Origin of the sequence: Alteromonas sp. ASW11-130 (genome assembly GCF_026183735.1) — a bacterium.
Lineage (GTDB): Bacteria > Pseudomonadota > Gammaproteobacteria > Enterobacterales > Alteromonadaceae > Alteromonas.
This window is the reverse complement of the sequence record NZ_JAPFRE010000025.1, coordinates 1-115,343: the sequence shown is the minus strand read 5'-3', so window position 1 is coordinate 115,343 and position 115,343 is coordinate 1. Positions and strand designations below refer to the sequence as shown.

General features: G+C 43.9%; 109 protein-coding genes and 1 pseudogene (1 of these 110 running past the window's edge). 56 read left to right on the top strand and 54 right to left on the bottom strand.

The features are described 5' to 3' along the window. On the top strand, window positions 1–326 hold the 3' end of the coding sequence (gene ftsE / locus OPS28_RS08980) for a cell division ATP-binding protein FtsE (protein ID WP_265609118.1). It extends 361 nt beyond the left edge of the window; only the last 326 of its 687 coding nucleotides appear in the window; its start codon lies beyond the left edge, outside the window; the stop codon is at window positions 324–326. After that, on the top strand, window positions 323–1,303 hold the full coding sequence (gene ftsX, locus OPS28_RS08975) for a permease-like cell division protein FtsX (protein WP_265609117.1): 981 nt from the start codon (window positions 323–325) through the stop codon (window positions 1,301–1,303). Before ftsE ends, ftsX begins: the two co-directional genes overlap by 4 nt. Window positions 1,304–1,947: 644 nt before the next feature. Here ftsX and OPS28_RS08970 read toward each other — a convergent pair. Together OPS28_RS08970 and OPS28_RS08965 are read right to left on the bottom strand one after the other, a co-directional pair. Then, window positions 1,948–3,186, bottom strand: a complete 1,239-nt coding sequence (locus OPS28_RS08970) for an EAL and HDOD domain-containing protein (protein WP_265609153.1) — start codon at window positions 3,184–3,186, stop codon at window positions 1,948–1,950. A gap of 184 nt (window positions 3,187–3,370) precedes the next feature. Further along, the gene (locus OPS28_RS08965) at window positions 3,371–4,591 is read right to left on the bottom strand and encodes an EAL and HDOD domain-containing protein (RefSeq protein WP_265609116.1); all 1,221 of its coding nucleotides are present in this window, start codon (window positions 4,589–4,591) and stop codon (window positions 3,371–3,373) included. 333 nt (window positions 4,592–4,924) lie between these two features. On the opposite strand from OPS28_RS08965, the gene rpoH reads away from it, so the two are divergent. Further along, a complete protein-coding gene (gene rpoH, locus OPS28_RS08960; protein ID WP_265609115.1) occupies window positions 4,925–5,779 on the top strand; it encodes an RNA polymerase sigma factor RpoH in 855 nt (284 codons plus the stop codon). Window positions 5,780–5,916: 137 nt separating this feature from the next. Here the strand turns inward: rpoH and OPS28_RS08955 are convergent, their stop codons facing one another. The 3 genes from OPS28_RS08955 to pip form a co-directional block, all read right to left on the bottom strand. Continuing rightward, window positions 5,917–6,846 (bottom strand): bifunctional GNAT family N-acetyltransferase/hotdog fold thioesterase, encoded by a 930-nt coding sequence (locus OPS28_RS08955; RefSeq protein WP_265609114.1) that lies wholly within the window; start codon window positions 6,844–6,846, stop codon window positions 5,917–5,919. Between the two features lie 77 nt (window positions 6,847–6,923). Further along, window positions 6,924–7,361 (bottom strand): D-aminoacyl-tRNA deacylase, encoded by a 438-nt coding sequence (gene dtd, locus OPS28_RS08950; RefSeq protein WP_265609113.1) that lies wholly within the window; start codon window positions 7,359–7,361, stop codon window positions 6,924–6,926. Next, window positions 7,358–8,332, bottom strand: coding sequence for a prolyl aminopeptidase (pip, locus tag OPS28_RS08945; RefSeq protein WP_265609112.1), 975 nt, complete (start codon window positions 8,330–8,332; stop codon window positions 7,358–7,360). The genes dtd and pip overlap by 4 nt, the downstream gene beginning before the upstream one ends. Window positions 8,333–8,412: 80 nt before the next feature. Here pip and OPS28_RS08940 point away from each other — a divergent pair, with 80 nt between their 5' ends. Next, the gene (locus OPS28_RS08940) at window positions 8,413–8,649 is read left to right on the top strand and encodes a hypothetical protein (protein WP_265609111.1); all 237 of its coding nucleotides are present in this window, start codon (window positions 8,413–8,415) and stop codon (window positions 8,647–8,649) included. Between the two features lie 3 nt (window positions 8,650–8,652). Next, on the top strand, window positions 8,653–9,297 hold the full coding sequence (locus OPS28_RS08935; RefSeq protein WP_265609110.1) for a DUF2959 domain-containing protein: 645 nt from the start codon (window positions 8,653–8,655) through the stop codon (window positions 9,295–9,297). 772 nt (window positions 9,298–10,069) lie between these two features. Here OPS28_RS08935 and OPS28_RS08930 read toward each other — a convergent pair. Further along, on the bottom strand, window positions 10,070–10,954 hold the full coding sequence (locus OPS28_RS08930; RefSeq protein WP_265609109.1) for a virulence factor BrkB family protein: 885 nt from the start codon (window positions 10,952–10,954) through the stop codon (window positions 10,070–10,072). Between the two features lie 91 nt (window positions 10,955–11,045). Continuing rightward, a complete protein-coding gene (metF, locus tag OPS28_RS08925; protein ID WP_265609108.1) occupies window positions 11,046–11,966 on the bottom strand; it encodes a methylenetetrahydrofolate reductase in 921 nt (306 codons plus the stop codon). A gap of 158 nt (window positions 11,967–12,124) precedes the next feature. Between metF and metJ the strand changes: the two genes are divergently transcribed. Continuing rightward, window positions 12,125–12,445 carry a met regulon transcriptional regulator MetJ gene (metJ, locus tag OPS28_RS08920; protein ID WP_265609107.1) on the top strand — a complete coding sequence of 107 codons (321 nt, stop codon included), beginning with the start codon at window positions 12,125–12,127 and terminating at the stop codon, window positions 12,443–12,445. Between the two features lie 46 nt (window positions 12,446–12,491). Here metJ and OPS28_RS08915 read toward each other — a convergent pair whose 3' ends face one another. Both OPS28_RS08915 and rpmE read right to left on the bottom strand, forming a co-directional pair. Further along, window positions 12,492–13,733, bottom strand: a complete 1,242-nt coding sequence (locus OPS28_RS08915) for a malic enzyme-like NAD(P)-binding protein (protein WP_265609106.1) — start codon at window positions 13,731–13,733, stop codon at window positions 12,492–12,494. 349 nt (window positions 13,734–14,082) lie between these two features. Continuing rightward, window positions 14,083–14,295 carry a 50S ribosomal protein L31 gene (gene rpmE / locus OPS28_RS08910; RefSeq protein ID WP_265609105.1) on the bottom strand — a complete coding sequence of 71 codons (213 nt, stop codon included), beginning with the start codon at window positions 14,293–14,295 and terminating at the stop codon, window positions 14,083–14,085. Between the two features lie 256 nt (window positions 14,296–14,551). Between rpmE and priA the strand changes: the two genes are divergently transcribed. The 4 genes from priA to hslU all read left to right on the top strand — a co-directional run bounded on the left by priA (window position 14,552) and on the right by hslU (window position 19,510). Next, a complete protein-coding gene (priA, locus tag OPS28_RS08905) occupies window positions 14,552–16,729 on the top strand; it encodes a primosomal protein N' (protein WP_265609104.1) in 2,178 nt (725 codons plus the stop codon). A 137-nt stretch (window positions 16,730–16,866) separates the two neighbouring features. Further along, window positions 16,867–17,457: an SPOR domain-containing protein gene (locus OPS28_RS08900; protein WP_265609103.1), complete on the top strand. Its 591-nt coding sequence runs from the start codon at window positions 16,867–16,869 to the stop codon at window positions 17,455–17,457. Window positions 17,458–17,586: 129 nt separating this feature from the next. After that, a complete protein-coding gene (gene hslV, locus OPS28_RS08895) occupies window positions 17,587–18,111 on the top strand; it encodes an ATP-dependent protease subunit HslV (RefSeq protein WP_265609102.1) in 525 nt (174 codons plus the stop codon). 70 nt (window positions 18,112–18,181) lie between these two features. Next, window positions 18,182–19,510, top strand: coding sequence for an HslU--HslV peptidase ATPase subunit (gene hslU, locus OPS28_RS08890; protein ID WP_265609101.1), 1,329 nt, complete (start codon window positions 18,182–18,184; stop codon window positions 19,508–19,510). A 43-nt stretch (window positions 19,511–19,553) separates the two neighbouring features. Here the strand turns inward: hslU and OPS28_RS17070 are convergent, their stop codons facing one another. From OPS28_RS17070 to OPS28_RS08860, 6 genes are all read right to left on the bottom strand, one after another. Beyond that, window positions 19,554–20,483: an ATP-grasp domain-containing protein gene (locus OPS28_RS17070; RefSeq protein WP_265609100.1), complete on the bottom strand. Its 930-nt coding sequence runs from the start codon at window positions 20,481–20,483 to the stop codon at window positions 19,554–19,556. 51 nt (window positions 20,484–20,534) lie between these two features. Then, window positions 20,535–20,720, bottom strand: a complete 186-nt coding sequence (locus tag OPS28_RS08880; RefSeq protein WP_265609099.1) for a hypothetical protein — start codon at window positions 20,718–20,720, stop codon at window positions 20,535–20,537. Between the two features lie 101 nt (window positions 20,721–20,821). Next, window positions 20,822–21,046: a hypothetical protein gene (locus OPS28_RS08875; RefSeq protein ID WP_265609098.1), complete on the bottom strand. Its 225-nt coding sequence runs from the start codon at window positions 21,044–21,046 to the stop codon at window positions 20,822–20,824. A 64-nt stretch (window positions 21,047–21,110) separates the two neighbouring features. Further along, window positions 21,111–21,365, bottom strand: coding sequence for a helix-turn-helix domain-containing protein (locus OPS28_RS08870; RefSeq protein ID WP_265609097.1), 255 nt, complete (start codon window positions 21,363–21,365; stop codon window positions 21,111–21,113). Beyond that, entirely contained in the window at window positions 21,355–23,526 is a 2,172-nt protein-coding gene (locus tag OPS28_RS08865; RefSeq protein ID WP_265609096.1) for a peptidase domain-containing ABC transporter, read from the bottom strand. Before OPS28_RS08865 ends, OPS28_RS08870 begins: the two co-directional genes overlap by 11 nt. Next, window positions 23,526–24,776, bottom strand: a complete 1,251-nt coding sequence (locus OPS28_RS08860) for an HlyD family secretion protein (protein WP_265609095.1) — start codon at window positions 24,774–24,776, stop codon at window positions 23,526–23,528. Before OPS28_RS08860 ends, OPS28_RS08865 begins: the two co-directional genes overlap by 1 nt. 416 nt (window positions 24,777–25,192) lie before the next feature. Between OPS28_RS08860 and OPS28_RS08855 the strand changes: the two genes are divergently transcribed. Then, window positions 25,193–26,737 (top strand): hydroxymethylglutaryl-CoA reductase, encoded by a 1,545-nt coding sequence (locus tag OPS28_RS08855; RefSeq protein ID WP_442863981.1) that lies wholly within the window; start codon window positions 25,193–25,195, stop codon window positions 26,735–26,737. 69 nt (window positions 26,738–26,806) lie between these two features. On the opposite strand, the gene OPS28_RS08850 is transcribed toward OPS28_RS08855, so the two are convergent. From OPS28_RS08850 to gorA, 4 genes are all read right to left on the bottom strand, one after another. Beyond that, a complete protein-coding gene (locus tag OPS28_RS08850) occupies window positions 26,807–30,136 on the bottom strand; it encodes an amidohydrolase family protein (protein WP_265609094.1) in 3,330 nt (1,109 codons plus the stop codon). Between the two features lie 326 nt (window positions 30,137–30,462). Next, complete coding sequence (locus OPS28_RS08845; RefSeq protein WP_265609093.1) at window positions 30,463–32,013, bottom strand: DUF3369 domain-containing protein; 1,551 nt, start codon at window positions 32,011–32,013, stop codon at window positions 30,463–30,465. Window positions 32,014–32,260: 247 nt separating this feature from the next. Beyond that, window positions 32,261–33,004, bottom strand: a complete 744-nt coding sequence (locus OPS28_RS08840) for a hypothetical protein (RefSeq protein WP_265609092.1) — start codon at window positions 33,002–33,004, stop codon at window positions 32,261–32,263. 309 nt (window positions 33,005–33,313) lie between these two features. Continuing rightward, window positions 33,314–34,660 (bottom strand): glutathione-disulfide reductase, encoded by a 1,347-nt coding sequence (gene gorA / locus OPS28_RS08835; protein ID WP_265609151.1) that lies wholly within the window; start codon window positions 34,658–34,660, stop codon window positions 33,314–33,316. A 202-nt stretch (window positions 34,661–34,862) separates the two neighbouring features. Here gorA and prlC point away from each other — a divergent pair, with 202 nt between their 5' ends. The 7 genes from prlC to OPS28_RS08800 all read left to right on the top strand — a co-directional run bounded on the left by prlC (window position 34,863) and on the right by OPS28_RS08800 (window position 42,158). Continuing rightward, window positions 34,863–36,905, top strand: a complete 2,043-nt coding sequence (gene prlC, locus OPS28_RS08830) for an oligopeptidase A (RefSeq protein WP_265609091.1) — start codon at window positions 34,863–34,865, stop codon at window positions 36,903–36,905. Further along, window positions 36,898–37,587, top strand: a complete 690-nt coding sequence (locus OPS28_RS08825; protein ID WP_265609090.1) for a DNA-3-methyladenine glycosylase I — start codon at window positions 36,898–36,900, stop codon at window positions 37,585–37,587. The genes prlC and OPS28_RS08825 overlap by 8 nt, the downstream gene beginning before the upstream one ends. Before the next feature lie 127 nt (window positions 37,588–37,714). Then, the gene (gene ubiE, locus OPS28_RS08820; protein ID WP_265609089.1) at window positions 37,715–38,503 is read left to right on the top strand and encodes a bifunctional demethylmenaquinone methyltransferase/2-methoxy-6-polyprenyl-1,4-benzoquinol methylase UbiE; all 789 of its coding nucleotides are present in this window, start codon (window positions 37,715–37,717) and stop codon (window positions 38,501–38,503) included. Then, window positions 38,504–39,139, top strand: a complete 636-nt coding sequence (locus OPS28_RS08815; protein ID WP_265609088.1) for a ubiquinone biosynthesis accessory factor UbiJ — start codon at window positions 38,504–38,506, stop codon at window positions 39,137–39,139. Window positions 39,140–39,146: 7 nt separating this feature from the next. Next, on the top strand, window positions 39,147–40,787 hold the full coding sequence (ubiB, locus tag OPS28_RS08810; RefSeq protein ID WP_265609087.1) for a ubiquinone biosynthesis regulatory protein kinase UbiB: 1,641 nt from the start codon (window positions 39,147–39,149) through the stop codon (window positions 40,785–40,787). Between the two features lie 290 nt (window positions 40,788–41,077). Beyond that, a complete protein-coding gene (gene cspE, locus OPS28_RS08805) occupies window positions 41,078–41,287 on the top strand; it encodes a transcription antiterminator/RNA stability regulator CspE (protein ID WP_265609086.1) in 210 nt (69 codons plus the stop codon). A gap of 220 nt (window positions 41,288–41,507) precedes the next feature. Then, the gene (locus OPS28_RS08800) at window positions 41,508–42,158 is read left to right on the top strand and encodes a hypothetical protein (protein ID WP_265609085.1); all 651 of its coding nucleotides are present in this window, start codon (window positions 41,508–41,510) and stop codon (window positions 42,156–42,158) included. 11 nt (window positions 42,159–42,169) lie between these two features. On the opposite strand, the gene OPS28_RS08795 is transcribed toward OPS28_RS08800, so the two are convergent. After that, window positions 42,170–43,141 carry a PLP-dependent cysteine synthase family protein gene (locus OPS28_RS08795; protein WP_265609084.1) on the bottom strand — a complete coding sequence of 324 codons (972 nt, stop codon included), beginning with the start codon at window positions 43,139–43,141 and terminating at the stop codon, window positions 42,170–42,172. 147 nt (window positions 43,142–43,288) lie between these two features. On the opposite strand from OPS28_RS08795, the gene OPS28_RS08790 reads away from it, so the two are divergent. Next, on the top strand, window positions 43,289–43,762 hold the full coding sequence (locus OPS28_RS08790) for an Lrp/AsnC family transcriptional regulator (RefSeq protein WP_265609083.1): 474 nt from the start codon (window positions 43,289–43,291) through the stop codon (window positions 43,760–43,762). A 222-nt stretch (window positions 43,763–43,984) separates the two neighbouring features. On the opposite strand, the gene fadA is transcribed toward OPS28_RS08790, so the two are convergent. Beyond that, window positions 43,985–45,148 carry an acetyl-CoA C-acyltransferase FadA gene (gene fadA, locus OPS28_RS08785; protein ID WP_265609082.1) on the bottom strand — a complete coding sequence of 388 codons (1,164 nt, stop codon included), beginning with the start codon at window positions 45,146–45,148 and terminating at the stop codon, window positions 43,985–43,987. 18 nt (window positions 45,149–45,166) lie between these two features. Next, a complete protein-coding gene (fadB, locus tag OPS28_RS08780) occupies window positions 45,167–47,317 on the bottom strand; it encodes a fatty acid oxidation complex subunit alpha FadB (RefSeq protein ID WP_265609081.1) in 2,151 nt (716 codons plus the stop codon). Between the two features lie 473 nt (window positions 47,318–47,790). On the opposite strand from fadB, the gene OPS28_RS08775 reads away from it, so the two are divergent. Next, entirely contained in the window at window positions 47,791–49,803 is a 2,013-nt protein-coding gene (locus tag OPS28_RS08775; RefSeq protein ID WP_265609080.1) for a transglycosylase SLT domain-containing protein, read from the top strand. 96 nt (window positions 49,804–49,899) lie between these two features. After that, entirely contained in the window at window positions 49,900–51,219 is a 1,320-nt protein-coding gene (gene pepQ, locus OPS28_RS08770; protein ID WP_265609079.1) for a Xaa-Pro dipeptidase, read from the top strand. 483 nt (window positions 51,220–51,702) lie between these two features. Here the strand turns inward: pepQ and ispB are convergent, their stop codons facing one another. Continuing rightward, entirely contained in the window at window positions 51,703–52,677 is a 975-nt protein-coding gene (gene ispB / locus OPS28_RS08765; RefSeq protein ID WP_265609078.1) for an octaprenyl diphosphate synthase, read from the bottom strand. A 396-nt stretch (window positions 52,678–53,073) separates the two neighbouring features. Between ispB and rplU the strand changes: the two genes are divergently transcribed. The 4 genes from rplU to folA all read left to right on the top strand — a co-directional run bounded on the left by rplU (window position 53,074) and on the right by folA (window position 55,598). Beyond that, window positions 53,074–53,385, top strand: a complete 312-nt coding sequence (gene rplU, locus OPS28_RS08760; RefSeq protein ID WP_265609077.1) for a 50S ribosomal protein L21 — start codon at window positions 53,074–53,076, stop codon at window positions 53,383–53,385. A 15-nt stretch (window positions 53,386–53,400) separates the two neighbouring features. Then, on the top strand, window positions 53,401–53,658 hold the full coding sequence (rpmA, locus tag OPS28_RS08755) for a 50S ribosomal protein L27 (protein ID WP_169210867.1): 258 nt from the start codon (window positions 53,401–53,403) through the stop codon (window positions 53,656–53,658). Between the two features lie 260 nt (window positions 53,659–53,918). Then, complete coding sequence (gene cgtA / locus OPS28_RS08750; RefSeq protein ID WP_265609076.1) at window positions 53,919–55,079, top strand: Obg family GTPase CgtA; 1,161 nt, start codon at window positions 53,919–53,921, stop codon at window positions 55,077–55,079. Between the two features lie 27 nt (window positions 55,080–55,106). Further along, window positions 55,107–55,598 carry a type 3 dihydrofolate reductase gene (gene folA / locus OPS28_RS08745; protein ID WP_265609150.1) on the top strand — a complete coding sequence of 164 codons (492 nt, stop codon included), beginning with the start codon at window positions 55,107–55,109 and terminating at the stop codon, window positions 55,596–55,598. 247 nt (window positions 55,599–55,845) lie between these two features. Here the strand turns inward: folA and rpoS are convergent, their stop codons facing one another. The 10 genes from rpoS to OPS28_RS08695 all read right to left on the bottom strand — a co-directional run bounded on the left by rpoS (window position 55,846) and on the right by OPS28_RS08695 (window position 64,164). Beyond that, window positions 55,846–56,835: an RNA polymerase sigma factor RpoS gene (gene rpoS / locus OPS28_RS08740; RefSeq protein ID WP_265609075.1), complete on the bottom strand. Its 990-nt coding sequence runs from the start codon at window positions 56,833–56,835 to the stop codon at window positions 55,846–55,848. A gap of 70 nt (window positions 56,836–56,905) precedes the next feature. After that, window positions 56,906–57,784 (bottom strand): peptidoglycan DD-metalloendopeptidase family protein, encoded by an 879-nt coding sequence (locus tag OPS28_RS08735; RefSeq protein WP_265609074.1) that lies wholly within the window; start codon window positions 57,782–57,784, stop codon window positions 56,906–56,908. A 9-nt stretch (window positions 57,785–57,793) separates the two neighbouring features. Then, window positions 57,794–58,372 carry a YqaA family protein gene (locus OPS28_RS08730; RefSeq protein WP_265609073.1) on the bottom strand — a complete coding sequence of 193 codons (579 nt, stop codon included), beginning with the start codon at window positions 58,370–58,372 and terminating at the stop codon, window positions 57,794–57,796. Then, window positions 58,369–59,004 (bottom strand): protein-L-isoaspartate(D-aspartate) O-methyltransferase, encoded by a 636-nt coding sequence (locus OPS28_RS08725; protein WP_265609072.1) that lies wholly within the window; start codon window positions 59,002–59,004, stop codon window positions 58,369–58,371. The genes OPS28_RS08730 and OPS28_RS08725 overlap by 4 nt, the downstream gene beginning before the upstream one ends. Window positions 59,005–59,062: 58 nt before the next feature. Further along, window positions 59,063–59,812, bottom strand: a complete 750-nt coding sequence (surE, locus tag OPS28_RS08720) for a 5'/3'-nucleotidase SurE (protein ID WP_265609071.1) — start codon at window positions 59,810–59,812, stop codon at window positions 59,063–59,065. Between the two features lie 10 nt (window positions 59,813–59,822). Continuing rightward, window positions 59,823–60,878 (bottom strand): tRNA pseudouridine(13) synthase TruD, encoded by a 1,056-nt coding sequence (gene truD, locus OPS28_RS08715; protein WP_265609149.1) that lies wholly within the window; start codon window positions 60,876–60,878, stop codon window positions 59,823–59,825. Next, a complete protein-coding gene (ispF, locus tag OPS28_RS08710) occupies window positions 60,872–61,351 on the bottom strand; it encodes a 2-C-methyl-D-erythritol 2,4-cyclodiphosphate synthase (RefSeq protein ID WP_265609070.1) in 480 nt (159 codons plus the stop codon). The genes truD and ispF overlap by 7 nt, the downstream gene beginning before the upstream one ends. Before the next feature lie 3 nt (window positions 61,352–61,354). Then, on the bottom strand, window positions 61,355–62,068 hold the full coding sequence (ispD, locus tag OPS28_RS08705) for a 2-C-methyl-D-erythritol 4-phosphate cytidylyltransferase (RefSeq protein WP_265609069.1): 714 nt from the start codon (window positions 62,066–62,068) through the stop codon (window positions 61,355–61,357). A 3-nt stretch (window positions 62,069–62,071) separates the two neighbouring features. Further along, window positions 62,072–62,386 carry a cell division protein FtsB gene (gene ftsB / locus OPS28_RS08700; protein ID WP_265609068.1) on the bottom strand — a complete coding sequence of 105 codons (315 nt, stop codon included), beginning with the start codon at window positions 62,384–62,386 and terminating at the stop codon, window positions 62,072–62,074. Between the two features lie 62 nt (window positions 62,387–62,448). Beyond that, entirely contained in the window at window positions 62,449–64,164 is a 1,716-nt protein-coding gene (locus OPS28_RS08695; protein WP_265609067.1) for a TIGR03545 family protein, read from the bottom strand. Window positions 64,165–64,530: 366 nt separating this feature from the next. On the opposite strand from OPS28_RS08695, the gene putA reads away from it, so the two are divergent. Continuing rightward, the gene (gene putA, locus OPS28_RS08690) at window positions 64,531–68,334 is read left to right on the top strand and encodes a bifunctional proline dehydrogenase/L-glutamate gamma-semialdehyde dehydrogenase PutA (RefSeq protein ID WP_265609066.1); all 3,804 of its coding nucleotides are present in this window, start codon (window positions 64,531–64,533) and stop codon (window positions 68,332–68,334) included. 41 nt (window positions 68,335–68,375) lie between these two features. On the opposite strand, the gene OPS28_RS08685 is transcribed toward putA, so the two are convergent. Together OPS28_RS08685 and OPS28_RS08680 are read right to left on the bottom strand one after the other, a co-directional pair. Then, on the bottom strand, window positions 68,376–70,262 hold the full coding sequence (locus tag OPS28_RS08685; protein WP_265609065.1) for a hypothetical protein: 1,887 nt from the start codon (window positions 70,260–70,262) through the stop codon (window positions 68,376–68,378). Window positions 70,263–70,277: 15 nt separating this feature from the next. Continuing rightward, window positions 70,278–70,568: a hypothetical protein gene (locus OPS28_RS08680; RefSeq protein ID WP_265609064.1), complete on the bottom strand. Its 291-nt coding sequence runs from the start codon at window positions 70,566–70,568 to the stop codon at window positions 70,278–70,280. A gap of 290 nt (window positions 70,569–70,858) precedes the next feature. Here OPS28_RS08680 and OPS28_RS08675 point away from each other — a divergent pair, with 290 nt between their 5' ends. Then, entirely contained in the window at window positions 70,859–71,239 is a 381-nt protein-coding gene (locus tag OPS28_RS08675) for a hypothetical protein (protein ID WP_265609063.1), read from the top strand. Between the two features lie 3 nt (window positions 71,240–71,242). Here the strand turns inward: OPS28_RS08675 and OPS28_RS08670 are convergent, their stop codons facing one another. Continuing rightward, window positions 71,243–71,845, bottom strand: a complete 603-nt coding sequence (locus OPS28_RS08670; RefSeq protein WP_265609062.1) for a TIGR04211 family SH3 domain-containing protein — start codon at window positions 71,843–71,845, stop codon at window positions 71,243–71,245. A gap of 179 nt (window positions 71,846–72,024) precedes the next feature. Here OPS28_RS08670 and OPS28_RS08665 point away from each other — a divergent pair, with 179 nt between their 5' ends. Both OPS28_RS08665 and OPS28_RS08660 read left to right on the top strand, forming a co-directional pair. After that, complete coding sequence (locus OPS28_RS08665; protein WP_265609061.1) at window positions 72,025–73,554, top strand: CYTH domain-containing protein; 1,530 nt, start codon at window positions 72,025–72,027, stop codon at window positions 73,552–73,554. Window positions 73,555–73,561: 7 nt separating this feature from the next. Beyond that, complete coding sequence (locus OPS28_RS08660; RefSeq protein WP_265609060.1) at window positions 73,562–74,626, top strand: helix-turn-helix transcriptional regulator; 1,065 nt, start codon at window positions 73,562–73,564, stop codon at window positions 74,624–74,626. Here OPS28_RS08660 and OPS28_RS08655 read toward each other — a convergent pair whose 3' ends face one another. Continuing rightward, window positions 74,627–74,761 carry a hypothetical protein gene (locus OPS28_RS08655; RefSeq protein WP_265609059.1) on the bottom strand — a complete coding sequence of 45 codons (135 nt, stop codon included), beginning with the start codon at window positions 74,759–74,761 and terminating at the stop codon, window positions 74,627–74,629. Window positions 74,762–74,844: 83 nt separating this feature from the next. Then, window positions 74,845–75,030 (bottom strand): phage integrase N-terminal SAM-like domain-containing protein, encoded by a 186-nt coding sequence (locus tag OPS28_RS08650; RefSeq protein WP_265609058.1) that lies wholly within the window; start codon window positions 75,028–75,030, stop codon window positions 74,845–74,847. Window positions 75,031–75,329: 299 nt separating this feature from the next. On the opposite strand from OPS28_RS08650, the gene OPS28_RS08645 reads away from it, so the two are divergent. The 16 genes from OPS28_RS08645 (at window position 75,330) to OPS28_RS08570 (ending at window position 84,482) form a co-directional block, all read left to right on the top strand. Next, the gene (locus OPS28_RS08645; protein ID WP_265609057.1) at window positions 75,330–75,611 is read left to right on the top strand and encodes a hypothetical protein; all 282 of its coding nucleotides are present in this window, start codon (window positions 75,330–75,332) and stop codon (window positions 75,609–75,611) included. A 134-nt stretch (window positions 75,612–75,745) separates the two neighbouring features. After that, on the top strand, window positions 75,746–76,156 hold the full coding sequence (locus OPS28_RS08640; RefSeq protein WP_265609056.1) for a hypothetical protein: 411 nt from the start codon (window positions 75,746–75,748) through the stop codon (window positions 76,154–76,156). Between the two features lie 123 nt (window positions 76,157–76,279). Further along, window positions 76,280–76,615 (top strand): hypothetical protein, encoded by a 336-nt coding sequence (locus tag OPS28_RS08635; RefSeq protein ID WP_265609055.1) that lies wholly within the window; start codon window positions 76,280–76,282, stop codon window positions 76,613–76,615. A 317-nt stretch (window positions 76,616–76,932) separates the two neighbouring features. Next, window positions 76,933–77,280 (top strand): hypothetical protein, encoded by a 348-nt coding sequence (locus tag OPS28_RS08630; RefSeq protein ID WP_265609054.1) that lies wholly within the window; start codon window positions 76,933–76,935, stop codon window positions 77,278–77,280. Between the two features lie 178 nt (window positions 77,281–77,458). Then, window positions 77,459–77,938 (top strand): SRPBCC family protein, encoded by a 480-nt coding sequence (locus OPS28_RS08625; RefSeq protein WP_265609053.1) that lies wholly within the window; start codon window positions 77,459–77,461, stop codon window positions 77,936–77,938. Between the two features lie 384 nt (window positions 77,939–78,322). Beyond that, window positions 78,323–78,703: a VOC family protein gene (locus OPS28_RS08620; RefSeq protein ID WP_265609052.1), complete on the top strand. Its 381-nt coding sequence runs from the start codon at window positions 78,323–78,325 to the stop codon at window positions 78,701–78,703. Between the two features lie 102 nt (window positions 78,704–78,805). Then, window positions 78,806–79,159: a hypothetical protein gene (locus OPS28_RS08615; protein WP_265609051.1), complete on the top strand. Its 354-nt coding sequence runs from the start codon at window positions 78,806–78,808 to the stop codon at window positions 79,157–79,159. 417 nt (window positions 79,160–79,576) lie between these two features. Beyond that, window positions 79,577–79,906, top strand: coding sequence for a hypothetical protein (locus OPS28_RS08610; RefSeq protein ID WP_265609050.1), 330 nt, complete (start codon window positions 79,577–79,579; stop codon window positions 79,904–79,906). Between the two features lie 461 nt (window positions 79,907–80,367). Next, complete coding sequence (locus OPS28_RS08605; RefSeq protein ID WP_265609049.1) at window positions 80,368–80,676, top strand: hypothetical protein; 309 nt, start codon at window positions 80,368–80,370, stop codon at window positions 80,674–80,676. Window positions 80,677–81,257: 581 nt separating this feature from the next. Further along, window positions 81,258–81,581: a hypothetical protein gene (locus OPS28_RS08600; RefSeq protein WP_265609048.1), complete on the top strand. Its 324-nt coding sequence runs from the start codon at window positions 81,258–81,260 to the stop codon at window positions 81,579–81,581. A gap of 59 nt (window positions 81,582–81,640) precedes the next feature. Beyond that, window positions 81,641–81,859 (top strand): DUF6500 family protein, encoded by a 219-nt coding sequence (locus OPS28_RS08595; RefSeq protein WP_265609047.1) that lies wholly within the window; start codon window positions 81,641–81,643, stop codon window positions 81,857–81,859. A gap of 81 nt (window positions 81,860–81,940) precedes the next feature. Then, window positions 81,941–82,438, top strand: a complete 498-nt coding sequence (locus OPS28_RS08590) for a hypothetical protein (protein ID WP_265609046.1) — start codon at window positions 81,941–81,943, stop codon at window positions 82,436–82,438. Window positions 82,439–82,693: 255 nt separating this feature from the next. Next, window positions 82,694–82,930 (top strand): DUF3303 domain-containing protein, encoded by a 237-nt coding sequence (locus OPS28_RS08585; protein WP_265609045.1) that lies wholly within the window; start codon window positions 82,694–82,696, stop codon window positions 82,928–82,930. 147 nt (window positions 82,931–83,077) lie between these two features. Continuing rightward, window positions 83,078–83,242, top strand: a complete 165-nt coding sequence (locus tag OPS28_RS08580; RefSeq protein WP_265609044.1) for a hypothetical protein — start codon at window positions 83,078–83,080, stop codon at window positions 83,240–83,242. Between the two features lie 337 nt (window positions 83,243–83,579). Further along, the gene (locus tag OPS28_RS08575; RefSeq protein ID WP_265609043.1) at window positions 83,580–83,798 is read left to right on the top strand and encodes a hypothetical protein; all 219 of its coding nucleotides are present in this window, start codon (window positions 83,580–83,582) and stop codon (window positions 83,796–83,798) included. Window positions 83,799–83,960: 162 nt separating this feature from the next. After that, window positions 83,961–84,482 carry a hypothetical protein gene (locus OPS28_RS08570; RefSeq protein ID WP_265609042.1) on the top strand — a complete coding sequence of 174 codons (522 nt, stop codon included), beginning with the start codon at window positions 83,961–83,963 and terminating at the stop codon, window positions 84,480–84,482. Window positions 84,483–84,711: 229 nt separating this feature from the next. Here OPS28_RS08570 and mutH read toward each other — a convergent pair whose 3' ends face one another. Then, on the bottom strand, window positions 84,712–85,386 hold the full coding sequence (gene mutH, locus OPS28_RS08565; RefSeq protein ID WP_265609041.1) for a DNA mismatch repair endonuclease MutH: 675 nt from the start codon (window positions 85,384–85,386) through the stop codon (window positions 84,712–84,714). Window positions 85,387–85,491: 105 nt separating this feature from the next. Between mutH and rppH the strand changes: the two genes are divergently transcribed. The 7 genes from rppH (at window position 85,492) to OPS28_RS08530 (ending at window position 92,894) form a co-directional block, all read left to right on the top strand. Beyond that, the gene (gene rppH, locus OPS28_RS08560; RefSeq protein ID WP_265609040.1) at window positions 85,492–86,022 is read left to right on the top strand and encodes an RNA pyrophosphohydrolase; all 531 of its coding nucleotides are present in this window, start codon (window positions 85,492–85,494) and stop codon (window positions 86,020–86,022) included. A 51-nt stretch (window positions 86,023–86,073) separates the two neighbouring features. Continuing rightward, the gene (gene ptsP, locus OPS28_RS08555) at window positions 86,074–88,362 is read left to right on the top strand and encodes a phosphoenolpyruvate--protein phosphotransferase (RefSeq protein ID WP_265609148.1); all 2,289 of its coding nucleotides are present in this window, start codon (window positions 86,074–86,076) and stop codon (window positions 88,360–88,362) included. A gap of 64 nt (window positions 88,363–88,426) precedes the next feature. After that, window positions 88,427–89,233, top strand: coding sequence for a sulfite exporter TauE/SafE family protein (locus OPS28_RS08550; protein WP_265609039.1), 807 nt, complete (start codon window positions 88,427–88,429; stop codon window positions 89,231–89,233). Between the two features lie 3 nt (window positions 89,234–89,236). Further along, window positions 89,237–90,052, top strand: a complete 816-nt coding sequence (gene lgt / locus OPS28_RS08545) for a prolipoprotein diacylglyceryl transferase (RefSeq protein WP_265609038.1) — start codon at window positions 89,237–89,239, stop codon at window positions 90,050–90,052. A gap of 2 nt (window positions 90,053–90,054) precedes the next feature. Next, window positions 90,055–90,888 carry a thymidylate synthase gene (locus tag OPS28_RS08540; protein ID WP_265609037.1) on the top strand — a complete coding sequence of 278 codons (834 nt, stop codon included), beginning with the start codon at window positions 90,055–90,057 and terminating at the stop codon, window positions 90,886–90,888. A gap of 27 nt (window positions 90,889–90,915) precedes the next feature. Continuing rightward, window positions 90,916–91,938: a response regulator gene (locus OPS28_RS08535; protein ID WP_265609036.1), complete on the top strand. Its 1,023-nt coding sequence runs from the start codon at window positions 90,916–90,918 to the stop codon at window positions 91,936–91,938. Then, a complete protein-coding gene (locus tag OPS28_RS08530; protein WP_265609035.1) occupies window positions 91,935–92,894 on the top strand; it encodes a sensor domain-containing diguanylate cyclase in 960 nt (319 codons plus the stop codon). The genes OPS28_RS08535 and OPS28_RS08530 overlap by 4 nt, the downstream gene beginning before the upstream one ends. A 4-nt stretch (window positions 92,895–92,898) precedes the next feature. On the opposite strand, the gene OPS28_RS08525 is transcribed toward OPS28_RS08530, so the two are convergent. The 5 genes from OPS28_RS08525 to rapA form a co-directional block, all read right to left on the bottom strand. Next, the gene (locus OPS28_RS08525; protein WP_265609034.1) at window positions 92,899–94,248 is read right to left on the bottom strand and encodes an AmpG family muropeptide MFS transporter; all 1,350 of its coding nucleotides are present in this window, start codon (window positions 94,246–94,248) and stop codon (window positions 92,899–92,901) included. Between the two features lie 75 nt (window positions 94,249–94,323). Then, a complete protein-coding gene (locus OPS28_RS08520; RefSeq protein WP_265609033.1) occupies window positions 94,324–94,647 on the bottom strand; it encodes a hypothetical protein in 324 nt (107 codons plus the stop codon). Between the two features lie 160 nt (window positions 94,648–94,807). Next, entirely contained in the window at window positions 94,808–95,650 is an 843-nt protein-coding gene (locus tag OPS28_RS08515; protein ID WP_265609032.1) for a DUF3530 family protein, read from the bottom strand. A gap of 410 nt (window positions 95,651–96,060) precedes the next feature. Continuing rightward, window positions 96,061–96,765 carry a bifunctional tRNA pseudouridine(32) synthase/23S rRNA pseudouridine(746) synthase RluA gene (rluA, locus tag OPS28_RS08510; protein WP_265609031.1) on the bottom strand — a complete coding sequence of 235 codons (705 nt, stop codon included), beginning with the start codon at window positions 96,763–96,765 and terminating at the stop codon, window positions 96,061–96,063. After that, the gene (gene rapA / locus OPS28_RS08505; protein ID WP_265609030.1) at window positions 96,765–99,587 is read right to left on the bottom strand and encodes an RNA polymerase-associated protein RapA; all 2,823 of its coding nucleotides are present in this window, start codon (window positions 99,585–99,587) and stop codon (window positions 96,765–96,767) included. The genes rluA and rapA overlap by 1 nt, the downstream gene beginning before the upstream one ends. A gap of 642 nt (window positions 99,588–100,229) precedes the next feature. Between rapA and OPS28_RS08500 the strand changes: the two are divergent. Both OPS28_RS08500 and OPS28_RS08495 read left to right on the top strand, forming a co-directional pair. Continuing rightward, window positions 100,230–101,093: pseudogene (locus tag OPS28_RS08500) on the top strand (PIN domain-containing protein); the annotation flags it as partial. Between the two features lie 249 nt (window positions 101,094–101,342). Continuing rightward, on the top strand, window positions 101,343–102,725 hold the full coding sequence (locus tag OPS28_RS08495) for a PhoH family protein (protein WP_265609029.1): 1,383 nt from the start codon (window positions 101,343–101,345) through the stop codon (window positions 102,723–102,725). Window positions 102,726–103,810: 1,085 nt separating this feature from the next. On the opposite strand, the gene OPS28_RS08490 is transcribed toward OPS28_RS08495, so the two are convergent. The 10 genes from OPS28_RS08490 to OPS28_RS08445 form a co-directional block, all read right to left on the bottom strand. After that, window positions 103,811–104,113, bottom strand: a complete 303-nt coding sequence (locus OPS28_RS08490) for a hypothetical protein (RefSeq protein WP_265609028.1) — start codon at window positions 104,111–104,113, stop codon at window positions 103,811–103,813. A 215-nt stretch (window positions 104,114–104,328) separates the two neighbouring features. Then, on the bottom strand, window positions 104,329–105,540 hold the full coding sequence (locus OPS28_RS08485) for a permease (RefSeq protein ID WP_265609027.1): 1,212 nt from the start codon (window positions 105,538–105,540) through the stop codon (window positions 104,329–104,331). 263 nt (window positions 105,541–105,803) lie between these two features. After that, entirely contained in the window at window positions 105,804–106,436 is a 633-nt protein-coding gene (locus tag OPS28_RS08480; protein WP_265609026.1) for a cation diffusion facilitator family transporter, read from the bottom strand. Window positions 106,437–106,544: 108 nt separating this feature from the next. Beyond that, entirely contained in the window at window positions 106,545–109,655 is a 3,111-nt protein-coding gene (locus OPS28_RS08475; RefSeq protein ID WP_265609025.1) for an efflux RND transporter permease subunit, read from the bottom strand. Window positions 109,656–109,715: 60 nt separating this feature from the next. Beyond that, window positions 109,716–110,645: an efflux RND transporter periplasmic adaptor subunit gene (locus OPS28_RS08470; RefSeq protein WP_265609024.1), complete on the bottom strand. Its 930-nt coding sequence runs from the start codon at window positions 110,643–110,645 to the stop codon at window positions 109,716–109,718. After that, window positions 110,638–112,035 (bottom strand): TolC family protein, encoded by a 1,398-nt coding sequence (locus tag OPS28_RS08465; RefSeq protein WP_265609023.1) that lies wholly within the window; start codon window positions 112,033–112,035, stop codon window positions 110,638–110,640. Before OPS28_RS08465 ends, OPS28_RS08470 begins: the two co-directional genes overlap by 8 nt. Window positions 112,036–112,107: 72 nt before the next feature. Further along, complete coding sequence (locus tag OPS28_RS08460) at window positions 112,108–112,485, bottom strand: hypothetical protein (RefSeq protein WP_014951214.1); 378 nt, start codon at window positions 112,483–112,485, stop codon at window positions 112,108–112,110. A gap of 19 nt (window positions 112,486–112,504) precedes the next feature. Further along, a complete protein-coding gene (locus OPS28_RS08455; protein WP_265609022.1) occupies window positions 112,505–113,401 on the bottom strand; it encodes a cation diffusion facilitator family transporter in 897 nt (298 codons plus the stop codon). Beyond that, on the bottom strand, window positions 113,388–113,753 hold the full coding sequence (locus OPS28_RS08450; protein ID WP_265609021.1) for a DUF3703 domain-containing protein: 366 nt from the start codon (window positions 113,751–113,753) through the stop codon (window positions 113,388–113,390). Before OPS28_RS08450 ends, OPS28_RS08455 begins: the two co-directional genes overlap by 14 nt. Next, entirely contained in the window at window positions 113,750–114,376 is a 627-nt protein-coding gene (locus OPS28_RS08445) for a cation transporter (protein WP_265609020.1), read from the bottom strand. Before OPS28_RS08445 ends, OPS28_RS08450 begins: the two co-directional genes overlap by 4 nt. A 79-nt stretch (window positions 114,377–114,455) precedes the next feature. Here OPS28_RS08445 and cadR point away from each other — a divergent pair, with 79 nt between their 5' ends. Together cadR and OPS28_RS08435 are read left to right on the top strand one after the other, a co-directional pair. Continuing rightward, on the top strand, window positions 114,456–114,878 hold the full coding sequence (gene cadR, locus OPS28_RS08440; RefSeq protein ID WP_014951210.1) for a Cd(II)/Pb(II)-responsive transcriptional regulator: 423 nt from the start codon (window positions 114,456–114,458) through the stop codon (window positions 114,876–114,878). Window positions 114,879–115,005: 127 nt separating this feature from the next. After that, a partial coding sequence (locus OPS28_RS08435) for a transposase (RefSeq protein ID WP_265609019.1) occupies window positions 115,006–115,343 on the top strand: 338 nt, incomplete at its 3' end.

The following is a 115,343-nucleotide window of genomic DNA, read 5'->3' as shown; positions in this document are numbered from 1 at the left end:
CACTAGAGATGGTGGGATTAAGTCAAATGGCAAAAAATTCGCCTCTGATGTTATCCGGAGGCGAACAACAGCGGGTGGGTATTGCGCGAGCGGTGGTTAACAAGCCTCCTCTATTGTTGGCCGATGAGCCGACCGGGAATCTGGACCCCAAGCTTTCTATGGAAATTATTAGCCTGTTTGAAGATTTCAATCAGGCTGGCGTATCCGTGTTTATAGCTACCCACGATTTAGGCCTAATAGCGCGCATGCGTTACCGCACACTAACCTTAAGAAACGGCCAGATGATTACAGACGGTTTAAATGAAAAGGAAGGGGCGTGGCAATGAGTTTATTGTTTAAAGGTCGCGCTCACGGAGCGAGTGACGTACGCATTGGTTTTGTACAACAAGTTAGCATGCTTTTTATTAGCCATCTTAGACAAGCTTTGAACAGTTTGGGTGAGTTATGGCGTCAACCGGCAGCTTCAATTATGACAGTGGCGGTTTTAGGGTTGAGTATCACGCTGCCTAGTACTTTGTATATTTTGGTTAAAAACACTGAAAAGATCAGTGCAGGCTGGGATCAGGCTTCGGAGATTTCCCTCTTTCTTACCCCTCAAACGACGGCGGGTAACGCCCAGCAGTTATTAGCCCGCTTATCAACCTGGGAAGAAATTGATTCAACCGTGTATGTACCTGCCGATGAGGCGCTAAAAGAGTTTCAACAACTCTCCGGCTTAGGTGATGCAGTCGCGTATCTAGAATCAAATCCGCTTCCTGATGTAGTTCTGGTACGGCCGGCGGAGAAATTCGCTGGACCCGCTGCAGCAGCCGATCTGTTGCATAAATTGAAACAACAGCGCGAGGTTGATATAGGTAAGTTGGATATCGAATGGCTTGAACGCTTATACGCGCTATTGGATATTGCCAGAGAGTTGGTTTCGCTTATTGGGATATTGCTGTTTCTTGCCGTTGTGCTCATTATCGGCAACACAATTAGACTAAATATTCTGAATAAGCGTGATGAAATAGTAGTAATGAAGCTTATCGGCGCTACCGATTCTTTTATTCATAGGCCCTTTCTATACACAGGCTTCTGGTACGGCTTATTAGGAGGGTTGCTTGCCTGGTTAGCTGTTATCATAATTCTTTGGTGGATGGACAGCAGTATTGAAGCGTTTGCGGAATTATATCAAAAGGAGTTTGATATCACTGGGCTGACAGGAACGGCGTTGTTCACCATGCTGGGCTTGTCAGTAGCCTTAGGCCTGATTGGCTCAATGATTGCGGTCCAGCGCCATGTAAGAGAAATAGAGCCTAGGTGATAATGGAATGGCGCTGGTCGAACGCCCATGAGAATCGCTTTACTATACTCGGAAATAATAGCCGGGATGTGATAAATCGCGACGTTACGCCTACTGAAACGGTGTGAACGCGGAGCGCTATTCTATAGTTGATAGCGTTTACTGTTGCAGCGTTGACCCAGCATACTTCTTTAAAGTTTATAACTGCCTCTTGGATTCGATTGTCTTAATTTTCTCAAAGAGAGAAATTGGAGCTTGATGCTGATTGACCAAGTACATATTAAATGTAGCGCATGCATTCCCAGCGAATAATCGCGTACGTAGCTAAAAAAGTAATAGCGTGGTGACTGATTTCAACCGTACCATCACTTTGCTACTTGCTACTTGCTACTTGCTACTTGCTACTTGCTACTTGCTACCCAATCTGTTCGTTTAACTCGTTCTGAAAAAAAAAGGTAGCAATACTAACCATAAGCTTGTACGACACTCGTCTTTATCCAGACACACGGTACATAATATTTCACCAGTAACATAGCGATGAAACGTGTTTAAATAGTTGGTGTCGATCCACCTACAGCCGCCGTACCCTTGCTTGAAACTCAGCTAATGAGATTTAATCCGGTCTTTAAACTAAATCGAATGGGGATTAAAGTTCAGCCTCCTATTTACCCAACAGCAGGACGTGGGAAATAAGCTGAAATGGAATTTCTGACGCCATTACCCCATACAATTGCTTGATTGTATAAGCTATGTAGAAATTTTTGGTCAATTTCCAATGTGTGGGACTGTTTCACCACATTCAGCCACAATGCACCTTCAAACGCTCTTACTAATTGTACGTAACTGTTGAATTCTTCATTTCTGCCCATCAATGCATCGTTCACCGTATCGGTTAAAGGCAGCTGCTTTAAAATCTCTTCCATGTTTTGGTCAAGCAAAGCGTCCAGTAGGGAGAATAAGCCCACTAGAAAGCCGATAGGAGGATTGGTATTAATTTTTCGTTCTTGAGACAATAAATCGAAGAACTTCGCCCTTACCAAGGACATGTGAATAAGTTCGAGGGGTTTATCGTCACCAAGATTGGCTAACGACAACAGAGCGATAAATTTCTTTATTTCAATTTCGCCCATGTAGTTTAGCGCATGGTTAAGGGAGGTAATTTTGTAGCGCTTGTTAATTGTTGGGTTATTAATAAACTTAAGCAGGATATAGCTTAGTGCCGCATCTCGTTCAATTATTTGGTTAACCCGATTTAAATCTAAGTGGGACTGAGAGCTTTCCCCCATTAAATCCACTAGGTTCATCTTAGACGCAGGTAACTGACGTTGGACCCGAGTCTCGGGTTGTGCGAAGAAGTAACCTTGAAATAGATCAAAGCCCAGGTCCCGACAGATATTAAATTGTTCGTGCGTTTCAACCTGCTCTGCTACCAAGCGGATATTTGAATCTACAAAGCGAGGAATATTTTTCTCAATTAGTTCAAAGCGGCTTTTCGAAACGTCCACTTTGACAATGTCCAGCAGCGGGAAAATCTCGTGTTTACCACTTATCATCATAGGATCATCAATCGCAAGCTTAAAGCCAAGCTGCTTTATATGTTGGCAGGCTTCAAACAGTCCCGTTTGATGGGATGGATTTTGTGTGATTTCTACTACCACAGTTTCGGGGTTGAGCGTTGTAGGAAACCGGGATATCAGAGTTTCTGAACTAAAGTTGATGAAAGATGTTTTTTCCCCGCAAATATCGTCCAACCCTAAGGCATTAAATCGCCGCGAAATATAGCGCACTTTTTCTGAATCTAATTCTGGATAGGTGCCACCTTTCCCGTCCCTGAAAAGTAACTCATATGCAAACACCTCTTTTTCGCGATCAAGGATCGGTTGGCGAGCAATAAAAGCAAACATGTTACTGAGATGATTCCTCACGACAAACACTTCTTTTTATAGTTATGGTAATGCCCCTATATGGGAAAGCCTCCTCTGGGGAGGTATCACTTTACCTCACGGCTAAATTATAATCTACTCTTTCACTACCTCAGTAGTGAGTAAGAACGAGTAGCTTTGCTGTGAGATGCGAAATGAAACCTAATTATTGATGTGCGCAAGCTTGCATAGACCGGCCCCACTTTATGGATTCATTGTAAAAACTGTGTAATAAGGACTGTTTAAGCTCATGTTTCGCAGCGAGTTTTTTTATCCCAGCCCAGTTAGCACTTTCAAAATGTGTAACCAAAAGTAGACAATCCTTGAGCAAGTTTTGTCTCCCGCAAAGCGCGTCTTTAACCTCTTCGCTTACCGGTATTTTTTTCATTAACCCTTCCATTGGCTGTTCCATAAGCGCATCTAGTAATGACAAAAGCCCGGTGAGAAAACCTATGGGAGGGTTATCGTTTTGTTTCAAAGCCACAGATACCAGCTCGCAAAATTTCGCCCGAACCAGTGACATTTGCAGTAATTCAGATGGCTGGCCTTCACTTAGATTAGCTAAAGCAATTAAAGCGATGAATTTTTTCACTTCCACTTCACCCATATAGGTCAGCGCATGTTTAAGCGAAGTAATTTTATTGCGCTTGTTAAACATGGGATTATTGATGAAGCGTAATAACAGATATGTTAGCGACACATCGCGCTCTAATATAGCATTCACTCTATCAAAATCCATTTTGATAGCAGCACTGGCGGTTAGCAGCTCCAGAAGGGTGACTTTTGAGGATTCTAACGTGCGATGGCGAACAAGTTCAGGATATGCCAGGAAATATCCCTGAAAATAATCAAAGCCCATTGCTTTGAATTTTTCGAACTCACTATAGGTTTCTATTTTTTCGGCCACCAGTTTAATGCGGCGTTCCTTTAATTCCGGAACAAGTTTGGCTATCTCCTCCGCCGACATCGTGGTGATATCAAACTTTATTATGCTGGTAAAAGGTAAAAACGGTCGCCACTTTTCGGTCGAGTCGTAATCGTCTAGTGCCAATAGAAAACCCAACCCACGTAGATGTTTGCATGCTTTTACAAGCTGATTATCAACCTTGATGGTTTCTAACACCTCAATCACCACTTGAGAAGCATCAAGCGAAGTGGGGAATCGATACATCAGCGTATCGCGATGAAAGTTAATAAATGCTAACTTATCACCCACTATTTCTTCTAAACCCAGGCTTAAGTGGCTGGAAGCTAAGAGTTTAGATGTGGCTTCATCGGGAGGAATATCGGGGAAACAGTTTTTTTCACCGTCACGAAACAGAAGTTCGTATGCGAAAACTTCTCGGTTCACGTCGAATATCGGCTGGCGGGCAATATATGCAAACATAGTATTCCTGTTAATTCTCCACCGCTAAAGTAAATGTTAGCGCATTTATCTGAATTTCGTGCATGCAGTTTTCTAACTATACTGCCATTTGAGGGTGATTTTTTCATCATTTGCGTCACGAAAAATGGCAACTCAATATGATAATTATCATTCACACTATGATTAAGATAGTTTAATCTGCATGCTCGTGGGAACTTTTTTATTCCAACGCAGGTCTTGATATTTACTCAAGGTACTCTATATTTCTTTTTCCGTAGAGTGGAGATTTTTCATTAAACTCGCAAGGTGTCTTTTGCAATGTTATACTCCGGCGAGTTTTAAAATGAGGTGATTATGAGCAACAATTTGCGATCTATGGCCCTGACTGTGCCTCATAACGGTAGTATTGAGGGCTATATCCAGGCAGTTAGCGGGATTGATATGCTATCTGCAGCAGAAGAACGTGATTTAGCTACTCGTTTGCGCGAAGAAGATGATTTGGGCGCTGCGAGAAAGCTGGTTATGTCGCATCTGCGTTTTGTGGTACATATTGCAAAATCTTACTCTGGTTATGGTTTACCTCAGGCTGACTTAATTCAGGAAGGCAACATTGGGCTGATGAAAGCGGTAAAACGCTTTGACCCTACTGTAGGAGTCAGACTGGTATCATTTGCTGTACATTGGATAAAAGCGGAAATTCACGAATTCGTACTTAAAAACTGGCGTATTGTGAAGGTAGCAACCACTAAAGCGCAACGTAAATTATTCTTTAACCTGCGCAAGGCGAAAAAACGTCTGGGTTGGTTTACTCACGATGAAGTGCAAACGGTTGCTGACGAGCTGGGTGTGAGTACCAAAGAAGTATTGCAGATGGAAGCGCGCATGAGCAGTCAGGATCAAGCATTTGATTTGTCTGCTGATGACGATGAAAGCGGTAGTTTTGCGCCTGTTCAGTTTCTCGAAGATAAGAGCGCTGACGTTGAAATGGATGTGATTAACAATGATTGGGATACTAACGCATCTAAGCGTTTGTATTCAGCCATCAAAACCCTTGATGAGCGTAGTCAGGATATCATCGAAACCCGTTGGTTGGCCGATAGCAAAATTACTCTGCAAGATTTAGCTGACAAGTATCAGGTTTCCGCAGAACGCGTTCGTCAAATTGAAAAGAACGCAATGAAAAAGCTGCAAGCAGCAATGGTAGCTTAAGCTTTTCATCTACCCACAAGGTCTCTTTTCCAGAGGCCTTTTTTGTTTGAAGCGACGAAGCCTTTTTACCTTTTTACCTTTTTACCTTCTTACCTTTTTACCTTTGATGGTATTTTTCAGATTTCGTCGCTAAGGTTTTACTCTTCTTCGGAAGCGGCTCTCTTCTTTTGTTTGGGTGGCAATACCCAATATACGCCTTTGAATTCTGCGACCGGATCATCGCCATCTAAAATATCTACCTGAACGGTCAATTTTGCTTTTTTACCTTTATCTAAACTAGTTAACTTGCCTGACAGTGTTTCAATGTTACAAATAGCTCTGGGCTTCATGGTGATAGGTTTATGGTAATGAATATCACCATCTCCTAATACGATATCACCTGGCGTTTTCTTTTCTTTTAATTGCAGAAATATCATTCCCCACCCTGTCAGTGTGGCTAAGGAAAAAATGCTTCCAGCAAACATAGTACCGTGAATATTAATATTTTTATTTAAGGACGCACGGGTTTCCAGCGTCCGGCCAGTAAACTGGTGAATTTTAATACCCATATGGTCGGTTATAGGAATAGTATCAGACCAGGTTTTTTGTAATTCCTTACACCAGTTAGGATGCATGACAAGGGAACTTAAATCGCTTAGCTTTTTAACCATCTGTTGGCGACGCAGTGTGCCTAATTCAGTGGGCGCTTCTCTTTCAATAGAAAAGCCACAGGCGGTAAAGAATGGAATAGAAATTTCTCGGCTGTTAGTGACTGCCCTTATAGCACCTAGATCTCGCGCTACAGCTTCTAACGCGCCAAGAATCATTTGTCCCAATCCTTTGCGCTGGTAAGCTGAATGTACTGCGATATGCCTAATCTGCGCCTCTTCGGCGGTGTTCAGGTGAACTCTGCCACACGCAACAATCTCGCCGGCAGTATTGATGATCATACGGTGCTCTGCAACTTGCTCGTACTCATCTTTTTCAGAGCCCGGGGGGAAATTCCACGGTTGTCTGAGATACGTCCAGCGAAAACTAAAGTAAGCTTCGAATTCTTCATCGCTTTTGGGTTTTACAACTCTAAACACTGACAAACCATACGTTAACCTATAATTAATCCATTAAACATGAGGGGGGATAACGAAACAAGACCTTTAACCTTTAATTAAACCTTAAATGAAAAGGTGACCGGACCATCATTAATTAGTGATACCTGCATATCGGCACCGAATTTACCAGATTGAGTGTGGATTCCTGTATTGGAAAGTGTTTCGATAAATTCGTCGTACATTTTCTCGCCATGTTCCGGCGTGGCACCTCTTGAAAAGCCAGGTCGGTTACCTTTACTGGTATCGGCCACTAACGTGAATTGTGATACCACCAGAATACTCCCATTGACTTGTTGCACGTTGAGATTCATTTTTCCATCTGTATCAGCAAAAAGCCGATAGTGCGTCACCTTTTTAACCAGCTTTTCGATATGGTCTGAACTGTCATCTCTTTCTATTCCTAAAAGTAACAGCAGACCTTGGTTGATTTGAGCCGTGATGGTATGTTCGACCATTACACTGGCTTGAGTCACGCGTTGAATAATGCCAATCATTGCTGCTCCCTGATAAAACGCGCCATATCCCGGCTGGCGCGACACAACGCATAACCAATCCCAGGTTCTGAAGTGCTATGCCCTGCGTCAGGAACCATTTGAAGCCTGCTATTTGGCCACGCTTTGTGTAGTAAGTAAGCGCCAGAAGGCTTACATATCATATCGTAACGGCCATGGATAAGGGTAGCAGGCAGATGAGCAATTTTGTCGATATTCTGCATGATAAAATTTTCTTCAATGAAACAATGATTGAAAAGATAGTGGCATTCCAACATTGCTAGGCTGGTAACAAGATGAACAGGATATTGGTTGGTTATATCACCCGTCCCCATAGGTAATACCAGTTTTGAAAGCCTCTCTTCCCAACAATACCATCGTTTTAACGCGGCAAGTTTGTTCACTTCGTTTTCGCTGGTAAAGGCATCTCTAAATGATTTTAAAATAACATGGGTGTCAGTAGGAGCAGGTACCCCCTGGATAAATTTTTGATAATATTCAGGAAAATATATTGCTCCGCCGCCATCGGCTGAAATGAACCAGTCAATATCCTCTTGCCTGCCTAAAAAAATACCTCGCAAAATTAGCCCGTAAACTGCGTTTGGATGCGCCATCGCGTAAAGCAAACCTAGCAATGTCCCCCAAGAGCCGCCGAACACTACCCATTTGTTAATGTTAAGTTGTTCACGTAATAACTCGATATCCTCCAGTAAATCTTGCGTGGTATTTTTTTCTACATCACCAAATGGGCGTGAGCGTCCGCAGCCACGTTGTTCGAAACCGATGATGCGATAGCGGCCTGAATCAAAGAAACACTTATAGTTGGGTGACAGGCCCGCTCCAGGCCCCCCATGAATGTATAAAACAGGAATACCATCTGGATTCCCACTTTGTTCGTAGTAAATTTCATGGTGCGAGTAAGTCTTTAAGTACCCACTTTGATAAGCGGCAATATCGGGATAAAGTCGTTTCATTTTATTTCAGTTCGTTGTCTGCCGCGTTAAATTAGTATATTAATGAAACATATTCTAATCATAATTGCGAGAGAGATGATATGTCAGGTCAAGGTTCAGGTGGAAATGTTATTGCCGCAGTATGCAGTTTTTTTATTCCCGGGTTAGGCCAATTAGTGCAGGGAAGAGTATTAAGTGCACTGGTGTTTTGTGTTCTAAGCTATGGATGTTATTCACTAGCAATGACAGTAATTTTATTTTTCTTCTGGCCGATTGGTTTAATTTTCCATATTTGGTCGATTATCAATGCTGCCAGATATCGAAGACGGGAACTATAAGTAATGAATAAACCTTCAATAGCCTTTGTTACGGGGCTTTTACTACTAATCCTAGGCGGGTGCCAGTCTGCTTATTACGCGGCGTGGGAAAAAGTAGGTGTTGAGAAACGCGAAATCATGGTGGATCGAGTAGAAGATGCACGTGAATCTCAAGAGGACGCTCAGGAACAATTCAGCTCAGCCTTAGAAGAATTTAGTGCGTTGATTAATTTTCAGGGCGGTGAATTGGAAGAGGTATACGATAGGCTGAATGATGAATATGAAGATAGTAAGGCTGCCGCTGATGACGTTTCCAATCGAATAAACAAGGTCGCTTCAGTGGCGGAAGCCTTGTTTAACGAGTGGGAAGAGGAACTTGACCGCTATCAAAACGAAAATTATCGCCGCGCCAGCGAGCAGCAATTACGCGATACGAAGCGAAAATATGAAACAATGCTAAGTGCTATGCGTAAAGCGGAAGGGACAATGACGCCAGTATTACGAAAACTGGAAGACAATGTACTGTTCCTGAAACATAATTTGAACGCCAGTGCGATTGGCTCATTAGAGAGTGAGTTAACGGTCATGCAAGCCGATATCCGCATACTGATCCGGAATATGAACAGCGCAATAGCTGAATCTGATGCGTTTATTGCTTCAATGAAGTAGCAGGCTAAAGATTACGTGGCTATCAGTCACGTAATGGGCGCTAAGTTTATTCCAGTTTTTACGTTTCATTCTTAGCTGACACTGCCTAGTTTATCTAGCAAGATTCGCTATTGTGTTATATAGCATAATGCATCTATTGATTTACTCGATCCAGTTTCACCAGCAGCGCAGGTGCAAAACGGGCAGCTTGCGCTCTATAAGGAAAAGGGCGAGCTGTGTCGCCTTAGCTACTCGATTCACCGCACTGTCACGAATGGGTTGAAACCGAAGAAAACGGTGCGGTCAAGCTAACTCTATATTGGCGCTAGCATCGTAAATTATTGCGTAGAACAATAACTTTCGCCGTTTATGAAACATTTGCTCTCGCAGTTGTTTTTCTGTATTTATCGACCTCTATAAACGTGGTTAGTTTTTAACCCTTTTGTTAGCTGAATAAATTGATAAGTGGTTCGCGTATTTGAGAAGCTTAAGACGGCGTTTTTTTACATTGCTTTATTTCATTTAGCTTATTTTCTTTGGACACAATGAAACACAACAATTTTAGGATCACGACACATTTCTGTAAGTGTGTACTCACTTTCGTTATTTTCCTCTTATATTCGACTTTAAAAACGGCATGGAAGGTGAGGTGATCCATTACGGTTACTATGTGTCCTCGCTGAGCAAGGTAAACTGATCGACTCGGATAAAGCGTCGTGCGGTTCAACAGTAGAAATGCCGTTGCTCCAAATGAGCTTATTGGGTGAGGGTTCGCTAAGGTGGTAAAAGCGAATTATTCGTTAGGTAATTCGCGAGGTTCTTCACTTGCTTTGTGTTCATCGAACGTGTCATTCAAGCTACAGGTAAATTCAGCGCCAACTAATACCACTATCCATGAAAGATAAACCCATAGAAATAAAATAGGAAGCGTCGCTAATGCGCCGTATATAACCTGATAGGAGGGAAAGTTGGTGACATAAAAAGTGAAGCCATTTTTCATTATTTCAAATAGAATTGTGGCGACCAAGGCACCCGGCAATGCGTACTTGGGGCTCACTCTACGGTTAGGCACGAGCATATACAAGATAACAAATGCCAACATGGTCGTCAGACTCGGCACCATTTTTAAGATGGTGGTGCCCAGCCCCGGCGTATACTCTTCAGCAAAGTTGGCGATACCCGAAAGATAAGACGTTACGACTACGCTTGAGCCGATAAGCATAGGACTAAGCGTAATCACCATCCAGTAAATAGCTAACGTATAAATTAACGGGCGTTCGCTGGGTGTGCGCCAGATCCTGTTGAGGGTTTTGTCAACATTAGAAATTAGCAAAAGGGCAACCACCAATAACGATAAAATACCGATGGCACTCATCTCTGCCGCATTGGCAACAAACGACAAGATATGCTCATGCACCACATCGCTGGCGGTAGGGACAAAGTTTGTGAAAATAAAATGTTCTAATTTACTTCTAACTGAAGCAAAAGCCGGGAAGGCAGACATCATTGTAAATGTCACCATAACAAAAGGGACAAGCGACAGGAGTGTCACATATGCGAGGTGTCCAGCAGATATGGTAATGTTATCGTTAGCACACCGTTGCACAAAAATACGACCAAAATCGCGGAAGCGATGATGATGCTTGTGCCACACGGCTTTTACCCTGTCTGTGTTCACATTACACTCCATTTACCTTTATAGTCGATACTGAACTAATTTAGTATCGCGCAATATGCATAAGTGTAACGGCTTGTTCAAATAGGTAAAACTAAATTTTTCTCAACAGCGTCGGTTCTTCTACCCATCCCTGCTCACGCTTACCCAACATGTGGCAAATGGCATAACTTAGCTCACATCGGTTAAGGGTGTAAAAGTGAAAATGCTTTACGCCTTCTTTTGCCAACACTTTAACCATATCCAAAGCGATATTCGCGCCAAGTAAATTACGGGTCGTCTGGTCATCTTTATCTAAACCATCGAAGGTCCGGTGAAGCCAGCGGGGAATATGCACATTGGTGAAGCCGGCAAATTTTAATAAGGTATGATAATTAGTGACCGGTAGAATACCGGGTACGATATCCAATTCAATGCCGGCCGCCGCCGCGCGGTCACGGAAACGTAAGAACACGCTGGTATCAAAAAAGAACTGGGTAATGGCTTCACTCGCCCCCGCCTGTGCTTTGCGTTTTAAATTTAATAAATCAAATTGTGAGTTCGGGGCTTCTGGATGCTTCTCTGGGTAGGCCGCTACAGACACATCAAAATTCGCTACATCCTTTAGCAGCTCTACTAAATCAGCCGCATACATCTCAGTCTTGCTTACTCCAGTAGGCAAATCGCCTCTTAATGCAACAATACGCCTGATCCCCGATGCCCAATAATCCTTTGCAATTTGACGAAGCTCTTCTTTAGACGCATCCACACACGTCAGATGGGGGGCCGCAGGTACCCCGGTTTCTTGATGTATTCGTTTAACCACATGATGTGTTCTATCCCTTTCGCCACTATTGGCACCATAGGTAACGGACATGTACGCGGGTTGGAGAGGCGCCAGGCGCTCTACAGATTTCCATAATGTTCGTTCCATTTGTTCAGTTTTAGGTGGGAAAAATTCAAACGATACATCGATATCCGTTAATTCGGCGAGTGACTGATTTAGGGCATCTATCCCCTGCGCATATGAAACCATTACTTTGATCACTTGTGAATGGACGTTTAGACGTCCAAATTATTCGATATAAGGATAGACGTCAAGAAGTTTACACTGCTTAATTGACCTTTTTGGGATATTGGTTAGAATTTCCAGACTTAACGACACCCTATAAAATAACTTTTAATGAGACCCTCATGGCAGAATGGAACGGTAAATATATTCACCCTTACGCTGAACACGGTAAAAAAAGCGAACAAGTAAAAAAAGTCACCGTCTCGATACCTACCAACGTGTTGAAGGTACTGACCGATGAGCGGACCCGCAGACAGGTCAATAATCTAAGGCACGCGACGAATTCAGAATTACTTTGCGAAGCCTTCTTGCATGCGTTTACTGGCCAGCCTCTTCCCGATGACGAAGATTTGAGAAAAGATAATCCCAACAGGATCCCCGCGAGTGCGCGAAGGATAATGGAAAAAATGGGAATTGAGCCAGAAGTAGAATCAGAGGATTAGGTTTATTCGAACAAGTGCCGGAGCTGATCCGGCACTTTCCTATCATTTATGCGTAGCTGGTGGGGAGTGTTTGCAGACGCGCCACCCCAGATTCGATAGCAGCGGTGGCTACAGCCTTGGCAATACGTCCACACAAACGCGGGTCCATTGGTTTGGGAATAATATAATCTTTTCCAAAGCTTAGGTTGTTACTTTTACTTGCTTTTAGTACTTCCTCCGGAACGGGTTCCTTCGAAATGGAACGAATTGCTTCCACCGCCGCCACTTTCATTTCATCGTTGATAGCGCTGGCCCGAACATCTAATGCGCCTCGAAAGATGAATGGGAAACAAAGTACGTTGTTGACTTGATTTGGGTAGTCAGAACGGCCAGTGGCCATGATTAAGTCGTCTCGTACACTGTGAGCCAGTTCAGGTTTAATTTCCGGATCAGGATTTGAGCAAGCAAACACAATGGGTTTGTCAGCCATTAACTTAAGAGCATCGGGCGACAAAACGTCAGGACCAGACACCCCTACAAAAATGTCAGCGCCTTCCATGACATCTTCAAGTGTGCGCTTATCGGTATTATTGGCAAACAGCTTTTTGTGTTCGGTAAGGTCTTCACGCCTTGTATGGATAACGCCCTTACGATCAAGCATATAGATAAGCTCACGCTGAGCACCACACTTGATAAGCAATTCCATACACGCTACAGCTGCGGCGCCGGCGCCCATGCATACAATTTTTGCAGAATGAATGTCTTTGCCCTGGATTTCTAGTGCGTTAAGCATTCCTGCTGCGGTCACAATAGCGGTACCGTGTTGGTCATCATGAAAAACCGGTACTTTACAACGTTTGATGAGCTCTTGTTCAATTTCAAAGCACTCGGGTGCCTTGATGTCTTCAAGATTAATGCCGCCAAATGTATCTGCAATATTGGCAACCGTATTGATAAATTCTTCGGTAGTGCGATGTTTTACTTCGATGTCGATTGCATCTAATCCAGCGAAGCGTTTAAAAAGCAGGGCTTTTCCTTCCATAACGGGTTTTGACGCTAATGGACCAAGATTACCTAGCCCCAGGATAGCCGTCCCGTTACTTATCACCGCCACCATATTGCCTTTGGCTGTGTATTTGTATGCTGCGTCAGCATCTTCAGCTATTTCTCGAACAGGCTCCGCTACGCCTGGGCTATACGCAAGTGCCAGGTCGTCTACGCTGTCAGCAGGTTTGGATAGCTCAACTTTGATTTTGCCTGGGGTAGGGTAGGCATGATAATCCAGTGCACGTTGTCTGAAATCTGACATTATGGCAATAGTCCTTACTGTGTAGGGTTGGTAAAAACGTTGTTATGCAATTTTTATGAACGTTGCCAGTTTTTTATTATTTTTACACTGCACATACACCTTAAATTAGGGGGTACAGCGGAATGTGATAACTGTTTATTACTACGCTCTTCGAATGGGCGGAACTCTATCACACCTTCGTTTCCTCAACATATCAGATGAGGTATGCAGATTTAAAGTATCGTGGTTGGAAAATAAACGGAAGTATTAGTTTTCAATTTCAGGCATTCATCAGGGTTATAGATGGAATAGAAACAAAAACGTCGGCTTGAAGCCGACGTTTGGAAGAATTTTGTTGGTAACGCAATTCTTATTTTTTGCCCAGTGCACCGAAACGCTTCTTGAAGCGATCAACACGTCCACCAGTGTCAACGTTACGTTGCTTACCAGTGTAGAAAGGGTGACAGTTTGAACATACGTCAAGGTTGATGTCTTTACCTAGCGTAGAACGAACTTTAATCGTATTACCACAAGAACAGTTTGCAGTAATTTCGTTGTAATCCGGATGGATATCTTGTTTCATGGTTTACCTCAAAATAAGGCCGTATCGCTATTCGACCCGAAGTCGAACACCATACGTTATTAACAATTGCAGAGCTTCAAAAGAAACCCCGCCAATAAAGGCCGCGCATAATAAGGGAAGCTTAAGTTTTGGTCAAGTGGTTTATCATGGTCTAATGTATTTGTAACCTACAGAGATTATTCTACTACTCTGCTATTTATTCGGTATGATTATCGGATTGTAATTTTGCTCAATATTTTGGTTCCGTTAGAATTTAATGTCTCAGTGGTTTGTTGAAGTCGCCGTACCTGTCCCTTTGCGTCAGACATTTACCTATCTTTCACTTAACAAGGTAAAGAAAGGGTGTCGCGTAACTGTGCCGTTTGGGAAACGTACGCTAGTGGGAATAGTAGTGGCGTCTCACTCCGACTTTAATGGGACAGTTGATAAGTTAAAACCTTTGCACGATATACTCGATGGTGAACCCGTTCTAAGCCCCATACTCTTAACCTTGTGCGAGTGGTTAACGCATTACTATCATCATCCTATAGGCGAAGTATTTCATACCGCGATGCCTGTTTTATTGAGAAAAGGCGAGATGCTGCCACGGGATACTCAACAGTATGTCAAGATAACGCAAACCCCAGAAACGTTGGTTATCGAGCAACTTTCACGCGCGCCAAAGCAGCTTAACTGCTGGCGGCATTGTAAGGACAATCCAGCCACGCTAGCTAAAATCACCAAATTGTACTCAGCATCTATTGTTAAAGCATTGGTAGACAAACAGTTATTAGAGGTTATTGAAAAGCCAACGATCAATGAGAGTTGGCACGAAAATATCAATATTACCGGCAAACCTATCGCGAACCGAGAACAAGCTGCAGCAATCGCCGCAATTAATCAACAGACGGGCTTTTCATCCTTCCTATTAGAGGGGATCACGGGAAGCGGCAAAACTGAAGTGTATTTGCAAGCGTTGGAAAAAGTACTTTTAGCGGGCAAGCAGGTGCTTATTCTCGTACCTGAGATTGGGTTGACCCCGCAAACGGTCAATCGTTTCGCCAACCGATTTGGAATTGACGTAGCGGTTCTGCACTCTCAGGTTACCAATCCAGAACGCTTGTTAATTTGGCAGCGAGCGTCTACCAATAAATTGGGGATTGTCATCGGCACGCGTTCAGCCATTTTCACCCCGTTTTCCAATTTAGGAATGATTATTCTGGATGAGGAGCATGACGACTCATTTAAACAGAATGATGGGCTGCGTTATCACGCCCGAGACTTAGCCGTAGTCAGAGCCCAAAAAGAGCAAATCCCATTGGTATTGGGTTCGGGGTCGCCATCGCTGGAAACCTTAAATAATGCCTTAACTAAGCGTTATCATCACTTACAATTAACTGTGCGCGCTGGTGCTGCGGTTATTCCGACGCAACATTTGCTGGATGCGCGGGATCAAAATCTGGAATACGGGTTAGCCCCTGGGACGATTGCTATTATTAAATCCCACCTTGAAGCTAATAATCAGGTACTGGTATTTATCAACCGAAAAGGCTATGCCCCAGCGTTACTCTGTCACCATTGTGGTCACTCGGTCGAATGTAAGCGCTGTGAGCAACCGTTTACCGTTTATCAGTCCCCACCCCGGTTGCAATGTCATCGCTGTGAGAAAACCAAACCACTGCCGCGAATCTGCCATGCGTGCGGAAGTAACGAACTGATTACCTCAGGCACGGGTACAGAACAAATTGAAGCAGGGTTGAACCGGTTATTTCCACAGTATTCCCAAATTCGAATCGACAGTGATTCAATCCGGGGCAAAAATAAACTTGCCAATATCCTAAGTAAAATAGATAAGCAAGAGTATCAGCTTTTAGTCGGCACCCAGATACTCGCGAAAGGCCATCACTTCCCACATGTCACCTTAGTGGTGGTATTAGGGTGTGATGGCGCCCTGTATAGTGCTGACTTTCGCGCCCCCGAAAAGCTTGCGCAACTGGTCACACAGGTAGCGGGCCGAGCCGGTCGGGCAAGTAAGCCGGGGGAAATGTGGCTACAAACTCATTCCCCTGAACATCCGCTATTACAAGATCTTATTTGCAATGGGTACCAGGCGTTCTCACGTTTTCTGCTTCAGGAAAGGCGTCATGTTGGCTTACCCCCGTATCGTGTCCAATGTGTATTACGTGCTGAATCAACCAATGCTGAGTTGGCCTACGATTTTCTTATGCAGGGGCGTCAGCTATTGACCGGGGGAAACACCCTCCAATTCGTCGGTCCGATTCCCGCCCTGGTTGAAAAAAAGCAAGGGCGATATCGCTTCGTTTTGATAATATCTGCCCATAAACGCTCCACGCTTCATCAGGCGCTGCGATATGGTATTCCTAATATCACACAACTCTCACTCTCTGCAAAAGTCAGGTGGTCAGTAGATGTCGATCCCATGGACTTTAATTAACCTATGTAACGGCGCGTTCATTAAAGAAGCGAAATAGCGATTAGATGGTGGATAAGTGAGCAGCATTTTTCATTTATCCACGTTACACTGTTGTTCCTAATTTATAATCTACCCTATGTTTGGAAAATACGCCGATTATGGCTCAAAAAGATTATGTATCTCGGGGGCGCACCTCGCAAAAGTCCTCAAAAAAAGGTCCGGCCAAAAAGCCGCAGGCTCGGAAGCAGGCCAATTCGAAGGCTGATGCTTCAGCGCCCGCTACGCTACCGTGGGTAAGACTGATAATTGTCGTTGCCTTATTAATTGGTTTTGTTTTTTTTCTATGGTCGATAAAAGATTCCGCTGAACAAAAGGTCGATGCCCCTGTGGCGACTCAATCAGTGAACAATAAAGATGACCTCCCTGAACTTCCTGAAGAAGAATGGGAGTACATCAAATCTTTACCCGGTTATGAAGTCGAAGTGGACGTTGCAGAACAGGAAAAGTCTGATAAACGCTATTTAATGCAGTGCGCATCTTTCAGAACCCGTGCTCAAGCCGAAGAAATGAAAGCGACTATCGCTTTTCAGGGACTTGAATCACAAATCCGACCTAGTTCAGGGGCAAATGGCGAATGGTTTAGAGTGATTTTAGGGCCGTTCGATAGTAAACGTGACGCAGAGCGTGCTAAACATACCTTACGCAAGGTCAACATATCTACTTGTCAGATTTGGTTCTGGAATCTCTGATAACTCAGGTCAAGGCTATTCTTAACCAGCCTTGACCTTGAAAATTATCTGACCCTCCCCCACATACCTTTACAACATAAACTTCAAACTTTGAAGTAACTCTTCAATTTAATAAAGTGGGGAATTTACGTGACCACAATTGTTTCTGTCAGACGTGACAACCAGGTAGTAATGGCGGGTGATGGCCAGGTTTCCTTGGGCAATACTGTAATGAAAGGCAATGCCCGTAAAGTACGCCGTTTATACCATAATAAAATTTTAGCGGGTTTCGCAGGTGGCACGGCTGATGCCTTCACCTTATTTGAGCGTTTCGAAGCCAAATTGGAAGCTCATCAAGGACAAATTACGCGTGCCGCTGTAGAGATGGCTAAAGACTGGCGAACAGACCGCATGTTACGCAAATTGGAAGCTTTATTAGCCGTAGCAGACGAGAATGCATCATTTATTATCACCGGTAACGGTGACGTGGTGCAGCCTGAAAATGATTTGATTGCGATTGGTTCCGGCGGTGCGTATGCACAGTCAGCCGCTACTGCGTTATTACAGAACACGTCGTTAAGTGCAAAAGAAATTGCAGAAAAAAGTCTAACCATTGCGGGCGATATTTGCGTATTCACTAATCACAGTCAAACGCTTGAAGTGCTGGACTACTAACGTCTGAACCATTTTCCATTACGTCATCCCACGGGATGATATATGCAGAATTTTTATAAGAAGGTTTTTTATGTCTGAAATGACACCACGCGAAATCGTGCACGAATTAGATCGCCATATCATTGGTCAGCAAGACGCAAAGCGCGCCGTTTCAATTGCGCTTCGTAACCGCTGGCGTCGTATGCAGTTACCTGAAGAGCTACGTCAGGAAGTGACCCCTAAGAACATTCTGATGATCGGCCCAACAGGGGTAGGAAAAACAGAAATTGCTCGTCGTCTGGCTAAGCTGGCAAATGCTCCTTTCATCAAAGTTGAGGCAACTAAATTCACTGAAGTGGGCTATGTCGGCAAGGAAGTTGAACAGATCATCCGCGATTTGGCAGATATCTCGGTCAAAATGACCAAAGAAAAAGCTATGGCGAAAGTAAAGTATCGCGCCGAAGAAGCTGCTGAGGAGCGTATTCTTGATGTGTTGTTACCCTCTCCAGAAAATGCATGGGGAGAAAAGGAACAGGTCGAAGATAGAGGAACGCGCCAGAGTTTCCGCAAAAAGCTTCGTGAAGGCAGCCTGGATGATAAGGAAATAGAAGTTGATATCGCCGCGCCTCAAGTAGGGGTTGAGATCATGGCACCTCCTGGCATGGAAGAAATGACTAATCAGCTGCAAAGTATGTTTCAAAACTTATCAGGCAGTTCAAAGAAGAAGAAAAAGCTGAAAATAAAAGAAGCGCGTAAATTGCTTATTGAAGAGGAAGCGGCCAGATTAGTTAATCAGGAAGATTTAAAAGAGATGGCGATTGAAGCGGTTGAGCAAAACGGTATTGTGTTTATCGACGAAATCGACAAAATCTGCAAGCGTGAAGGGAATACGTCGGGCGACGTCTCTCGTGAAGGTGTGCAGCGTGATTTACTACCATTAGTCGAGGGTTCAACGGTTTCGACCAAGCACGGCATGGTCAAAACAGACCATATTCTGTTTATTGCATCGGGTGCCTTCCAAATGAGTAAACCGTCCGATCTTATACCAGAATTACAAGGCCGCTTGCCTATTCGCGTTGAACTTTCTGCTCTTGCAGTAGGCGATTTTAAGCGTATCCTGACTGAGCCTAACGCCTCACTCACCGCTCAGTATATAGCCTTACTTAAAACTGAAGGCGTGGATGTCGATTTTACGGAATCTGGTATCCAACGTATAGCTCAAGCAGCTTGGCAAGTGAATGAACGTACCGAAAACATCGGTGCACGTCGCTTACACACGGTGCTCGAAAAGCTCATGGAAGATATTTCGTTTGATGCTTCAGAAAAAAATGGTGAATCGCTAACTGTCGACGAAGCTTACGTGAATAAACATCTTGAGAAACTAGTAGAAGATGAAGATCTAAGTCGCTTTATTCTTTAATAACTTCAGCGCACATCAAAGGGTGTGTGCTACCTTTAAATGCTTAGGCTGATAATCGCGAGTGATTCTTGCTATGAGTGGATTGCGTAAGCTCTGTTACCAACATTCCACTAATATTAAGTCCCGTGTCATGCTCAACTCGTAAAAAGTATGGCGCAGGGTTAATTTCTAAAAACCAGTATTTACCCTCATTATCTAAGCGCCAATCAATCGCTCCCCAACGCATTCCCATTTGGTCACATAACTTGGTGGCTAACTGACTCACGGACATCGGTAGGTGGTGGACTGTGGCTACGGCTTCATTATCTGAACGAAAATCCGCATGATCACTTTTTAACTCTGCCGACAAACAATTTTCTCCGCAAACATAGGTTCGTATATTAGTGCCAGCAATATAGCGTTGTAGTGTTATCGGGCCGCCTTCACTTCCTAAGCAGTTTTCTCCCCCTAAAGTTCCCATCTTTACGCGGTGTGCATGCGCCCCGCCATAGACAGGTTTAGCAATACACTCTAAGTGAGTATTTACAAACTGTTTCAGTGTGTTTGTGTTTCCGCTAATCAAGGTCTCGGCCACCGAGGCCCCCAGACGACTCGCATGCGCTAACTGTAAAGGTTTGGATTGGTGATAGCGCACAGCGTGTACGCCGTTAACCCATTTAACTTGCGTAGAATGCAGGAGAATATTCAGTGCCGACTGACAATTCTGCTGAGCCATGGGAAAGCCAGCCTCCCTTAAAGCGGGAGATGGGGGCGTAAACTTATGCCAATAAACCGCGTCGATATCACCCAGAGATAGCGCTTCATTATCGACAAGCAACGTACACTGGTTATTCAGTACATCAAAATCTATTCCATATTCGGTGGGAAAACGTTGACTATCGTAGATGCGGGTTTGATGGCCCTGCGTGCTCAGTAACTTTTGTACGTGAACGACTTGCGGGTCGTTATAGGTACCTAATATTAGAATGGTCACAGATATCTTCCTTGCTTATAAATGTCGCCTCTGAGGAGGCGACATGCACTCTTAATATAAGTCTGGTAAATGCCCCCCGCCCTCACCAATAGCTAGAGTGAAATATCTTGGAGGGGCAATGGGCTCGATAGGAAGTGTCTGGTGCGATAGCTTAGGAACGGTTAACGTTGCGCCGCCCGCCACTTTTTGTGCCTCAGTTGAAGATAAGGTTTCAGGGTATTGGTTTAGATTTTTCATTACTCAAAGTCCTCTTTTGTAGTTTACGTTTACTGCATTCCATACAGTGTTAATAATTTTAGTCGTTTTGCTATGAGATGCACCTGACCAGTCGGGCTGTTTTAATACTTTTCTTCAACACGATTTGTTGATGAATCTTGGCCAACAGCGGTTAAAATCAGCACAACTTCTTTGAAGCTCAAAAACCAGACCAGGTTGATGATCAAAATGGTAAAAAGCCAGCTAGGTGGTGTTTCTGTAACGATCCACAATGATAAGTGGGAAAAACAAGCAATACCGATAGATAAGGTGGTATAACGTGCTATCAGGTAGCGGGGGGTAAGCATCGGTTTTTGGTCTCTATGCTATTGAATTCCGTGCAGTGAAGTTCAACATCACTGCACCCGGTAGTCACATGTCAGATGCTTGAAGTTGATAAAGTTGCCTAAAATAGGCCGCCATGAGCGCTGCCCTGTCACGAATCTCCAGTTTGCGATATATGTTCGCACAATGAAATTTCACGGTGCGCTCGCTGATAAAGAGTTGACTTGCAATACGTTTATTCGGTAACCCTTCCATAATTTTATGGGCTACTTGCAATTCGCGTTTAGATAGTTGAGATAGTTTGTCTTCCATAGACTTGGTGCACTGAGTATTAAGCATCATGCTCTCCTTGTTGTTTAAGATTTTGTAATTCAGCGTCAGGATCAATTAAGTGAAGGCACCCTTGATTTAGCACATACACTCTTTCGGCAAGCGCGATAGTTTCCGGTCGGTGCGCGACGAGGATTCGAGTAATAGACAACTTAGCTAAATTCTTGTTAATCCGTTGCTCGTTAACTACATCTAAATGACTGCTCGCTTCGTCAAGAAAAAGAATAGAGGGATTTCGATATAGCGCCCGGGCAAGCAGAACGCGTTGCAATTGCCCTCCAGATAGACTGCGCCCCATGTCGCCGACCAGCGTTTGATATTGCATGGGCATAGTCATAATTTCATCGTGAATACAAGCTTGTTGGGCGCACCACATCATGCGCTCAAAGTCGGCCACTTCGTCGAAACAAGTTATATTGTCAGCAATAGTTCCGCTCAAGCATTGATCGCCCTGCATCACTGATGCGGTATTTTTTCTAAACCATGCGGAGCTGTATACCGTTTGCCCCCGATACAAAACTTTTCCGGAAGTTGGCGCTTCTAGTCCCATTAAACATCGCATTAACGTAGACTTTCCCGCACCGCTTGGCCCAACTATGGCAATGATGCTACCAGGTTCAACAGTAAGGGATAAGTTGTCAAAAATGGGCTTGTCAATGTCGCTATAACGGTAGCTGATGGCATTTACTTCGAGTGGGGCAAGACACGCGGACTTTGAATCACCGATGCCAGCACGCTCTGTTAACATCGGTTCTTTTTCTGAAAACACAATGTCCGCTAGGCGGTCAAAATGAACTGACATCATTTTGAATTCGACATACTTTGTTATCAGACCATCCACGGACGATATAAAACGATTTTTGTAGCTCATAAAGGCGTACAGCATGCCCACTGTAAACGCATTGTCTAAAACGAGATGTGCAGCCAGATAAACGATTACAATATTTTCTATGCCAAATAGCAGTTTATTAATTGTGTTAGTGCTGATATCCCACTTTCCCAGATGTATATCGGCATTTATTACTTCTGTTAGTTTGTTTTGCCACTGACCTTCTCTCGATGATTCTTGTGAGAATTGCTTCACTGTTTGGACGCCTCGCACGGATTCCATAAAGTGGCTCTGTTCATTCGCAGAAGCCAATATTCGTTCGGCATTAAGACGCTTTACTGCCGGGACAATGCATGCCCTAGTAATAAAGTACGCTGTTGCTACAGCTAGCACGACGAAAGAAAGTTGTGATGAGTAAACGAACATTACAATGAGAGTAATAAGCGCCATAACCCCGTCCAACACTGCCGTTACCAAACCTACTGTGAAAAACTCCCGGATCTGACTCAGTGAAGTGAAACGTGACACTACATCCCCGACATGTCGCTTGCTAAAATAACTGACAGGTAAACGAATCAGATGGTGGAAGACATTCGCGGACATTTGTAACTGCAGGCGCGACGACAGGCTTAACACAAGGAATTGTCGGAACAATGAAACGCCTGTTTCAATAAGTAAAAGCAAACCGAATCCCAAAGCAAGAATCAGCAACAGGTCCTGTTGCTGATTGATTAGGGCATCGTCTATGACGGTTTGCATGTAGTAGGGCGAGGCAAGCGTAAATAGCTGTATCATCACAGAGAGTAAAAATAGAATACCTAATGAGCGCTTTAGCCCTTGCGCTTGATGCCAAAAATGACTTAAAGATAACTTGGTTGGGGTCGCCTCGCCTTTGAATTCTGCAGTAGGTGAAAGTTCCAAAGCAATACCGGTGAAATGTTTGTCTACTTCTCTCCACCGTATCTTACGAGCGCCTAAAGCGGGATCATTGATTAGAATGCCATCTCGATTTACTTTAGTTAATACTACAAAATGGTGCATATCCCAGTGTAGGATGCAGGGCGCTTTTAATTTTTGAAAATGTGAAATTTCTACTTTTAACGGCCTGGTGGTGAGCTGCAATTGACTACTTATTTCGATAATCTGTTTTAAAGAGGCTCCTCGCATGGAGATTGAAAACTTACGTCGAAGTGTATGTAGGTCCGTATTTTTGCCGAAGTAATTCGCGACCATCGCCAGGCATGCGAGGCCACATTCGGCAGCTTCCGTTTGAAACACCATGGGTGTCCGGCGGCTGCATTTCCCCGAGAGTGCTGCCAGTGAGTGTGAGGTAATGCTATCCATCACACTCTCCCTGCTAAGCTATACAATGGTTCAAAAAGCCATTCTATAAGTGAGCGCTTGCTTACTTCTATGTGTGCTGAAAATGTCATCCCCGCTTTTAACGGTACGGTCATACCATAGGCGCGAATATTGTTACTATCTATGGTAGCGTTCACGACATAGGCGGGCTCGTCGAACGTAACGGGTACCGTGTGAAGCTCGCCTGGTAGTGAGACTGATTGTGCAATATCTGTAACTTTACCGGAATAAACGCCAAATTTTTGGTATGGAAATGCATCATAGCGCAGGTCAATAGACTGCCCCGCTTTGACGAAGCCAGCAGAGCGCACGGGAATGATAAGTTTTGCGTTAATAACAGAGTCGTTTGGAAGTAGAGTGAGTAGAGGTTTCTGTTGCTGTGAATACTCCCCTACAAACGCGTGCAAGTTGGATACTATACCCGCTTTAGGCGCTTTGATAACTTCAGCCTGTTGGCTTATAGTGGTGGCGATACGCTGATTGATCTCCGACAAACTCACTTTTATGTCATTAGTGTTCTGCTCGAATTTAACCATAAGCTGTTTATGGGACGCCTCCTTTTCTTCCAAAGCACTAGAAAGTTTAAGCCGTTCCGCATTCATCTGAGACGCATCCTGTTTTACCGCTAAAAAGCTTCCCCGCAGCTGTCTAACCTCCTGTTGGGGTAATAACTGTTTTTCTGCCAACGCGCGGGCGGACGTGTAGTGTGATTGGGCGAGTGCTAGCCGTTCCATAACCAGCTCTTTCATTGCCTCAATATTGGCAAGCTGTTGTTCAGTATTGTGAATTGATAAGTTTAAGGTTTGCTGTTCTGCTGAATAGTGATTTTCAAGCATTGCTAGTTGGCTCTGCAATGTGATTTTCTGCGCCTTGTATTCTTCGAGTAGCTTTTGCTCCAAGCTACCGTCTACCGTGGTGGAACGATTATCAAGGGTAAGTAATGTTTGACCTGCGTTTACGTGTTGGCCTTCTTGGACGTTTATGGTAGTTATTCTTCCCCCGCTGCGGTGTGGATAAATCCGTATAACTCCTTCCGAAGGTTCCAGCCACCCATTTACCTGCGCGTGTTGAGCGTAATCGTGGGTAATTAAGAAGTAGGTAACAATACCTATCCAAGCAAAGACCAAGATTGTAATAAGAACAGTAGAAAACTGCGGTAGTAATACGACGTTTCCGTCGAGCTGCTGGCGTTGAGATTGAATAGCCTGCTCTCGAAATAGCCCTTTGCGCATAACTGCCTCCTTTTTTATTTGAGTTTTTGACGATTACGCAAAGCAAGTGGATACCAAATTAAAGACACATCCTTTTCGTCAATTCGCTTCCCTGGCATCTTATTTCCCTGACGCCTCCCTCACGATTTAATCGGGTATCCACTGTTTACGGTCAGTCATCCTTGCTGACGTTTTTCAATTTAGCTTGAATGTGGAGCATAAGGCTACAGGGGGGAGGTCCAGCCTAAAAATTGACCTGAAGAAATGCTGGATGGCCCAATTTTTACACTTTATGACCCAATTTTTGGTGTGGAGTGGAGGTTTCTTATGCAGTAAGGGTTTTTCTTATGTTCGCAATTAGCACCATTTATTCTTTTCTGTGCTATAACTTTTACAATTAATAGGTTTACCAACAAAATCAACCACAAGGAATTTGAATGTTTGTGCCCAGCATGTTGTTGAAACAACTTTATACTCATGGGAGTTTGTGTAGCACTTCTAAGGGCATAAAGTTTATGCTTAAAAACCGCTTAAAAGATGCAAAGATCCAGTCGTTAAATTGGATTTCACTGGATGGTAAGCAAATTGATGAAGACAAAATCTATTTACAGCTTTCGCCTGATGAGATACTAAGTTTTGCGGAGTTTAATCAAAAAGGCGAAGTGACATTCGACTTAAAACAGGTGATTACCGTACATTTACATGTAAAGGAACCTGTTAACCCAGAAAAGCGCAAAGTGGGTGTTTCATTTAAAGCATCACCGTTTGGTAAGCTAAAATTTGAAGTACAAGACAATGTGTCTGCAGAAACTTCAAACGAAACCCATATTCCCCGCAGCAGTCATAACGATTATGAAGAAGGTATTATCAGCGAGCGGCAAAAATATTTTGAAAATTTGACTAACGGTAAAGTCAATCATGTGGGCAAATACTCAATCGATCCGCAAGACTTAAAAGGGAACATTGAACATTTTATCGGAGTTGCCCAAGTTCCTATTGGGATCGCGGGACCACTTATTATAGATGGTGAACACGCTAAAGGTGAGTTCGTTGTTCCTTTGGCCACAACCGAAGGAACGCTGGTCGCGTCCTATAACCGAGGTATGAAACTCCTCAATATGAGTGGTGGCGTAAAATCAACGGTGGTTGATGATGCGATGCAGCGCGCTCCAGTTTTCGTATTTTCTGATGCCCGCGGCGCAAGAGACTTTGCAAAGTGGGTTCAAGAAAACATTGCCACAATTCGCGAACATGCTGAAGCTACGTCTTCTGTGGCCAAGCTTACCTATATTGACCATATTCTTTCAAACAAATTTACCTTTTTGCGATTTAATTATAAGACCGGCGATGCCGCGGGCCAAAACATGGTAGGAAGAGCCACCTTTGCTGCCTGCGGTTGGATCCTGGACCACTACAAAGGTATCGAAAACTTTTATTTGGAATCAAATTTCGCAACAGATAAAAAAGCGTCACAAATAAATATTATGCGCACCCGTGGCAAGCGTGTGACGGCGGAAGCAACTATTAAACGGGAACACTTGTTAAGTGTAATGCGAGTTGACCCTAAACAAATTGACTACCATGGGCGAGTGGCGAGCGTTGGGTCTTTCCTATCGGGGGTAAATAATACTGGCTTGCACTCCCCCAACGGGATCACCGCCATGTTTATCGCGACAGGGCAGGACGTGGCAAACGTTTCCGAGTCTTCAGCAGGCATGCTCTACAGCGAGTTAACGGAAGAAGGTGACTTGTATTTATCTCTCACTATTCCTTCGCTAATTGTGGCAACGTATGGAGGTGGAACTGGAATTGGTACACAAAGAGAATGCTTAGAGCTGATGGACTGCTATGGCCGCGGCAAAGCGTATAAATTTGCTGAAATTGTGGGGGCGGTGGCGTTAGCCGGTGAAATTTCTTTGGCTTCAGCGATATCTTCATCGGATTGGGTTTCCTCGCACGAACAATACGGTCGAAACCGCTAACAATATACCGCATACGAGAACGGCTTCCTTATGGAAGCCGTTTTAGTTTAAACACCAACGTTTCGCTAACTAGTGATGCCAGTGATATTTTTCCGCCTTGGCCTCAATTTCTACCGTGGTAGAAGCAGGCATAAAGGTCGCATTATCTTTTTCAAAGAAAAACGCTTCACGTTGTTTCTTACTGCCGACTTCATTCATAGTCGCGGCTTCGTAGATACGGCCATTTAGTACCGTGTATGCTACGTATTCACTGCGGCGCAAGTCGTTTAATACGTCACCCTCGATGACAACTAAATCAGCCAGTTTGCCTTTTTCGATACTACCGATGTGTTTATCCATACCTAAATGGCGGGCCCCATCAATTGTGCCACCGCGCAATGCCTCCCAAGGCGTAAAACCACCTTGTTCCATCGACCATAGTTCCCAGTGGGCGCCAAGGCCCTCACGTTGGCCATGGGCACCGATATGAACACTTACACCGGCGTCGCGTAGTGTTTTTGCATACTCAGCAACTTGGACGTGATTGTATTGATTGTCAGGAGCTGTAGGGCGTCTGATGGAGCGCGAATCAATAATATAAGAGGGCACATAGCGTAATAAGCGTTCGTTTTTCCATACCTCAGTACGGTCGTACCAATACTCTTCACCCATCATACCGCCATAAGAGACCACGAATGTGGGGGTATAACCATATTCTGTCGCTTGCCATAACTGGGTTACATCGCTATAGCCCTTAGGAATCGGAATACTGTGTTCAAGGCCAGTATGGCCATCCACCATCATGGTCATATTTTGTTGATATTTACCGCCCCCTTCTGGCATCACCATCATATTCAGATCTTTAGCTGCCCAAAGCACCTGTTGACGCTGATCCCGCCGAGGCTGGTTGTAACTTTTTACCGATATAGCGCCGCTTTCTTTTAAACGATTCACATGGAACCAGGCGTCGTCGTAAGTGTTAATAATCGCCTTATATCCTAATGCTTCTGCGCCGTATAAGATGGTGCCTGTCGAGTAAGTACGTGGTGCAACTCGTTTGCCCGCGCGCTGTAACTCTGAAGCAGCAAAAATCTCAGTAGTATCATTACTCGGATCGTGGATGGTGGTCACACCAAATGCAAGGTTGGAATATTGTGCCCAGTTTTGCTGTGGAATAATTTCATGACGACCTTGCGAACCGTGAGCATGCGCATCAATTAAGCCAGGAATAATAGTCATGCCTTTAGCATCAATGCGTAAGGCTTCGTCGGGAATCGATATTTCACCCACTTTACCCACTGCTTCAATGCGGTTATCCGCAATAAGCACCACACCGTTTTCTATGATTTCCTGTGAATTGTCTGCATTACGCATGGTGACGATTTTGCCGCCCACTAATGCTTTAACGCCCGATGGCTTATCAGACTCTACCCTAAACGACAGGTTAAGACCCTTGTCTTCCGGTTCAGGTAGCTCTTCAACCGCATTGGGTAAATAAGCAAAGGCTTGGGTCAACTCTCTTTCGTAGTAATGAGGGCCGTGAAACCAACCCACCGCTTTGTTGTCTGCGCTCCACGTTAAATACTCACCCGCCCGGGCCGAAAGCTGCTTTACAGGATAAGCAGAGGTTTTTGGTCCCAGGTTGATTTTTTTTCCATTATCGATAAAGGGGGCAACATAGGTTTTAAACTGATGTACGAACGCAATCCACTGTCCATCGTGGGATAGTTTGTACTCACTTACACTGTCTGCCCCGTAGAGATGGACACGCTTATCGTTTCCTTGCAGGTTGACGCTGCTGAATTGGGTTTCTGGGTAAGGTGTATCGCCGGCATATTCGGTAAAATATAAGCGCTCGTTGTTATCAGTAAAATGAGGTGACTGTCCACTATCTAGTACTTTGGTAGCCTTTTTTTCCTTCAGGTTCATCACGCAGATACCTGGATCGACAGAATACTTGGGATCTAATAGGTAACCACCCTCAAATTTTTGATAGGTTATCCATGTTCCGTCTGGTGAAAAGCTGGGGTTGATAAAATGGCCCGGCTGAGATGTTACGACGCGACTATTTTTACCGGACGCGTCAACAATGCGTACCGCACCAAGATTCTGATCGTCCCAGCTTACATAGATAATGGATTTTCCATCATTTGAGTAACGAGGATAATATTCATCATGCTCGTTCTGTGACGTTAAACGGCGGTTTTTACCCGTTTTCAAATCACGTACATAAAGCTTCCCCAGTGCTTGGAAAAGAATAGATTTTCCATCGGGCGATTTCTGTGACCAACGGATCATCTTTACATCAAATTGTTCTGCTGCGACATCTACATCGAAACGCAATGCGTCAGCATATTGTAATTTAGCGTCGACAGAAATATTAATCGGTGTAATCGATTTATCTGCGAGGTTGATTTGATGAAATTTACCCCCAGCCCAATAAACTAAAGCCGAGGAGTCAGGCAACCAGTCGAAATAAGCATAGTAACCTTCTGAACCAAAGCCTTCTTGCATGTCTCGCTCTAATTCCAAAGTAAGAGGCTTCTCAAGACCGGTTTCGCGTTCTTTAATAAATAGACCGGTTTTGTTTTTTACCCGGCGTATAAACGCCACGTATTTTCCGTCGGGTGAAGGTGTGGGAACAATTGCTCCACCTGTGCCAGAGATATATCTACTCTCTTCGCCGGTTTCCCGGTCAAAACGGGTCACCGCGAAAATGCCCTCTAGTGGGTTGCGGTTATATTCGAAATTACTTCCAGGAACGGTATTTTGGGTATAGTAGATATACTTGCCATCGGCAGAAAACACTGGATCGGCTATATTGTTCTGCTCGCTTTTGCCATTTACCCTTTCTTTGATAGGGAGTCCGTCGCCTCCATCTTTGTGATACATCCAGATTTCGCCAGCAGGAATGCTGCGACTAGACATAATACCTTTGGTGGCAACTAAATAATTGCCATCTGGACTCCATTTAGGTGAGTGGATCAGGTTTTTATCTGACGTACTTATCTGTTTTAAGTTGCTGCCGTCTATATCCATCACCCAAATATTGGAGATACCACCACGATCTGAAATAAAGGCTATTTGTTTGCCATCAGGAGAAATTGCCGGATGAATATTCCAGGCAAAATCTTGAGTCAATGCTGTGGCTTTGCCACCAGACAGAGATACCTTGTACAAATCACCTAGCATATCAAACACCATGTATTCGCCGTCGGGAGAAACGTCAAGGCTCGACCAAGTGGTTTCTTGGGTCGTAATAGATACGTCGTTTAACTTAAACGGTGGCTCCAACACATTCCACTTTTCTTCTTTCTTATTTTCGTTTTCATCTGCTTTTTCGGTAGCGTGAAGAGAAAGTGTTGAAGAGCACAAGCTGAGTGCTAGCGCACTTAACCATAATTTGGGTTGCTTTATCATTAATGTAGTCCAGCTAAGCGTGAAAAAATCCGACCATAAATTACATTTGTTCTGGCAAAGTTGCAAAGGCTGGATTACTGGGTTCGGATTAGCCGTCGTTTTTACGCGGCAGAAAACATAGGGCCTAGTTAAAATGGCCTTAATATATTGCGGCGCGTCAATACATATCGTACACGCGGATTGTCTATGGGTAAGGGGGCGGGACCGTTGTAACGGTACTCAAAAAACTAAAAAACTATCTACACAAAAGAAGCATACTGTATTGCTCACTACGAGAGGTATAGCAGTTCTGACATTCCGGTAGGAAGGGCGCGATTTCAACCCTATCAGTCCGGATTGTCCGGAAATTTGCGTCTTATCTCGAAAAAGCTGGGTAAATCGTCGAGTAAAATTTCAACTAATTTTGGCTCGAAGCGCTTGCCTTTTTCTTGTTTAAAATACGTAACAATTTCATCTTCGTCCCACGGGCCCTTGTAGCATCGAGCGCTGCCAAGCGCATCGAATACATCTGCAACTGCGGTAATGCGGCCTGCTACATGAATATCTTTACCGGATAATCCTCGTGGATAACCCTTACCGTCCCAACGTTCGTGATGTTCGTGAGATATATGCGCACCTAACTGCAGAATAGGGTTATCAGATTTGATGAGCATCTCGTAGCCGATCGTTGGGTGTGTCTGCATAATTTTCCACTCATCGACATCATGTTTTCCCGGTTTGTTTAAAATATGATCGGGAATACCCACTTTGCCAACGTCATGCAGTGGCGAAGCAAGTTTAATCAGTTCCGCTTCTGACTCGGGAAGACCGTATTTTTTGGCAAGCAGATAACTTATTTGTGCCACCCGTTTAACATGCGACCCTGTTTCTTTCGAACGCATTTCTACCGCTTCACCGATTACATAGGAAAGTTCTTTTTGAGACTCTTTAATGACATCCCTTAATTTAAGATTCTCATGCGCCACTGCGATATTGTGAGTAAATACGCCAAGTAAGTGATGCTGAACGGCTTCAAGGGGCGTTTCGTTTTCTACATAGAGCACGCTCTCGGTGCCCCGTTTGGTAGTAAAGTAACCCACAAAATAGTCTTCTTTCTCAATATTTTCCTTACGTTGAAGCGCTTCGGCAATTCGATTATCCACTGTATCTGTCAGCAAAGTGTTATCTACCGCGATACTTTGAGTGGCGCCTTTGTTAGCAGCAAGAACCATAAGATCGGATTGCGATTGGGTATGCTCTTTTACTACCGCACAACACACTATTTGACTAGATTCGATATTTAAAATAACGGAAATTTGATTCAGGATAGTGGAAGCAAATTCGCTTAACGTATCACACTCTATAAATTGGGAGGTGGCGGCGATAATTTTTTCAAGACCACTTCGGTGTCGCTCAATTATGCGGATATCCCGATAGCTTCGTAACGTGGCGTATAGCGATGTTTTCAACCGTAGTACGGTAAGCTCTGTTTTGTTTTTATAATCGTTTATATCGTAATTGCGGATCACACTCTCTTCCGGCGCTTCGCCGGGCTGTCCAGTACGTAAAATTAGACGTATTGTATGGTTTTTTAATTCATCGCGAACCCACTGTACAAGCTCCAAACCTGCATGTGCAGATTCCATTACTACGTCAATAATGGCTACAGCGATTTCGTGGTATTTGTCGGCTTTTAGAATGGTTTTCGCTTCTTTCGCTGATGATGCAAATTCTAACTGAACGCCATGACCGTCAAACACAAAATCATTCATGACAAGGCGAGTAACCTGATGGACCTCAGCTTCGTCATCCACAACCAAAATCCGCCACTTTGCCTGTTTTGGCAACACATTCTCGGTAATTTCGTCGCTGGCAAAAACCAGTTCATCATCATCCATTAACGCTACCTATCTGACTAAGTTACCCTCAATATAGAAAACTATCAGGATAAATACAGTTAAATAATTTGATAGCTAACGATAAAGGTTATTTTGAAGGGGGCCGAGTTAAATAAAGTTTAAAAAGCCAAAAGCGTGATGATTTATCGTATGGCGAAAGCGAAGGCGCCTATTCGTTCAGAAAATATAAAAACGAAGATAGCCGTTTACGCTACCACTATATCTACGCATTATGGGGTAATTTCTACTAACCTGCGGATTTCACTAACTTGGCGCAACGCTCTAAATTTGGTTCAGATGAAAAGTCACGAAAAGGTGAAATGGGAAGACGTAGACGACCTACTATAGCTTGAGTGATTTTTTGCCTTAGGGCCGCACTTTTCAGGTTGGTATAGTGATGGATTGTAAAAGAATGCGCCGGTAGTGCTTTGTAAAAGAGCGTTTTTTGTTTTGTTCTGCATAAATAGGATTCATACGCTGGAAAGGGAGAGATAACGGCATCCACCATATTGCGCTCAAGTAATTTCGCTAACGCTCTATCGCCCTTCACGAACTGACATTTAATATCCAGCGCTCTACAAATTTCCTGACCCTGTTGGAAACTTGCCTGAATAGCATAGTTTTGTCCGCGTTGGATAGTACAACGGTACTTGTAGATGCAGAATACACCTACTTTTACTCGCGCTAAAGGGACGTCTATCCGATATTCAACTCCTACATTCGTTTCGCCAATATATCCGGCTCGATAACCCTCAGCCTGAATTTTCTTACGATGTAAATTGGTGAATCCTCTTTTCGCGGGGGAATAGATGTATATAGGTTGAATATCAACTTCAGCATACACAGAGTTAAAAAAATCAATGATTTTTTTGTTAGCTGAGGTCGACTCAATAGGCTCTGGGAGATTAATGAAATATTCAGCACCTTGAAGTTTGAACGGCGCACCTATCAAAAATAATATATAGACTAAGGGTTTTCCTACGTTCATCATAATCACCTACGCTAACGTCCCTTGTACTATAAAAGCAAAAAAGCCGGAATAGTGCCACCGCTTCGGAAAGCCTTGAAAATGTATCTCAAAAATAGAATATCTATGCTACGTCATATTCCAATTGAGGGAGTCGTCTTCGGCGTAGCCGATAAACGCATATAAGGTGACGTCCTATAACTACATTCGGTATTGCTGCAAGCTATTTTCGAAAATGCTCATTCTTAAATACTACCCCAGTAAATCAACAATAAGTTATCTGAGGTAGTATGTTGGATGCTATATAACGCAGACTTTACCGGTGATTCCCAGTTACATCGTCACGAACTCTTCTGCACTAGTAGGATGAATGGCAACACATGCATCAAAATCTGCTTTAGTCGCTCCCATTTTTATGGCGACGGCAAAACCCTGTAAAATTTCATCCATTCCAAAACCGATACCGTGCAAACCCACCACTTTTTCATCACTACCCACACACACCAGTTTCATGTGGGTGCTTTGTCTATTGCGGGTCACCGCCGAAAACATCGCGGCAAAGGTGGACGTATAGGTTTTCACTTCACTTTCGCCATATTGTGATTTGGCTTCTTCTTCGGTTAGGCCAATGGTGCCTATAGGGGGGTGGCTGAACACTACAGTGGGAATCTGTGAATAGTCCATATGCGCGTCAGGGGTGTTGTTAAAAAGCCTCTCGCTCAACAGTCGCCCAGCTTTTACTGCCACGGGGGTTAACTCTACTTGCCCGGTAACATCACCCACTGCATATACGCCCTTCACGGATGTTGTCTGATATTTATCAACTTCTATATAGCCTCTATCCGTTGTTTTTATTCCCGTATTTTCAAGCCCTAGGTTAGCCGTACTGGGGGTACGTCCAATCGCCCAGAGTAAGCTATCTACTTCGAGTTCTTTGCCGTTGGACAGGCTCAACTTTAGGGCACCACTTGTGAGTTTATCTACTTTTTCAATTTCCGTATGGTCATGTAGCTTTGGGCCATCTTCGTTAATAAATTCAACTAACTTCGAGTGAATGATATTGTCAAAGTGGCGTAGTGGGGCGTGATGACGGATAAGCATATGGGTCTCACTTCCCAGTGCATGTAACATACCCGCCAGTTCTACTGCGATATAACCCGCGCCGACAACAGCGACACGTTTTGGTTGCTCGCTGAGAGCAAAAAAACCATCCGAATCTATGCCGTATTCGGCTCCCGGAATGTCCGGTAAATTTGGATGTCCTCCGACCGCTATCGTAATATGTTGGCTGGTCAAGTGCTCGCCATTAACCTCTATCGTATGATCATCAACGAACGTCGCGTGGCCTTCAATACGAGTAATCCCATTGTTTCCCAATACTCTGTCGTAGGAAGCATGTACGCGGTTAATATAAGCTTCGCGATTCTTGATTAAGGTTTTCCAGCTAAAGTTATTTACCGTCAAATCAAAGCCGTAGTCCGGGGCATAATGAGAAATTGTTTCAGCTACTTGGGCGCCGTACCACATGACCTTTTTGGGGACACAGCCAACATTAACACATGTACCGCCTATAGGGCCCCCTTCTATTAGCGCTACTTTTTTGCCATGTTTAGCTGCACGATTAGCGGAGGCAATGCCACCACTACCACCGCCAATACAAATATAATCAAATTCTTTCATCACAATTTAAACCTTTTAGAAACGTATATCGTCATGCTACATGTTTGTTTCGTTAATGCCAAAGCTCGCTTCCGGTTCGATTATGTATAGATGCTTTTTAGACGCGATTCAAAAGTGAAAATTAATTTACCTCCATAGTGCTTGTTTTTATTTACGACTACCCTTACATCAATAAACGAATTTCATAACGAATGAGCGAAATATGACTGTTTCAGCATTGGAAAAGGTAGATGGTTTACCTCTGTTCTCTCAAATAAAAACCCAAGACATCAAGCCTGCTATTGAACGAGCCATTGCGCATTGCAAAGAGGCGATAGAAGAGGTGGTGAACTCGAAAGATTACAGCTTTAAGAATGTCGTAACCTATATTGACGAAGCTGATGACGGGCTTAGCAAAATATGGTCACCGGTCAGCCACATGAACTCAGTGCTGAGCTCAGATGATTTACGACAGGCTCACGATGCGTGTTTACCGTTGTTATCTGACTATTCAACCTGGGTTGGCCAACACGAAGGGTTATATAAAGCTTATTGTGCGCTTAGAGACAGCGAGGAATACGCTAAACTGGATGAGCAAAGTCAAAAGCACATTACCAATACTATTCGGGACTTCACCTTATCTGGGGTGGCGCTACCCGCCGACAAAAAAACGCGGTTTGCCGAAATTCAATCGCGTCTGAGTGAACTAGCCTCATCCTTCAGTAATAACGTAATGGACGCCACTATGGGCTGGACTAAACATGTTACTGATAAAGATGAGCTTAAAGGTCTACCTGACTCTGCCCTGGATGCAGCGGCGGAAGCAGCCAAAGAAAAGGAATTAGAAGGTTGGTTGTTTACGCTGGATATCCCCTCTTATCTTCCGGTAATGTTGTATGCAGATAACCAGGCCTTACGCGAAGAAATGTATGTGGCTTATGTTACCCGCGCTTCTGAATTAGGACCGAATGCTGGGAAGTGGGACAATTCCAGTGTGATTAAGGAAACTTTACAGTTACGCACCGAACTGGCCAGGTTACTGGGTTTCGACACATTCGCGGAGCGTTCCCTTGCGACCAAGATGGCCTCTTCAACCGAACAAGTATTAACGTTTTTGCACGATTTGGCTTCGCGTTCTTTACCTCAAGCGAAAAAAGAACTGGAAGAAGTCAAACAATTTGCCAAAGACGAACACGGTATCGAATCCTTAAATGCCTGGGATATTCCTTACTTCAGCGAAAAATTGAAACAGCAGCGTTACACCATTTCCGATGAAATGCTACGCCCTTATTTCCCAGAAGAGAGAGTGTTGGGAGGTCTGTTTGAAGTCGTGAAGCGCTTATACGGTATTACTATTAAAGAACAAAAAGGCATCGATACGTGGCATAAAGATGTGCGTTATTTTACATTAACGGATGAGGAAGATGTGCATCGAGGCAGTTTCTATCTCGACTTGTATGCCAGAGCAAATAAACGAGGTGGCGCCTGGATGGATGAGTGCCGGGTAAGACGCAGAAAAACAGATGGCGAATTGCAGCAACCTGTAGCTTTTCTTACGTGTAATTTCAACCGCCCGGTGGGAGATAAGCCTGCGCTGTTTACACACGATGAAGTGGTTACCTTGTTCCACGAGTTTGGGCATGGTATTCATCATATGCTGACGAAAATGTCGGTGGCTGGAGTGTCTGGAATAAATGGTGTTCCCTGGGACGCGGTGGAGTTACCCAGCCAGTTCCTGGAAAACTGGTGTTGGGAAAAAGAGGCACTGAGTTTTATCTCCGGCCATTGGCAAACCCACGAGCCGTTGCCTGAAGATTTGCTAGAGCGTATGTTAGCTGCACGCGATTTCCAATCTGCCATGTTAATGGTACGCCAACTTGAATTCAGCTTGTTTGACTTTATTTTGCATAGCGAAGATGGGGCTAGTGTAGATGTGCAGAAAATATTAGATGAAGTCAGAGAGGAAGTGGCGGTAAATATTCCCCCTGAATTCAATCGTTTCCAACACAGTTTTGGGCATGTATTTGCCGGCGGTTATGCGGCCGGATACTACAGCTATAAATGGGCAGAAGTGCTTTCTGCAGATGCATACAGTAAGTTCGAAGAAGAGGGTATTTTCAATCGCACCACGGGGCGGTCGTTTCTGCATAATATTCTCGAAATGGGGGGCAGTCGCGAACCTATGGACTTGTTTGTCGCCTTTAGAGGGCGGGAGCCTAAGGTCGACGCACTGTTAAGACACAACGGCATTGTGAGCCATGCCTGAGTCATTTGCTGCAATTTACCAACGCGCCTGCGAACGCAAGGGATCTGAGGAGGCGCTTAACGCTCAGGTGGGAGAGCCCCTTTCCAAATCGGATATTGCCAAAATTAGCAATGATCGCTTTTTGGCACACATGACAAAAAAGGTCTTTCAATCAGGCTTTGTTTGGCGGGTCGTCGAACAAAAGTGGCCATACTTTGAAGAGGCCTTTTTCGGCTTTGATATAGAAAAAATATTGCTCATGCCTGACGAAATGCTCGAGCAAAAAGCGACTGATAAACGTATCATTAGAAACTATAAAAAGGTTAGAACAGTGCGCGACAACGCGTTGATGATTAAAGATATCAGTCAGGAGTACGGTTGCTTTGCTGCGTTTGTAAATCAATTCGGGCCGGGCAATATCACTCAACTATGGCGCAAGTTGAAGCATCATGGCACGCGTTTAGGGGGCAACACCGGCCCCTACATGCTGCGGGCAATCGGTGTCGATACCTTTTTGCTTTCGCGGGATGTAGAAGATTATCTGCGTAAAAACGATATCATTACAGGTGGAATGTATTCTAACCGTAGTTTAGATGCAATGGATGAGGTATTTTTCCATTGGCATGAAGAAAGTAAGCAGCCTTTACAGCATATCAGTCGTATATTAGCCATGAGTTGGGGCACGAATCAGGCGCTTCCGTAGCCCCTAGCCGATCAAAATATCGCGATGGCGTTTAAATTAACAAGGTAAAATGGGTAAATGACTGTCTTCATTAAAGCGAATTGGTTACACTTCAGTGCAAATTCAAACCCAGTTTGACAGGATAGCCATGAGCGACCATCAACCAGCAGACAACTCGCTTCCTTCTGAAGGGGAGCACGCGACTACCCATTTTGGCTATAAGCAGGTAGACAAATCATCCAAGGCATCAATGGTGGCCGGAGTTTTCGATTCAGTCGCAGCTAAATATGATGTGATGAACGACGTAATGTCTATGGGCGTTCACCGATTATGGAAGCGATATACGGTCGATTGTGCAGCCGTTAGAAAAGGTCAACATGTATTAGACCTGGCGGGGGGCACAGGTGATCTGGCTGCTAAGTTTTCTCGCAGAGTCGGCCCAACGGGTTCGGTTACACTGGCTGATATTAATTTATCCATGTTAAAAGTGGGACGTGACAAGCTTCGGGATCAGGGGCTAATTAAGAATATTGAATACGTTCAGGCTGATGCGGAGGCGCTACCCTTTGCAGATAATACGTTTGATTTAGTTACCATGGCGTTTGGTTTGCGAAACGTCACAGAAAAACAAAATGCCTTGAATTCAATATTTAGGGTTCTTAAGCCTGGCGGGCGATTGTTAGTCTTGGAATTTTCTAAACCCACTATCGAACCGATTAGCAAAATATATGATTGGTATTCATTTCATGTGCTACCGACCATGGGTAAATTAGTCGCGAACGACAGTGAAAGTTATCAGTATCTCGCGGAAAGTATCCGCATGCATCCCGATCAGGAAACGCTTAAAAGTATGTTCGAACAGGCTGGCTTCGAAAATTGTGATTACCAGAACCTCACCAGTGGTATTGTCGCGCTTCATCGTGGGTACAAATTTTAAATGCCGGCTAAGTCTATGCTAAGCGGCGCGTTAGAAACACTTATAAACCAAGTGATATTTCTCGATCCCGATAGTCAGCAGCGGCTTGCCAAGCTAAACCATGCATGCCTAAGTGTTTATATCGAAGGCTTCGCCGATGGTATTACGCTGCACTTCTCCGATAAAGTTGACGTCAGCGTTGAAAGCGAATCGTTCGAAATGCTCGCTTCCAACCTTTCCCCTCAACATTGCTGTATCAAAACGCAGCTTGCAGTATTGCCAGAATTAAAAGAAACCAGCCAGTTAACCCGTTTGATCCAGCAAAAAAAACTCCATCTGGAAGGTGACATCAATGTAGCGCAGCACGCTAGTGCGCTGTTCCGCGAGTTAGATATCGACTGGGAGGAACAGGTAGCCAAGTATACCGGCGACGTATTCGCCCATCAGGCTTTTACAGTCGCTCATCGTTGGTTCAATTCCGTATCTGAGTTTACTCAAAAGGGGCAGCGAGTATTGGCTAATGCCCTAGTCGAAGAAAAGGAATTAGCTGCTCACAAGTTAGCTGTCCTCCACTTTTGCGATGAAGTCAGCGATCTACGTAATGATGTAGAACGTTTCGAAGTGCGTTTGGCACAATTAGAGTCACACTTATCTTAAAAAAATTATGCGAATAGTCAGGCTGTACCAAATCAATAAAGTGCTTTTACAACATGGTTTAGACGAACTTATCCCCAGTCGTTGGCAGCCTTGGTATGCCAGAGTCATGCGAAAAAGTATATTTTGGATCCGCAATAAATATAAGGATCAGCCTCCCGGCGTTCGCATAACATTGGCACTTCAGTCGCTGGGTCCGGTCTTTGTCAAATTCGGACAAATGTTGTCTACCCGACGGGATTTGTTACCGCCGGATATCGCCAATGAGCTTGCCCTGTTGCAAGATAAAGTAAAGCCCTTTTCAAGCGTCAAAGCCCAAAAGATAGTAAAAACATCACTTAAACTTCGCGAGTTGACGGAGTTGTTTACAGAGTTTGATGAAACGCCCCTTGCATCAGCTTCAATCGCCCAAGTTCACTCAGCCAAGCTGAAAAATGGCGGACAAGACGTGGTGGTTAAGGTGCTTCGGCCGGATATTCGTAAAACTATTTTTGCCGACATGAAACTACTGTTTACGTTTGCGCAAGTATTACAGAAGTGGCTTCCAGATGGCCGTAGATTACGGCTAGTAGAAGTGGTCAGAGAGTATGAAAAGACAGTAATTGATGAGCTCGACTTGTTGCGCGAGGCAGCCAATGGCATTCAGTTAAAGCGAAATTTCGAAAACTCTGACTCACTTTATGTACCTCATATTTATAGCGACCTATGCCGGAATAATGTGCTCGTGATGGAGCGTATATACGGTATACCCGTTTCGAATATAGATGCGTTACTTGCGCAAAAAACTAACTTGAAGCGATTAGCCGAAACCGGGGTGGAAGTGTTTTTCACTCAAGTATTCAGAGATAGCTTTTTTCATGCTGACATGCACCCTGGTAATATTTTCGTATCCACTAAAAATCCACAAGAACCTCAATATATCGCTATCGATTTTGGCATAGTGGGCACACTGAATGAAGAAGATAAGCGTTATTTGGCAGAAAACTTTATCGCATTTTTTAATCGCGATTATCGCAAAGTCGCCACGCTGCATGTAGATTCCGGTTGGGTTCCTGGGGATACTAACATCGATGCATTTGAAGTTGCGATACGTACGGTATGCGAACCTATATTTCAAAAGCCATTGGCAGAAATTTCTTTTGGCCACGTACTGTTACAGCTATTCAACGTGGCACGCCGCTTTAATATGGTGGTGCAACCCCAACTCGTTTTGCTACAAAAGACGCTATTGTATATCGAAGGATTAGGCCGCCAGCTGTATCCGCAACTCGATCTTTGGCAGACTGCCAAACCGTTTTTAGAAAATTGGATGAAAGAGCAAATTGGCTTTAGTGCTATGATGGGCAAAATAAAGTCAAATCTGCCATATTGGTCTGAAAAGTTACCTGAAATTCCCGATTTGCTACATGATGGTTTAACGCAACTTAAACGTCTTCCTCTCCAGCAACAATACCTACAGGCACAAATTGTTCAGGAGCATCATAAGACGAACTCAGTGATTGGATTGAGTGCGTTTGCGGCCAGCTTTACTATTTTAGCGGGCGTACTTCCCCTATATTCCCCCTCGTGGGTTTTTCCTGCGTTAGCTGGAGGGGTGGCAATTACGTGTTGGTTTAATGCCTGGCGCGTGAGTAGAATTCAGGTTCTCTGATCACTGTCAGCATATAAGTGGTTGCTTATGCACACAAAAGTAAAATGAACTTTTTGTGAAAATTCACTTTTTGCAAGATAAAAAAGTATCAATTTTCTGAAGCAGTGTTATAGTGAAACGGTCTTTAAATAGACGTGATTATTGAAGCTCTGCCTTGATGTAAAACCACTCAAGTTACCTAGTGATTTGTTGTTAGTTGTTTACCGCAATAAAGTAAGACCCAAATAACCGTTTATTAAAGACGTTTGGTGCGCATATGCGCAGGTTTTTGCAAGATTTTTGAGGTCTTTATGTCTAAAGTAACAGGCACAGTTAAGTGGTTTAATGCTGACAAAGGGTATGGTTTTTTAACGCAGGATAGCGGTGACAAGGATGTGTTCGTTCATTTCCGTGCTATCGTTTCTGAAGGTTACAAAACTTTAAACGAAGGTCAACGCGTAGAATTTGAAGTAGAGCAAGGTCAAAAAGGTTTGCAAGCCGCAAACGTGAACGCGCTTTAGTTCTATTAGGCAGTGGTAATTCTTACCGCTGCTTTCTTTCTCTTCCTTTCCTTTTTTCCATACGTAGTTCACAAAATTTACTTGCTTATGCTCATCGCCTTCGTATGATGGTGTGCATACACAAGCAATGTTTTCATCTCTGCTGAGTTTTTCAGCCATTTTTAGGTAACATCAGTTTTGTTACAAGGATGAGAGTGATCTTTTCTGGGGACGTATTTTCATGATTCACAAGTGGTTGCATACGCTGCTTATATTCTTTCTGATAAGCAGCATTAGCGCATTTGCACAAGAAAAACCCATCGCTGAACTTTATGGTAAGCCTATCTATGAATCTGCTCTCATGCCAGACAGTAAAACCCTAAGCCAAATTGCGAGAATGAATTCAGCGAGTAAAGAAATGGCGCTAATACAGTATTTACATAGCCAGTTCGCTGAAACGCTGATTGAAGGTGTGTTAGAAGATTTTGCCAACAGACAGCGTTTAAAAACTGATAATAAATTAAAAACGGCTTTTATTGAACGATTTAAGTCACAGATAGTAGACGAGTTTGATGATACAGATACCGAATTATATGATGAAAAAATTAACGCCATAGCAGAAAGACAGGTCAGGCACTGGCAAATAAATAAAGCGCTATATGAAAAGTTTGGCGGTGTCGTAATATTTAAACAGAACAACCCACAGTTTCCGGTAGGGGCTTACGAAACCTTACTTAAAAATCACCAAAAGGCTGGAAAGCTTAAAATATTTGAAGATCGCTATCGGGCGGTGTTTTGGGAGGCGCTTGAGCCCCCTTATTCGTTTGAAATCGACCCCGCCAATGTCGATTTTGGGGTGCCCTGGTGGCTTGAAACAAAAGTTACACCCTAGTACCGCGAACGCTAGTCAAAAAGTGGTGTAGAAAAGTAGCGCTCAGCACCATCAGCCAGTATCACTACAATGGTTTTAGTACTGTAATCATCGTGCCTCACAAGCTCAGCAGCTGCATGCAATGTTGCGCCTGAGGAAATGCCGACCGCTAACCCCTCCAGTCGCGCAATTTTCCGCGCTGCGGCGATGGCATCGTCATCTCTCACGATTATAATTTTGTTGATAAGACGGGTATCCAGAATCTCGGGTACATGCCCTGAGCTGAGTCCTTGTATGTTATGCACACCACCTCTGCCAGAACTTAATATTGGACAACTCGCCGGTTCAACCGCCACTATTTTGGTCGAAGGTTTATACTCTTTCAGTTTTCGCGCCACCCCGGTCAAGGTTCCGCCAGTACCTACGCCACAAACCAGCACATCAATACTTCCCCCACTGTCTTGCCAAATCTCCTCGGCGGTAGACTCGCTGTGTGCTTGCGGGTTTGCATGGTTGCCGAATTGATCTAGGCTTATGGCGTTAGGGTTAGCAGCTACCAACGCTTTGGCTTTATCGATTGCACCTTTGGTTCCTTTCGCTTTGGGCGTAGTTAATACGTTTCCGCCAAAATGTTTAATTAGCTTTTGTCGTTCAATCGACATATGTTCAGGGATAACAATGGTAATGGGAATATTATGCATTGCGCAAAGCCAGGCACAAGCCACACCATTATTACCCGATGATGCCTCAATAATTTCCGTTTTAGGGGTAAAGTGTGGTGAAGTTATAAGATTTTTGATCATCGCTAATGCGGGACGGTCTTTAATAGAGCCAGCGGGATTAAAAAACTCTATTTTGGCTAGCAGATCAGCTTGAGTTTTAAGCTGTGTTTTCAACTTACTCATTCGCACCAGCGGTGTTTTGCCAATAGTTTCCGTAATATCGTTATAAATATTGTTCTTATTGTTCACACGTTTTGTACTTGATGGAGCACAATCAAACATTAGTTATCCCCGCCTAGCTATTGGTTACTTATTACTTATTACTTCTCACCGATATCTAATAGTGCCATTTCAATACGAGCAATAATTGCTAAATATATATACCTAACTAAAATAGTGTAGAATTATTATTTAATATAGAAACAAAAAATGAAAAATAATTCTATAGACAGAATAGATAAAGAAATCCTGGCTCTTATTCAGGATAATTCAGAGCGGTCTGTTGCTGACATATCAGAAACGGTAGGTTTATCCCAAACGCCGTGCTGGCGCAGAATCCAGCGTTTGCAAGAAACAGGCTATATTACGAAACGTGTAGGATTGCTCGATGCGCAAAAGTTAGGGCTGTCGATGACTGTTTTCGTACAGGTCAAGGCGGCACGTCACGACGGCAATTGGTTGGATAAATTTGCTCAACACGCATCGGGTTTTGACGAAGTGGTCGAGTTCTATCGTATGTCGGGTGAATATGATTACTTGCTCAAAGTTATGGTAAAAGACATGGTGAGTTTTGATCACTTTTATAAGCGCCTGGTCAACGGAATAGACCTCAACGATGTGACATCAAGTTTTGCAATGGAACAAATTAAGTACGCGACCGCTATACCCCTTAATCACCTTTAAATATGATGAAATCGATAGAGAAATCATTTTTATTGCAACGAGTATTTATGGCACTAACAGGATCGCTAAACAGTGCATAGCGCTAAATTGAATATAACTTCTCTAAGGTAGTGAACACTCATACAGGTAAAACAAACCCCGCGAGTGCGGGGCTTGAAATTGTTCAATCAAGGGAGTAGCTAGTGTTACAACTTACTCCGCCTCCAGACTGACTTTTCCTGCTTATACGCGCTCAAAAATAGTCGCTATGCCTTGGCCTAAACCAATACACATGGTCGCCAATCCAACGGATTTATCGTTAGATTCCATTAAGTTAAGCAAAGTGGTGCTAATACGTGCACCTGAGCAACCTAAAGGATGACCCAATGCAATTGCACCCCCATTTAAGTTAACGTGGTCGTCGTACTTTTCTAACCAGCCAAGCTGCTTAATACAGGATAACGCTTGCGCAGCAAATGCTTCATTAAACTCTGCTATTTCAATATCATCCATCGTCATGCCAGCGCGTTTAAGTGCTTTTTGGGTGGCAGGAACTGGACCGTAACCCATGATTGCTGCATCACACCCCGCTACACCCATCGCACGAATGCGCGCCCGAGGCGTTAAACCTAATGCCTTTGCTTTGTCCGCTGACATCAATAACATCGCTGACGCACCGTCAGAAATTGCCGATGAGGTGCCAGCCGTCACTGTACCATTTACAGGATCAAACACTGGGCGAAGTGAAGACAAGGTTTCTACTGTGCTATCAGGACGGATAACTTCATCGTGGTCTATTAGTTTTAGTACGCCGTCGGCGTCATGGCCTTCAGTGGCGACAATTTCATTGTTCCAGCGACCTTCCAAATGAGCGTTGTGTGCACGCTGATGAGAACGTGCGCCAAATTCATCCTGCATTTCGCGGCTGATACCGTTCTGACGACCCAATAACTCGGCTGTCATACCCATGTTACCTGATGCCTTAGCCGTGTGTTTAGCTAAAGCTGGATGGAAGTCTACATTAAAGGTCATCGGCACGTGACCCATATGTTCAACACCCCCAATCATAAAGATGTCACCGTTACCGGTCATGATACCTTTAGTGGCGTCATGTAGCGCTTGCATGGATGAACCACACAGACGATTTACGGTTACCGCGCTGGTTGTGCGAGGGATATCGGTCAATAGCTGCGCATTGCGCGCGATATTGAATCCCTGTTCTTTAGTTTGCTGGACACAACCCCAAATGATGTCTTCTATTTCAGCCGGGTCAACGCCAGGATTTCTGGCCAATAACTGTGTCATAAGATGAGCAGATAAAGATTCTGCTCTTACATTGCGAAATACGCCACCTTTGGAGCGACCCATTGGGGTACGTATGCAATCAATCACTACTACGTCTTTCATTGTCATTCTCCTGTGGGCTTAAGCGAAGTAAGATTTGCGGTTGGCCGCCATTTCGCGGACACCGTCAGTTACTTGATAGATTGGTCCAAGTTCAGCATATTTGTCAGCTAGTTCAACGAACTTGTCTAATCCAATGGTTTCAATCCAACGGAAAATACCACCGCGGAAAGGGGGGAAACCAAGGCCATACAGAAGAGCCATATCGGCCTCTGCGGCGCTATCCACAATGCCTTCTTCTAAGCAACGAATTGCCTCGTTAGCCATAGGAACCATCAAACGAGCAATGATCTCATCTTTATCGAAATCACGACGTTCGCTAACATGGCCAGCCATTAATGTATACGCTTCATCGGCGGCGGCCTTAGTCGGTCTGCCACGCTTGTCACTGCCATAGTTATAGAAACCTTTTTGGTTTTTCTGACCCAGACGTTCGGCGCGATATTGTATGGTAACCGGATCGTTATCGATTTTCTGCATGCGTTCTGGGATACCTTCCGCCATAACACTAGACGCGTGATCAGCGGTATCGATACCTACTACATCTAACAGATAAGCCGGCCCCATAGGCCAACCAAAATCTTTTTCCATTACCTTATCTACGGCGACGAAATCGGCGCCGTCCAACATAAGCTTGCTGAAACCAGCAAAGTAAGGGAACAGCACTCGGTTCACTAAGAAGCCGGGACAATCGTTCACTACAATGGGGGTTTTACCCATCTTCATCGTCGTAGCAACCACAGCATTAATTGTATCTTCAGAGGTATCTTTGCCCCGAATGATTTCAACTAATGGCATTCTGTGAACCGGGTTGAAAAAGTGCATTCCACAGAAGCGCTCAGGCTTATCTAGGCTTTGCGCCAACTGATTAATCGAAATGGTCGATGTGTTCGAGCAAATGATTGTGTCATCGCTAACAGCGGCTTCTGTTTCTTTCAATACTGACGCTTTGATCTTGGCATTTTCCACTACGGCTTCAATTACCATATCAGCATCTTTCATTGCTGAATATTCAAGGGTAGGGGTAATCGCGTTGAGCGTCGACGCCATTTTCTTTGGTGTGACTTTGCCTTTTTCCATGCCTTTGTTAAGGATTTTCGATGCTTCTGATAAGCCTAAATCCAGCGCATCCTGTTTGATATCTTTCATCACCACAGGGATACCTTTAGCGGCACTTTGATAAGCAATACCGCCACCCATGATGCCCGCACCCAGCACAGCATTCATTTTGACTTCTTGTTTAGCCGCTTTCGCGCGCTTTTTACCTTTGCTTTTGACTAACTGGTCAGCCAGGAAAATACCGATTTGCGCTTGAGCTGCGTCGGTTTTAGCTAGCTTCACAAAGCCTTCGTTTTCCAGCTTAAGCGCGCCCGCCCGGTCCTTGCTTGACGCATTTTTGACCGTTTCTACCATCATGTGTGGCGCAGGATAATGTTTGCCCGCCTGTGCAGCAACAACAGCTTGTGCGGTGGAGAAGCTCATCATGGCTTCATTTTTGTTTAGCTTAAGGGGGGATGTTTTTGCCTGGCGACGCGCTTTCCAATCAATCTTACCTTCAGCAGCATCTTTTAGCATAGCCATCGCAGCGTCGCGAAGCTTTTCAGGGGCGACGACCGCATCAATCGCTCCTTCGTTTAAGGCCTTTTGACCATCGCGATCTTTACCTGTGGTCATCCACTCTAACGCGTTATCAGAACCAATGATACGAGGTAATCGCACTGTGCCACCAAAGCCAGGCATTAAGCCAAGTTTAACTTCAGGCAGACCAATACGCGCACTTGTATCCGCCACACGTAAATCGCATGCCAACGTCATTTCGCAACCACCACCCAACGCAAAGCCATTAATGGCGGCAATCGAAGGGAAAGGAAGGTCTTCAAAGTGGTCAAATACCTGCGACGTTTTGCCCACCCATGCCAGAATTTCTTCATCTGTTTTGCTAAACAGGTCGGTAAATTCAGTAATGTCAGCGCCTACGATGAATACAGGCTTTGCACTACGTACGAGTACACCTTTAATACCGCCGTGGGAGGCCATTTTAGCAGCAGCTTCGTCAAGCTCCTGAACTGTTTGGCGGTCAAATTTATTTACAGAACCTTCAGCATCGAAGACTAATTCTGCAAATCCCTCGTCTGAAACAGAAACTGTCAGACTCTTGCCTTCATATATCATTATCATCTCCTTTGGCCTGGGCCAGGATGTAAACTTAATTTAATCTTTTTAATTAAATTGTCGGTTAGGGTGGCTAGATTTTGACAACGCCACGAAAAATTTCAATCAAAAATTCAAACAAGCGTTTCAATTCGTTTCGTTATGGTGTTCGATCGTTCAAAAATCAAGCTCGTAATTGAAAATCTTCTCAGTATAATAGTGAGTAAGCCGATAAAATAAACTTGTTCAGCTTAGCCTCGCAACCATTCACGTACAAATAAATAAGATTAATTACCAAAAAGTACGGTGAGACAACAATAAAAAAATTAACTAGGCTCTGCTGGGATGTCAGGTTTTTCAGCTTTACTTATTTATATACGTGCACTCACACGGATTATGTTCTCAAGAGATATCGGCATTCGATTAGTCGATTGCACTGTAGATTCTGCATGCTTTATGCAGCGTATTCTTCGTTATAAAAATAAGGATGGCTAATGGTAGTAAAGTTTGGTTCTTCTCGTCTACTTGGTTGGTTAAGCGGTTGGTTGCTGTTCGCGGTACCCGCAGTTATGGCTAATCCCCTGTTACCGAAAAATGACGCTATGCAAGCGCAGCGTACCTTATATCTTGAAACTGAAAGAACCATACAAACCTTGCCGGTTAGTCAGTTATATAAAGTTGACAGTGATATGGCTGCGCTACAGTCCTATCCCCTCTATCCCTATTTAGTACGCCAGCGTCTATTTAGAAATGTAACTATTGCCAACCGCAGAGCAATCGAATCTTTCTTAATGGCTTACGACGGCCATCCTATGGTGTATTCACTCAGAGCGAAGTGGCTGCGCTATCTTGCAGATAATAAACAGATGTCAGCTTTTTTAGCCAGCTATCGAGATAACATGGGCGCGGAGATAACCTGCCATTATCTGCAATATCAACTCGCTGAAGCTTCTAACCCCGATTATTGGTTGGACAAGGTAGATGATCTTTGGCTAAGTGCACATTCGCAACCCGACTCCTGCAATCCTGTGTTCAAACGATGGGAAGAACAAGGACACTTAACTGACGCTCGACTACTAAAACGAATCGAACGCGCGGCCTTATCTGGTAATTCTCGTTTGGTTTCTTACTTACAACGCAGTCTGCCACCTGAGCGTCAATATCTGGGTCAGTTGTGGCTTAAGGTACGCAACGATCCTACACAGGTCATGAAGCCGTTTAATTTCCCATTGGCTGAAATCGAAATTGAATCGCGCATCCTCGCGCATGGGCTGGAACGGCTTGCATGGAAAGATCCAGATCAGGCAGTAAAGGGGTATTACCAGTGGCAATCAAAACTCAAGATTTCCGAAGCTCAATGGGCGGATATTCACCGCGCTATTGCACTTAGCTTGGCTATAGATGATAAGCCTGGCGCCCTTACGTGGTTGGAAAGAGCGGACGTGACAGGTGCAGCGCAAGATGTTAAGCGCTGGCATTTGGCTTATTTACTGCGAAAACAGAATTGGCAGAAAGTGCTGGAATTGATTGACCTGAGTCGCCCTCAAATTCAGCAACAAGATGCCTTTCGGTACTGGCGAGCACGGAGTTTCGCCAATTTAGGTGCCCCCGAGATGGGTAAACATACCTTAGAAGAACTCGCATCAGAAAGACACTATTACGGCTTTATGGCAAGTGCGCAACTTGCTAAACCGGCTAGCCTAAAGCATATGGAAGCACCCACTGACCCCTCCATTATACAAGCTATTGAATCTCGTCCTTCGGCACAACGAGCCTATGAATTTTTGCAATTGGGACGGTTAATCGATGCCAGAAGAGAGTGGCGCTACTTAATTTCAAAATTAGATACGACCAAAATCAAGGATGCAGCCGTTCTTGCGAGTGAGTGGGGATGGTACGATCAGGCCATAATCAGTTTTACCCAAAGTGGTTATTTAGATGATGTAAAAAGGCGTTTTCCATTAGCCTTCGCGCCAAAATTTTCCAGGGTTGGCCAAACCTATGACGTTTCGCCAGCGTTTGCGATGGCCATCGCACGGCGAGAAAGCTCTTTTATGGTGGACGCGGTCTCACCCGCTGGCGCAACAGGCTTGATGCAGTTGATGCCAGGCACAGCGCAATATTTGGTGGATAAAAAGATAAATAGAGCGGCCTTAATTGAACCCGATCAAAACGTTCAGTTGGGTGTGCAATACCTACGTTATCTTATGGATAAGTTGGATAATAACCCGGTGTTGGTATCTGCGTCTTATAATGCAGGTTGGAAGAAGGTGTTGAATTGGCTTCCTCGCGACGAGGCACTTCCTACTGATGTTTGGATTGAAAATATCCCGTATCGTGAAACCCGCGGTTATGTTAAAGCCGTGTTGGCGTATCGCTATATTTATGAGCAGCAATTAGGTACGCCTTCAGAAATATTTTCTCAGTTATCCACATCATCCATTCCTGCGGTACCCAGGGACAGTTTAGGACAGATGGCTACAGGTCTACAATTAGCGCCAGAATAACGATTAAGGGTGCGGCAACAGCTATGCTCATGATAAGGTAGATTCATTGGTATGGCAGGCAGATAGCCAGCATTATTGTTTGAATATTGAGGAAATATGAAGGATTTAACGCAGCTTTATCACGCGCATATAACAACACTGCAAAACCGCACTCGGGAAGCACTGGAGCGGGAAGGGCTGGATGGTATGATTGTCCATTCAGGGCAAGCAAAGCGATTGTTTTTAGATGACAATCATTACCCGTTCAAAGTCAATCCCCAATTTAAAGCCTGGCTTCCGGTGATAGATAACCCTAACTGTTGGCTGGTGGTTAATGGCGTGGATAAACCTAAGCTCATATTTTATCGTCCGGTGGACTTTTGGCATAAGGTACCCCCAGAGCCCCGCGATTTTTGGACTGAATTTTTTGATATCAGTTTACTTAAGCATCCAGAAGAAGTTGAGCAATACCTACCTTACGATAAGCGTCAATTCGCTTACATTGGCGAATATCTTGAAGTAGCAAAAGCGCTCGGTTTTGACCAGATAAATCCTGATCGCGTACTTAATTACTTGCACTACCATCGTGCTTATAAAACAGATTATGAACTAGAGTGTATGCGAAAGGCTAACGATGCGGCTGTCGCTGGACATCAAGCGGCAGCGCAGGCGTTCGTAGAAAAAGGGAGTGAATTCGATATTAATCTGGCCTACTCAAAAGCGAGTAGACATGGCGAAAATGATGTGCCTTATACCAGCATTATCGCCCTGAATGAACATGCTTCAATTCTGCACTATATGCATTATGACACTATCGCCCCTAAGCAGCATAGATCGTTTTTAATCGATGCAGGGGCGACATATGCAGGTTACGCTGCCGATATCACCCGTACTTATAGCAGCGAAAAAAATCACTTTTCTGAGCTTATCGAGCAACTCGACGCTTTAACCCTGCAACTTTGTGACCAGCTCAAGCCTGGCGTTGATTACACCGATATTCACTTGCAGGCGCACCAGGGTATAGGCGTGATTCTGGCAGAAACCGGGTTGGTTTCAGGTCCTGTTGAAGATATTGTTTCACAAGGAATAACACGCACTTTTTTCCCCCATGGAATTGGTCACTTTTTAGGTTTGCAAGTGCATGATGTAGGCGCTTTAATAAACGATGACCGCGGAACACCCTTACCCCAACCCGAAAATCATCCGTTTTTACGCTGCACTCGCTCTATTGAGCCAAGACAAGTATTTACGATTGAACCAGGACTTTACTTTATTGACAGTTTACTCGCTGAATTAAAAGCTTCTGCTAATGGCAAGCTGATAAATTGGGAGTTAATCGAGAAGTATAAACCGTTTGGTGGGATCCGTATTGAAGATAACGTAATAGTCCATCGCGACCGCAATGAAAACATGACCAGAGACCGTGGGCTGAATTAATCAACTTGAAAAGTCTATTTAAAAAGACGGTTTAGTATCATTTTGGCGGGTGGTTTAAATCTACTTTAAACCCACTATTCGTTTTGTTACCTATGGCACAACCGTACTGGCTAGCTAATGAAGTGTGACAGCGCTTTATGGCATTCAGAGTGGTTCGTGCTAAGGACATGTCATTATAAGGACCATTTATTTGCGCGCAGAGGTTTGTCAAAGGGCTTGCCGTGTTTCGAAAAGCACAGTGAAGTGGCAAACTTAGGTTATCTTTATTGCGCTCGGATCACGTTTCATTAAGAAGGATTAACAACACCGCAAACATTCGGTAGAGCTGATTATCTTAAAGACTTTTAGAGTTTGTATGCTTTCTTATCAAGCAATTGCTTAACAGACTAAAGTTAGAAAGCGTGGGATCCAGCCAGAAAAGGGGATCCTGATTTTAAATTAGCTTTCTCGGTCCGAAAATTAGACAACTACATCTAACCTTGCTTATGAAGAGCGTTCCACCGAAAGTTTTGCCAACGAAATTAACGCCTCTTTATACTCAGAATCCTGTACGCAAGATAGACTGGCGATAGCTAATTCTGCTTCTTTATCCGCGCATTGTTTGGTGTAGTCAAGTGCGCCCGTAGCGTTCATGATTGACTGAATTTTAGCCAGGTGAGGGAGCCCGTTGGATTGCTCAATCGCTTCTCTGATCAATTCACGATCATCCGCTTGTTCTGCGTGCCACATTGCATACAAAAGAGGTAACGTAGGTTTGCCTTCTGCTAAATCATCTCCTGCGTTTTTGCCCATTTCGTTCGCGTCGGCTTGATAATCTAAAATATCATCGACTAACTGAAAAGCAGTACCTAGATGCTTGCCATAGGCTTGCATCGCTTTCTCAATTTCAGGCTCTTTATCAGTAATGACTGCGGCTAATTGTGTAGCCGCCTCAAATAAACGCGCCGTTTTTCCATAAATTACATCAAAATAGCGTTTTTCAGTCGTCTCAGGATCATTGCAATTCATTAGCTGCAAAACTTCACCTTCCGCAATTTGATTGGTTGCTTCTGAAAGGATCTCCATTACGCGCATACGCTGCAAACTCACCATCATCTGAAATGAGCGGGTATAAAGGAAATCGCCAACCAACACACTAGCTTGATTGCCAAAAATGGCATTAGCGGTTTCTCGCCCCCTACGTAATGTAGATTCATCTACCACGTCATCGTGCAAAAGAGTGGCGGTGTGAATAAACTCAATTATCGCAGCAAGCGTGTGATGGTCCGAAGATTGAATTTGCATAGCTCTAGCGGCCAGCACGCACAGCAGAGGGCGTAATCTTTTACCGCCGCTGTTTACAATGTAAAAGCCCAGCTGGTTAATTAGCGCAACATCTGAATCCACTTGTTGCTGAATGATTGCATTGACAGCATCCATGTCATCTGAAGCCAGGGATCGTATTTGATCTATATCCATGTGTCTCTGTATTGGCAGATGGTTTCGTTTGTGTGGATTGTACCTGAATTAATATGTGTATCCAGCGGATAAACGTAAAAATTGACGTCTTTACCCTAACAATATCTTCAGTTGTCAAAATTCAGTCTTCGTTTTACCAGGAGTCCAACTTATTTGAACATAATGAGAGGCTTAGTATGTTGTGAAGTAGATATGCAAGTAAAATATGACCCAAACTGGGGTTATATTGAGATGTAAAAATTGCGCTGAAAGTTACGCTAGTCACGCATTCCGGGTAATGTGCGAAAAATAATCTAATTTTCTCAAATGTGGGGTTGTGATCGGGGGATGTTTCACGTACAATTCGCGCCCTGTTTTTTGAATTGAAAGCGTCAGAGACGCAGAGCGGAGTTAGATATGTACGCGGTTTTCCAAAGTGGCGGTAAACAGCACCGTGTGGCTGAAGGCCAGACCGTTCGTTTAGAAAAAATCGAAGTCGCACCTGGTGAAAGTGTTGAGTTCGGTGAAGTATTAATGATTAGCAACGGTGATAACGTTAAAATTGGCACGCCTTTCGTTGCTAAAGGTAAAGTGACTGCTGAAGTGGTAACTCACGGTCGTGGCGAGAAGATTAAGATAGTTAAATTCCGTCGCCGTAAGCACTCACGTAAGCAAATGGGTCATCGTCAGTGGTTCACTGAAGTGAAAATTACTGGCATTAGCGCATAAGAGGAGCACGAACACATGGCACACAAAAAAGCTGGTGGTAGTACCAAAAACGGTCGTGATTCAGAAAGTAAACGCCTTGGTGTAAAACGCTTTGGTGGTGAGTCAGTACTAGCAGGTAACATCATTGTTAGACAACGTGGAACACGTTTTCACGCAGGTGACAATGTAGGCATTGGTAAAGACCACACTTTATTTGCACTTTCAGACGGTAAGGTTCAGTTTAACGTTAAAGGACCTAAAAACCGTAAGTTCGTGAGCATCGTTTCTGAATAAGCGATATTTACGCTAACCTGTATTGGTTTTAAGAAACCCCGCGTTAGCGGGGTTTTTTTATGAGAGAATTACCTAACTTCCTGCCTAAGTGAGTGTCTTAGTGTACACTTACATTAATACTTTGTTTTCTCACTTTTAATATTTAGCTGGTTATAATAGTCATTGTGAATTAAACACTCGGCAGGAAAAGCACGCAGTGTTTCGAACCAATGAACACTGAAAATAGTTACGATCAGAGCAGATCGACGCTGGAGCGATAGATGAAATTTGTTGATGAAGCTGAAATTCGGGTTGAAGCTGGTGACGGCGGCAACGGCGTAGTTGGCTTTAGACGTGAAAAATACGTACCAAGAGGTGGCCCCGACGGTGGCGACGGCGGCGACGGAGGTAGTGTATTTTTGCAAGCTGATGAAAACCTGAATACCCTTATCGATTACCGCTTTGAGCGGTTTCATCGAGCAGAGCGCGGTCAGAATGGACAAGGTAGCGATTGCACGGGGCGTAAAGGCAACGACCTAACCGTAACCGTTCCTGTAGGAACACGGGCTACCGATTGCGATACGGGTGAAGTATTGGGTGATTTAACCCGTCACGGCCAACGACTCAAAGTTGCTCAAGGTGGCTTTCATGGGCTGGGTAACGCGCGCTTTAAAAGTAGTACTAACCGCGCTCCACGCCAAAAAACGAACGGTACACCAGGCGAAATTCGGTCTCTCAAGTTAGAGTTAATGTTGTTAGCGGATGTTGGATTACTGGGTATGCCTAATGCGGGCAAATCAACTTTTATCCGCTCAGTTTCCGCCGCTAAGCCTAAAGTAGCCGATTATCCGTTCACCACGCTAGTACCTAATCTAGGGGTCGTGAGACAGGATTCGCAACGTAGCTTTGTGATTGCGGACATCCCAGGGCTGATAGAAGGTGCGGCGGAAGGTGCTGGGCTAGGTATACGATTTCTTAAGCATCTTGAGCGCTGTCGTATTTTATTACACATGGTCGACTTACTACCTGCAGATGAGAGCGATCCAGCTGAAAATGCAAAAGCTATCGTCGCAGAGCTCGAGAAATACAGCCCTAAGCTAGCGGGTAAGCCCCGTTGGTTAGTGTTCAATAAGACCGATTTATTGCTCGAAGAAGAGGTCGAAGAAAAATCACAGCAGGTTATCGAGGCATTAGGTTGGGAAGGGCCAGTGTATAAAATTTCAGCATTCCAAAAGCTTGATGTTGAACCGCTGTGCAAAGACATAATGAATTTTATCGAGACCTTACCCTCGCAATTAGAGTCAACTGATGATGATGCATCAGTCGAATTCAATTGGGATAGCTACAATCGTAATTCGGTTGAACAGGCCGATTTTGACGATGACGACGATGATGATTTTGACGATGATGACTATGATGTCGAAGTAGTTTACCGTAAATAGGGATAGGTAGTGTCAAACAAAGTTGCAATGATAGCCGCGATGGCGAAAAACCGTGTAATAGGTGCAGACAATACAATGCCCTGGCATCTTCCGGCGGATTTACGTTACTTTAAAAAAACTACCCTGGGTAAGCCGGTCATCATGGGGCGTAAAACCTATCAATCAATCGGTAAGGCGCTTCCAGGCAGGCCGAATATAGTCATCAGTCGGAATGCTAGTTTCAGACCTGCTGATGCATCTGTGGTGTCTAGTCCAGAAGATGCACTCGGTATGGCTATTACATTACCTACTCGGGATGAAGAAATCATGGTAATTGGGGGGGGAACTATCTACGAGAGCTTTTTACCGCTAGCCCAAACCTTATATCTAACCCTTATTGATGTTGAGGTTGAGGGGGATACTCAGTTTCCTGATTACTCCCAAACTGGAGCGTGGCAGGAAGTGACCAATGAACAGCATTACGCGGATGAGAATAATCCATACAATTATCAATTCGTCACGTTAAACCGCATCACCTAGTTTTTTCAATTCGCCGCTAAAACGTTTTATCACTGTTCTACATAGATATCACTAAAGGCACCGAGGTTTCTTTATTCCGGTTTCACGTAGTGAAAACCGGAACCCCTTGATTCGAGCACGTAGCAGACAAATACGGGAGTGGGTGGTAACGCATTGGTGGCTGCGTTAGCAGATCCCCGATTGCTCGGGGATAACGTGTCGATAGGCTGACATATGGATATGAAGTTGAAGATGTACTTCTATAACTTCACGCGTTTATTTTGTCGAATAAATTCTCTAACGTTAGACCTTGATGCCCAAGCATATCCTTAAGTCTTCGCAAAGCTTCCACTTGAATTTGACGTACTCGTTCTCGGGTTAAACCAATTTCTGTACCTACATCTTCAAGGGTTGAAGGTTCATAGCCCATTAATCCAAAGCGTCTGGCCAGTACTTCACGTTGCTTTGGATTCAGTTCGGTAAGCCATTTAACAATATTGTCTTTTATATCATCGTCCTGAAGATTGTCTTCTGGGCCAAACTCTTTTTCGTCAGCCAAAATATCCAACAGGGCTTTATCATTTTCGCCACCAATGGGTGTATCTACAGAAGTAATTCGTTCGTTCAAACGCAACATTTTACTGACTTCATCAACAGGCTTATCTAGACAATTAGCAATTTCTTCAGCGGAAGGTTCGTGATCCAGTTTTTGGGAAAGCTCTCTAGCGGCTCGCAGATAGACATTTAGCTCTTTGACAACATGGATAGGTAAACGAATCGTGCGAGTCTGATTCATAATGGCACGTTCAATTGTTTGTCTGATCCACCAAGTTGCATAGGTAGAAAAGCGAAAACCTCGTTCAGGGTCAAACTTCTCTACAGCGCGGATTAAACCTAAATTACCTTCTTCAATTAAGTCGAGTAGCGCTAGGCCGCGATTATTGTAACGCCGTGCTATTTTTACTACTAAACGGAGGTTACTGACAATCATCCGCTTTCGAGAGGATTCGCATCCTTTCAATGCACGGCGTGCAAAATAGACTTCTTCTTCGGCGGTTAGAAGAGGGGAAAAACCTATTTCCCCCAGATATAACTGGGTAGCATCTAGGTTCTTTGGAAGTTCGTCCTGACTGAATACAACATCATCGCTGCTATCGTCGGGGTCGGATTCGTCAGCTTTAATATCGGCTGGCATTTCTATATCGTCGAGTTCATCCCGCGATTTTCTTGCGACTACAGTGTTTTTATTTTGATCCACAACTGCATCTCCTGCTTTGAGGTTATTTAATACATTCGCTCCCTTAGCTTATTATTGTTGTTTATAGTTTTTATGGACGTGATGATGGCAGGTATCGCATCGGATCTAACGATTTACCCCGATACCTAACTTCAAAATGAAGCCTGACCGAATTTGTACCGCTATTCCCCATAGTGGCAATCGATTGACCCGCGTCAACCCATTGTTGTTCGCGCACCGCAATGGTGTCGTTATGCGCATACGCACTTAAGAAGGTGTCAGTATGCTTTATTATAATCAGGTTCCCGTAGCCCCTTAGCGCGTTGCCGGCATACACCACTTTTCCAGCGGCGGCTGCCAAGATAGGACTTCCTTTTTTGGCACTTATATCAATTCCTTTGCTGCCATTTTCACCTGTTGAAAATGTTGCTACCAACTTGCCATAGGCGGGCCAGACCCACTTTTCAACCCTTTTTGGGAACCCCTTTTTACCAGGTTTACCACGTTTTGGCTGAGTGTTTCCAACAGCCTTAACTGGCTGGTTGTTAACATTATTTTCACTTTCACCATACGCCTGCTGTTTTCTACGGTCAACTTTATTTATAGATTTATTTGACGAGGTCTGACCAGATTTCGCGCGCGAGATCGCTTTGGCGGATCGCACAGATCCCGTGGAGGCTTGAGTGGCATTGAGTTTCAGCTCTTGACCAGGATAAATAGGATAAGGAGGGGCTAAATTATTAAATTTCGCTAAGTCTCTATAATCTTTGCCCGTAAACCAGGCAATGGCATAGAGCGTTTCGCCACGTCGGACAGTATAAGTGGGTTCATCATAACCTTGTTCTTTGACAGGTTGACTATCAAGCAGGACAAGCGGTGCCGGTGCACGTCTTCCTGCGCAGCCTGCAAGCATGATAACCACACAGGTTGCGACAAATAATACGTTTATCCGCAAGCGGGGGGACTTCATATTAAACAATCAACGTAAAACGAAATATGCGCCAATTGCCAACAAGACAGTCGCCCAGCCCAGCACTTCTACGTACTGACGTAGTTTTGCTTCCATTGCTGTCCCGCCCCATTTCATTAAGCCTGCAACTAAAAAGAACCGGGCACCCCGGCCCACGGTTGAGGCGATAACAAAAGGAAGAAATGCCATTTGCATCACCCCCGCCCCGACCGTAAAAACTTTGTAGGGAATAGGTGAGAATCCTGCTAAAAATACCACCCACACGCCATATTGTTCAAACCAGGATAAGGCTAAATCAAATTTAGGTTGGTAGCCAGAAGAAGCGATCCAAGGGGCTAACCACGCGTCAAACGCAAAATAACCCAGTAAGTAGCCGCCAATTCCACCTAGTACAGAGGTAAGTGTGGTCAATAGCGCAAAGAACCAGGCCTTATCAGGCCGCGATAATGACATAGGTGCTAACATTACATCTGGTGGGATGGGGAAGAACATAGATTCAGAAAAACTTAATCCACCCAGGTATACACTAGCGTGTCGGTGGCGCGCCCAACGTAATACTAGATCGTAAAGAGGTTGAAATACCTTCAAAGAATATCTCCAGCTACGAGGGGAACAAAGCGGACAGATTCAATCGTCTGTGTCGATAACGCGTTTTCCTTATTATCAACACAGGTTAAAATTTGTTGATCACTACCAATTGGAATAATTAGCCTTCCTCCTTCATTGAGCTGATTACATAGCTCTGTGGGAAGTGAACTGGCAGCGGCTGTAACAATGATTGCGTCGAAGGGACCTTTTGATGCCCATCCTTTCCACCCATCACCATGCTTCATAGAAATATTATGTAAATCCAGCTGGTTCATTCTGCGCTTAGCTTGAAACTGTAGCGACTTGATTCGTTCAACCGAAAAAACCTTGGCAAAAAGTTGGCCTAAAATGGCAGTTTGGTATCCCGAGCCCGTGCCGATTTCTAAAATGTTTTTTGCCTCGTTATCGGCCGATAGCAGCAGTTCAGTCATTTTCGCAACAATATAGGGTTGAGAAATGGTTTGTCCCTGTCCAATCGGAAGCGCAGTGTTTTGATAAGCTTTGTGCTTCAAAGCGTCTGGCAAAAATAGTTCTCTAGGCGTGGCCGCAATGGCGTTGAGGACTTTTTGGTTACGTATACCCTCGTTGAACAAAAGCTCGGCGAGGGCATCTCCTTTACGTGTCGATCTCATAATGACGTTGCTTTTCACTTTTCACTTTTCACTTTTTATTCTAGTTATACAGTGGTTATTATAATTTTTTACCCAGCCAGTCTTTCATATCGTCCATGCTCTGATATGCGGTCATGTCTACACTTAAAGGCGTGACGGAACAGTAGTTATTCGCAATTGCATCAAAGTCTGTACCTGGGCCAGCATCTTGTTCGGCCCCCGCTGGACCGTACCAATATATAGTGTTGCCGAAGGGATCGGTATCGGGCACCATGCCTTCTGCTCTATGCCTTCTTCCCTGGCGCGTAATTTTGATCCCCGCCAGTGAATCATAAGGGATATCGGGCACATTTACATTTAATATTTGATTAGGCGGAAGTGGATGGGTTTTTAATTTATTTACGATATCCAGTGCGACCCGTGCAGCAGTATCAAAATGATGGCCTTCTCTACCTACCAATGACACCGCGATAGCCGGTAAACCCATATAACGCCCTTCAGTCGCGGCGGCAACGGTGCCGGAATAAATGACATCATCGCCCAAATTTGCTCCATGATTAATGCCGGAAACTACCAGCTGGGGGTCGTCATCTAAAAAGCAATTGAGGCCTAAATGCACACAGTCAGATGGCGTTCCGTTTACTGAATAAAATCCATTTTCCATTTTTTGGATCCGTAGTGGATTATGTAATGACAATGCATTACTGGCTCCGCTACAGTTACGATCCGGGGCGATTACCGTAACATCGTGTTCGGCGGCAATCGCTGTATGGAGCTCTGCCAGTCCCTTCGCGAAAACCCCATCATCATTGCTCAACAATATATTCATGATCACTCCTTTAACTGGTATGTAGCAAAACTACGCATTCGCGCAATACGCTAGTGGCGAAGCAGCCGCCGGGTAATGCAAACGAAACCGTTAATTTATCACCCTCGACCCGCCATTCAAGATCACGGGGCCATATTTTTATTGCCCGTCGTTCCTGTTCCATGCCTACGGAAGCTAAAAAGTCTTTTACGGCTACATGTTCGGCGCAAATCTTTTGTTCAAACCTGTTCGCTTCCGCTGTAGGAATGCTGTCGCCTTTACCCCACAAAGGAGCCGTGGGGGATAAATCGCCTTGTTGATAGCGACGGCCTTCTTCATCTGAAGGGTGCTCGCAGATGAAAAAGCTGTTCGACCCGGTTAGCATTAAAGCATCGCCCGCCATGATCGTATCAAAACGCTGCACCTGTATACGCGCAGACACGACTTCATTAAATAACCAGCTTCGCAACGCGGATAGCGCAATATTACGCTTGTTCCTATTACGAATCGGCTCACCGCTCACCATTCGTTCTGCCAGTGCAAGGTTTCCCCCTTTGCTGGGTTGACCTTCGGCATTGAATGCGACCCCAAAACGCTGTTCACCAAAATAATTAGGTACGCCCGCTTTGCTTTGCTCAAGGGCGCTAATTAATAAATTGGTATCGGACACTTCCCGCAAACAAATAGTGAAATGATTCGCCTTTGCTTGTCCTGTACGAAGTTTTTTATTATGGCGAGTTTGCCTAAGGATCTTTACCCCGGGCAGATCCCACTCCCCAAATTCAATGTCGGCTTTGCCTGGCGTATGGATGCCGAACCACTGGCGTGTGAGCGCATGCTTGTCTTTGCGACCCGCATAAGTCACTGCGCGTAAGGGTAAATTGCAATATTTAGCTAGTTGCTCGGCGACAAACGCAGTATTCGCATTAACTTTTTCTACCCAGATAAACTGATGTTCGCCTTCACCTGTGGGGCTAAATCCTAACTGTTCTTCAACCACAAAATCTTCAGGATGTTGTTTAAACCGTGCGGTGCATGTAGGCGTCGAATACAAATATTGCCAGTGTTCAGTATCCAGACTCATGATGTAACCTTAACTAACAACACGACCGCATGGGCGGCAATCCCTTCTTTACGTCCGGTAAAGCCTAATTTTTCGGTCGTCGTTGCTTTAATATTAATATCGGCGATGTCACAACCGCAGTCTTGCGCAACATTTTCCCGCATGGCTTGAATATTCGGGGCCATTTTGGGTGCCTGAGCGATAATAGTCATGTCGGCATTGCCCACGGCATAGCCTTTCTCAGCAAGTAACTGCATAACATGTTTTAGTAAATTGCGGCTATCGGCATTGGCATAGGTGTTGTCAGTGTCGGGGAAATGCTTTCCAATGTCACCCATTGCCGCCGCCCCCAGCAAGGCATCACACAAGGCGTGAATGAGCACATCCCCATCAGAATGAGCCAGCAACCCGTATTCGTAATCGATATTCACGCCGCCAATTACAATGGGGCCGGTACCACCGAACTTGTGAACGTCGTAGCCATGGCCAATACGCATGAGTCACTCCTTATTAGTGTTTGCTCGCTGGGATAAATAAAATTCAGCCAGAGGTAAGTCTTCCGGATGAGTTATTTTAATATTGGCCGGATTGCCCGCCACCAGTTTTACCTGATGGCCAACCGCCTCCATTGCCGATGCTTCATCGGTGATGGTTGTTCCGCTGGTTAAGCCTACTTGAATAGCGTGCGTTAATTCGCCCGCTCTAAATAACTGAGGTGTAAGTGCATGCCAAAGTGATTCACGACTTTCGGTATGCGAAATAATTTGCGTTTTAGTTGGATGAGCGCGTTTCATGGTATCGCGAACCGGCGTTGCTAAGATGCCGCCCGCAATCGAATCATCATTGATTAAACTTAAAAGCTTTCCTATGTCCTCTGTACAAAGACACGGCCGGGCTGCATCATGCACTAAAGCCCACGACGTTTCAGGTAAAGTTTTGACGGCGTTTAACACTGACTGCGCGCGTTCAGTTCCACCTTCTACTACGGTCAGCCAACTTTTTTTATAAAATGGCAAAGTAGGGAGAATGTCATCATCCGGATTCGCCGCCACAATAATATGGTTTATCAGCGGGTGACTCATTAACGCATGTAACGTATGTTCGAGAATCGTTTTCCCGGCTACGTTAAGATACTGTTTGGGTTTGCCTGCTTGCATCCGACTACCGACCCCAGCAGCAGGCACCACCGCGGTTACAGATAAATTAAGATTCATTAACTAATTCGCTTCTGCAGGCAAGATACGATAAAAGGTTTCACCTTCTTTGATTAACCCAAGTTCATTGCGGGCGCGTTCTTCAATTGCTTCGAGACCAATTTTGAGATCATTAATATCGGCCTCTAACAACGCATTGCGTTGCGCAAGGTTTGCATTTTGTTGAGATTGTTCTTCAACCTGACCGGTGAGGGTATAATAATCGGGAATGCTATGTTTACCTAACCATAGGCGATACTGGAGCAATCCCAGCAACACCAATAATACGACTGTAATCCACTTATCCCGCCACACGGCCACAACCTGAGTCTTCGACATGAGGGCTATTATGCCCACTCAGCAAAGACACGTCTATGCTGGTTTTCCCGTAATCAAAAATGTCACTCGTTTTTACCGAGTTTGTCTTTCAGTTTATCGAATAACTTACTTTTTTGTTTATCAACTAAATCGGCTAATTGAGCTTGTAATAGCTCTTGCAAATTATCCGTATTCCCTTTTGCCGTTTCTAACATCGTGTTGATATCTTTTAAACTCTTATTTATTTGCTTTTGATCGCCTGAAACCATGGCGGTAAGCTTTTGCTTAAGCTCGTCCAATTTATCTTGTTGTGACAAGGTTAATTCGGTTAAAGCTAATTGTGCAAAGCGATTGTCTAAATCAGAACTGATATTAAAGCTTGGGTTATCTACCTGACCAGAAAATTCTAAATTCAACTTGAGTTGGTCAAGTTGCTGCAATACGTTAGCGATAGAGGTGGTTAGTTGATTTTTTCCTTCAGCTTGCATAGCTAATTCAGACAGGTTAACGGTACTGTCACCGCTCACAGCGTTGTTTTGTACTTTAAAGTGACCGCTGCTGGCAAGCATAGCGGATTTCAGCAAAGCAGATAGTTTTTCTGTCTTTAGGAAAGGGATACCCGATAAGTTAATACCTTCTAGTGTCCATTGCTGCTGAGCATCCACTCCTTCATCGTCCAGCCAGAACTGCCCATTTGATTCAAATTGTTTAAATTTAGTCCCGTTGGCGGATATGCTATAGGTTGTCGGCTCACCCACCAACGGATGAGTATTGGTAATGTTTTTCCATTCAGAAGCTAGCCTTTGTTCTAAAAATTCCACTGACACATATGCTTCTTTTACCCACACAGAAGGTATGTCAGCTTGGGTGTTTTGGTCTTTTTTATCATCTTTGAGCAGAGGTAATATGATCTGGGTAGCTGACGTTAGATACTCGGTCATTTGCTCTGCTTTATCGCCGAATACCATGTGGGAAATGCGTTGCATTGCTGCTTGATCGCCCGTAAAGGCACCTTTTAATAAATCATAATCCTGCACAGGGGCTTGCTTTAAATCACTAAGTGAACTTTTTAGTGCCTTTCGAGCTTCTTTGGCTTCCTCGGTAAAAGCACTTATACGTGCTCGGTCTTGTTTAATGTTCTGTTTAATTTTATCAAGCGTTTGCTTTGCTTTGGCAAATGCTTGAGGTGACTTATAATCAGCATTTTTAAGCTTTTCTATTTGTTCTTCATACTGGTTTATACGCGCTTTATCCGGTAATGCCTGATAGTTTTCTTTAAGTGAATCATTGTATTGTTGATACCGTTTTTCCGCGCGCGCTGCTGCTTGAGTCGATTTTAATTCTGAACGGGCCATTAGTTCATCAATTGTCGGGATGGCTTCTTTTGCATCCGCTTTAATATCTTTAAAGCTCACAGACTCTTCGGGTGGGCGAATAACGGCCCCTGCGAATTGACGAGGCTGAGCAAACTTCACGTCTAACAAATTCAGCTTCGATAGAACGACCTGATCGGAAAAAAGCGGGAGTACCTCTACATCCGCACTGGCCTCGCCAATTTGAACTTTATTTTGATTAGGCTTGGCATGATCGGTTAACTGAATTTCATAAAGAGTGGCGGTAACAGGTATCAAAGAGTGATTCACTTGCCCGATGTTGACTTCAGCACCATAGGCTTCAGAAATTTTATCTTCCAATATCCACTTGATAATCGGATTAGCAAACAACCAGTAGCCGATAATGATAATTAGAAGAATACCCAGTAAAACATACCAGAAACTTACGCCGCGTTGAGAGTCCATACTTGTCTTCTTAAGGGTTAATTGATTACTTCGCAAAAACAATTTTGTGCGCTTTATATCACTATAGTTCAGTTGCTTAGTTAAGAAAACTGCGGCTTGAAAGCACTCTGAATTTAATTTTGCGATGAATGACATGAATTAGCTAACTGGTATGCTTGGCGGATACAGAAATTATGCTAGTATCCGCGAAATTTGTGCCGCATCTTGATCTTTGTGGCAATGCAAGAGTTTAAAGTACACGTTTAGCTACTTTTTGGTGGAAAACGAATATTTAAGTCGCTGTGCGATCCAGCCCTGTTTGTGTTGTCCTGCAATGGGGTCCACAGTTGTAATTATTAACGCATAGTCAATTTTTGAAGGGTAGCAATGCTCATTAACGACGACCTCTATACTACTACACCTCTGCGTCAGCGCATCCGCGATTATTACCGGGTTGGTGAATCAACAGCCATAGATCAAATTCTTCCAATAGCTGAAGTTAACCCCCGTGCACGCAGTCGTGCCTGGGAACGCGCAAGAAAAATGGTGCTGAAGATTCGGAAAGATCAGGAAGGACACGGTGGCATTGATGCGCTGTTAAATGAATTTTCGTTGTCAACGGCGGAAGGTGTGGTGTTGATGTGTTTGGCGGAAGCTTTACTAAGGGTGCCAGACGAAGACACACAAAATGAGCTTATTCGTGACAAGCTATCGAAAGGCCAATGGACACCGCACCTAGGTAATTCTGACTCATTGTTTGTCAATGCATCTGCTTGGGGCTTATTGATGACCGGTAATATGGTCAATTACGCCGATCGTCGAAAAAGCGAACACTTAGGCATTCTAAAACGAACATTAGGCCGTTTGGGCGAGCCGGTTATACGTCGTGCTATGAATGTTGCTATGCGCATCATGGGACGTCAATTCGTGATGGGGGAAACCATTGAAACGGCGGTAGAACGTGCCAAAGATAAAGAAAAGAAAGGGTATGTTTACTCTTACGACATGTTGGGTGAAGGTGCGCGAACGATGGCCGACGCCGATCGTTACTTCAAAGCCTATGAAGATGCGATAAAGGTTATAGGTAAAAATGCGCATGGACGCGGTCCAATTAAGTCTCCAGGCATTTCGGTGAAACTTTCAGCTATACACCCTCGTTATGAGTTTGTGAAATACGAGCGGGTAATGGAAGAGATACCTCCCCGTTTAAAAGCGTTATGCATGATGGCCAAAGAATTCGATATAGGTCTGACGGTTGACGCTGAAGAGGCTGATCGTCTGGATGTATCGCTGGATATTATTGATAAGGTATTTAGTGATCCTGACTTGGACGGCTGGAACGGTTTTGGTTTAGCAGTACAAGCGTATCAAAAGCGTGCGCTATATGTGATTGAGTGGTTACGTGCATTAACCTTGCGGGTGGGGCGTCCGATGATGGTACGCCTAGTGAAGGGCGCATACTGGGACACCGAAATTAAACTTACTCAACAGGCTGGTTTAGAAGAATTTCCGGTGTTTACCCGAAAGTCATCCACCGACGTATCATATCATGCCTGTGCTAACCGCTTGTTAGACTACCGCGATACCATCTATCCGCAGTTTGCAACCCATAATGCTTATTCCGCGTCGGTTATTATTGAGCTGGCGGGCGACGACAAGCAAAACTTCGAATTTCAGTGTTTACATGGCATGGGTGATACGCTTTACGACCAAATTGTTACTGAAGAAAAAATTCAGTGTCGTGTTTATGCGCCGGTGGGTGAACATGAAGACTTACTAGCCTATCTAGTTCGACGTTTATTAGAGAACGGCGCTAACTCTTCGTTCGTTAATGCTATTGTCGACGATTCCAAACCCGTGGAATCACTTTTAGAAGATCCGGTAGAAAAAACACAACGTCTAAAAGTGCGCTACAACAAAATGATTAGTAAGCCACGAGACTTGTACGCACCCGAGCGAGACAATTCTCGAGGCATTGACTTATCCGATCACAATGCCGTTCATGCCTTAAGCCATGAGGTTGAACGCTGGCAAAATGTGTATAGCGTCAACGCGAGTGACCTACCTGATGGGGCTACGGCGGTTAGAAGCCCCACCAACCATAACGATCTGGTTGGTTATCATATTTATGCCACAAAAGAGCAAATGGCTACCGCTCTAGAAAAAGCCCATGATGGTTTTCAAGGATGGTCAAAAACGCCGGTGGCTGAACGCGCTGAAATTTTACACCGTACCGCCGATGCGCTTGAACGTCATATGTCTGAGCTTATCGCTATTTGTATTCGCGAAGCGGGCAAAGTCACTCAGGACAGTATTGATGAGGTTAGAGAGGCAGTGGATTTCTGTCGCTACTATGCTGTTAGAGCAAAAGAGCTTGATGACGATCAGCGCTTACTTCCTCGTGGTGTAGTACTATGTATCAGTCCATGGAATTTCCCTTTGGCGATTTTCTTAGGTCAGGTTGCTGCGGCATTAGCAACGGGCAATACGGTGGTTGCGAAACCAGCAGAACAAACCAGCATTATCGCCAAGCGAGCTATCGATATAATGCGTAACGTGGGCCTACCCGATAATGTGGTTCAGCTTATTATTGCGCCTGGCAAGGAGGTAGGTGAGTTACTATTGCCTGACGAACGCATTAAAGCAGTCATGTTCACCGGTTCAACCCAAACAGGTACATTAATTTCGCAAACACTGGCGAACCGTGGCGGCGAGCAAGTCCCCCTTATCGCAGAAACAGGCGGCCAGAACTGTATGATTGTCGATTCAACGGCCTTACCAGAGCAAGTGGTAGATGATGTCGTTCACTCAGGTTTTCAAAGCGCAGGGCAGCGTTGTTCTGCGTTGCGTGTAATGTATGTTCAGGAAGATATTGCCGACAAGATCATCACCATGCTGATTGGTGCAATGAAGGAACTAAAAATCGGTGATCCTGCGCTATTGAGAACTGATATTGGTCCTGTAATAGATGACAAAGCACTTAAAAGCTTGAAAGAGCATGAAAGTTATATGGAAAGTAATGGCAAGCTACTGTATCGCGTTGAATTACCTACGGATGCGAAAGATGGCACATTCTTCCCCCCAACGTTATATGAAATTGATAATATTGATGTGCTAAAACGCGAGGTGTTCGGGCCAGTTATTCACATAGTTCGCTTTAAGTCGAAAAATCTCGAAAACGTTATCGACGCCATAAACGGTACAGGTTTCGGTTTGACAATGGGCATTCATTCTCGTCTAGAAGAGCGCGCGAATGAGTTAGCTGCGAAAAGCCGTGCGGGTAACGTTTATATTAACCGCAATATGATTGGCGCGATTGTTGGCGTACAACCCTTCGGTGGGCGCGGTTTATCGGGCACAGGTCCAAAGGCTGGGGGGCCAAATTACCTTCCACGTCTAATGATGGAGCGCGCCACGCCTAAACCTTCTGTGGTTGATGACGTGGAGCAACTGGATTCTGCGTTAACAGGGGAAACCGCAGAAAGAAAAGCCGCAGAAAAACTGATGTCTCAGGCTACTGCTGTTGAAGCTAAGTGGCGTCATACACCGCTAAATGACCGCGTTTCTATGGTGCGTCAGCTTCTCGCCAAAATTGCTAATGTGGATATTCTGGAAGAGTTTGCCGATGACCTTAATCGGACATTAGCCACTTCGCGCCAGCAGATCACCAACATTGAGCGCAAGCTGGCAAAAGCTACCGTACTGCCGGGACCAACTGGTGAATCAAATAAACTTTATCTTGAGCCTCGAGGGGTTTTAGTCTGCTTTGCAGATAAAGGGGTAACGTTTGAATATTGGACCCTATCAATTGTGACTGCCCTCGCTACAGGTAACGTAGTGGTCTCTGTTGTATCAGAAACTTTTTATGAAGAAGCGCTGGAATTTCAAAAGAAAGTTGAAGATACCGGTGCAGATAAAGGGATTTTTCAGGTCGCACGGCTACAGCATTTGCATGATTTGATTATGGATCCGCACCTCGCGGGCGTGGTTGTAGATTCAAGCACCGAGCGGACCGCTCAAATCTCTGCGATGTTAGCATCCCGAGAAGGGGGGGCAATCCTGCCGGTGATCAGTGCGGAGTACAACGATAATCTGATCCAGCGTTTGATGACAGAGAAAACGATTAGTATAGATACCACGGCATCGGGTGGAAATACTTCGTTAATGACATTGGTCGAAGACGACGAGTAACCCTTCGCGCCCTCTGCCATTGCAGAGGGCGCTTTAATCTTTTACGTTTTCCCGTCCTCGTCCACTTCATTATTTCGCAAGTAACCGGCCGCCTGTTCGTCTTCCTTAATCGTAAGTTTTTCACTAGATGGTGTAACATCGCTACCTAGTGCCCGGGTTTGCTGATTAACTTGATGAATATTACTAGCATTACGTAAATCAGCCTCACTCATGATAGACGCAATCGACTCGCGTCCTTTCAAAAACGCTTTAAGTTCAGCAACAATTTTGTCCAGCTCAATGTCATCCCTTGACATGCACATTATAAATCGAGGAGATTCAAGGTTTGTGCGTCCGCTGGTGGCGAATATAGACGAGTTGATACGCGAAATGATTATCCACGGTGTAATGGAACTTCTGACAACGGTATTTTCAGAACGTGTAGAGTCGTGAATTGACATGCCCGTAGAGACTTTCGACTCAGTAAAGGTGCCTTCCGTTTTCATAAACATAAGTAGTGAGGAAAATTGTAGTTCACCCCAAAAAAGATGTGAAGCGCGGTTCAAAATTCTTCCCGCTAAATAAAATGTCAACCAACCAAAAAAATGAAACTTAGCAGCGTTGATGATACTCATACCGGCAGTGAAGGTGTTCATTTCCTTATAGTCAGTGTTTCCTTGAAAAAATTCGATCGCTGCCCCCATTTTCAGTAGGAACATGGCAAAGAAAGCAAACCCTGTTAGCACGCAAAGCTGAGCTAATACCGTAGTAAAATAACGAAATCCGTTTTTATAACAGTGTTCGCTATCCGCAGCCAAAGCTGGCTGGGTTTCCATTACCAGCTCGCCGAAGAAGCCACCTTTTTCCGCCGCTTCGCTTTTAAGTTTTGGATCATAATTCTGGTAAATCCGATTCGGAATTTCTTTATAGCGTCGATTGGTAAGAATGATATTTTCGACATTGATAAATACTTCATTCGGGTGAATACTTTCCTGTAGATTGTCGCGGTATTCACTCACTTCTGTTTTTGGCGTTACCTTCTTTAATCGGGTATAAAGGTTAGGGGTGATTCCTATTACCACAATTACGCAGGCGGCCAAGAGTAAGCCTAGGTTATTCCATACGCTGAAGGTGAGCAGCCTTTCTTTAACCACAATAACTGTTTCTAACTCGGCACTGAAAATGTGATCAAAAAAGAAACCTGTGACCACAGGAACAAGAATACTCAAGGCCAACAATACACCAAATGATAGGCTACCCGTACTGTGTATCGATTGATTGCCTTCATTGTGAATGCGCCTGGCGGTGTTTCGCCATGTAATAATGAAGAAAATAAGAAGCGCAAGCGCCATGATGGGAAGCGTTATTTGTTGGGCTACTTTACCTGCCAGACCGGTGGAAACGACAAACCAGACTACGGCGAAAAGCGCCAACCCGGCAATAAAATTTATCACTAATGATCCCACTTCCTGTGCCAGATGACGCAAAGGGTAGGGCAGAAATGTCAGGTTGGGTGATAAGGAATGAAGCAGCCGAGACATCCAGCCGACGGGTTCCACGAAGGTCACATTTTTTCGTCCCATCAACATCGAGAATAATTGTTGCCGGTCATATAACAGGGCATTCCGCTCTTTTTCCTGAGCCGCAGCGTCTCGTTCAGAGGGGGAGTGATTATACGCCAGGGAGCTGGGAACGGAGCGGCCAACGAAGTAACGAAAAAGTTGAAAGACACCCCGACCGAGATGTCTCGCTCCATCCGCGATTAAAATAAACCCTAATATCGCGTAGATATAACCAAATACAGAGCCTTGCTGAAGTTCAGTTGCCACTTTCATCAGTGGAAATACACCTGCACCAATTAATATGGCACCAGTAATTACTCTGCAACGCCCTTCGGGTTTAAACGGATTTTTAATCCCTAACGTTTCCGAACCAAAATCATAGGCCATGCTCCACTCCCTGTATTATTCGTGTTGTTTTTTAAACGTCATGCCCATAGGCCCAACCAGGTCTCCGGCATCGTTTATAAGGTAAACAAGATTAGCTTGTTCTGATACTGCCACAATAATCTTGTCATCGTCTACTTTGTAATCAAATTCAACCTCAGTACCAAAGGTGCGCTGGGTGAATTTTCCGACCTCTATAGTAATACTCGTCATTTTGTCACCATAAGTACCATCAATATTGGGTGAGCAGGCAGATAGCAAATAACTGAAAATCAATACAACAAGCAATCGGTAAGTTAAAGGCTTCAATACTTTTTCTGCTTAATAAGGTTTCCTTAGGTGTTATCGCCCTTCGGACTTTCTAGGATAAAACTATCGTCCAAAAGGCGTAAAAGGCTAGTCTTTCACCTTAGTATAAAACACGGAGTAACCTGGCATAGCGTCAACCCCGGAGGTGTCTGGGGAAGTTCGCTTCAGCGAGATAAAACGAATGGGTAATTTTATATCGCATCGCCTCTTCTGAGGAAAAAAAGGCTGTACCATTTTTAAAACAGGCGGAGAGCAGTTGTAAAGACGCCCAAGCAGCTACAGACCCAGCCATGAATACAAATTTATGGGTAAAGATAACCAACAACCTTGCTATTACTTACGCCTTTAATGCGGAAGTTGACGAAAATGCTGATGTGCCTGAGGTGAGTATTGACACCTTTACGCAGGCTAAAGATGCCTATGAAGATATCCTGGCTGATATTGAAGCTGCTGCAATTGGTGGAAATTTAGGTAAATTGCATTGCAAGCTGGCAACATTAAGAGACAACAGAGAAATACTGGCGCAATCGCTCACCTATTTAGATAGGGCAATTGCGGTATTTCATAAACATGCTGCGAAGGAATATATATCCCACTTTGCTTCGATGAAACGGCCTATATTAGCCAGCCACGACTCGACACGTATAAAAGAGTGCGAATGCAGTGCTTAAGCACTACATCCACTGATCATCCCGGCGTTTTTTCTTCGGTAAGTAGGTTAAAACCACACCCAAGATGATACCTGCCCCAGCTACTATTCCGCCGCGTGTAAACCAACGTACAAGCTCTTTTTGCTCACTTTCATCAACCTGCTGCGAAAGTTGCTTTATTTCACGCTCTTGAGTAGTGACCTGGGCGGATAATTTAGAAACTTGTTGGCGTGCTTCGTTAAGTTGCTGGTTTAATCGTTGGTTGTCCGATTGTAAACCTTGTGTTCCCGACTGAGCTTGGGCCAAGCGTTCAGTGAGCACAGGAACCAATTCGCCGCGTGAAATCTCATCACTGACAAACTTCGTTTCTACCCAGCCACGTCTACCTTCGTTATCCCGAATTTCGGTAAACTCCTGCTCTCGGTTATGCTGCAAGACAGTGATAGGGGTTCCAGCTTCAACAGAACCGAGAATACGATAATTTCTGCCAGCGCCAGCGTGTAAGAAAACAAACAAATCATCTCTGATGTAATGATTTGAAGATTGCTCAATATCCAGTGTGTTTTCTTGTGCTAACACAGAAGCAGATAAAGAAATGACAGCGAGTAGCAGCCAGCTTCGAAACATAGAAAATCCGTAATCCAAATTAAATCAACTCCCGATGGTAGGGTGTAGCCAGGATAAAGGCAAGCCCCATATTGATTGACTGGCCTTAATGTTTAGCATTTCGGCGGTTACAGATTGCCAATTTTTGATGACAAAGGTAAGGTGACGCATCATCATCTGTAAGTGTACCTGCCCTTTATATGGCCGAAATTGAAATTAAGTTTGCTACGCGTCAACCAAGCCATCAATTGCTTGAAGAACGTGTGGTCCCATTTGTGGAAAAAGCCGGCGCGAAGTTGGAAAAACTTACGCCACAATCGCTGAAAAACGATTATTACGACACCAGTGAGCAATTGTTTCATGAGCATAAAATAGGTTTTCGCGTTAGACAAAACGGTGATCAGATAGAACAAACAGTCAAAACACAGGGTAAAGTAGATGCTGGTCTGCATGCGCGCGGCGAATATAACGTGACTTTGTCGAAGCCGGTTCCCGATCTTACCCTGTTTCCTCGCGATATTTGGCCTAGTGGCTGGAACATTGTAGACATTAACACCCAATTGACCCCCCAGTTCAGTACGCATTTTGAACGGCAAGGCTATTTGGTACATTGGCAGAACAGTACCATTGAAATGGTGGTGGATAACGGCGAAGCGGCCACCGAAAAAATTAATGCTGCGATAAACGAAATCGAACTAGAGCTCAAAACCGGCAAGGTTGAAGACTTATTTGCGTTGGCCGCCATGGTTAATCAACATTCAGAAGTGCGTTTAAGTGATGTATCAAAAGCCGCGCAAGGCTATCAGTTACTACACGGTTGGCAGTTACAAATCAAGCCACTGCCAGCAGTGCTACCATTACACGGTAATGTCTCAACCGAAATGGCTTTTGCAGAAGCAGTCAAGTGCGCACTTGCTCACTGGCAGCGCCATGAACATTTATTTATAGAAACTGGTTCGGTAAAAATGTTGCAGGAAGTGGGGACAAGCGTGCGACTACTTTTGCAAAGCGTGTCGCTGTACTTACCCGTATTGCAATGTCCCGAGATGCTGGCCTTACACAAGCAATTAATGGATTATGCGCAGCAATGGAGTTGGGTAGAAGATCTACAGAGTTTACGTTATTTACTGTCGAAAAAAAGCCTGTTCGCCAGGTTTCTGACCAAGCATCCACCGTTAGTGAGTTACCTACAAGGTCGTAAGGCCGGGCTAATACATGCACATGAGCCCACCCAGGTTTTTTATTCCAACGAATCTACTGCCATTAAATTATGTGCAGCGCAATTGCTTGAACTAAAACCCTGGCAAACCCATTCACAAGGCTTTGATGTGCCAGTTATGGAGCATGCAAAAGGATGGCTTTCCCAAGGGTGGCAGACAATTCAGCAAAGTATGTCAAAAGAACGAAGCATGCAGGAAGCCAACTATTCTTCCATTGAAGTATTGCTTCGCCAGACATTATGGAATGGCTTTTTACTGGCCGACTTATTTCCGGCTGAGCATGGTCAGTTTCGCGCCCCTTGGCTTGACATTGTAATGGGCATAGATGAATTAAAGGCATTGTTAATGTTACGAAATGCGTTAACAGACGCCGAATTAGATTCCCCCGAAGAAGCTAGCGCATGGGTTAATAATAAAATAGCAAGCCTGGTTCAGGTGATGGAGAGAACGCGTAAAGTAGCAGTGCAGGGAGATCTATATTGGCAAAATTTGAACTTGGGTAGCGAGTAGACACGTAATGAGTTATGCCTTATTCCTTCTCGCAGTATGCTACATACTGATTGTTGCGCTGTATAAACGTAACGCGTCTCAACTAGTAAAACCTACCGAATACGCTTTCGCGGTAGGGTTGTGGCCTCTATTGTTTCTTACTATGTGGCTCAACGCCAGCACCGAATCAACTGTGTTAAGCGTGATGATCTACTTGGCTTACACTTTAATACCCGTAATATTGGCCCTGCAATATAAGGTTGTTATTGCGCAGATTGTCAAACATCCAGTGCGGAATAGCAAGATATGGCTACCTGCTATAGCTGTTGGTTTAAGTTGTATAAGCTTACTTGTAGTGCCACCCGACGCGCTTATAGGTTGGTTACAGCACTCCCCTTCGAGTGGCCTATCAGTAAACTGGCCCTTTTACCTTATTCATTTGCTGCTAGGCTTTGCCGTTTTGATGTTAGGCGTGGTGATTGCTGAGCATGTGCAACGTTATCATTATTATTTAAGCGACCAGGTGGTAGATCCGGGCGAATATCGAATAAAAAAAATAAAACACGGGTATGGTTTTGTAGTCGCGTGTGCGCTTTGTAGTATTGTGCTAGTGATAGTGAGTGCCTTTGGGGTACTCACAATTCCTAATTGGTCGCTATTAAGTAGTACATTGACGGCGGCAGCGGTATTAGTAGCAATGCTGGGTGCAATATTACCACATCAGAGTAGCCCCTCACCGATAGACTACTTTCTTTTAGAAAACAAGAATCCATCTAGAGCAGTGTTACAGCAGGCACTAGACAAAGCACACGACGCTATCATCAAGCATAAATTGTATAAAAAATTCGGCTTAACCCTTGCCGAGTTAGCCGAACTTGCAAAAGTAGATCCCACTATTCTAGCGAAAGCCACACGAGAAATTAATCAGCAAAAATTTCGTCGATATCTTTATGAATACCGTCTTGATTATGCCAAAAAAGTTCTACTTAGAAGCGATACAAAAATAGCAGATGTGGCAAATAAACTCGGACTAAATTCTAAAAAGTTTTTAAATGAAGTGCTAGTTGAGCATTTGCGAAATTTTAAATCATAGCTAACCAACCTTAACCAAACGTACCCCGCCGCCAGCCCATTGTTGTTGCGTGAGGATATAAATTGGGGTGGTGCGTACATCAGTATGTTCCCATCGCCCCTGTACCGTCGGTATATCGGCAACTGCGAGCCACATTTGGCTCGCAAATGAATGGTGAAACACTTTTATTGATATTTGCAGCTGAGCTGGCAATGTTCACGGTAGGTTGAATTCGTTTTTCATTGATATGTTGTTGTAGATTGGGGTGTTATCGATATATCACGTTTAACAGACAAATGAGTTAAATAGGCTTCAACGTCTTTGTTGCCCAATTCATGGGGGTTTTGATACGAATGAAAACGAATGTAATCAGCAATCCAGGTAAGGTAAGTGTTTACCGTACGTTTAGCCTGTTTCATACGCATAAAGTCTGAAACTTACCTTAAGAAAGGCCTTTGCACGAACCTTAAAAATAAAAATATGTTATTTAAAAAAGTGGTAATCAGGAACTGGCAAAAAAGGATAGAGTGTGTAATAAATTAGCGTTCTTTAATGGAGGGGATTAAAACTCGCCACAAAATGTCGATAAGCAGTTTCCACTATGGGACCATGGCAGTGGTGGAATACTGCGAAAATAAATACTGTGAAATTACCTCCAAACTCGGGCGTTTGATTATCCTGTTTTTGATTCTAGTAAATGTTATATGCACAAGGAGAGCAAGCATTGTTCAATAAATTAATACCAGTTTGGTTGATAATTTTGTTATCGGCATGTGATGCAACTCAACCACCACCTTATCAAAAAGATAGAAAACCCGAAGACAGAAATCACTATTACGGTATAGAAGGTATGGCTCAGTATCAAAAAGATCAGAGTTACTTAGCTAATAAAGAGCTATCTGATAAATGTGCAAAAGCTAAAGTCGACCTAGCAATCGCAGAAACGGATAGAAATGCTAGTGAAATTAAAATGCAAACTGCATTAATTAGCAATACGTGCATATAACAACCACATTGTGTTCATTGGCTTCGCTCTATCGGACGCTAGCTCGGTGGCTGGTGGATGAGGCTAACATAGCCAACGAGCCTGCACCTCATAAGTGACGCCTTAATAACCTCATGAAATTCTGCATATTTTTCTTGTCACTTTGTTTTCTTTCCTCGGCTGTTTGCGCAGAAAAAAGTGTTGTCGATATCACCAATAACATCCTAAGCTCCCCTCAACTCGAAAAATCCTTTAGTGAATTTTATCAAACCGAAAAATTTGAAACATTCCAGAACGCAGTTGATGAGTTCGGTGGAGTTAGCAGTTTTACCTGCCAGCAAAATCATGATTCCGTAGCCTTCGACACAGTTGCTTGTTACATTACATATGAAAACAAGCCTAGCGGTATTGTTTGGGAGTTTTACTACTTTTTAGATATTACTGGTTGGATTGGTACAAATGTAGGTGTGATACAAAATATATCTTCTGCTACTTGCGTTAAAAATGTTAAGTTTTTAAAGGCGTTGAGCAAAGGTATAAGTTATACATCTGTGCCATGTACCTAACAAAAAAAATCAAAACGCGCGTAAGGCGCGCTCGGACAGTAACACCTTGCAGCTTAAGGCTTAGCGCAGTGTGGTCGCCCTGCCTCTAATGGTGGTGTCTATATTCAAAAAAGGAAGTTTCAGTTGAAAAGTATTTGTAAGTTGTACCTCATCGTATTTAGCTTAATTTATTCGCAATATGCGTCTTCGGGCTGGTCCAGTTATGGGGAAGTGACGTCTGTGACATCTCATAATGGACTACATCTTTTACATACTACTATTCAAGATTCAACCTGCGATGGGCGAGGCAAGTTCTGGTGGCCCACGGATGACACTGACGCCAAAGATATGCTCTCTATTAGCTTAGCGGCATTAATGTCTGGAAAGCGAGTCAGGTTAGTTCATGACAATCAGAATTTGCAGTGCAGACTGGGTAATCAGTTTAATATGGCTACTCATATTGAAATCGTCCACGACTAAATATAACAACAACTTAAACACGCCCGCCGGGGCGGGCTAGGACAAAAACATGGTGTCGTTAAAACGTGGCACAGTGTTTGTTCCCGTTCAGCAAAAGTTGGTATGACTCCCTTTGAGAACACTAAAAGCGGGCTTGTTCGCGGTATAGCTCATGCCGTGGTGACACCAAGTTAGAAAGTTAACTGTATAAAGATACCTTGGCTGCAATTAAACCTGTAAATAAGTTTAAGGGTTTAATTTAAATTAGAATTCTAATTTGACTTGTGTGGCTAAATTAATTAGTCTGGTTCTATTCTAATTTGGAATGGAGTTGAACTATGTCAATTAAATTTTGGACACCTCGCCATCGAGCCATACTTTACAACATCTTTGATCAAGTGCGCCTTTGCAACTTTGGGCTGCTTGATTCAGCCTTTGTGGGTGATATGTTGGATCAAAAAATCACGCAAAAAGCTCAGCGTCGAATAGAAAATGAGTGGCTTACGTATTGGGAAGATGTTTATGCCGAAGAGCCCGTCGATAAGGAGAAATTATTGGTTTATAAAATTAATTCGAATCAATTTCTTCTGCTTAAGGCAGGCAATGCAACAAGTGTTGCCAAGCTGGTTCACGAAAAATACGAAGATCTATTTAATGCCCGTGTGGGCGAAATAGATGAAGAGTAGATTATTAGTTAACAAATTATTGAAAAAGTAGTAAAACGTTGGGCTAGCGCTCCTTCGACTCTAATTTTTGCCAAGCCTTTGTACGCTTAATAGTAAGGTGTTAGATCTTACTGAGAATAGTGTGCTAGATTAAAGTGTCATGGCTATTTTTTGGTACGAGCAAAGGGAGTGATAAAGCATGCCATTGATCGCGAAGCGCACGATCGATATAGCTGAAAGCCGTGATGCAGTTTGGAGGATAGTCTCAGACATTCGGAACGCTGCATCTGTAATCTCGGGCATCAAAAATATTGAAATTCTCGAGGCTTCTGATGCGTCATCTATCATTGGAACAAAGTGGAAGGAAACGCGTGAATGGATGGGCCGGGATGCTATCGAGGTCATGTGGATAACTGACGCTAGCGCTCCTTCGTTCTATGAATCTCGGGCCGAGAGTCATGGATCAATTTACGTTTCGAGGATCGAGCTCGAATTAACACCAGGTGGAACACGGTTGAGTATGAGCTTCAGCTGCAATCCCCAAACCTTCATGGCGAGGATTATGTGGATGTTGACTGGATGGATGGCGAAAACGTCACTTCGCAAAATTATCGATCAGGATCTCGAAGACATCAAGGTGGCAGCTGAGAGTGCCGCAATCGGTCGGTCGGGTGCGTGAACGCTCGAGCATCGCGTTGGCTTTATTTTCATAGCCGCAGTGGGTATTGCCGACAAACCTAGTAGCGTGTGAGTCTGTTTTTTACTGGTCGTTGGTTCCATCGATAATGGAGGGTACGATGTTGCACGTTCGAATCTATACAGTGACTCAGTTGCATCGTTTTCGAGGCACCATTCCCACGTTATTTGGCTGATATTTTACCGGACATAGTAAAGTAGTTGAGAATCAAATGGTTAAGGCTGTTATATGCGTTCATCAAGCCAGATGTGGCGCTTCACTTAGTCGCTCACTCAGTTCGTTGAGAGAGATACGCAACGCCTTGCTTTGCATGTTGCGCCATTCAGTTACTTCACGTTAGCTGAAAGTTATACGCAAGGAGGTTAAATGGAGCTTAATCAGGTTACTTTGCCAGTAAAAAATATGGATAAGGCTGTTAGCTTTTATTTAAAGCTTGGCTTAACGCAAATTGTAGACACACCTCATTACGCGAGGTTTTCGTGCCCAGATGGACACGCTACATTTTCTTTATTACTAGAAGATGAAGAGTGTCAATATAACTCGGTAATCTACTTCGAACATGAAAACCTTGATGAGCTTTACAAAAACTTATCTCAAAAAGGCATTCAGTTTGACCAACCACCCACGGAGCAACGTTACCTTTGGAAAGAGGCTACCCTAAGAGACCCTTCCGGTAACAAAATCAAACTCTACTGGGCTGGTGAAAACCGCTTAAACCCTCCGTGGAAAGTGAAAATACGTGAATAGCAAGCGCATAAATTCGCCCGAGGGGGGCAAGTAATACGAAGACGCGCGCGATATCCTCGTCGCTGCGTTACTGCTCATTAATCACAAGTACTAAGGAAGTATATGCACCTAAATTTAATTTTAATAATAACTTTATTATCTATCTCCCTCAAAGCGCACTGTGAATTGAGAAAATTTGACGGTGCTAAAATTGAATCTATCTTTGTGAACGGTGCGGCCGATGCTGCGAACTCGGGAGTTACATGCTTTAAGACAGACATAGTGCCTGTAGATGTGTGCACCAATGGTTATATTGGTGTACCCAATAACAATAACGAGTTAATTTCGGCGTTATTGACAGCGAAAACTACCGGAGGCGAAGTATGGATTTACTACACAAACAATGATACACCCGCTCAACATTGCCCTGGTATTGTCAATACACCCTGCTCGCTTATATCGGTAGGGTTGAAGTAAGCACTAACCAACCAATCATTTGTAGTAAATACGCAGCGCTGCTAAGCGATTGAAGCGCTGTTTGGTTGTGTTTTAGCAAAAGGTAATACACCAACCCTATTTTTCCCAATAAAAGAAACCGGTAAGGGTGCGGTCGACCAAACCAACGGGAACGCCTTTAATTAGCTAGGGTAACTATGGTTTCGAGCTTAGTCTCGCTGGCTATTCATCTCTTTTTTCCATGCTTTTTTTAAATTCAGTACAAACAATTCACTCTTTCGAGGTTGTCTAGGCTTGGGCCTCTTTCATGATTTTCTTTTACTACTAGACAAGTTAGGTTAGGTTTAGGAATAATAAAATTTACCCCCCCAACGAGGGCGGTTTAGGGGAAAGTGAAAAGTGATATACCAACAGCGTTAATAATTTAAAAGGAAATTTATGAAAAGGTTTTTGTTGGGTTTGGCTATATTGTTTAGTTCGTCCAGTAATGCTGGGTTTCATTATTGTTCAGGAAAGATTAAAGATCTTATAACTAGGGCAACAATAGAAGAAACCCAAGTAGTACTTGAGAATATGCAGGGCTATGCAAGATTAAGTTATGGTGGAGATGCGATGAATGAAATGCATCAGCGTCAATTTAGTATGCTTTTAGCAGCTTACCTGTCTAATGAACCGGTGGTTCTAGAATTTGTAAGTGATAGCGGCGTAGACAGTTGCGATGATAATCATGATGGTTTTCCAATAAGGTATGTTCGACTTAGAAGGTAAGCGCATAATAAAAATGTTTAAAACGCACCCGCGGGTAGCTGTGGGGACAAAAACGCAATGTGTTTAGCTATTATTTCATTGCGCCTTTAGTTAGGCGTGTTGTTCGCGGTACTTCACAATCATTTGCGGCGTCGCTGCGCTCTTGTAAGGGGCGGTAACAGGTCAAAATGCACGCTCCGACGTAAAGAGTACTTTGAGCCTTCTGTGCTACTGGAGCCAATTGTGGATAGAGTTATCTGCAATGGTTTATTGTTGCAGGCGGCATAGATTTTGTTGCCCGCTGCAACCCATCGATCATCAAGAAGCTATGGCGAATCAATCGGTACAACAGCGTCCATCTTTTGAAGAAATGCCTGGCAAATCCATTCAGTCTGTTCCGAGACAAGATCTCTCTACCGGACGCCCTTGACCGGCCGCGGTTATGCGGCTTTGAATAAACTATCTGGAAAGGATAAAGAAAGATGAGAAAATTGGTAATTGGTTTAATTATTTTAGCGTTTTCGGCCTACTCTTACGCAGGCCGAAGTGCTCCAACTAAAATTACAAAACTCATTGTCAAAGCCGACTATATCGAAATATGGACTGACTCGACAGGTAGTTCTTGCTCGAGTTCTGACAAGTGGCATTTGGTTAATTCACACCCAAATTATGACGCTTTATACAGCGGTTTTTTAGCTAGCAAGGCGAGTGAGAAAAGAGTGGATATCGTAGGCACAGAAAAATGCTATGGTAGTTATGAAGAGGTAAGTTGGGCGTATGTTTTGATGTGAGGCATATCAGTCTCAGAACGATTACTCAAAAAGGGCTCGCGAAAGTCGGGATAAGATAAAAGTTAACGACCAAGGAGGATGGAGATGACTGCCGCTCTATTAACGCTCAGTGATTTTACTCGCTCTATTTTGGGTGAGTGCAATATTCCAATACGTCTTTTTAGGCGAGACAATCTTCCACCTATGGTGGGAAGCTATGAATTCATCAAGAGCACACGCCGGTTTGCCTGGCACAACACATCTTTGGCATGGTTCGGTTTTGCAGGATTCTTGCTGTTTCAGCAATATTCGCCTTTGGCTAGATTGAACACTATTAGTGCTTTTTTTACACTTAGTGCTCACCGCGCTGCATATCTCACAAAGGGTAAACATTTCTCTTTGCTGCTCTTTGCAGGCATTAGCATCCTTATGTGCCTAAGTACTAAAAGCGGATAATAAATCCATTAACGCGCTAAGCAGGAACATTCACTAGCAGATTTACACCTTAAGCGACGAACATAGGCAGCGGCAATTGCTCTAAAAAAGTATAAAGATTGGGTAAATTTTAGTCACAGGTTACGTTATCAATACGAAGGATACATATGAAATTTAAAGTATTATCTTTACTGGCTCTTTCACCTATTGTTTGGGCTACGCCCCAAGAGGGAACTGTTATAAAAATGGAATTTGGCCCAGCAACTGGAGCTACAATTCACGTCGATATGAGTTTTAATAACTCCACACCCTGTGCGAATAATAGTAATGGTTATGATTATTCATTTAATATTAATACAGAAATAGGGAAAACGATGTTCGCTACATTTTTGGCGGCTCAACGAAGTAAATCAAATATAAAAGTAAGTGGCACGGGGAATTGTGGTATTAATTCAAATACAGAAGATATTAGATGGATACAATCAAAATAATATAACTTTAAAATTTGCTTAGCTTTTCGTAATAAGTTAAACGGAGTTAAATAAACGCCATGAGGCAGATACTTAGAGAAAAAATAGTTTCCGTATGCAACGCTAAAATAGCAGCCAAAGGGAATAATGTGGGATTATCTTTTTATGCATTCTTTGCAAATAAGAACGATAATCCAGAATTACTAATGGAAATGGCCACATGGTGGATTCAAACACACCGGCTAGATCATTTTGTCAAAGCACGCATTATCAAAGAAATGGTAGAAAGCGGACTGTAATAACCAGTGTTTCGTTATTAAAGCACAACGCCACCGTGCTCTTAATACGGTGGTGCATAACTTCAAAATTAGAGAATTAAAATGAGAAAAGGATCTTTATTCTGTGTAGTTACCACATTATTTACTCTTCAATCTATGGCAACCCCAATGTCTACTTCGGAAGCCCAAATCAGAGAATTAGTTGAGAAGTTTCGCGTTAGTATAATCAATAAAGACAAAGAAGCGTTTAGCTCACTCTTTTTCGATGAAGATGTTCCTTTTATTGCTGTCTTCAGCAAGGAAATGTTAGATAAAAAACGTGCGCATAAACCTAACTATCCTTCTGTTGTAGATTTTGGCAAATTCGGACCGCCCGTTACTATGTTGGAAGGTGAGGAACCGCAAGAAGAAAAAATGTGGAATATAAAAGTTCAGACAGACGGGTATCTAGGTAGCGTCCACTTCGATTACAGCGATCATGAAAGCGGAATTAAGAAAGCGTGGGGTACAGAATCATGGAGCTTAGTTAAAGTTGGCGCGGACTGGAAAATCACGTCAGTGTCTTTTACCGTTACAGAAATAGAGAACGCGCAAAAGTAGGATGGCAACGCTGTCGCCCCGGCCCCTTAAATCTTTTGGAACCCTACAGCGAGGCGCTTCGCGTTTGGAATGGAATGTTTATTTAATAGTTAAGTCGTTGCAATACGATGGCATTGAACGAATACAATAATTATCTTAGCTATGTTTATCGCTATTTCTTTTCAAGTTCAGGGTAAAACTTCTGTAACAGGCAGTAGAATTATTGGATTCGAAGAAGAGTATGCAAAGTTACCAGTTTTTAAATAAGGAAATGTTTTGAAAAAATATATGGTTGTGGAGAATTTTAAAGAAGGGTTGATGGAAGAAAATTACAGAGTGTACAACGAAAAAGGGAGGCAGTTCCCCGACGGTTTATACTATTTGAACTCGTGGGTAAATACTGAGAAGAACATTTGTTTTCAACTCATGGAGTCAAATGACGAAAAGTTATTTGATCAATGGTTCAAAAAATGGGAACGATTTGTCGATTTCGAGCTTTTCCCATTAGATTAATGGAGCTTATTTACACATAAAGCGCTGAAGCTACCTTCAATAATTATAGTTCTGAGGGTGAAGATAACATAGCGTCTCCTTCGTTTATTTACGATACCTTCATTAGCAGGGGCGACTAACGACGACGCAATCAAAGGAAAAAAGTGTATGAAGTCTATTTATCGTTACATTTTTACTTTCGTACTATTGCTGGCTGCCATATCTTCATATAGTTTTGGTAATCAAACAGGTATGTTTATATTCGTTGCATTGGGCTTCATCTTAGAGGGCGCCTTCTGGTTTGGATTATTTCCGTTAAAGCGAAATAAGTAAGTATTTTCGTATTGGCTGTTGCAGGTGGATAACAAAGGGAAGGCAGCGTTCTTCGTAAGCGCTACAGCCAATGGATTATGACCTCAGAAGCTAAGTTTGGACTGGTGACGCAGGCAGTTAAGTAACTTCAAAATAGGACGTCATCTTGGCAGACAGTTTGAGGAGGTCGTATTACACAACATCTAAAAGCATGGCAGTTGCAAGTGCGCCCGGTATGGCTGCTGGCTAATTTAATAGCGTTTGACCTCAGTTATCGCTTAGGCTTAAATACATTGGCATCGCACAGTGGGTGGAATGCTTTGATGTGTAAACGGCATATTATAAAAGGAATTTTAGTTTGACTATCAATGCGACATTATTAGGCCTAATCATCGTAGTTCTGGCGTGTGTCATGGCAGGCCTGGGTTATTATTTGGGTAAACGGAAAACGCAAACTCCTGGTATTACCGCAGTGATCGCATTTGTTACCGCATTTATTCCGCCGGTTGCTCTTATATTTCTCATCGTCTTAGTGTTTAAAAGCGATATTCCTAAAGCTAGCAGTCATCCGACGTAAAATGACATATAGCAACATTCGAAAACCTAATTAGCTGCCCCCAGCCAACAAAGAGCATTCCTTGCAGCGAATTTGCTGCTAGGAGTGGTTCCAATATGCGAACGTTTGAATTCAATTTAACAGGCGAACTTATAACGTATTTAAAAGGAGTTTTGTAAACGTGTGAAAGTTGTAAAATCACTTATTTTGGCCATGGTTTTGACGGTGATAGCGTTAGTGTTTTTCCACGAGAAAATTATTTCCAGTGTGCTGTTACCCCAGTATATCCAATGGGCATATGAAACGGATGAGAAAGGGGGAGAAACAGGTATTCCACTCAATCAAAAGCAACTGAAGCTAGCCTTTGAAGTGGGCCTTCAACATCCGGAAAAAGTAAGGTTGGTATACGTAGACCAAGTTCCCTTTCCTCGGGAAAACTTTGCGCTAAAAACGCTTGGCTTTATTGGTGAAGGTATAACCAATGATGCGCAAGCGTTTGGCTATTCGATTTATATTCGAAATGGTTATGAATTAAATAGGCCGAAACTTGCACATGAGTTAGTTCACGTGCGGCAAATCGAAAAAGCCAGTCTTGACAGCGTAATTACTCAACACTTTTCAGATTTAGCTACATACGGATACGAAAACGCCCCGTTAGAAGTCGAAGCGTATGAAGCGAATAAAAAATATAGTCTCGATTGGTAAGTTGACATTAACCTGGCTCACTTTTATGTTCGCCATAAGTATACCATTTAGGGCTAAAACCAGGTGCAGAATTGCTAGCCTTCACCTGGTAAGGTGTAGCCGTCCGAGCTGTTCTCTCGTCTCTATTTCATGCTATGTAAGGTTAAGCGGGTTTATAAAAATCCATTGCATTACTTCTATACCCGATACACACGTAATTCGTGGCTTTAAAAAAGGGTTGTAAACGCATCTATGAAAACGCTTCTAGCAAAATCTGACGGGTGAATTCTTTGCGTAGATAAAATCCACGGGGGCGCGTTTTGATTTTCTCCCCCTCAGGACCAAAAGCCTCGGTCAATACACTGCCATCGGCCGCTTTTGGGCGCAATTGCATAACTATTCCATGCCGTGCCGTTATTCTTTCCACTTCTCCCAGTATAATCATTTCGGTAATTTCTTCCCAGTCATGCTTAAGGGCCGCATCCTGTTCTGGGGTGGGCTTCCATAACACAGGCATAGCTATGCGTCGTTGAGCGACCGGAATTTGTCTTTCACCTTCAACCGGAACCCATAGCACCTGAGAAAGTTTATTACGCACATTGCAATTCTCCCACGTGGTTCCGGGAGGAATGAGTAATTGTGCATAACATGCGTAAGTTGTTTCGAGTGGTTCACCTGCTGAATTGATTGGGATGGTTTTTAATTCGATTCCTAGCTCAGGGAAGTCTTGGGTAGGTTTAGAGCCGGCGCTTGCTCCTAGCCAAGTTTCGATCAACTGACCCGTCCAGCCCTTATGACGCTTGAAGTCAGGCGGAATGTTAATCTTCGCTAGCGAGGCTAATTCACCTAATGACAGCCCAGCTATTTGTTGACACCGCGCCATCAAATCGTCGGTATTTGCGGGAGGTGTAGTAGGTGGATTCACAGATATATGGCCCTTTTTGCGCTAGAAAAATATTAATACTTTGAAAGGGCTATAGTTTATGGAAGAATGCAGAAATAGAAAAGTTTATCGTGCCCGGGAGTCTGAGTGATAGATGCCGATGGATTCCGTGCGAATGTGGGCATAGTGATTTGCAACAGAATCGGACAAGTATTTTGGGCAAGGCGTTATGGTCAGCATTCATGGCAGTTTCCACAAGGCGGAATTGATGAAGGGGAAACTGCAGAAGAAGCTATGTATCGGGAGTTGCACGAAGAGGTAGGGTTGAACCCTGAAGATGTCTCTGTGCAGGGGGTAACGCGAAATTGGTTGCGTTACAAGTTACCAAAACGTTTGATCAGGCAAGGAAGTAATCCAGTTTGTATTGGCCAGAAACAGAAATGGTTTTTACTGCAGCTGGAGTGCCCCGAGAAAGATGTGGATGTACTTAAAACAGGTCACCCTGAATTTGACGACTGGCGTTGGGTCAGTTATTGGTATCCCATCCGCAACGTGGTGTCATTTAAACGCGATGTATATAGACGGGTGATGAAGGAGTTCTGTCCTGTGGTGATGGCCCCAGGACGGGCTCAGGCTACTCATCACAAGCGATCCCGTAAAAAACGAAGAAGTGGATAAGTTATGTAGCCGTTAAGGCAACACAAGGTGGCAACAATGCAAAGCGGTAATATGCTTACAACACTCAAGCGAATCGTGCAGGAAATGATCCAAATTCCTGTGCTTGATGAAGCATTGTTTCGCCTGACTACACGGGTAAAAGAAACCACTGATGTGGACTCGTGTTCAATATATTTGGCCGACTACGAAAATCAGGAATTTGTACTAAAAGCCACAGACGGCCTTGCCCGTGATTCTGTTGACTTAGTACGAATAGGATTTTCTGAAGGACTCATCGGGTTGGTAGGGCAAAGGGAAGAGCCGTTAAATATCGAAAACGCGCCATCTCACCCCCGCTTCAAACACTATCCTGAAGTTAAAGAAGAAAATTATCACGCATTTTTAGGTACTCCTATCATTCATCAGCGGCGAGTGCTAGGCGTCATTACCATGCAACAAGGTGAGATGCGTCGCTTTAGTGAAGATGAGGAAGCATTTTTAGTCACGCTGGCCGCGCAGGTTGCACTGGAAATCACGAACGCAGATATTCGCGGGGCCTTAAGCAATACATCGGTAGACTCAGCGCCACGGCAAAAAAATGTGCGCGGTGTGGCGGGGTCTCCAGGACTTGCGGTAGGCAAAGGTTTTGCGTTTGATACTAAAGTAGATTTGCGCAATTGGGTGGCCAGAAAAGCGCGCGGCGATATTGACGAGATCAAAGCTTATCGCACTGGAGTAGAAGCGACACGCAAAGAAGTGGATTCCTTGTCCGACGGATTAGATGAAGGCATTCCGGACGATGTTAAATCAATATTTCAACTTTATCACCACTTATTAGATGCGAGCAGTCTAGGTAGAGAAGTCGAGGCAAAGATTCATCAAGGTTGGGATGCGGCGTCGTCACTGAAAATGGTGGTTGAAGATTATGCTGCCCGTTTTCAGAATATGGAAGACCCGTATATGCAAGAGCGGGCGATTGATATTATCGATTTATCAAACCGCATTCTGACCAACATTCTTATCACAGTAAAAGGCCATACACTCGAACGTAAGGTACCGCAAGAAGACAGCATTCTTATTGCGGTGGAAGTGTCTGCTTCTATGCTCGCTGAATTCCCTTCCCATTTTCTAAAAGGGATAGTGTCAGTGCGAGGCTCTAACAATTCCCATGCAGCAATTCTGGCCAGAGCGATGGGGGTCCCGGCGGTGATGGGATGTCAGAATGTTTCGCCTGGTTTACTCGATGAAAAAGAAATTCTGCTAGATGGTTATGCTGGGGAGGTTATCGTAGCGCCTTCGCCCGCCATTCGGGCTGAATTTCTACAGCTTATTCAAGAAGAACAGGTGCTGGCAGAGCGAATTGCAGAAGCAGAAGATAGGCCTGCTGAAAGTCCTGACGGTTGGCGAATGTCACTCTATATGAATGCAGGGCTGTCTACTGAGATTGAAATGGCAGGGAATTCACAAAGCACGGGTATCGGACTTTATCGCACAGAAATTCCTTTCATGATACGGGAGCGTTTTCCTTCTGAACAAGAGCAGGTGGCACTATACCGACAAATTCTTGAGTCTTCACCTACTCAACCTATCACCATGCGCACACTAGATGTGGGCGGCGACAAACCCTTACCTTATTTTCCCATTAGTGAAGAAAATCCTTTTTTAGGTTGGCGCGGCATTCGTTTGACACTAGACCATCCGGAGATTTTTTTAGTTCAGGTTCGGGCCATGCTGCGTGCCAGCCTTGGGCTGAATAATCTTCGAATTATGTTACCGATGATCACCTCCGTAGGGGAAGTTAAAGAAGCTAAGCGTCTCATTGACCAAGCATTCTACGAAATCGGCGACGAAATAAAAGGCCAGAAACTTGTCCTTACGAAGCCCCAAATCGGCATTATGCTGGAAGTACCTTCCGTACTCTATCAATTACCTCAATTGGCAAAGTGTGTCGATTTTTTCTCGGTTGGCAGCAACGACCTGACCCAATATCTATTGGCAGTGGATCGCAATAATTCGCGGGTGGCAAATTTATACAATAGCTATCACCCTGCCGTGTTAAGTGCCTTATACGATATCGTTAAGCAAGCCGATAATTTCCGTGTCCCGGTGACAGTCTGCGGAGAAATTGCTGGCGAGCCCGGGGGCGCAATTCTATTGATGGGAATGGGGTATCGCAATCTGAGCATGAATGCGTACAACCTAAGAAAAGTAAATTGGCTTATAAGGAATGTAACTTTGCAAGAAAGTAAGCGATTACTCTCCTGTGCGCTGACGTCCACCACCCACGAAGATGTTTTCCAACACATAAATGAGTTTTTAGAACAAAAAGGTTTAGGTGGATTGATCCGAGCCGGCGGATAAATCCCGCTCGTCAGGTCACCAATTTGTGGTAGGCTAAGCGCACATTTTTCAGATTGGAAGTTGCATGGATTCAACAGCCATAATATTTGTCAGTTGTTTGGTGATCGGGTTGATCGTGGGTTTTCTGGCTGGCATGTTTGGTATTGGTGGCGGTTTAATTATTGTACCCGCTCTTACCTACCTATTGATGAGTGTCATTGGGTTACCGCTTGAACTGGCAATGCCTATGGCGATAGCGACATCGTTGTCAGCCATCATTTTTACTGGCTATTCTTCAGCCCGTGCGCACTATAAGTTGGGAAACTTAAAACGCAACATTGTTATTTGGAGTGGTGTAGGTATTTCGTTTGGTGCCATTTTAGGGGCGCAGGTGGCTAGTAGTATTTCAGGCGCATTGTTGAAAAACGTATTTGCGGTGATGATGATATTGATTGCGTTACAAATGATATTCGGCAAACGTTCTACTTCATCTCACCAAGCTTCGCGCCTAACGTTGAGTTATATTGGTGCGGGGAGTGGCTTTTTCAGTGCATTAATGGGCATCGGTGGGGGAGTGTTGTTAGTACCAGCGTTAACCTGGTTTCAGGTGAACATGCGTCAAGCAATTGGTTGTGCCTCGTTTTGCGGTTTGGTGGTGGCGGTTTTTGGTACGATGAGCTTTATTGTTGCGGGTCTAGGATCACCCGATTTGCCTTCATTTACGCTTGGGTACGTGTACCTGCCAGCAACATTTGGTATTGTAGCTACATCTATTTTTACCGCTGGTGTAGGTGCACGCGTGGGCCAAAAAGTGGATACTGAATTATTAAAAAAGCTGCTGGCAGGGTTATTGATCTTAGTCAGCATTCGAATGATTGTAGGAATGAATTAAAACATGTCAGTAAGCAGTTATCTGGTATTTCCAAGCATAGATCCTGTAATTTTCAGCGTCGGGCCATTAAGTGTACGGTGGTACGGGCTAATGTACTTGATAGGCTTTGTCGCCGCCTACGTTTTGGCGCATAAACGGTTGGAGCGGACGCCGTGGAACAAAGACCAGCTTAGCGATCTGCTATTTTGGGGGTTCTTGGGTGTAATCTTAGGGGGCCGCATAGGATATGTTCTCTTCTATCAGTTTGGTTTGTTTTTAGAAGATCCTCTTTATTTATTTAAGATTTGGACCGGTGGAATGTCCTTTCACGGGGGGTTACTGGGGGTGATAGTTGCTATTGTTATCCAAGCAAGACGGATGAAAGCATCGCTTCTGCAAGTCGGCGATTTTGTTGCCCCATTAGTTCCAATCGGGCTAGGAGCCGGGCGCATTGGTAACTTTTTAAATGCCGAATTATGGGGACGTACTACTGACGTGCCTTGGGCTGTTATTTTTCCAGATGCTGGACCAGAGCCACGACATCCATCGCAGTTATACGAATTTGCACTGGAAGGGGTAGTATTATTCGCAATCCTTTGGATTTATTCAGCGAAACCCCGTCCGGTGGGCGCTGTAGGTGGATTATTTTTGCTCGGCTATGGCGTATTCCGTTTTATTATCGAGTTTTTCCGCGAACCGGATGCGCATATAGGATTGTATCAACTTGGGTTAAGCCAAGGGCAACTTCTTTGCTTGCCTATGATCTTAGCTGGCTTGTTCCTAATGTTCAGGGCGTACAAAAAAGGGGAATATCCACCCGCGGTAGAGCAGGCGAAGTAATTATGAAAGAGTATTTAGCGCTTATGCGCCATGTAAAAGAGCATGGTTTTAAAAAAGATGATCGGACGGGTACCGGGACCCTGAGCATTTTTGGGTACCAAATGCGCTTTAATCTGGCAGAGGGTTTTCCACTCGTCACCACTAAAAAGTGCCATCTCAAGTCAATTATTTATGAATTATTATGGTTTTTAAAAGGTGAAACCAATATTGCTTATTTGAAGGAAAATGGTGTTTCCATCTGGGACGAATGGGCTACCGATGAGGGGGAGCTTGGGCCGGTGTACGGTAAGCAATGGCGCAGCTGGGATACAAGTGATGGCAATAGTGTGGATCAGATCAAAGCGGTTATTGAGGAAATTAAGTCTAATCCAGATTCACGTCGATTAATCGTGAGTGCCTGGAACCCCGCCGTATTACCCGATACCCAGTATTCACCTAAAGAAAACGCTGCGATGGGCAAACAAGCGTTGCCGCCCTGCCATACTATGTTTCAGTTTTATGTATTAGATGGCAAATTGTCCTGCCAACTATACCAACGCAGCGGCGACGTTTTTCTTGGAGTGCCTTTCAATATCGCCAGCTATGCTTTATTGACTATGATGATTGCGCAGGTTTGTGATTTAAAATTAGGTGACTTTGTTCACACCTTGGGAGATGCTCATCTATATTTGAATCATCTTAGTCAAACCGAGGAGCAATTGAGTCGTGAACCTTTTGCTCGACCAAAAATGATATTAAATTCTGATGTAAAAGATATTTTTAGCTTTACGTATGATGACTTTACACTAACCGACTACCAGGCCCATCCCCCCATTAAGGCGCCAGTAGCGATATAATAATAATAAAAGGATCATGATAACGTTATGACTACGCCAATTCTAATATGTGATGACTCAGGGTTTGCGCGCAAGCAGATGGCGCGCTCAATCCCTGATGGTTGGGATGTAACTATCACTTATGCCGAAAATGGACAGGAGGCAATAGAATGTATCCGGCAAGGTAAAGGCGACATAATGTTTCTTGATCTAAATATGCCGATCATGGATGGTTATCAAACAATGGAAGCCATTCGCAAAGATGATTTACCCTGCCTCGTCATTGTAGTCTCGGGAGATGTGCAGCCAGAGGCTAGAGAACGTATGGTGTCGATGGGAGCATTGGATTTTATTCGCAAGCCTATTGATAACGCGAAATTAATGACGCTCTTAAAACAATATGGCATCTACGATGGGGAAGCGACCGCATCAAACCGCAGAGACGGCGCGAAGATAACCCGTGCCGCCACCCAAGATGAACGGCTAGATGCGTATCGGGAACTGGTTAACGTCGCGATGGGCCGCGCTGGTGAAAATCTGGCGAAATTACTTAATGAATTTATCGATCTGCCCATACCCAATGTAAATGTGATTGAATCGAATGAACTTCACATGGCCATAGCAGAAATCAATCATAGCGACAGTGTCTCGGCTGTATCGAAAGGGTTTGTAAGCGCAGGCATTAATGGGGAAGCGCTGGTAATTTTTAGCGATTCAAATACGTCAGATATGGTTAAGATGCTGAAATACGAGGATGAAGGGAATGAGCTGTTACAGCTGGAAGCCTTGATGGACGTATCCAATATCCTAATTGGCGCATGCCTGAATGCGTTGTCGACTCAGCTAAATGTGAGTTTTAGTCATAGCCATCCTATCTTATTGGGAAGGAATAGAGGATTGGACTCTTTGCTAAGTGATTCAATTTCTCGGTGGACGAAAATAATGGCAGTAGAAATCGCCTACTCGATCAAGAGTCGTGACATCAGCTTTGATTTATTATTACTGTTTCCTGATTGTTCAATGGAAAAAATCTACACTCGTCTGGTCGATATCACGGAGGATAATGCATGACTAATAGCGAATTAGCTCAGATGCACTGGCAGCACCATCTATTAAGTTCTATTGAAGTGGGAATAATTGTTCTTAACCACGATTTTGTTGTGGAAGTGTGGAACCAGTTTATGGAAAACCACTCAGATATTTTACCCAGTGGTATCTGTGGAACCTCATTATTTGAGCACTTTCCTGAAATAGACGAAAAATGGTTGCGAGCCAAAGCTGATCCAGTGTTTACTTTATCGTCGCCGGTATTTTTAATATGGGAGCAACGTCCATATTTGTTCAAGTTTGGCAGCAATCGACCCATTACATCTGACTCCGAGTTTATGTTTCAAAACGTTACTATGTTTCCGCTGACTTCACCTTCTGGAAATGTAGAAAAAATGTGTTTAATGATATACGACGTTACGGATCAAGCACTCAGTAAAAGGCGAGTTGAGCGTTTAAACGAAGAATTAAAAATTATGAGCCGAATTGATGGTTTAACAGGCCTATACAATAGACGCTATTGGCAGGAACGGTTTGACATGAAGTTTAAGTTGGCCAAACGTCGCGATAAGCCTGTTACTGCAATGATGCTCGACATCGACCATTTCAAAAAAGTTAATGATACCTATGGGCACCAGGCTGGCGATAGGGTGATTCAAGCTTTAGCGAATGTGATCAAATGTTCCGTCCGTGAAACGGATTTAGCGGGACGTTATGGGGGGGAAGAATTTGCAATCGTACTGACCGACACGGATGCAAAGAATGCGCACACCGTGGCAGAACGAATTCGCTCAGCAGCTGAGGCTACGACAGTTGCACACGACGGTAACAATATTTCATTTACTGTTAGCTTGGGATTATCGGAATACGGAGATCATTGCCAATCAGCGATGGAGTGGTTAGAGCTAGCTGACCAAGCGTTGTATGATGCAAAGGTCAGTGGTCGAAACCAGATCATCGCTAAAAACCTACCTGATTAACCCTCTATTTATTTACCAAAGGTTTGGCTTCGAGTCGTTGAATATCATGTTTTATGGTGCGTAAAAACAGTAAGCTTGGGATCACCATCAGCGCTGTTATAATAAAAAATAGACTCCAGTTACCATCAAGGCCGTCTACCACAAAGCCACTAGAAGAAGCTACCAAGGTTCTCCCCATTACGCTTAGTGAAGCCATTAACGCATATTGTGATGCGCTGAACGATCGATTACATAAAAGCGATATGAAGGCCACCATGGCCACGGTGCTCCACGCTGCTGTGAAACCATCAACAATAACGGTGGCGGCGAACAGCGTTTTATCAGGCCCCACTTGCGCTATCCAGGCAAACATCAGATTGCTGCTGGCCATAGCAATACCAGCGATCATTAACCCGCGATAAATACCATAACGAATATTAACCATACCACCGACTATTGAAAATACGATAGTTACCCACCAATTTAACAGTTTTGACAGCGTGCCAATGTCCGAGTTAGAAAAACCAATTTCCTTGTAAAAAACGATGCTCATGCGTCCTAAGAATGCTTCGCCAATTTTAAAAAGAAAAATAAATAGTAACAGTGAGAGCGCGAGCTTTACGCCGTTTCGATGAAAAAATTCGCGGAATGGTTCGATGATAGCAGAAAGTAACCAAGCCGTAATGCGCGATAGCATAGTGTTACCACTATGCTTGTTTAATTGTGCTTGGTAACGTCGTTCTGCCGCAGCTAACGTAGCAGTGTTATCCACTTTGGGTTCTTTTGCGAATAGGGTGGCTATTGAAAGTACTATCATTATGGCCGCCAGCACCACATACACTTCAGGCCAGTTCCAATCATTCAGGTCAGCCATGAAAAACGGTATTGCTCCTAATCCCCCATAACCAGTCCACCAGCCTGCGGTGGCCATAGATGAACCGGCTGAAAGCTTTTCTTTCTCATTTTCATCAATAATATCAATGCGGTAAGCATCAATAGCAATGTCTTGGGTGGCAGAGAAAATAGCGATAAAAAGACCGGTCAGTGCAATCAAAAACAGATCACTTTGCGCGCTGTGCAAAGACATTAAATAGCAACACCCTGCAACTGCTATTTGCATGGTGACTATCCAACCTCGTCGAAGACCCAGCCACGGCAGATGGACTTTATCTAAAAATACCGACCATAAAAAATTAACTGAATAAACCGCAAAAATAGCACCAAATAAACCTATAGAAGCCCTGGACAGCCCTTCGTCTTTTAACCAGGCAGATAATACAGAACCAATCATTACCCACGGAAACCCGCTGGAAATGCCAAATATAAACACACTAAGTAGGCGCCGGTCTAGAAATGCTCTGATAGATGCGTGCAAAAGTTGAAACTTATTTAAATAGCAATGACGCTATTGGATCATGAATTGATTCGGAGTGCAATAACCGGGCGGAGCTTATGGCCGTATGCCCACACAATCAAACGGACAAATACCTTTACCTTCGAGAAAAACGATACAGTTAGCTAATTCTTCGACCAGATAGTTATCGTGAGCTAACTTTTCTTCAGCCCAGAAATGAATTTGATGTAGTAGGTGCCAGAACACCCGTTCTTTTTGGGAGTAAGGTTGATCTAGTTGATAATCTACTTGTGACCACTCTTCCAACGTATCCCAAAAAAACAGTTCCAATTCAGCATGCGGCAGATCGCCCTGCCAGAAAGCTCGCAGGTAAAAACATAACTGTTTGGCTTTTTCGTCGATAAAAGAAATTACTTTCACAGTACAACCGTCTTATTCTAATTCGGGTTAAGTATAGTCTTTTCTGCTACTTTTTCCCGCTTTTGGCCCAAAGTTACACCAGGTACATGAATTTAATCAAAAAAAATTATTTTTGTGATCCTTTTTGAAGTATCAGATTAAAGCAGTAGGCTATCGGAATTTACCAACCGAGATAGCTCGTCCAACCATAAATTTCTTTACTCAAACGGGTAATTTGCGGCGATATTGATTCAGGGTAGGCGTACGACGAAAAATGGTCAGCATGAATAGAGCGCTGTCGGTAATGTAGCTTGAGCGCGTTGACTGCCTCCAATCTCCGTTGGCGATACGTTTTTGAGTCCCACAGATTACTTTGAATAAGGTTGATATCTAGTACTGGGAATTCAGTTTGAGCAAGTGATTCACCAATGGCGAGATTTTTACCTCTGTCTGGCCAAAAGGGGGAAATGACTACCATACTATCTGGGGAAGCAATTTGATTCTCGGCCGCGAGCTCGATGAGGTGGGCCGCTGTCATGCCCTGACTGACTACTATTTTAAACCCTTTATGAGTGGATGCGTGATTATATAAGGCATTAATCAGCAAGGATAGTTGTGTCTTGGTCTTATCGAAGTCATACCAAACCTGTTGACTAGAGCTGCGAGGATGGATCATTGTATTTTCAGAGCTTTCGGTTGCCACTAACGACACATCAAGCAAAGATGGTGCAATTAGTGTGTGCCAACCCCATTGGTTAAGTTGTTTAGCTAATTGTTGGGCGGCTGCAAGTCTGAGGCCCTGATAGCCCGCGTCCACTAGTAAAATGGCGACCCCTCTAGATAACGGGATAGCCGACTTTTGCGGGATGACCGACAACGTTAATTCACCGACCAAAATCTTTTCAAGCTCTTCTGCATGAAAGCGCCTCTCCAAATCCTCGGATAACGTACTTACCTGCGCCAATACCGTGAATGACAGCACAGATAACATTATACCTAAAATAGGAATACACACTTTTTTCATGCTTGACCTCTTACAACTTCGCTGCCCCTTAGTGTATCGACCTGAAATTAAAAAAGTTAAATATGAGTACTATACCTATTCACTCAGGAGTACAGTAGTTCATCGATAGAGCCACGCTCTTAGCTCCTGTACGTGTATTCGTTTAACATAGGGATAGCTCCTATTTCGCTTAATCAGGCGCGAGTGAACTTTCCCACTAATGACCACACAAAAAAGTGATAAGTACGATGCCACTTAAGCGCACGACATGACGGCGTAGGATAAGCAGCGCACGACGTGTTTGGACCAGCTTCCCCAAATCGTTTCCCAATTGGCCTATCAAAAACTGAAAAATGAATACCGTGAATTAGCACTTAGCACTTAGCACTTAGCAAGCGATATTGCTTAGGCTACTAGTATAGTCCATGAAATTAGGCTTGCTCATTTAACGCAAGAGGGGGAGGCGTAAAATGGCTGAAGGGGAGTGGGCTTTCGAAGGAGTGAAGCTGGTTAGTGACAGGGTGTCGCAGCTGCAGCACATTGGCGTGTAATTGTAATCGAGTAGCTGCCTGACGACTTTGTTCAGAACCATATAATCGATCACCTAAAATAGGGTGACCTAACGACAACATATGTACCCGTAGCTGATGAGAGCGCCCAGTAATAGGGTAAAGCGCGACAAGAGTTCTGTTCTCGCATCGCTGAATAACTTCGTATCGGGTCACCGCTGGCTTACCCGAATCGAAATCGACCTTCTGTTTCGGCCTATTTGGCCAGTCGCAAATGAGGGGTAAATCAATCTCACCCTTGTCGTCGGGAATGCTACCCCAGACATGGGCGAAATAGCGCTTTCGGGTTTGTCTGGTTTCAAATTGGCGGGATAAGTGCCGGTGGGCTGGTTTATTTAAAGCTAAGACTATTACCCCAGATGTCGCCATATCAAGACGATGCACCACTGTAGCGGTGGGGAAAACGCAATTGATACGTGAGATAAGAGAATCGTAATGTTCAGGGGCTTTCCCGGGAACACTTAGGAGTCCGCTTGGTTTATTCGCCACCACAATATCGTTATCTTGGTAAAGAAACTCAAGATAAGGAGATTGTGGGGGGCGATAGATAAATGCTGGATTGGCCATTAAGGGTTATTTACCACCACGCGTAGTGCATCCAACCGGACATCTGCCGAAGTGAGCGCTTTTTCCAGCGCCGTCATTTGTTGATTAACAAATTCAATTTCTTCATCACGAACCGCCGGGTTCCGTTTTTGTAGGGATTGTAACCGCTCGGCTTGGTCTGACAAACTTTCGCGCATCGTTGTCAGTGCACCTTGCAGTACTTTATTTGCCTGTGTATGGGCTAAAGCTGTTACTCGACTTATCTGGGTTTCAAGCTGTGCTTTTAACGCGCCCACAAGTTGCTGCGCAACCTTTTTACCGGCTGGGCGCACATCGGCAAAACTTATTTCCGCAGGCTGGCCTTTCGCATCCAAACAAATACGCAGAGGAGTGGGCGGCAGATAGCGACCTGCTTGCAGAGCTTTTGGTGCACTGCATTCGAGTACAAATAAGGATTCTAACCAATAAATGCCGGCAGGCTTAGTGGAATCAGCAATGAAACCTACGCTGCTTTTGCCCAGCAATTCAGTAAGCACTAATTCAATAGCACTATGTACCAGAGGGTGATCCCAGGTCAAAAAGTGCACATGCTCCAAAGTGGTAGCGACTCGCCGACGATAGGTAACGGTCATCCCTTCGTGATCAAAGCCTGGAAGATGATTAACCATTGATTCTGTTGGCGTAAGAATAAAACAATCGTGGCCTTTTTCTTCCTGATGGATACCAATAGCGTCAAATACACGGCTCATAAAATTTGCCAGCGTAAGTGAGGTATCCAATGCGACCATATCTTCCAGTAAAGGATCGACTTTACCCGTTCCCGATGCGTTTAATTCGAGCAACCGATCACGGCCTTCGTCCAGTTGTTTTTTTAATGACGCATTCAGTTGCTGCGAGTCAGCTATCAGTCGTTCGCTAAGCTGAATATCGGTGGGAGAGTGACATGCCGCAAGAAGCTGTTCAGCCACTTCTTCGAACACACCCGAACCGGTAGGACAGGTATGGCAGAAGGCATCAAGCCCTTGATTATACCAATCTAGAAGTACTTGTTGTGCTGAACCTATAAGGTAAGGAACGTGGATTTGTACATCGCGGGTTTGGCCAATTCTATCCAAACGACCTATGCGCTGCTCAAGTAAGTCAGGGGTTAATGGCAAATCGAATAAAACCAAATGATGAGCAAATTGGAAATTGCGGCCTTCGCTGCCAATTTCACTACACAATAATACCTGCGCGCCCGCTTCTGGATCGGCAAAGTAGTGAGCGGCTTTGTCGCGGTCTACGATACTCATCCCTTCATGAAAAACACTATGCCGAATACCTGATTTGGTGCGTAAAACTTCAGCCAACTGCTGGGCGGTAGTAGCACTTGCACAAATGAGTAGCACCTTCGCTGGTTTAATAGAAGTTAAAAACGCCATCAACCATTCAACACGCGGGTCGAAGTCTACCCACGCTTCCGCGACCGAAGCGTGACGTTCAGGGAACAATTTATCGGTGAGCTCTGCGCTATTAATAATATCCGCATATTCGATAGGCAAATTTAAAGGCTGTGAATCAAGCTTTCTTGAAGGAAACCCTTCAATATTGGCGCGACGGTTTCTGAATAAAATCCTCCCAGTACCGTGTAAATCAATCATTTTGTGCGCCAGTTCAAGCCGCTCTTGTTCAGTTTTAAGGCTTTCAGCTTCCATGGCTATATCTGGGGCAAGAGATTGTAACGCCTCGATATGTTGTTCAGTAAGGGGGGCATCTTCGAGTAACGGTGTAACAGCTTCTGCAACTTTTGCATAAGTCGCTTCTTCTGCAAGAAATGCCTCATAACTAACGAAACGCGCCGGGTCAAGCAAGCGCAACCGAGCAAAGTGACTCTGATGCCCTAATTGGTCAGGTGTGGCGGTCAACAATAGTACCGAAGGGATGGCGTTGGCTAATGCTTCTACCCGCGAATATTCAGTGGAAGGTGCTGCTTCAGACCAGCCTAAATGGTGCGCCTCATCTACTACCAACATATCCCAGTTTGAATCCAGTGCCTGTTGATGATGTCGTGGGTGTTGAACCAGAAAGTCCAAACTACAAAGAACTAACTGCTCATCGTCAAATGGGTTCGTGCCATCTTCAGAAGAGGCGGCACAGCGACTTTGATCAAACACCGAAAAATGCAAATTTACACGACGAAGCATTTCAACTAGCCACTGATGAACCAGCGAGTCAGGCACAATAATCAATACACGTTGTGAGCGGCCAGTTTGCAACTGTTGATGTATGATTAATGCTGCCTCTATGGTCTTACCCAACCCGACTTCATCAGATAGTAAAACGCGCGGCGCATAGCGCTTGCCTACTTCGGCAGCAATGTGCAGTTGGTGGGGGATAAGTTCTATGCGTGCGCCTGCTAATCCGATAGTAGACGACTGTTGATAAGCGTAGTCGTGCTCAAGTGCTTGAAGACGCAGATCAAACCATTTGGGTAAGTCGAGTTGATTGTTAAATAGCCGCTGTTCGGGTTCATTTAACTGCACTAAAGGGCTGAGCAACGCCTCTGAAATGGTGACCGATTCTTTCGTATCTTCGCGAATAGCTTCATATACGAGCACGCCTTGCTTTTCATTTACTTCGGTGACAGTTGCCAGCCATTCGTCAGTATGAGTGATACGATCACCCACTGCGTAAATAAGACGCGTTAGTGGGGCTTCATTTTTTGCATAGCGACGGGTTTCGCCTGTTGCCGGAAAAAAAATTTCCACGGTTCGAAAATCAACACTAATTATTGCGCCTAGGCCAAGTTCAGTCTCAGTGTTGCTTAGCCAGCGTTGGCCCACGTGGAACCCGTCGTTTTTCATGGTGATGTGTCTGCTTGTTCTGAAATGGGCCAGTATTGTACAGACTGACCGCCTACTTATAAAGCCAGCAGCCGTGAGAAGTCCATAGCTTTTTGCGTCTTTTGGCGGGAAGCGATTGATCGCTATACTTTTTAATCTAGATCCACAGCTGTAGATTTCTATTCAGCGGTCTGTAGCCAGAGCTTTGTTGCTGCTCCTGCCGCCGACGTGAAGTCCAATTTATTTTGATTGGGTGCGCTGTTATACATATGAACGCGGGTTTCTATCGCTCTCATTACAACAATAATGCGCCCTACCGTGACATATATAAAGTCCTCATTAAAATGGCACTATGTATGAGACAACAAGCCGTTCACCGCCCGCCGAAGAAAAAAGAACGCATTTTCTTAAATAGGTTGCACATTTATGGGGAACATTGGGTAAGAAGCAGGTATCTGATAATTAAGGTGTTTTCAGAGGGGGAAGCATTTTTTTATGTAAAGTTAAAAAAAGTAAGTGATTCTGCTTTCAATCTGAACTAAGGTGAAAGTGTAAGTCGAAGAGTCAGTGTGGTAGTCCTGTTCGACCGCTCTCACTGTCACTTTGATGAGTGCTCGTCCACAAGTTGTTAAGCGGGCCTGGTGTACATTACCGGAGCGACGGATGCCAAAAAACAATCCTATTGAAACCAAAATCTACGTCTTAGATACCAATATACTGCTACACGAACCTCACGCTTTCCTATCTTTCAAAGAACATGATGTTGTCGTCCCCATGACAGTGTTAGAAGAGCTGGATTACATTAAAGATAGTAAAAAAGATGTTGCCCGCGATGCACGCGTGTCTATTCGTTCCATGGAGGACTTACTGCATAATGCCACCCCTGAAGATATGATAAATGGGGTGTCTTTGGAAGGGCTGGCCGCGGGTGAAAATAAACCGACGGGTTCTTTGTCTATTTTCACCGACATGAACATGGCAGAATCTCAACAGGTTTTTACCAGCAACGAAAATGACAACCGTATTATTAATGTTGCTTTGCATCTTCAAAAAACGTTTTCTCGAAGACAGGTGGTATTGGTAACCAAAGACTTGAATATGCGCCTGAAAGCGAAAGGTGCAGGTCTTGCGCATGTGGAAGATTACCGCACTGACCAATTAGTTAGCGATATCAAGTATCTATCTAAAGGCTACCATATCTTCGACGGCAATTTTTGGGAAAAGGTTAAATCGGTAGATAGCCGCGCCGAGGGCCGTGACACTATCCATACCGTTTCTCGTGAGTTACTTCCCAATGCGTTTATCAATGAGTTTCTTTTAGATGAAAGTAAACACTTTGCTGGGCTTGTAGAGGCAATAAACCCTGAAACACTTGAAGTACTCGATCTCGGCTATGAGCGACTAATGGGGAGGCATGCATGGGGCATTACTCCTAAAAACATTGGTCAAGCCATGGCGCTCCACGCGCTGCTTGACCCTCACGTCGATTTAGTTATCCTCACTGGTCCTGCTGGTAGCGGGAAAACAGGTATTACCGCAAGCTTTTTTTCAATATTTGTGCAGACCCACCTGAGAGCCTTGTATTTATTGGGAATGCTATGGTCGTACTTCACCTTCAACCTAATCATTTTCTCTTTGACAGCTACGAGATGACAACAGAGAGCATCCACTAAAAACAGATTATGGATTTCACCTGCATGAGGCACAAAGAATAATTAAAAGCCGAGGTAAATCTTAAATGACTACTCTAAAAGTAATTCTCAAAGAGGAATTAAAATGAAAAATCCAAACGAGAATAAGAATCCAAGAATACTAGACACATCAGCATTGGTTCATGATCCCAAGAGTCTGCTTTCCTACAAAGATGATGTTTACATTTGTCTGACAGTGCTAGAAGAGTTAGATAATTTGAAAGAACGTAGGGAGAAGAGCGTTAGTGCTGACGCTAGAGTCGTTATCAGAATGCTTGAAGACATCGTTAACGGACATAGCGCAGAGCAGATGGAGAAGGGTATTCCACTGCCCTCGAACGAATCTGTCAAACGAGGAAAACTTTTTATTGGTATTGACACCAATTTAGATGTTCAAAGCGAATTAAAGCAAGGAATTGGTAGCGACGCCGATAATCGTATTATCAACTACGCGCTGCACATGCAGAAGGTGTTAGGTCAGGAGGTCACATTAGTATCACGTGACATCAATATGCGACTTAAAGCCAGAACCATTGGTGTAGATGCCGAAGATGTACTCGTAGATCATCAAATATCTGATATCGATTTGCTGTACACCGGAGTACAAGCTATCGAAGGCGATTTGTTCGATCGTGTTAAGTCAGATGATGGGTTTAAGCTTTCCGGCGAGGTTTATCAACTTGATAGAAGCCTCTTCATTGAAGAGGTCCAATACAACATGTATTGGTATGATGACGCAGGGCATATTGGTTTTGTTACAGAAGTAACAGACGAACATGTCTTCACAAAGTTGCTACCCAGAAAACACAACAAGATCTGGGGAATAAGTCCCAAGAATTCGAGACAAGCGATTGCTTTAAGTCAATTAACTGACCCTCATTTTGATTTAAATATCATCCTTGGTCCTGCTGGTTCCGGAAAGACATTTTTGGCGGTAGCGGCTGCGTTGCACCAAGTTCTGGAGTTAAAGCAGTATAAAAAAATCGTTGTTGTGAGGTCTCGTGACTTTATGGATGAAGACCCCGGCTTCCTTCCGGGAGATCTAAAAGAGAAGTCCATGCCGTTATTAGCAGGTATTACAGATGCGCTGATTTCGATGCATGCCGATGATGATAATGATGCAAATATCCATGCCACTGTGGAGCATATTATCGAGAGAGCGAACATCGAATTCACTTCAATGGCTTATTTCCGAGGCCGTTCTATCGACGATGCCGTTTTAATAATTGACGAAGCTCAGAATATGACTCGTGCACAGATGAAAGGGATGCTTAGCCGAGGAGGGAAAAACTGCCGAACCATCCTTCTAGGCAACTTAGCGCAGATTGACGACAAATTTGTAACACCCGCATCTAGCGGAGCTACAGCGGCAGTCAACGTATATCGTAAATATGATAAAGGTAGTGTTCTGATATTTGATGAGGTAGAGCGAAGCTCGCTGGCTCAGTTTACAGAGCAGAATTTGTAAACAAGAAGTAGGTACGGGTACTCAAGGTGTCATTATTGAGCGTTGAGTACTCATATTATTTATTAGCCAGACAATTAAATCTTTGTTCAATCGAAAAAAGTAATCAATTAAACAAAAAAGAACTCGGCCTTAGATTTAGCAGAAGCTTTATCAATACATCAACAAATCGAATCATCAATCTCTCAATTAGATTGTCTTGTTCTATTAGAATAGATCGAATGTGAAACAAGAGTGAAATCAACTGTTCGAATGTATTGCCCCAAATGTCTATGAATGCGGGGTAGAGAATGATGAATGGTATTACGAGATATTTAAATAAATTTAGAACCAAATAAGGAGTATTTACATATGCAAACATCAGAGAGTCTTTTTGTTTTTCTTTTTTGGAAGAAAAGCGAATACCATCGCCGTAAAGTGAAATGAAATAGGTCAGAGTAGTAAAAAAATAACAATTCCAATGAAGCCTTTTACAAAGTCTAAATCGAGACCGCCAAACGAGAAAGGTGTGGAAAGTGGTTTCTAATTTGCCCTCATTGGCTCCGGCAACAAAAGTGCAAACCCAAGAAAAATTAAATTCTTATGGCAATTATTCGTTAGTGTGCTTTTATCGAAGGACACCATATACTTATAAATTTTCTAAGGTAGCAGTAGCATTCCCATAATTATGCTAAATATAAGGATGAAATAACCCCATAAGAAGCCTATCGCCGAGCCTAAAACACTCCGAAATGAAATATCATCAATGATAGAAATAAATATCGCGGAAATGAGAACCAAAATGCTAATGTGTAGTGGCTCATATCTGACCTGACCCTGTCAGACGCGGGTTGAGACCTCATATGACATACAGCTTCAGACTGCGAATAATCTGACACCGGATTTCTCCCATTGGTCCTTAGTGACTAATTGCTGTTGCTTTCAATAAACAGCAGTTTCATCCAAAGTGAACGCACAATAATACTATCTCTAATCATGTTATGACTGCTGAAATTAATCCCAGCTAACAAGTTGCGGTGATTTGCGAGTTGTGAGCTCCGCCTTAGTTAAAATTGTATGTGCTATCACCGTGTACCACTTGATAATGGTCACCGACCACTATCATTGATTGATGAAGTCCCGAGAACGATGTGATGTTTTTGTGCAAACCTAGCCAGCCTCTTGTCGTAAAAAACCTTATCCTGTTTGTAACGGCAGAAAAAACGGAGGGTCTCTGAGTCCTCATTATAGTATGCGCGGATATCATTATCGCCAGCGTCAATATTAAAACCTCCATCATCAAGCATATATGCTTGATGACCGTCAGCATAATGTTCTCTCGTATAGCCTGATAGCAATTCCACAACGTGGTTTTGCTGAACTGCATGAAAAACAGTCTGACAAAAAGGCATCTGCATTCAACCTAATCAATGGTGTGATACAAATAGTAACTCATATTAAAGAAGTTGGTATCGCAACATGACATATTTTTCGTTATATGATGATAGAGTAAAAAATCTTTTAAATTATGAACATCGCTTGCCATAAATGCTCAAAATATTGAATTTTAATTATTAAACATTTTTCAAAATGAATGTTACTAAATTCAAAGAGTTGCGCTTGTAAACTATAAAAATGGAAGCACAGCAACACCAATTGCAAGCCATCCATACGCGACAATCGAAAGCGACAGCAGTATCCAGTCGCCAAGGCTTCGATTAGCTGACATCGATTTTTCTTTTTTGTAGTAATGCCAAACTATGAATGCAGCGGTTAGCGCGAGAAAGAGCAAATTCAAGAAAAACGTGTAGTCTATGTTAAAAAACTCACGATCTGTCATTGACTGAAATCCTGAAGCATCAGGCAAGTGTCCCAAGAGATCGAGTCCATAGTGCATGACAAGCGAGACGCCCACAAGCGCACATAGAAATACAATCAGTATATAAATGGCCATTTTCCAGCCATAGTACTGCGCCTGAATCCGCAACACTGGAAATACCACCAGATCACTAAAGATAAACGCCATTACTCCAGCGAAACTTACCCCCTGCCCGAATAACACGGCCGCTAGCGGAATGTTGCCCATGGAGCCGATAAAAGTAAAAAAGGCCGCAACGGGGCCAACGATGGTTTGTGCAAGAATTTGCAAAAAGGAGTTCGATTCTTGCCCGGCTCCGATGAAAAGTGATTGAAAAAATTCAGTGGGAACAAATACCGCGATGATACCGGCGACCGTAAACCCAATGGTTACATCTTTCCATACCATCTTCCATTCCATCGTGTAGCGGCTAGCAACTTGGTGCCATCCCGCTTTACTCACTATTTTATCTTTCCAGCTTTTTTCCTTGCTATTCGCTTGGTTATCGCCACCTTCTGCTTTTTTTGCATGCTCTCGCGATTTTTCCTCAAACTCTTTTTTACACGTCAGTTTGACCAAAAGCCAAACGGCTAGGATAAGTAGAATACCACCGACATATTCTCCTACAACAAACTGCCACCCAAGAAAAATAGAAATGATTATGCCTAATTCCACCACCAAATTGGTGGACGCCAACATGAAAGCAAGCGAAGGGATTAAGCCTGCACCTTTTACAAATAGAGCACGCGTTGTAGATAAAGCTGCGAAGGAACAGGAACTGGAAATAAAACCAAAGAAAGTGCCCAATGCGACACTTTTGGGTCCGGTTTTTCCCATGGATTTTTGCATTCTCTCTTTGGTGACAAAGACTTGGATCATTGAGCTTATTAAATAACCAAGCGCGAAGGCCCAAAAAGCCATCCAAAATAGGCCCAATGTAGTGTGGGCGGCCTCTTGCCATTGCGTTAAAAACTCACTCATATTTATCCTCCTTTCGCACGATGTAAATCTAACCCTGATTCAGTTAACAGCTTTACGGATTCCTATTGATTTTTATACCCTAAACATTGGCTAAATGGCTTCGTACACTCTGTGTAGTCTTCCGAAGACTAGGCGCTTCGTTTTATCTGCTCAGTTAACAGCATTACCTGATAAAAATCTAAGTAATTAAGAAACTATTATAGTTTTTACAAAATGAATAACGTCAGTTTTGAGAGAATGTATTGTAAACGTCTATACGCCTGTTACTTCTTATCAACGTTGATTTTTCTTGCTTTAGTGTAGGCCTCCCAACCTTCTTTTGCTGCATAAGGTACAATGAGCAACGCCGCCACAGGATCTGCCCACCACCAGCCAAACCAATTTACCAATAGCAAACCAGCAAGAACAACAATAGTTTGGTATAAACAGATAAAGGTATCTTTGGCATCGGCAAGCAACGCTGGACTGTCCAGCTTACGACCATATTTTCTTTTGAAATAAATAAGAATAGGGTTGATAAGCAAAGAAGTAACTAAAATGACTAACCCCATAGTGCTCCAGCTTGAAGTTTGCTGACTAAGAAGTTTTGTAGTTGAATCATAAGATATAAATATGCAGACCAAAGTAAATGATACTGCAATCACGTAGAGAGTAATTTTCTTCCGTCTATTTACCTGATCTTCATCAATTCCTTTAAGCTCGCCGTGTAGACGCCAGCCAAGGGTGGCAGCACTTATCACCTCTATTGTGCTGTCCAATGCCCATCCTATGAGCGCTGAACTATTGGCAGTTATCCCTGCTATTAAAGCGACCATTACTTCAATTGCATCATAGATGACATTTAATATTTGAAGCGTTCTCGCCTTTTTTAAATCACTTTTTCTTGTTGATTCCATACTTTTTCCTGCAACGTCAAAAAATGAACGACACGACAATATTCTAGTTTCGCCGTTCTGGATAATTCGAAATAAGGGCTTTCGTCATCAATCAGAAAGCCCTTAACATTAGATCGCAGTTTTGCTGTGAACGAGTCTATAGAGTACGGGTAATACAACCAGAGTTAACAAGGTCGAAGATATGATCCCACCAATGACCACGGTTGCCAGAGGTCGCTGCACCTCTGCGCCAGTACCTACGTTAAGCGCCATGGGCACAAAACCAAGGCTCGCCACTAGCGCGGTCATCAGTACTGGCCGCAAGCGAGTCATTGCTCCATCAATAATCGAGTTTACCAACTCGCCAGTCTCTTCCATCCTCTGCCTAATAAAAGACAGCATCACCAGTCCATTCAATACAGCAATACCAGAGAGCGCGATAAAACCAATCCCTGCGGATATTGAAAGAGGCATATCTCTGATCCAAAGTGCAAAGACGCCGCCAGTTAATGCCAAAGGGACGCCTGTAAAAATTATCATGGCGTCTTTGACTGAGCCGAATGCAATCACAAGTAATGCAAGGATCAGAAAAAGCGTTGCGGGCACAACCAAACTCAGTCGCTGACTTGCGCTTTCCAATTGCTCAAACGTACCGCCATAACTTATCCAGTAGCCACTTGGCAGTACCACATTGGCGGCGATCTGCTCTTTAGCATCATCTACAAAAGAGCCTAAATCACGATCTCTCACATTTGCTGTGACGACGATACGGCGCTTTGCGTTTTCTCGACTTATCTGACTGGGAATATTGGTATATTCAAGCTCAGCCACCTCGGCGATTGGCACATACTCACCATCATTGGTCATGATTTGGATATTTCTCAGCGCTTCTAAATCACTGCGAATCTCTTCAGGATAACGAACAACAATCTCAAAGCGTCTGTCGCCTTCAAATACCAAACCAGCTTCTTTGCCGCCAACTGATGCACTTAACCACGTTTGCAAGTCAGTTACGTCTAAGTTGTAACGCGCCAGCGCATAAGGCTTCGGGTTCACCGTGAAGATGGGGATCTCATCTACTTGTTCTACTCGTGCATCAGCAGCGCCCGGAATATCTTGTAATACGGATAAAACATCACCAGCTGAATCCCGCAGCTTATCCAGATCATCACCATATATCTTGATCCCTAAATCTGCCCTAACGCCACTAATTAATTCGTTAAAGCGCATCTGTATAGGTTGCGTAAACTCATAGTTATTGCCGGGTACATTTTGAAGATCCCTCTCCAATTGCTCGACAAATTCCGCTTTCGATAATGCAGGGTTTGGCCATTCATCAATTGGTTTTAGCATTACAAAAGTGTCAGTGACGTTGGGTGGCATAGCATCAGTAGCCACCTCAGCAGTACCCGTTTTAGCAAATACGGTGTTTACCTGTGGGTATTGCATAATGACCTGTTCAAGCCGTTTTTGCATATCGACAGCTTGTTCAATTCCTGTGCCGGGCACTCTCATTGCATGAAGGGCTATGTCACCCTCATCTAGTTGCGGCACAAATTCAGAACCTAGGCGCATCCCAAACCAAACACTGATAACTACGAGTAATGTTGCTGCACCTACTACCAACCATCGTAATTTTAATGCCCACTCCAATACAGGGCGGTAAACTGATTTAGCCCCAGTGATTATTGGACTCTCTTTTTCACTGACTTTGCCCGACATAAACATAGCAACGGCTGCGGGCACAATGGTGATTGAAAATACCATTGCCGCTAGCAATGCCAATATTACGGTAGCCGCCATTGGGTGAAACATCTTCCCTTCGACACCTGTTAAGCTAAAAATAGGAATATACACAATCGTGATTATCATCACGCCAAACAGACTTGGGCGTACCACCTCATTCGTTGCCTCAAATACGACTTCCAGCCGTTCTTTAAGAGGCAGTATTGCACCCGTTCGCCGCTGCGATTCACTTAATCGCCTAATACAGTTCTCGACGATAATAACCGCTCCATCGACAATCAGTCCAAAGTCTAACGCGCCTAAGCTCATTAGGTTCGCGCTAACGCCCGTTTGTACCATGCCTATTATTGTGGCAAGCATGGCAAGTGGGATGACAGCGGCGGTGATAATTGCTGCCCGTATATTGCCCAGCAATAAAAATAAGACAACAATAACGAGTAGTGCGCCTTCAACAAGGTTTTTTTGTACTGTATTGATGGCTTTATCCACGAGCGTAGTGCGATCGTATACACTTTGGATAATTACGCCCTCTGGCAGGCTTGCTTGGATTTCATCCACTTTATCAGCCACGTCTAGCGCAACAGCTCGGCTATTTTCGCCTATTAGCATCATAGCTGTGCCCAACACCGTCTCTTGACCTTCTCGTGTTGCAGCGCCCGTTCTAAGCTCCTTACCGATGGCGACCTCTGCAATGTCACTTACCGTGACGGGAGATCGGTTTGTAAGCGTTACCACCACGTTACTGATGTCCTCAACGCTCGAAAGTCTCGCTTGTGAACGTACTAGTATTTGCTGGCCGTTGCGTTCAATGTACCCAGCGCCCTGATTAGCGTTATTCCGATTTAATGCCCGCAATAAATCGTCAGTACTAACGCCGTAATTAAGCATAAGTTGAGGATTAGGCTTCACATGATACTGTTTGGTAAACCCCCCAATAGCATTAACCTCTGTTACCCCTTTAACCAAGGCCAGTTGAGGTTTCACCACCCAATCGTGTAACTCTCGAAGCGCCATTGCATCAAATTTTCTGCCATCGGCAGTTACTGTGCCGGGCTTCGCGCTAAGCGTGTACATGTAAATTTCACCCAAACCTGTGGCAATCGGCCCCATCTTAGGCTCAATACCATCGGGTAATTGGCTTTTGATAATGCCTAGCCGTTCGTTTATGAGGTTTCTGGCAAAATAGAGATCCGTGCCTTCTTCAAAAACGGCCGTCACTTGTGATAAGCCATAGCGCGATAGTGAACGTGTGTAGTCCAAGTTTGGTAATCCTGCCAAAGCGTTTTCTACCAAAAAGGTGATACGTTGTTCAGTTTCAAGCGGTGAATAACCTTCTGCTTGTGTGTTGATTTGTACCTGAACGTTGGTGATATCGGGTACGGCATCAATAGGCAGCTTTTGATAACTGAATAGGCCTAATCCAATCACCAAAAAGGAAAGCATCAGAAAAATACCGCGCTTTTCGATTGCGGTACGAATAATGGAAACTAGCATCTTAAACCTCCCTTAGAACTACACGCCATTTGACAGGGAAATATCAGTTGTAGTGAGGCATTAATGATCATGGCCTGCCTCCGATTTTTCCAAATCTGCTTTAATTATGTAGCTATTGGAAGCCACGACGCGTTCGCCTGCTTCAAGGCCATTGATAACCTCGATATAGTGACCATCTGAGACACCAAGCTCTACCGCTCTGGGCGCATACTCATCACCCTCAACTACAAAAACAACTTGTTTGGCTTCATACACTTGCACAGAAGATAGAGGAACCGAATGACTTACTGACTTAGTTGACGTCGTAACTTGTGCTTTGACCAGCGTACCGAGTGGCCAATATCCAGTACTATTATCGACAGCTACATTGGCAAGAGAGTGTGGATTGCCATCAGCTGAAGGCGTAATATATGCAATCTTGGAGGTTTGGTTGAAACCTGCGTGGCTTAGTTCAACTGACTGTCCAACCTTGATGCTGCTAAGCATTTGTGAAAAAACGGTCAGCTGTGCCCATACGTTTTTATAGTTAGCTAACGAAAAAAGTACTTGCCCGTTTGATAACTCACCATTATTCGCATGTCGCGCAATCACATTGCCATCAAAAGGTGACGTGATGGAATAACTTTTTAAACTCTCATTGGACTCAACAACCGCTAAAATATCACCTTTCTTAACGGAATCGCCAATGTTGACTTTTACATCTTTAATAACACCGTCAAACCGTGCTCTTATATGACTTAATGAGGCGGGGTCTGCACTAATTCGCCCATAAAGCGTACTCGTTAACGCAATATCGCGTGCGAGCACGGGAGTTGCAGAAATACCATTCTGAATTGCTGTTTCATTGCTCATTCTTACGACTTCACCTGCGTGATTGTCTTGATCGCTGGAACTTACATCACTGTGTTTACCTCCTGCGATTGCGGTTAGGCTATAAAGGCTAAGGGTGAAGATAGAAATAAGTACTTTTTGTATTGTGAATTTATTCATAATCATGACTTCTTATCGAAATGTTAGATGACTGCTGCCAATTGCTTTTGTGACTTGGGTGAATTGAGTCATCATTGTGCTCATTCGTCAGCGCGAGACCTGTGAGTGTTTCAATTTCTGTTTTGCTTAAGTGAACTTGAGACGCTGCCTCTATTAATGTCAGCCGGGTTGTCAGAAATTCTTGTCGAGTAGTTACCCATTCCAAGTAGCTGAAACGGCCCTCCAAAAAGGCGTTCTCGACTAAATCTAACGCGCCCTTTAACGGAGGAATCACCTTGCGCTGAAGTGTGTCGATCTCTAGCAATGCTCGTGTATGTTCGCCTAACGCTTGATTAACTGAATGTAATAGGCTTCGAACGTTGTTTTGTCTTTGCTGCTCTATTGCGTCAAGACGTGCCCTGTTTGCTTCATATTCACCAAGGTTTCGTTCTTTTTGAAACAATGGAACGCTTACTCCGGCAACCAGTGCTGTTTCATCAATACCTTGCATTCTGCGAAGCCCCGCTGACCACTCAATATCAGCGCGGTTATTCGCTTGCACTAAACGAAGCTGCGCCGCTTGCACACGGCTTTGTTTAGCGTATAGGTCAATGTGAGGGCTATTTCGGATTGCGACTGCCAGCGCATCAAACGACGCAACTTTGTTAAAAGCAAAAAGATCGCCTTCCACATGCTTAAAGCTCGGGGTCTGCTCCCCCCACATGATGGATAAACTGCGCAAGGCAAACGTTAGGTCCTGTTGAGCTAGATTAACATCGAGCTTTGCTTGGGCCAGCGCAGCTTGGGCACGTTTTTGTTCTAACAAGGGGGACGCGCCTGCTTCAACGCGTTTCGTTACGGCATTCAATGTATAAAGTGCAAGTGCCTCTGCATCTTTTATGACGTCTAAGTTCGCCTGCAATACGAGTACTTTGATGTAACGACGATTAAGCTCACCGAGGATATCTAAGGTGAGTATTCGCTTTTCAACATCTTGCTGTATTCTTCGTTCAGAGAGTACATTCAACCTTGCTGCTGGCTTATCATTGAGCTGTAACACTGATGATAATGTCAAGGTAACTTCAAGCTCTTTGAGACCTGATACCTCGCCAGTTCCCAAAAAGTTCTCTAATTCAACCCCTGCATTCAATGCGGGTTTAAGCGCCGCCGTTTTTGACTCTCCGTCTATAACACGTTGTTTAAATTTAAACTCATACAGACTTGGATTATTGGCAAGTGTTAGTCTAATAGCGTCCTCAAGAGTCAGCGTTTCTCGTATGGGCGCTTGGACACTTTTGTCTACAAATCTGTTGGTTTTCGCCGCATGAGCGGTCGTTGGACTGAGTAATAAGCCCAGTATGCAACTGCACACAATGGCAGATGCATGCCCGAAAATAGGAAACATTTTCATTGGAATATCCTAATAATTTATCAATATTTAGCATCGCGAGTGTTATCAGCGCGGTGCTATCGAAAAAACGTACTAGGAAGTAATTTTGGGGGGGCGAAGTAAGCGGTTAATAGGTGCGTCAATTACCGCATCTAAATAGTTGAAATTGTGGACTGAAACCACTGTTTTCAGACTGTTGATATGACTCTGACTGACCCATTGTGCATGTGTGCCATGGCAGTGGCCGCAATGGTGACAATCAGCAGGATTGTGGTGCTCTGTACTTACTTTATCACTGGTTTCATTGGCAGACAGCTCAGACTGCACTTGCTCGTGCTCAGAATGCTTATGCTCGTGTTGCAAGTGCTGAATGTCTATTGCATGAAAATCTAACGAATTCGCCACAGCAGAAAACGACTGAAAGAGTATCAGCGAGATCACGATGTAACTTATGCGTTTTAGATTTTTCATGTATGAAAGTTTACCAAGCCTAATTCACTTCGTCACGACATTGTTCATTAGCAAACTCCAGCTCAACTGTCGTATGTTCAAATTTATACTTTTCTAACGAACTGTGTACGTTTTCTTTGAGTGATTGGAGGTGCTCAAGACTGACATCTTCATCAAGAACAAGATGGACCGTCATTACGTTACGCTCACCGTCTAGAGACCAAATATGAAAATGGTGAAGATCACTTACCTTATCGTTTGCCAGTAAATCGCTTCGAATCTTTGAAAGCTGTTTATCGGGCGTTGCTTGCAAAAACAGCATTAGGGTTTCTTTGAGATTGCGGAACACATTGAAAAGGATGAACAAAGTAAAGCCAATGGATAAGATTGGATCTAAAATAGGCCAAGGCTTAAACATTAAGACGATGGACACGATAAATACTGCTACCCAACCAAGCACATCTTCCAGCAAATGCCAGTTGAGGACTCGCTCATTTAATGAGTCTCCCTCACTCAGTTTATAAGCCGCAAAGCCGTTTACTGCCATCCCAAAGATAGACAATAAAACCATCCCTTCAACTTGGGGCATTTCAGGCTCAGCCAAACGAGGTATCGCTTCAAGCAATATCCAAATGGAGCCTACCGTCAGCACAATACCGTTAATCAATGCACCGAGTAAGGAAAATCTTTTGTAGCCGTATGAGAATGTTTGATTAGAATCTTTATCGCTAAGCTTGTTTAATCCCCACGCTGTACCAATGGAAAGACTATCACCCAAATCGTGCACTGCGTCAGCCATAATAGCGGTGCTGTTGGTAAGCCATCCACCAATGAATTCAATAACAGTGAACACCACATTTAAGAAAAACGCCCATCCAATACGTTTAGACGCGTCGGTTGAATTCTCTTGCGAGTGTGAATGGTTATGACTGTGCATTTCTAATTTTTTCCAATATGGCTTTGTTTTCGGGTGAAATAGACATTGGCTTGAATGGACTCACGTTTGCCCCACCAGTATTGCCCTCAGGCAATAAGCCAATTGGAGTTTTAGTCAGCGCACCTAGCATTCTAAAAATTTGTCCAAATATCTCTTTAAGGTCGCGGCGTTCTATTCCAAATTTAAGCATTTCATAATGCACTCGTGTGTGGTGGTATGTTGAGTGCTGACCGATGACATGAGCATCCTCTAAGGCCTTAAATCCTGCTTTATTGTCATTGTTCGAAAGGGATTGATGCGCGGCGCTCAGTTTTTGAAGTATGTAAGGTTTTGCTGCTTGAGTGAAATTCATACGATCTCTCCATTCGTCGAGCTGTTTTCACGGAATTCCTTTCTGGCGTCTTTTAGAATTAAGACTGCGCCTCGTAACACAACGATAGACACAATAAGACCTATGACCAAATCAGGCCAACGAGTATCGAATAGATAAACCATCACACCCGCCAATATCACTCCTATGTTTGCAATGACGTCGTTTGCCGAGAATATCCAACTTGCTCGCATATGCACCTCGCCATTTTTTTGTTTTCTGATTATCGCCAAACATATAACGTTAGCGATAAGTGCAACACCGCCCATGCCCATCATAAGCATAGATTCAGGCCCACTTCCAAAGGTTGCGCGACGAGCTATGTCAAACAAAATTAATAGGCCTAATGCCAATTGAAAATATCCACTTACCTTTGCAGCATTGGCTTTGTGAACAATTGTTTTCCCTACTGCATATATACCAACACCGTAAACGACTGCGTCAGCCAACATATCAAGGGAGTCTGCAATAAGTGCTGTTGAGTCAGCGAGTAACCCTACACTCATTTCAATGATAAACATCACAGCATTGATGCCCAATAGCCAGTAGAGAACTGCCTTTTGTTCTTGGTCTTTTATCTCAATTTCGCACCCACAACCACTCATAAAAACACTCGCTTTACTCACCTATAACGCGAGTGTAAACTCTATACTTGGTATAGAGTCAAGCTTTAGGCAAGTTAAAATGAAAATTGGGCTTCTGGCAGCTAAGACAGGGTTAAGTATTCAGACAATTCGTTTTTATGAGCGTAAATCACTATTGGCTGCACCTGAGCGAACGGCATCGAATTATCGAAGCTACTCTGAAGATGCACTGAAGCAGTTATTGTTTATAAAGCAATGTCGCGCATTAGATATGACAATCGAGGAAATTAAATTAGTACTGGAAACCCGAGCAAACCCAGAGAATAGCTGCGAAAACGTTAATACTACAATAGATAAGCATGTTGACGATATCGAACATCGGATAGCTGAATTAAAAGTACTACAAGAAACACTGATTTCAATTCGTTCTGCTTGCGATCATGATAAGAAGGTTAAAGAGTGCGGGGTATTGCATCAATTAGATAGCATTGCAGAAGTGTGTTCTTCTAGTACGGAGAATTAGTCTCGAATTATCAGTTTTATGTTGGAGCTTTGTCATAGGTATTCGGCTAAAGCAGCCATTCAATTTTTATTGGTAGTGTTTAGAAATCTGTGTCATTTCATTAATATATCCAAAACGGAAATGACACATGATCAAAGACTTCAATATAGACGATGCCATTAAAGCACTTCAGTCAGGACAAAGCCTGACTGGCAATGATGGCGTTTTAACACCCCTGATTAAACAACTCACAGAAGCCGCTTTGAAAGCAGAACTGGAGCAGCACCTCGACTCTGAGGAACAGACCAATCGTAAGAACGGATTCAGCAAGAAAACAGTAAAGTCATCCGTTGGAGCGTTCGAACTCAATACACCTCGTGATCGCTCCGGTTCGTTTGAGCCGAAGTTAGTGAAGAAGAACCAAACAAAACTCACTGATGAGATTGACCGTAAGATCCTGTCGATGTTTGCCCTTGGCATGAGTTA

Bases quoted from the DNA above. Each gene is read 5' to 3' on its own strand.
- ftsX (WP_265609117.1), top strand. From the start codon at position 323: ATGAGTTTATTGTTTAAAGGTCGCGCTCACGGAGCGAGTGACGTACGC.
- OPS28_RS08970 (WP_265609153.1), bottom strand. From the start codon at position 3,186: ATGTTTGCTTTTATTGCTCGCCAACCGATCCTTGATCGCGAAAAAGAG.
- OPS28_RS08965 (WP_265609116.1), bottom strand. From the start codon at position 4,591: ATGTTTGCATATATTGCCCGCCAGCCGATATTCGACGTGAACCGAGAA.
- rpoH (WP_265609115.1), top strand. From the start codon at position 4,925: ATGAGCAACAATTTGCGATCTATGGCCCTGACTGTGCCTCATAACGGT.
- dtd (WP_265609113.1), bottom strand. From the start codon at position 7,361: ATGATTGGCATTATTCAACGCGTGACTCAAGCCAGTGTAATGGTCGAA.
- pip (WP_265609112.1), bottom strand. From the start codon at position 8,332: ATGAAACGACTTTATCCCGATATTGCCGCTTATCAAAGTGGGTACTTA.
- OPS28_RS08940 (WP_265609111.1), top strand. From the start codon at position 8,413: ATGTCAGGTCAAGGTTCAGGTGGAAATGTTATTGCCGCAGTATGCAGT.
- OPS28_RS08935 (WP_265609110.1), top strand. From the start codon at position 8,653: ATGAATAAACCTTCAATAGCCTTTGTTACGGGGCTTTTACTACTAATC.
- metF (WP_265609108.1), bottom strand. From the start codon at position 11,966: ATGGTTTCATATGCGCAGGGGATAGATGCCCTAAATCAGTCACTCGCC.
- metJ (WP_265609107.1), top strand. From the start codon at position 12,125: ATGGCAGAATGGAACGGTAAATATATTCACCCTTACGCTGAACACGGT.
- OPS28_RS08915 (WP_265609106.1), bottom strand. From the start codon at position 13,733: ATGTCAGATTTCAGACAACGTGCACTGGATTATCATGCCTACCCTACC.
- rpmE (WP_265609105.1), bottom strand. From the start codon at position 14,295: ATGAAACAAGATATCCATCCGGATTACAACGAAATTACTGCAAACTGT.
- priA (WP_265609104.1), top strand. From the start codon at position 14,552: ATGTCTCAGTGGTTTGTTGAAGTCGCCGTACCTGTCCCTTTGCGTCAG.
- OPS28_RS08900 (WP_265609103.1), top strand. From the start codon at position 16,867: ATGGCTCAAAAAGATTATGTATCTCGGGGGCGCACCTCGCAAAAGTCC.
- hslU (WP_265609101.1), top strand. From the start codon at position 18,182: ATGTCTGAAATGACACCACGCGAAATCGTGCACGAATTAGATCGCCAT.
- OPS28_RS08880 (WP_265609099.1), bottom strand. From the start codon at position 20,720: ATGAAAAATCTAAACCAATACCCTGAAACCTTATCTTCAACTGAGGCA.
- OPS28_RS08875 (WP_265609098.1), bottom strand. From the start codon at position 21,046: ATGCTTACCCCCCGCTACCTGATAGCACGTTATACCACCTTATCTATC.
- OPS28_RS08870 (WP_265609097.1), bottom strand. From the start codon at position 21,365: ATGATGCTTAATACTCAGTGCACCAAGTCTATGGAAGACAAACTATCT.
- OPS28_RS08865 (WP_265609096.1), bottom strand. From the start codon at position 23,526: ATGGATAGCATTACCTCACACTCACTGGCAGCACTCTCGGGGAAATGC.
- OPS28_RS08860 (WP_265609095.1), bottom strand. From the start codon at position 24,776: ATGCGCAAAGGGCTATTTCGAGAGCAGGCTATTCAATCTCAACGCCAG.
- OPS28_RS08855 (WP_442863981.1), top strand. From the start codon at position 25,193: ATGTTTGTGCCCAGCATGTTGTTGAAACAACTTTATACTCATGGGAGT.
- OPS28_RS08850 (WP_265609094.1), bottom strand. From the start codon at position 30,136: ATGATAAAGCAACCCAAATTATGGTTAAGTGCGCTAGCACTCAGCTTG.
- OPS28_RS08845 (WP_265609093.1), bottom strand. From the start codon at position 32,013: ATGGATGATGATGAACTGGTTTTTGCCAGCGACGAAATTACCGAGAAT.
- OPS28_RS08840 (WP_265609092.1), bottom strand. From the start codon at position 33,004: ATGATGAACGTAGGAAAACCCTTAGTCTATATATTATTTTTGATAGGT.
- gorA (WP_265609151.1), bottom strand. From the start codon at position 34,660: ATGAAAGAATTTGATTATATTTGTATTGGCGGTGGTAGTGGTGGCATT.
- prlC (WP_265609091.1), top strand. From the start codon at position 34,863: ATGACTGTTTCAGCATTGGAAAAGGTAGATGGTTTACCTCTGTTCTCT.
- OPS28_RS08825 (WP_265609090.1), top strand. From the start codon at position 36,898: ATGCCTGAGTCATTTGCTGCAATTTACCAACGCGCCTGCGAACGCAAG.
- ubiE (WP_265609089.1), top strand. From the start codon at position 37,715: ATGAGCGACCATCAACCAGCAGACAACTCGCTTCCTTCTGAAGGGGAG.
- OPS28_RS08815 (WP_265609088.1), top strand. From the start codon at position 38,504: ATGCCGGCTAAGTCTATGCTAAGCGGCGCGTTAGAAACACTTATAAAC.
- ubiB (WP_265609087.1), top strand. From the start codon at position 39,147: ATGCGAATAGTCAGGCTGTACCAAATCAATAAAGTGCTTTTACAACAT.
- cspE (WP_265609086.1), top strand. From the start codon at position 41,078: ATGTCTAAAGTAACAGGCACAGTTAAGTGGTTTAATGCTGACAAAGGG.
- OPS28_RS08800 (WP_265609085.1), top strand. From the start codon at position 41,508: ATGATTCACAAGTGGTTGCATACGCTGCTTATATTCTTTCTGATAAGC.
- OPS28_RS08795 (WP_265609084.1), bottom strand. From the start codon at position 43,141: ATGTTTGATTGTGCTCCATCAAGTACAAAACGTGTGAACAATAAGAAC.
- OPS28_RS08790 (WP_265609083.1), top strand. From the start codon at position 43,289: ATGAAAAATAATTCTATAGACAGAATAGATAAAGAAATCCTGGCTCTT.
- fadA (WP_265609082.1), bottom strand. From the start codon at position 45,148: ATGAAAGACGTAGTAGTGATTGATTGCATACGTACCCCAATGGGTCGC.
- fadB (WP_265609081.1), bottom strand. From the start codon at position 47,317: ATGATATATGAAGGCAAGAGTCTGACAGTTTCTGTTTCAGACGAGGGA.
- OPS28_RS08775 (WP_265609080.1), top strand. From the start codon at position 47,791: ATGGTAGTAAAGTTTGGTTCTTCTCGTCTACTTGGTTGGTTAAGCGGT.
- pepQ (WP_265609079.1), top strand. From the start codon at position 49,900: ATGAAGGATTTAACGCAGCTTTATCACGCGCATATAACAACACTGCAA.
- ispB (WP_265609078.1), bottom strand. From the start codon at position 52,677: ATGGATATAGATCAAATACGATCCCTGGCTTCAGATGACATGGATGCT.
- rplU (WP_265609077.1), top strand. From the start codon at position 53,074: ATGTACGCGGTTTTCCAAAGTGGCGGTAAACAGCACCGTGTGGCTGAA.
- rpmA (WP_169210867.1), top strand. From the start codon at position 53,401: ATGGCACACAAAAAAGCTGGTGGTAGTACCAAAAACGGTCGTGATTCA.
- cgtA (WP_265609076.1), top strand. From the start codon at position 53,919: ATGAAATTTGTTGATGAAGCTGAAATTCGGGTTGAAGCTGGTGACGGC.
- folA (WP_265609150.1), top strand. From the start codon at position 55,107: ATGATAGCCGCGATGGCGAAAAACCGTGTAATAGGTGCAGACAATACA.
- OPS28_RS08735 (WP_265609074.1), bottom strand. From the start codon at position 57,784: ATGAAGTCCCCCCGCTTGCGGATAAACGTATTATTTGTCGCAACCTGT.
- OPS28_RS08725 (WP_265609072.1), bottom strand. From the start codon at position 59,004: ATGAGATCGACACGTAAAGGAGATGCCCTCGCCGAGCTTTTGTTCAAC.
- surE (WP_265609071.1), bottom strand. From the start codon at position 59,812: ATGAATATATTGTTGAGCAATGATGATGGGGTTTTCGCGAAGGGACTG.
- ispF (WP_265609070.1), bottom strand. From the start codon at position 61,351: ATGCGTATTGGCCATGGCTACGACGTTCACAAGTTCGGTGGTACCGGC.
- ispD (WP_265609069.1), bottom strand. From the start codon at position 62,068: ATGAATCTTAATTTATCTGTAACCGCGGTGGTGCCTGCTGCTGGGGTC.
- ftsB (WP_265609068.1), bottom strand. From the start codon at position 62,386: ATGTCGAAGACTCAGGTTGTGGCCGTGTGGCGGGATAAGTGGATTACA.
- OPS28_RS08695 (WP_265609067.1), bottom strand. From the start codon at position 64,164: ATGGACTCTCAACGCGGCGTAAGTTTCTGGTATGTTTTACTGGGTATT.
- putA (WP_265609066.1), top strand. From the start codon at position 64,531: ATGCTCATTAACGACGACCTCTATACTACTACACCTCTGCGTCAGCGC.
- OPS28_RS08685 (WP_265609065.1), bottom strand. From the start codon at position 70,262: ATGGCCTATGATTTTGGTTCGGAAACGTTAGGGATTAAAAATCCGTTT.
- OPS28_RS08675 (WP_265609063.1), top strand. From the start codon at position 70,859: ATGAATACAAATTTATGGGTAAAGATAACCAACAACCTTGCTATTACT.
- OPS28_RS08670 (WP_265609062.1), bottom strand. From the start codon at position 71,845: ATGTTTCGAAGCTGGCTGCTACTCGCTGTCATTTCTTTATCTGCTTCT.
- OPS28_RS08665 (WP_265609061.1), top strand. From the start codon at position 72,025: ATGGCCGAAATTGAAATTAAGTTTGCTACGCGTCAACCAAGCCATCAA.
- OPS28_RS08660 (WP_265609060.1), top strand. From the start codon at position 73,562: ATGAGTTATGCCTTATTCCTTCTCGCAGTATGCTACATACTGATTGTT.
- OPS28_RS08655 (WP_265609059.1), bottom strand. From the start codon at position 74,761: ATGTGGCTCGCAGTTGCCGATATACCGACGGTACAGGGGCGATGGGAA.
- OPS28_RS08650 (WP_265609058.1), bottom strand. From the start codon at position 75,030: ATGCGTATGAAACAGGCTAAACGTACGGTAAACACTTACCTTACCTGG.
- OPS28_RS08630 (WP_265609054.1), top strand. From the start codon at position 76,933: ATGTCAATTAAATTTTGGACACCTCGCCATCGAGCCATACTTTACAAC.
- OPS28_RS08625 (WP_265609053.1), top strand. From the start codon at position 77,459: ATGCCATTGATCGCGAAGCGCACGATCGATATAGCTGAAAGCCGTGAT.
- OPS28_RS08620 (WP_265609052.1), top strand. From the start codon at position 78,323: ATGGAGCTTAATCAGGTTACTTTGCCAGTAAAAAATATGGATAAGGCT.
- OPS28_RS08615 (WP_265609051.1), top strand. From the start codon at position 78,806: ATGCACCTAAATTTAATTTTAATAATAACTTTATTATCTATCTCCCTC.
- OPS28_RS08610 (WP_265609050.1), top strand. From the start codon at position 79,577: ATGAAAAGGTTTTTGTTGGGTTTGGCTATATTGTTTAGTTCGTCCAGT.
- OPS28_RS08605 (WP_265609049.1), top strand. From the start codon at position 80,368: ATGAGAAAATTGGTAATTGGTTTAATTATTTTAGCGTTTTCGGCCTAC.
- OPS28_RS08600 (WP_265609048.1), top strand. From the start codon at position 81,258: ATGAAATTTAAAGTATTATCTTTACTGGCTCTTTCACCTATTGTTTGG.
- OPS28_RS08595 (WP_265609047.1), top strand. From the start codon at position 81,641: ATGAGGCAGATACTTAGAGAAAAAATAGTTTCCGTATGCAACGCTAAA.
- OPS28_RS08590 (WP_265609046.1), top strand. From the start codon at position 81,941: ATGAGAAAAGGATCTTTATTCTGTGTAGTTACCACATTATTTACTCTT.
- OPS28_RS08580 (WP_265609044.1), top strand. From the start codon at position 83,078: ATGAAGTCTATTTATCGTTACATTTTTACTTTCGTACTATTGCTGGCT.
- ptsP (WP_265609148.1), top strand. From the start codon at position 86,074: ATGCTTACAACACTCAAGCGAATCGTGCAGGAAATGATCCAAATTCCT.
- OPS28_RS08550 (WP_265609039.1), top strand. From the start codon at position 88,427: ATGGATTCAACAGCCATAATATTTGTCAGTTGTTTGGTGATCGGGTTG.
- lgt (WP_265609038.1), top strand. From the start codon at position 89,237: ATGTCAGTAAGCAGTTATCTGGTATTTCCAAGCATAGATCCTGTAATT.
- OPS28_RS08540 (WP_265609037.1), top strand. From the start codon at position 90,055: ATGAAAGAGTATTTAGCGCTTATGCGCCATGTAAAAGAGCATGGTTTT.
- OPS28_RS08535 (WP_265609036.1), top strand. From the start codon at position 90,916: ATGACTACGCCAATTCTAATATGTGATGACTCAGGGTTTGCGCGCAAG.
- OPS28_RS08530 (WP_265609035.1), top strand. From the start codon at position 91,935: ATGACTAATAGCGAATTAGCTCAGATGCACTGGCAGCACCATCTATTA.
- OPS28_RS08515 (WP_265609032.1), bottom strand. From the start codon at position 95,650: ATGAAAAAAGTGTGTATTCCTATTTTAGGTATAATGTTATCTGTGCTG.
- rluA (WP_265609031.1), bottom strand. From the start codon at position 96,765: ATGGCCAATCCAGCATTTATCTATCGCCCCCCACAATCTCCTTATCTT.
- rapA (WP_265609030.1), bottom strand. From the start codon at position 99,587: ATGAAAAACGACGGGTTCCACGTGGGCCAACGCTGGCTAAGCAACACT.
- OPS28_RS08495 (WP_265609029.1), top strand. From the start codon at position 101,343: ATGAAAAATCCAAACGAGAATAAGAATCCAAGAATACTAGACACATCA.
- OPS28_RS08490 (WP_265609028.1), bottom strand. From the start codon at position 104,113: ATGCCTTTTTGTCAGACTGTTTTTCATGCAGTTCAGCAAAACCACGTT.
- OPS28_RS08485 (WP_265609027.1), bottom strand. From the start codon at position 105,540: ATGAGTGAGTTTTTAACGCAATGGCAAGAGGCCGCCCACACTACATTG.
- OPS28_RS08480 (WP_265609026.1), bottom strand. From the start codon at position 106,436: ATGGAATCAACAAGAAAAAGTGATTTAAAAAAGGCGAGAACGCTTCAA.
- OPS28_RS08475 (WP_265609025.1), bottom strand. From the start codon at position 109,655: ATGCTAGTTTCCATTATTCGTACCGCAATCGAAAAGCGCGGTATTTTT.
- OPS28_RS08470 (WP_265609024.1), bottom strand. From the start codon at position 110,645: ATGAATAAATTCACAATACAAAAAGTACTTATTTCTATCTTCACCCTT.
- OPS28_RS08465 (WP_265609023.1), bottom strand. From the start codon at position 112,035: ATGAAAATGTTTCCTATTTTCGGGCATGCATCTGCCATTGTGTGCAGT.
- OPS28_RS08460 (WP_014951214.1), bottom strand. From the start codon at position 112,485: ATGAAAAATCTAAAACGCATAAGTTACATCGTGATCTCGCTGATACTC.
- OPS28_RS08455 (WP_265609022.1), bottom strand. From the start codon at position 113,401: ATGCACAGTCATAACCATTCACACTCGCAAGAGAATTCAACCGACGCG.
- OPS28_RS08450 (WP_265609021.1), bottom strand. From the start codon at position 113,753: ATGAATTTCACTCAAGCAGCAAAACCTTACATACTTCAAAAACTGAGC.
- OPS28_RS08445 (WP_265609020.1), bottom strand. From the start codon at position 114,376: ATGAGTGGTTGTGGGTGCGAAATTGAGATAAAAGACCAAGAACAAAAG.
- cadR (WP_014951210.1), top strand. From the start codon at position 114,456: ATGAAAATTGGGCTTCTGGCAGCTAAGACAGGGTTAAGTATTCAGACA.